Raw genomic sequence first — 115,343 nt, forward strand, 5'->3', positions numbered from 1 at the left:
CGGTCGGCAGGTGATCGAGGCGAGCATCCGCCACGGCATCATGACGCGGGCGGAGGCGACGAAGCGGGCGGCCTATCTCTTCGACATTCTCGGCCTGCCCGACCCCGATACCTTCGGCGAACGTTTCCCGCACCAGGTCTCCGGGGGTCAGCTCCAGCGGGCCATGACCGCGATGGCGCTGTGCGCGAACCCGGAGCTCATCGTTTTCGACGAGCCGACCACGGCACTTGATGTCACCACCCAGATCGAGGTTCTCGCCGCGATCAAGCATGCCATTGTCGAGACGCAGACGGCAGCGCTCTACATCACGCATGATCTTGCCGTGGTGGCGCAGATTTCCGACGACATCATGGTGCTGCGCCATGGCAAGACGGTGGAATACGGCTCGACGCGGCAGATCATCGAAGCGCCGCGTGAAGACTACACCAAAGCCTTGGTCAGCATCCGCCAGACCATGCGGCAGGAGGCGCTACCCTCGGACGACGCACAGCTGCGCGTCGCGGGGATGACCGCCGGCTACTCGGCGATGGATGTCCTGCACGATGTTTCCCTGATCCTGCCCAAGGGGCAGACGCTTGCCGTCGTCGGCGAATCCGGTTCGGGCAAATCCACGCTTGCCCGCGTCATAACAGGCCTCCTGCAACCGAAGGCAGGGACGGTCTCATTCAACGGGGCAGCTTTACCGCCAGCGCGCAAGGACCGCTCACGTGAGCAGTTGCGGCGCATCCAGATGATTTACCAGATGGCCGATACGGCGATGAACCCGCGGCAGAAGATCCGCGACATCGTCGGCCGTCCGCTGACGCTTTATTTCGGCATGCGTGGCAAGGCCAAGACCGAGCGGGTCAAGGAACTGCTCGACCAGATCGAGATGGGACCGCAGTTCCTCGATCGCTTCCCAGCCGAGCTGTCGGGCGGCCAGAAACAGCGCATCGCCATAGCTCGGGCGCTTGCCGCCAAGCCTGAGCTGATCCTTTGCGACGAGCCGACCTCGGCGCTCGATCCGCTGGTGGCCGAGGGCATCTTGAAGCTCCTGCTGCGCCTGCAGGAAGAGACGGCGGTTTCTTACCTGTTCATCACCCACGACATCGCCATCGTTCGCGCCATTGCCGACCGTGTCGCGGTCATGCATCGCGGCAAGGTGGTGCGCGAAGGCGTCAAGTCTGCGGTGCTGTCGCCCCCCTTCGACGACTACACCGACCTGCTGCTCAGGTCGGTGCCCGAAATGGAAATAGGCTGGTTGGAACGTGTTTTGGACGGACGCCGCGTCGTCACCCAGGTGCCCGGCGCGGCCATGGAATTGGAGAGATCATGACTGAGATAACCATCAGCGAACGGGCCAGGAAGCTCTATGCCGACGCCCTTGTCTGGGACACCCATTCCGGCTTCATGCCCGACCCGGTTGCTGACCTGAACAATCTCCAGATCTGGCGCGACGCCGGCATCAACTATCTGTCCATCGATGTCGGCTTCGACCTGATGTCGTGGCAGGACACAGTCAGGACGCTGGCTGCTTTCCGTCGCTGGATCAACGCCCATCCCGAGCACTACACGCTGGTGACAAGCGCCGACGAGGCACTGCAGGCCAAGGCGCAGGGCAAGCTCGCCATCACCTTCGACCTCGAGGGCATGAACGCACTCGACGGCCGCATCGAGATGGTCGAGTTCTACCATCACCTCGGTGTCCGCCAGATGCTGTTCGCCTACAATCGCAACAATCTGGCCGGCGGTGGCTGCCACGACGACGACAGTGGCCTGACAGCTTTCGGCCGGCAGGTGATCGACGAGATGAACCGTCTCGGCATGTTCGTCGATGTGACCCATTGCGGCCACCGCACCACCATGGATGTGATGGAGTATTCCGACCGGCCGGTCATCTTTTCGCATTCCAATCCCAAGGCGCTGTGTGGCCATGGCCGCAATATCACCGACGATCAGATCAGGGCATGCGCCAAGACGGGCGGCATCGTCGGCATCGTCGGTCTCAGCAAGTTCCTGGGCGACGACAAGGCCAGTTCCGACAGCCTGGCCGACCACGTCGAATATCTGCTCGACGTCGCCGGACCGGCTCATGTCGGCATAGGCCTCGACTACGCTTTCCCGGTGGACATGGCGGGTATCCAGGAGATTCTGGCGGCAAATCCTCAGTTCTGGCCGCTGAGCGAGGGATACGGCACGACACCCACCGTCTATGCCGAGCCTGCGCAGCTTGCCGAGATGACCGAGATCCTTCTCCGGCGCGGACATGCCGACGAGACCGTGCGCGGTGTCCTGGGCGGGAATTTCCTGCGCTTGGCGCGGCAGGTCTGGAAATAGGCAGACCAGTTCGCGTGTCAAAGCCGCGTGCCCGCTGCAGGGCCCGCGCTGAACCTATCCAGTTGAATTTCGACAGATCAAATAGGGGAGAGCAATGAAGAAATCAGGACTTTTCGGAATGGATCTCGCGGCAAGCCGCCGCGACTTCCTCAAGGGCTCGATCGGTGCGGGCCTGCTGCTGGGCAGCGGAATGGGCGGTGCATGGGCACAAACCGAGCAGGCAGGCACGCCGGTCAAGGGCGGACATCTCAAGCTTGGGCTCGATGGCGGGTCATCGACGGATCTCGCTTGACCCAGCCGCCTACATCAGTGCCATCGCCTTCTGCCTTGCCCGCAGCTTCGGCGACCATCTGGTCGAAAGCGATCCGGTGACCGGCAAGGCTATACCTTCCATCGCCGAGAGCTGGGAATCCTCGGACAATTCCAAGACCTGGACCTTCAAGATCCGCAACGACGTCCAGTTCCACAACGGCAAGAAGCTGACTGTCGACGATGTCGTCAAAACGCTGCAGCGCCACAGCGATGAGAAGTCGCGTTCGGGCGCGCTCGGCTTTCTGCGGGCGATCACCTCGATCGAGGGCAGCGGCAACGATCTTGTCGTCAAGCTCTCCGAGAGCAATGTCGACTTGCCGCTGATCTTCACGGCCTATCACCTGGTGATCCAGCCGAACGGCGGCTACGACAACCCGGGCGAGGGCGTCGGCACCGGGCCATACAAGATGGTCAGTTTCGAGCCGGGCGTGCGGGCGCTGTTTGAGAAGAACAAGAACGACTGGCGCGAGCGCGGCCATGTCGACAGCTTCGAGATCATCGCGATGAATGACCCAACCGCCCGTATCGCAGCGGTTTCAGCCGGGCGCGTCCACCTCATCAACAGCGTCAGCGCCAAGACCGTGCCGCTGCTCAAGCGAGCACCGGGAGTGCAGATCCTGAACACGCCGAGCCGCGGCCACTACACCTTTCCGATGCAGGTCGACAAGGCACCGTTCGACAACAACGACCTGCGGCTTGCCCTCAAATATGCCATCGACCGCGAGGCCATGCTGCAGACCGTCCTTGGCGGCTACGGCACGATCGGCAACGATTTTCCGATCAATTCCACCTACCCGTATTTCCCAGCCGAGATCGAGCAGCGCAGCTACGATCCGGACAAGGCTGCGTTCCATTTCAAGAAGTCCGGTCATGACGGGCCGATCGTGCTCAGAACCTCGGATGGGGTCTATGCCGGCGCGGTCGATGGAGCGTTGTTGTATCAGGAAAGCGCCAAGAAGGCCGGCATTGCCATCGAAGTGAAGCGCGAACCTGCAGACGGCTACTGGACCAATGTCTGGCGCGCGGCACCGTTCTGCATGTCCTACTACGGCAGCCGCCTGTCCCAGGATCTGATGTATTCGACCGAGCACACTTCGGACTCGCCTGCCAACGAGACCAACTTCAAGCGGCCTGACTTCGACAAGCTGATCAAGCAAGCGCGCGTCGAGGCCGACGAGGCCAAGCGCAAGGAGCTTTATCATGCCGCGGCAGTGATGGTGCGCGATGAAGGCGGCTCGATCACCCCGGTCTTCAACGACCACCTTCTTGCCGCGACGAAGGAGCTCAAGGGCTACGTCCACGATGTCGGCAACGACCTGTCGAACGGCTACATCGCATCGCGCGCCTGGCTGGAGGCATAACCCGACAGACGCCGCCTGACCCTAGTTGCGCAGCAAACGTTGCTGCGCAACTCATTCGGCCTCGGCTGGCGGCGTGAGCAGTCCTCAGCCTTGCGGTGTTTGGTCTGCCACGGAACCGATGAGCGCTTGTACGACAGCCTGAATGGCCGGGCTCGTTTTCGTGCGCGTCACTATGTAGAATGAACTGTGGTGCCGCCGCGACGTGCTGGTCAGGCGCACCAACTGACCAAGCCGCAGGTGTTGTTCGACGAAGCCCGCCCACGCAAGGGCAGCACCCCGACCGGCGATGGTCTCATGCATCATCGACAGATAGCTGGTGAATCGCGGGCCATCGAGGGGCCGTTCGGTGCCAATCCACGACTGCCAGCTGTCGACGGCTCCTGGTTGGGTGATCAGGTGCAAGAGCGGGATATCGAGGAACGCTTGCGGAACCTCCGACGCCAGCGGATGTCGCTCAAGAAAGGCCGGCGAGCAGACCGGAAACCACTCGCCGTCGAACAGTTTCCTGGCAACCAGTCCCGGCCATTCCTCAGGTGTTCCAAAGCGTATCGACAGTGCCACGTCGGGTTGGTCGAAGTCCTTGTAGTCGTTGGATGTCAACAACATCACCTGGCCGTTGGGGATACGCGACGCGACCAGATCGAACCGGGGCATGAGCCACATTTGCGCTATGTCAAAGCTGCTGCCGACCACAAATGTGTCCCGATCCGGGGCCTGCAGTCGCTCCACCGCCTCACGTATGGTGCCCAGCCCGTCGCGGATCGCCTCGGCGAGCGTGCTGCCGGCATCGGTCAGGAAGACCCGGTTTCCCTTGCGCGTGAAAAGGGTGACCGACAATTGGCGCTCGAGGTTGGCGACATGCCGACTGACCGCTGACTGCGCGATGTTGAGCTCTTCCGCTGCCGTTGTGAGCCCGCCATTTCGTGCGGCCGATTCAAACACGACCATTGCATTGAGAAGCGGCAGCGAGGTCTTCAGTGTCTTCATGGTTGGCTGCCGGCTCGCCTCGCGCTCAATATCTTTTTGTTATGATAGAATGCTACTTACATATTTGCAATCCAGGGCCTTGTATCGCAATTTCCTGACTAATAGTCATGATTAGCTCAGATCGAAGGAGTTCCCTGGTGTCAGGTGCAACAACAAACGGACTTCACCCTGACCGCGCCAAGATCGTCGGGTTGATCGATCGCAGCCGCCCCAACTGGTCGCTGGAGCAGCCGTTTTATGTCGACCCTGCCATCTTCGAGCTGGAGCGCGAATTGTTGTTCCCACGGGAATGGTCGCTGGTGGCTCATGCCAGCGAGGTGCCGGAGAAGGGGCGCTACATCGTGCGAAAGCTCTTCGACGAGGAAATCATCGTCGTTCGTTTCGGCGACGGCGAAGAAGACATCGCGGCCTACTACAATGTCTGCACCCATCGTGGCTCACGCCTGTGCACTGAGGATGGTCGCAGCAGGCTGCTGGTCTGCCCGTATCACGCCTGGTCCTTCAGGCTGACCGGGGAATTGCAGACCCGGCAGGATGTTCCGGCGGATGTCGACCCCGAAGCGCTCGGCCTGCATCGCGTCCCGACGAAATGCATCGGCGGCCTCGTGTTGTGCGGGCTTGACGAAACCAGCCTGCCGGATGTCCAGCCTGTCGCCGATGCGCTGATAGACGGATTGCGCCAGAACGGCATCGACCGGGCGCGCATTGCAGCCCGCAAGACGTATCCCACCAAGGCCAATTGGAAGCTGGTGCTCGAGAACTTCACCGAGTGCTATCACTGCCGGCCTGCGCATCCGGAATACTTCAGGGTCAACGCCCATGTGAAGGTCACGGCCATGCGGGACGAAGACAAGGCAGTTCAATGGCAGGAAGAACTCGAAGCCTGGCATAGCGTCATTGGTGACACCGAATTCAACAAGGGCGCATGGGAATCCGGAGATATCGACACAGCGCCGTTCGGCATGTACCGCAAGCCAATTGGTCCTGGCCGCATGACTCTTTCCGACGACGGCCAGCCCGTCTCGTGCCTGATGGGGGGGCGCACCTCCTATGATGGTGGCGAAACCGGGTTCCTGCTTGGCCGGCTATCATTCGTAAGTTCGGCGAACGATTACGTCACCCTGTTCCAGATGATACCGCGCAGTGCCACGGAAACCGACGTCGTCCTGACATGGCTGGTCGACAAGGATGCAGACGCCGACATCGACACCGATGCCATTACGTGGATGTGGGACGTGACGACCGCGCAAGACAAGACGATCACCGAACACAATGCCGAGGGCGTTACCTCCAGGGCTTACAGGCCCGGACCCTACACGGCGTTGGAGACCCAAACAGCCGCGTTCGTGGGGGTATATCTGGCCAATATGCGGCACCTTATTACCGGCGAACGTCCAGCCGTAGCCCCGCAGTGGCAGCGGCCGAGCAGGGGATATGCGAGGCTCGCGTCCAAAGAAACTGCCTGAGAGAGTGCTGGATGCTCGGGGCGAGGGCGGCCTATGGCCGCTTCACCTCGACAGCAATGGTTGCCAACATGCTGCACAGATTGACCCTGAGCCAAGTCCGCCGTGAAACGGCGGATGCGGTTTCTCTCGTCTTCGACATTCCCAGGGCACTTGCGGGACGTTTTGTCTTTACCCCCGGCCAATACCTCACCTTGGAAGCCGAGATTGAAGGCGAGCGGGTAAGGCGCTCCTATTCGATCTGTTCGGGATTGGACGACGGCGAGATCCGGGTGGCGGTGAAACAGGTCGAGGGTGGACGTTTCTCGTCTTTCGCCAATCGCAGCCTGACCGCTGGCGGCATCCTTGGCGTGATGGAGCCCAGAGGCCGCTTCATTGTGCCGCCGGCGCGGAAAAAGGGTCGTGTCTTCCTTGCCGTCGTCGTCGGGTCCGGCATCACCCCGGTTCTGTCGATAGCCAGGACGGTGCTTGCCCGCGAGCCCGACAGTCAGTTTGTCCTCGTCTGCGGTAACCGGAAACAGCGGGACATCCTCTTTCGAAGCCAGATAGACAAGCTTGCCAAGGACTTCGCACCCCGGCTCTTGGTGCGCCATGTTCTCTCGCGCGAGCCGGATCGGGCAGGGCTGCTGCAGGGTAGAATTGATGGCGGCAAGCTTGCCGCCATCCTTGGCGAATGCGCCGTGCCGATTTCAGCCATAGATCACGCGCTGCTATGTGGGCCGCCCGAAATGGTTGCGCATCTGAGCGCATCGCTACATGCGGCTGGCCTTGCGCCGAGCAAGATCCACGCTGAATCTTTCCATGCCGCGGCCGCTCCAGTGAAGGCTTCGCCGAATGCCTCACAGGAGGCCGAGGATTCATCCCGGCAAATCGAGATCCGACTAGGTGGGCGCAGCTTCGTCATCAGCGCGCGCCCGGCGGAAACCATTGTCGACGCTGCCCGCCGGACCGGCGTCAAGGTGCCATACTCCTGCGGCGGTGGCACGTGCGGTTCCTGCGTCGCAAAGATAGTTGATGGATCGGCCGACACTGTCCCTGACGCTGTTCTCGATCCTTGGGAACGGGAGGCGGGCTTGGTGCTCACTTGCCAGTCGAGACCGGGGACTGGTGGTGTGGTTGTAGACTACGACGCGGCTTTTTGATCTCTGGGTGCTGCAGATCAGGGCAACCCCCACCTACATTACGATAGTCGCATAAGAGATATTATGGAACAAGCAGATGTGGCGCGGTCAGGAGGTACCACAAATACGAGCATACCCAGATGGTGCCCCACAGAACCGAAGGAAGCACGAGGAAGACGATCCAGAAGACTGTATCGAGGCTCCTATCTGCCGTGCTCAAGCGTAGTGAGCGCGCAAGACTGAGAGCGCACTGGTACGCAACCGCCAGCAACGGCAGCAACGCCAACATCAGCCATCCGGCGACGAATGCCGCGTCGGGTTGGTTCCAGACATGGTCGAAGGTAAGAACCAGCAGAAATGGGATGGCGACGAAAATACCGCTCACGACTCTCTTCTGATCGACCTTATCTGTCATTGATATCACATTGAAATATATGGCACTTCTATCGTCATGCCGTCATAGGCCGGTTCGACATGCGCCGGCGTGGCCGACATTACCGCCGCGTAGTCCAGCGGCACGTGCATGTGGGTCAGCACCGCGCGCCTGGGCTTCAGCCGCTCGATCCAGTCGAGCGCCTCCGACAGCGACAGATGGCTGACATGGGGCTTGTGCTGCAGCGCGTCGACCACCAGGAGATCCAGTCCCTTCATCAGCGCCGCAGTTGCATCCGGGAAGTCGCTGACATCCGAGCAATAGGCGACTGGCCCGACGCGGAAACCGAGCGAAACGATGTCGCCATGGGTCTGCGGCAGCGGCAAAAAGGTGAGGGGCCCCCCTCTCCCACTATGGCGAACGGCTTGTCGTGCTCGATCACGGTTGGCCGCACGATCGGCGGATACGAGCTTCCTGGCGGCGTTTCGATGCAGTAGCCGAAGGCCAGTTTCAGCCGCTCGAGCGTAAAATCGTCGGCAAAAATGTCGACCAGGCTGCGGCGCTCGAGCACATAGCCCCGGAGATCGTCGATACCGTGGATATGGTCGGCATGCGGATGCGTGTAGACCACGGCGTCGATGTGGCTGACGCCGGCGGCCAGCATCTGGGTGCGGAAATCCGGTCCGGTATCGATGATCACGCGTGTGGTGCCGGAAGCCGAAATGCGCTCGACCATCGCGGCCGCGCGTGTGCGCCGATTCTTCGGATTGGTGGGATCGCAGGCGCCCCAGTCGCCGGTGATGCGCGGCGTGCCTGGCGACGAGCCGCAGCCCAAAATGGTGAGGCGCAGCGTATCCGGCATCAGGCCGGCCTTGGCATCTTGGTGAACAGCCTGAAGAAGTTGGTCGTCGTGATCTCGGCCATCTCGTCAGTGCTTACGCCAATGGTCTCGGCGAGCACGGCGGCCGTGTTGGCGACGTAGGCCGGCTCGTTGCGCTTGCCGCGATGCGGGATCGGCGCAAGGTACGGTGCGTCGGTTTCGACCAGAAGACGGTCACGCGGCACGTCCTTGGCGATGTCGCGCAGCTCGCCGGAATTCTTGAAGGTCACGATGCCCGAGAACGAGACGTAGCCGCCAAGCTCGACACCCACGCGTGCAAGCTTCGCGCCTGAGGAAAAGCAGTGCAGGATGAAGGGGAACGCGCCCTTCCCGGTTTCTTCCCTGAGGATCGCCGCCATGTCCTCGTCGGCGCTGCGGGCGTGGATGACCAGCGGCAATCCGGTCTCGCGCGCAGCCGCGATATGGACCCGCAGACCCTGTGCCTGTGCGTCGCGGGGCGACTTGTCGTAGTGATAGTCGAGACCCGCCTCGCCGATGGCCACTACTTTCGGATGTGCCGACAGCCTGACGAGATCGGCCGCGGTCACGTCGAGTTCCTCATCGGCATTGTGCGGATGGGTCCCCACCGAGCAATAGACCTCGTCATATTCCGCAGCAATCGCAAGCACTTGCTCGAAACGCTTCACGCGTGTCGAGATGGTGACCATGCGCTCGACGCCGGCCGCCTTGGCGCGCGCGATGATATCCGCGCGCTCCTCGGCGAAATCAGGAAAGTCGAGATGGCAGTGACTGTCGACCAGCATTTTTCGACAGCCTCAGTTTTCCGTTGCCTGCTCGACATAGCGCGGGAACACCGGCTGGGGGGCCGGCAAGGGCGCACCCGAGACCAGCGCATGCACAGCATCGACGTGAACAAAATCCCGGTCGGTCACGGCAAGCAGGTCGAGCAGCTTCGATGCCGACCCGGGAATGAAGGGTTGGCACATGATGCCGACGCGGCGGATCACCTCGGCCGTCGTCCACAGCACCGTTTCCATGCGCGCCGGGTCGGTCTTCTTCAGCGCCCACGGCTCCTGTGCCGCAAAATAGCGGTTGGCTTCCGCGACCACGGCGAAGATCGCCGCAAGCGCGTGGTGGATCCCCTGCTCCGCCATTGCCTTGCGTGCCGTGGCCAGTGCTGCGGTTGCCTGGTCGAGGATGGCATTGTCGGCGTCTGCCAGTTCGCCGCGCTGTGGCACCACGCCATTGCAGTTCTTGGCGATCATCGACAGCGAGCGCTGCGCCAGATTGCCGAGGTCGTTGGCAAGATCGGCATTGGTGCGGTTGACGATCGCCTCATGGCTGTAGCTGCCATCCTGGCCGAACGGCACTTCGCGCAGCAGGAAATAGCGCACCTGGTCGAGGCCGTAGTGCTCGACCATGGTGAACGGGTCTACGACGTTGCCGAGCGACTTTGACATCTTCTCGCCGCGGTTGAACAGGAAGCCGTGGCCGAACACGCGCTTGGGCAATTCGATGCCGGCAGACATCAGGAACGCCGGCCAGTACACGGCATGGAAACGCACGATGTCCTTGCCGATGATGTGCACGGCAGGCCAGTAGGCCCACTTCTCGGCGTTGGTGTCGGGATAGCCAAGGGCGGTGATGTAGTTGGTCAGCGCATCGACCCAGACATACATCACGTGCTTGTCGTCTCCCGGCACCGGCACGCCCCAGTCGAACGTTGTACGCGAGATCGACAGGTCCTTCAGGCCCGAGCGGACGAAGCTCGCAACCTCGTTGCGGCGTTCGTTGGGGCCGATGAAGTCGGGCTGATTGTCGTAGAGCGCCAGCAGCTTGTCCTGATAGGCCGACAGCCGGAAAAAGTAGCTCTCTTCCTCGACCCATTCGACCGGCGTGCCCTGCGGGCCGTAGCGGATGTTGTCGGGACGGACCTCGGTCTCTTCTTCGCCGTAATAGGCTTCGTCGCGCACCGAATACCAGCCGGCATAGCTGCTCTTGTAGATGTCGCCGCGGTCGGCCATCGCCTTCCAGATCGCCTGCGAGGCGGCATAGTGGCGCTCTTCGGTGGTGCGGATGAAATCATCGTTCGACGCATTCAGAAGCGTCGCCATATTCTTGAATTCATTGGAATTACGATCAGCCAACTCGCGCGCCGAGATGCCTTCCCGGTTGGCCGTCTGCAGCATCTTGATGCCGTGCTCGTCGGTGCCGGTAAGGAAGAACACGTCCTTGCCGTCATGGCGCTGGAAGCGGGCAAGTGCGTCGGTGGCAATCAGCTCATAGGCATGGCCGATATGCGGCTTGCCGTTGGGATAGGAGATCGCGGTCGTGATGTAGAATTTTTCGCGGGACATGGATGGCCGTCATGAATGTCGAATGAAAGGGTCGCGGTGAGATAACGCATCGGCATGGCGATTGCCATCCCGGCTCGGACGAGCGTCACATTCGCATCGCGGCATTCAAGCGGTCGATCATGGCCAGGACGTGCTGCTTCTTGTCGAGGTTGTAGGTTTCAGTCTCGGATATCGCGTTTTGCGCATCGTGCCAAGCATCGGACAAAAGGTTGGCCCGGGAAAGGTCGGAGGCGCGCGCCGCCTGCGACGCCGTGTCGGAAAGAAGGTCCAGCGCCCGGCGATTGAACATATCGAACTGGATGGCGCTGTCGCGGCCGGCCACGGCATCGGCCAGCCGGTGGGCGGCACCGATGTCGTTACGCCCCGACTGCACGATCTTGTCCAGTGCTTCGGCAATCTCCAGCCCGCCATACTGGGTGAGCAGGATCGCAGCGCGGGCACTGCCCCCTGCCCGCAAGACCAACGCTGCGCGCGCTTCCGGCTCGTCAGGTGCCGGCTGGTCGGTGGCGGCAAGCGCCGAGAGCAGGCTTTGGTCATCCAGTGGCGTCAACCGAATAGTCTGGCAGCGCGAACGGATGGTTGGCAACAGGCTGCCCGGCGCATGCACGATCAGGATGAACAGCGTGCGTGCAGGCGGCTCTTCAAGATTCTTCAGCAACGCATTGGCAGCATTGGTGTTCATGTCGTCGGCCGGATCGACGATGACGACCCGGTAGGCGCCGTCATGCGAGGTCATCGACAGGAAGCGCGACACCTTGCGGATCTCGTCGACGGTGACGACCGACTTGAAACCCTTGGTCTTGTCGTTCTGTGGCCGCGTCAGGTGCAGCACCGCGGGATGCGCCCCGGTTGCCACCTGCCGGAACGATCCCGACCGCGGATCGGGATCGGCCAGCGTTTCCGGTGCGCTTAGGTAGTCGGGGTGTCGCAGCAGATGATGGGCAAGGTGAAATGCAAGTGTCGCCTTGCCGATGCCGACGGGGCCAGCGAGGATCAGCGCGTGCGGCAGCTTGCCGGAGCGGTAGGCTGCGGTCAGCATCGCGATAGCCTGCTCGTGCCCGAACAGATGCGGATTCTCCGCCGGCTCCGGAATGCCGTCCAGCGTGTCGTGCTGCTCGGGAGCGATGCGCTCGAACATCAGGCGTCCGCCCTCGCCCGGCTGCCTGCCGATGCACGCGCCTCGAGCGCTGCAAACACCGCATCGGTGATCGCGTGTTCGACCTTTTCCTGGTCCTTCGCGGCATCGATCACCACGCAGCGGTCCGGTTCGTTCTCGGCGATCGCCAGATAGGCGTTGCGCCGGCGCTGGTGGATGTCGACCGTCTCCTTCTCGAAGCGGTCGGCGACATCCTGCCCGCGCCGTGCGGTGGCCCGCCGCAGCCCTTCCACCGGGTCGAGGTCGAGGATCAGCGTCATGTCAGGCATCATGCCGTTGATCGCGACGCGCTCGACGGCCGTCATGAAGTCTGGGTCGAGGTTGCCTGTCACGCCCTGGTAGACGCGCGAGGAATCGAGAAAGCGATCGCAGAGCACGATGGCGCCGCGCTCGACGGCCGGACGGATCACCTGCTCGACATGATCGGAACGGGCGGCTGCAAACAGCAGCGCCTCCATTTCCGGCCCGAAGGGCTCGGCTGCACCCGACAGCAGCACGTGTCGCACCGCCTCCGCACCTGGCGAGCCGCCGGGTTCCCGCGTGACTATGATGTCGTAGCGCTTGTCGCGCAGCTTGGTGGCCAGGCGCTCGATCTGCGTCGACTTGCCCGCGCCCTCGCCGCCTTCGAATGTGATGAAGAAGCCGCGCGCCACTCCAAAGCCTTTCTGTTCGCCGTATCGCAAGTTCAACCGAACGAACGGCCTCACGGCATATGTAGGTGTCGAAGCTCTAGCGTCGAGAGCCGCAAAGGTCCACCCGACTATCGCAGCCAGCCGATGGCAAGTTCCTTGACCGCGTCCAGGGCGCGGCTCTGCAGCGAGCCGACCTCGACGGATTCGGCGGCATAGAGCGGCGTCTCCTGGCTCAGCGTGTCGCCGATCCAGACCTTGAGCGCGCCGATGGGCGTCCCCTGCGCCACCGGTGCCGCGACGGGGCCGTTGTAGACGATGCGGGCGACAAGCCGCTCGCGATTGGTGATCGGCAGGAACAGCGAGATCGGCTTCTGCGCCACCAGCTTCACATGCGATTTCACGCCGCCGAACACCTGGGCTTCGCCGACGGTTTCGTTGGCCGCGAATATCTCGCTCTTCTCGAAGGCGCGCATGCCCCAATCGAGCAGCTTGCGTGCTTCCTCCGAGCGCTCGCGGTCGCTGGCGAGCCCGCCAAGGGCCGCAAACAGCCGCCGCCCCTCGCGGTTGACCGAGCCTACGATGGCGAAACCCTCACCTTCGGTGAAGCCGGCGGCCAGGCCGTCAGCGCCGATGTCCATCGCGATCAGAGGATTGCGGTTGCGCTGCAGGATCTTGTTCCAGGTAAATTCCGGCAGACTGTAGTAACGGTAGTAATCCGGATAGGTGCGCCAGATGTGCAGGCCGAGTTGCGCCAACTCGCGCACGCTGGTGGTCTGGCCCGGCATCGGCAGGCCGGTCGAATTGACGAATGTCGATTTCGCCAAGCCGATCTCGCGGGCACGCTCCGTCATTTGCAGGGCGAAATTAGCCTCTGAGCCAGCCATGCCTTCAGCCAGGATGATGCAGCCGTCATTGGCGAGCTGCACCGTCACGCCCTGGATCAGGTCCTCGATGCGGATCTGCGACCTGACGGCGGCAAACATGGTCGAGGCCCGCGATGCCGCACCGCCGGTTCGCCAGGCGTTCTCGCTGACGGCAAATGTGTCGTCGAGCTTGTAGCGGCCGGTCTTGAGGGCGTTGAACACCACCTCCATCGTCATCAGCTTGGCCAGCGAGGCCGGCGCCATCGGCTTGTCCGGCTCTTTCGAGAACAGCACCGTGCCGGTTTCGGCATCGATCATGTAGGCCTGCGCGGCCTTGGTCTCGAACAGTTGCGCCTGGGCCTGACCGATGAAGGCAAGCGCCGCAAGAAGGCCGATCATCAAGGTGAGCGGCGCGGATAGTCTGAAGGTCATGAAAGATACTGCCCCGTTCGGCCCCGTATTCCGGTCGAGCGCCTTGAACCTATCAGTCTTCAATCGATGGGATCAACCGTGGCCGGGCAGATAGCCACAGGTCCTCGCACCGAAGATCCGGTCAATCGTGGACGGCGAAGGCGTCGGGTGCACCATGCGACCAGGCCGCCTTGAGCGCTGCGTCGAGCGATGTCTTGCCATCCGGATAGAGGTCGACCGAATACCAGGTCTTGCCTTCGAAATCGGATTGTTCGACCAAGGTGCGACCATAGGCCGACAGCGCCTTGGCAACGCGCCGTGCTTCCTCGCCGTTTTCGAAAGTGCCGGCGGCAACGTAGGTTTCCAAGTCCTGTTCGGCACGTGGACCAGGATTGAGGCGCTTCCAGGAATCGACGATGTCGCTTGAGGACATGGCCTTGCCTTCGAGTGCGTCGAAGGCTTTTGCCGCACCGCCGACGCGCTCGCTGGCATAACCCATGGTGGCGATTGCCATGCGGGTCTGCGGAACCGGCATCGTCGCATCGGGACGCTCGGGAGCGATCGGCCCGAAATCGGGAAGCACCACTTCGATGATGCCCTGCCCCTGTGCCGTCATGACCGGCTGGTCGAATTGTGCCGCTTGCGCAGCCAGCGTGTTGCCAGACGCACTGGCAAGGGTCACCGCGGGTGCTGCATCCGTCATGGCGCCAGGGAAGGCAGTCGCCTGCCCCACGGCCGCGCTTGGCGTCGGGCCGTTCATGGCAATCATCACGCCGGTCGGCAGGCCGTCATTGATCGGATCGCCCATGCCTTTGCCCGGACGGTAGGAGGCGAGCAGATACTGGTCGTCCTGTCCGTCGAGCGGTGCCCGGCCGACATACTCGACCTTCACATTGGCCGTGCCGCTGTGGGCGTAATCGAGCATCTCTGCCGCACGCTTGGAAAGGTCGATGACGCGGCCATTGGAATACGGGCCCCGGTCGTTGACGCGCACGATCACCGAACTGCCGTTCTTGGAATTGGTGACACGGGCATAGCTCGGCAGTGGCATAGTCGGATGCGCCGCCGTCAGATTCGTCATGTCATAGACTTCGCCATTGGCGGTCAGCCGGCCGTGGAACGCGTCGCCATACCAGGAGGCGGCACCAACGGCGGCGTAGTCCTTGTCTTCCTTGGGATAATACCACTTGCCCCGCACCTTGTAGGGCTTGCCGGTCTGGTCGCGGCCGCCGCCGCGCTGCAGCCCCGACAACTTGGTCGTGACGCGTGGGCTCGCTTTGACGCCATACTCGGATTCGGCGAAATATTCCTTCGAACGCTTCTTGCTGGCCACGGACTTGGGCTGCTGCGATGCGCAGCCGGCAATGAAGACAGCGGTCGCCGCGAGAATGCTGATCGCGGTTGCGCGACCAAGACGCGTGCGCGTCGAATTCTGCATTTTACTCAGGTCCCCTGCCAGTACCAAGCGAGCGCCGCTCGTCGAATCGCAACACCGCTGCGCTAAAAATGTAAAAACAGTTCGCGCACGTTATCCCCGTCCACTTGTGCGCAGGTAATTCTTGCCAGCGTATTAATCGACTGTGGTTCGAAACGGGCGAGATTGCGGCGTTATTGTGGCGAGCCTGTTGGCTTGAGGGGCACCGTCTCGTCGGAGAGATGAAGAATGTTCATTGTCTCGCGGCGAAGCCGTCAAGCATGAAGTCGAGGCCTTTGCTGAAGGCGCCATCCCAATCACTGTCCAACAGCAGACGGGAACGTTCGATTGTCGGGTAGCTTTCGCTGAGGCGTGTAAGGCGCTGCTGCGCGACGGCCCTGTCGTCATCCGAGAGCTCGAAGCTCGCCCGGGTGACGGTGGCGCCCATCACATAGTTCCAGAGCGACCATATCGCGACGTTCAAATCTGCATCCGCTACGCCGGCTCGGGACAAGATCTTGCTCAGCAGTTCCAGGCGACCAAGGATGTTCGGGCCGAGCGCCCGGCGCGGCAACAGCGATGCCGACCAGGGATGGCGCAGCATGCTGGCGCGCCAGTCTTCGAGCATGTGGACGACTTCGCCGCGCCAGTTTCGAGGCTCTCCGGTTTGCGGCGGTCCGCGATATTCGAGCACCGAGTCGAGCGCCAGATCGAAGACCTTCTCTTTGTTGTCGACGTGCCAATACAGGCTCATCGCGCCCGAGCCGAGGCGATCAGCCAGCCGACGCATCGACAATCCGCCGATTCCTTCCGCGTCCAGCAATTCTACCGCGGTGGCCACGATCCGTTCTCTGGAGAGAGACGGTTCACTGCGCGGCGCCTGCACGGGCTGGGGCGACTCACGTGTCCGTTGAGACCTTTTGCTCTGGGCGCCGCTACGTTTGGCTGCCATTCGTATTCCTCACTGTCGGAACCGCGATTTTGGCAGGCGACGTCAGGAATGTCGATCCTGAGTGGTTGACTCGTACGTCGTACCACATAATGAATCGCACAGTGTACGAGTCATCCTATGGCGATGGCGAAAGTTCGATCATGCCGGCTGCGTAGGTACGTTGCCCGCAGCCAGCAGAGCCAAGAGAAAAGAACCATGTCACGAGCAGTCAAGCATCTGCTTATCGGAGGCCTAATCATCATGCCCGCAGGAGTTCCCACCGCGACGACAGCGAATGAGTTCAAGCTGTCCATCGTCAATCCAAAAAATCTCTACGACCCGTCGCCAAACGGCTACAGCACGGCGGTGATCGTGCCGGGCGGAGCCAAGATGGCTTACATCTCAGGACAGGGCGGCCAGGACAGCACGGGAGCCTTGTCGCCCGACTTCGCTGTCCAGGTGAAGCAGGCCTACGCGAATTTGCGCAGTGCCATCGATGCCCTCGGTGCCAGGCCGGATCAGGTTGCCAAGCTCACGGTGTTCGTGGTCGATCACGACATGTCCAAGCTCGAGGTGCTGACCAGGAACGTCAAGGAAATGTTCGGCGAGACACTGCCGGCGCAGACCCTGGTTCCCGTCCCCAAGCTTGCCATCGACCCCATGCTCTTCGAGGTCGAAGCCATCGTCATGTTGGAATAGCGGTACTGGTCGCTCTCTAGCGTGGCCACCGAAGTGGCGGAGGGAGTGGGATTCGAACCCACGGTGAACTCGCGCCCACGCCGGTTTTCAAGACCGGTGCCTTAAACCGCTCGGCCATCCCTCCAAGGGATTGGGAAGTTTACGCGCACTAGTGCGCCATCTCGGTTGAGAGGAGACACTGACGGATCTTGCCCAAGCACCTTTGTGGCGCGCTTGTAGCGCTCGTGCCATCGCCGCGTCAACGTGTTCGATGCAAGTTATCAGCGCGCAAAAGGCATCGCCCGAAGGTTACTCGGGAGACGCCTTGCCTGCGTTCAATTCGGGTCCCGACACCCGGCGATACGCGGCAATCGCAATGGCCAGCGAGACGATAATCAAGCCTGCCGCTGCGGCGAACGTCGCCTGCATGCCCGTCGCCACGGCGTCCGGACGTGCCGCAGCGATGTCCGCCTTCGAGGCGAACGCGAACACCGCACCCATCACGGATGCACCAGTGATCAGCCCGACATTGCGTGCAAGGTTGAGCATCCCTGACAGTACGCCCCGCTCGCCAGGATTGACGTTCGTCATGACGGATGTGGTGTTTGCCGCCTGAAACAACTGGTAGCCCGGTGTCAGCACCGCAATGGCGAAAATGTAGCCGACGATTCCGTAGATTGCAGGTAGCAAAGCCAGCGCCATGGCGCCCGCCGCCATCGCGACCAGCCCGGCCATGACGACTTGCGGCGCGCCGAAACGATCGACGATGCGGCCAGCGGGCACGCCGCTCAATATGGAAATGACTGGCCCGATCGACATGACGATGCCGACTGTAGCCGCATCAAGCCCTAACCCGCGGGAGAGGTAGAACGGCCCTACGACGAGTGTCGCCATCATCACGGTTGCGACCAGCGCGTTCATCGTCAGGCTTGGACCCTGCACCGGATCGCGGAGCCGCTGCAAATGGATCAATGGCGATGCTGCCCTGGCCTCGACCAGGACGAACAGCCCTCCCCCAAAAGCCGCAGCCACGAGCAGGAGAATGTTGAGGTGCCCGAAATTGCCGCGCCCGATCGTCATTGCCAGCGCGTAGGCTCCGAGGGTGGCGGCAAGCAGCAATGTCCCCGTCACGTCGAAGCCCTGACGGGCGGGTCCCGCACTTGTGGTGCCAACAGGCAGGTAGCAAAGCGCGAGCCAGAAGGCCAGCAAACCCAGCGGCACATTGACGAGGAAGATCGACTGCCAGCCGAACATGGCGATCAACAAGCCGCCGAGCGATGGACCGAGAGCGGTGCCCGCCGCCGACATCGTCCCGAGCAGGCCCATGGCACTGCCGATCCTTGTCTGCGGCACCGTCTCGCCGACGATGGCCATCGTGAGGGCCAGCATGACGGCTGCTCCGGCGCCCTGCACTGCCCGTCCCACAACAAGAAGCCAAAGTGTCGGCGCCGCGGCGCACAAGCCCGATGCCAGCGTGAAAAGCATGATGCCGGCCAGCAGCAGCCGTCGGCGACCTGTGATGTCACCGAGCCGTCCGGCGCTCACTACGAGGGTGGTGATGGCCAGCAGATAGGCCAGTACGACCCACTGCACCTCCTGGAAGGAGGCGTTGAACGACTGTTCCAATACAGGCAGGCCGACATTGGCGATGCTGGTGCCAAGCGACGACAGCAGCATCGACAGTGCAAGGCTGGCGAGTGCCCATCGAGCCGACGATCCGGGGCCGATCCTTCCGACCACTGACTCATCCTGTTCTATAGCGTGGTTGTTCAACACGACCTCCGTTTCCCTGCTCCCGGAATGGAGCCTGGAGAGACGTAGTCCTTGTTGTGGCATAGCGGAACGCGCACCGATTGCACTTCATTCGTGCGTTTGGCGCCATGTCACGATAAGGTCGAGACATGTCGACACCCGATCTCAACCTTCTCGTCACCCTCGATGTGCTGCTTGCGGAAGGCAGCGTCGCCCGCGCCGCCCGGCGGCTGCGGCTCAGTCCATCGGCGATGAGCCGGGCGCTGGCACGGCTGCGCGACACCACTGGCGACCCGCTGCTGGTGCGGGCCGGGCGTGGGCTGGTCCCCACGCCCCGGGCGCTCGAGCTTCGCGAGCAGGTCGGTCGCCTGGTCCAGGACGCGGAGGCGGTGTTGCGGCCTGCCGACGAACTCGATCCCAGGAAGCTGGACCGAACCTTCACGCTGCGCACCAGTGATGGCTTCGTCGAAAACTTCGGGCCGGGCCTCCTTTCTCTGCTCGGCCGCGACGCGCCCGGCGTGCGGCTGCGTTTCATCCACAAGCCGGACAAGAACAGCGAGCCCCTTCGCGACGGAAGCGTCGATCTGGAAACCGGCGTTGTCGAAGAAACGACAAGTCCGGAAGTGCGGGTTCAGGCGCTGTTCCGGGACCGTTTTATCGGTGTCGTGCGCATGGATCATCCGCTGGCACAGGGCGAAGTCACGCCTGCGCGATATGCTGCGGGACGGCACGTCTACGTTTCGCGCCAAGGCCGCGACACCGGGCTCATCGACGAGGTCCTGGGCTCGGCCGGGCTGCGCCGCGAGATCGTCACGATCGTCAGCGGATTTTCGGCAGCACTGACCCTGGCGCGCTCTACCGAGCTGATCGCCAGCGTTCCCGAGCGCCACACCGGCAATCTCCGGACGGGAATGCACAGTTTTGCGCTTCCGGTCGCCGTTCCCGAGGTCACCGTTTCAATGCTCTGGCACCCGCGGCTCGATGCCGACCCGGCACATCGCTGGCTGCGCGAACGGGTTCGTGAACTCTGCGTGGGTGCCTTTTCCAAGCGAATCGGGTGACTAATTGCGCATGTTGGCGCACAAGGCCGCGTTCACTCCGAGGACAATCATGCCGAAATCAACCGCAGTCGTCGCAACGGAACATGCAAGCCGCTACCTGCAGCAGCTATGCAAGCACTGGAGCCACAAGTTCGCCGTCGAGTTCTCGCCCACCACGGGGCGCATAGACCTGGGCGAAGGACGGGTGGTCGGCCTTTCGGCCGACGACACGTCGCTCACGGTCGAAGTGGAAGCCGCGAACCTGCCTCAACTCGAACAGGTCGTCGTCGACCATATCGTGCGCTTCGCCTTCCGCGAGGAACTGAAGTTCGACTGGCGCGCCAGCTGAGCGCAGGCCCGAGGTGATGCCGCAACCCCGACCGATCGGAGCCGACCGTCAACCTGGCACTCGCCAGAATCCGGCCCGCTCGCCCGCACCCGGCAGCCTGGGACGCAGCTGAATGCTCGAGACGGCTCTTTACATCCCGGTCAAGCGTTTCCTCGAAAACCTGGGCTTCGAGGTCAAGGGCGAGATCGGCGGCTGCGACCTGCTGGCCTTGAGCGCCGACGCGCCGCCGATCGTGGTGGTGTGCGAACTCAAGCTGCAATTCAATCTCGAACTGGTCCTGCAGGGCGTCGACCGGGCTGCGGCGGCGGACGAGGTCTGGCTTGCGGCGCGCATGTCGCCGCGCGGCAAGGGCCGCGAAGGCGACAAGCGCTTTCGCAATCTGTGCCGGCGGCTGGGCTTTGGACTGCTTGGCATCTTCGAAGACGAGCGTGTCGAGGTGCTGCTCAGCCCCGACGCGCCTGCCCCGCGCAGGGACCCCAAGCGCCGCTCCCGGCTGGTAGCAGAGCACAAGCGACGGCAGGGCGACCCGGTGGCAGGTGGTGGCTCGCGCGCGCCGATCATGACCGCCTACCGCCAGGACGCGCTGAAATGCGCGGTGGCGCTTGCCGATGGCGCCAGGCGGCCGCGCGATCTCGCGCCGACGGTATCGCGGGCTGCCAACATCCTGCTCGACAACGTCTACGGCTGGTTCGTCCGGGTCGAGCGCGGCGTCTACGACCTCACCGATGCCGGGCGCGAGGCGCTGCAGCGCTGGCCCCAGGCTCCCTTGTCGGGCGACTGAAACCTGCCACGGCCCGGTCGAAGTAATGTTTCGTCGCGGTGGTCGAGCACGGCGCAAAAGCCTGTTATTGTCTCAGCCAGGATGGATGGCGGGAAAGGTCCCGGCGATGGCCGAGGAGCTCCGGTTCAGGACAGCGCGAAACCTGTTCGAGGCATATCCCGACGCCGCGCGGGATATGCTGGCGTCGCCCACCGACGAGCCGCCAGCCGATTTCTGCCGGGCGCTGCTTGGCGGAAGGACGCCCGAAGAAGCAATCACCTTCTGCGCCTGGCTGCTGCCCATGCCGGCCTCGATCTGGTGGGCGCACGAATGCCTGGACAATCTCGGTGAGCTTTTCGACGAGCCGGACCGCCGCCTTCTGGCGCAGGTCGGCGACTGGGTCGGCGCCGGTGGCAACGGCCCGCCGCTGTTGGATGTGATGGCGACGCCGGACCAGCGCACGCCCGCCGTCTGGATCGCGCTCGCGACGGCCAGGTCGGCCGAGCTGCCGGCCGCACGCGCCGTCAATGCTGGCATTCTGGCCGGGCTGGCACGGGTGGCACTGGAAGACCGCCACGACGTGCTGGCCGCTTTTGTCGAAATGGGGCTCCAGCTCGCCGGAAACGAGGCATTGCAGCGTTCCGACGCCTGAGCCCTGCCTCAGCGGTCGAACAGGAAATAGCCGAAGGCGACGCCTGCCCCGTTGGGCTGTGTTTCGATCTCCGACCGTATCTTGGGGAACAGGTCGGACGCCAGTTCGGGGTCGCTGATGTCGGCAGCCTTGATGCCGCCGTCGCTGGCCAGTGCGACGATCAGGTGCGGTTCCGGCGCCGACGCCTCCTGGTCGTTGAGCGGAAACAGCTTCATGCTGAACGTGGCTTCGCCTGCCCCCGACTTCTTGAGCAGGCTGGCAAAATTGTAGACGACGCCGTCCTTGCCGATCAGCAGCAGGTTGACGTTGCGGCTGCCGGTCCCGCTCAGCGTGCCCTGGAGCGAGTCGCCCACCTTGAGATTGTCCTTGTTCAGCACCAGCTTAGGCCCGCTCGCCTCGCCCGGCGGCAGCGCCTTCAGGAAGTCGGCGACAGGGCATTGGTCGCGTTCGATCATCCGCGGATTGACGGCCGGTTTGGCGCCGAAGACCGACGAAAAATCGCGCGCCAGCTTGTCGAATGGCGCCTTCGAGGTCGCCAGCCCATCGACCTGGGGGCTCGGCGCAAACGGGTTGGCCACCGAAGCATAGAAGCAGGAGCCGCCGTCGAACGACTTGAACCACTCCGCCGCGCTGACAGCAGCCTTGGGCGGCTCGAGGGCGATCGGCTTGATTGGCTCCGCCGGCTTCGGCTTGGCGATTTCAGTGGGCACAGGCGCCTTCGCCACGGTCTCGGTCGCAGGCGGAGCCTTTGCCACCGGTTCCGGCAGCGGTTCGGGGCTTGCCGGTGTCAGCTTGCCGCCGGCCGTCTGGTCGCTGGGGGCGGGTGTCGTTCCGCCCGGCAGCAGGCCATCCACAAGCCCGGAATAATAGACCCCGCCTCCGGCCGCCGCTGCCGCAACCAGCAACAAGATGCCGATCAGGGCGCCACGTCCCGATTTCGGCTTCTCCGCGGCAGGTGGGGTCTTCGTCGCCGGCTTCTGCTGACGGTCCGGTACAGGCCTGCTCGCTGCCCCGGCGTTGCGCCAGGGTGCGTCGCGCGGCAAAAGCGACTCGGGCGGCGGTGGTTTCTGCCCGCTGGCCGGCGACCCCGGCGGGCGCCAGGTACGTTCGGCGGGTTTTCCCTGATCGAGCTGGCCGGCGATGCCGGGATGGGTGCCCGAACTTGCAGTCACGCCGCTGGTCTCGCGCAGCCATTCGACGATTGCCGCGGCACTTTCCGGGCGATCCCTGGGGTCCGGCTGGAGCATGGCGTTGAGCAGCGGCAGCAATTCCGGGTCGATGCCGGAAAGGTCGGGTACGCTTCGCCGTTTTTCGATCACCTCGACCGGCGATCCGCCCATGTCGAGCTGCTTGCCGCGCAAGGCCGCGGCCAGCACCAGCCCGAGGCTGTAGAGATCGGATTGCTCGGTGACGTCGCCGCCGAAGAGGCCCAGTTGCTCGGGCGAGACAAAGCTGTATTTGCCGGCAAAGCTGCCGCCGAGCAGGGTGCCGCCACCGACATTGGCGGAGCGGGCAATGCCGAAATCGATGATCTTGGTCTTTTCGACCCGGCCGCCCGGCAGCACGATGTTGTCGGGCGAGAGGTCGCGGTGGATGACGCCGGCCTCATGGGCCACCGACAGGCCCGACGCCACGCGGGCCAGCATCTTGCGCGCCTGCTGCGCGTCGAGCGGGCCGCTGCGGATACGCTCGCCCAGCGACTGGCCGTCGACGAACTCCATGGCCAGATACGGCCTGCCGATCGTCGGATCGATCGTGAAGACGTGGTAGCGCACAATGGCGTCGTTGGAGAGGTGGTTGAGGATCGAGGCTTCCTTGCGGAACAATGCCAGGATGCCCTGGTCGCGGGCAAATTCGCGCAGCACCACCTTGATTGCCACCGGATCGCCGGTCTGGATGTTGTGGCCGCGATAGACCTCGCCCATGCCGCCGGTGGCGATGTGCTCGTCGATCTCGTAGATGCCGTTGAGTTGGACGCCTTTGTGCACGCCGGTATCGGGCGCGATGCGTGTCTTGTCCTCCGGGCTCGCGTCGTCCGGAGTCATGACCTGATTCCATCCCTGCGTGAACGCCTGCCGGCCATTGCTTCACACCTGCGGTGCTGGATCTTGCCGCGACAATAACACGGATTTTCACGATGGGCTCTTGCTCAAGCCCTGCTCCGGCGAAGACCGACGAATAGCCTTTTTGATCAGCGTTGACACCGATGCCTGCGAGGAGGATGCTTGCCTTTCTAAGACTGCAAGCCTTGCCAAGCCTGTAAATGCTGCAATCCTAAAGGGAGGCAGTCAATGGTATGCGAGGGCTGCTTGCCTGCTCGCAATTCTGGCATTGCCGCGCGATTGGCTGGCGCGATGGTCGCTTGCGGCCTCGTTCTGCTGCTGGCCCTCGGTTCCGTACTGGCTGCCGACGGTGTCTCGGGCCGCCGCGCAGCACTGGTCATCGGCAATACGGCCTATGAACATCTGGCAAAACTTCCGAACGCGACAAACGATGCCGACCGCATCCGCGACGTGCTGGAGCGCGCCAATTTCGAAGTCACGCTCGGCAAGGATCTCGACAAGAAGGGCCTGGAGGAAACCATCCTCGGCTTCCTCAGGACGCTCAACGACGGCGACGTCGCGCTGTTCTACTACAGCGGCCATGCCGTCCAGGTTGGCGGTCACAACTTCATGCTGCCGGTCGATGCCACCCTGGCGACCTCCTACGATCTCGAGGTCCAGGCCTACAACATGTCGAGCCTTCTAGAATACATGCGCGAGACGTCGTCGCTACAGATCGCGATCCTCGACGCCTGCCGCGACAATCCCTTCGCCAACAATTCCTATTATGTCGGCCAGGCCAAGGTCGCCGTCGAGGGCAAGAAGGGGCTTGCCTCGGTCGCGCCCCAGGACGGCACGCTGATCGTCTATTCGACGGCTCCCGACCGTGTGGCGCTCGACGGCAATGACGGCCTCAGCCCGTTCACCGGCACTTTCGCCGAATACGCGCTCAAGCCCAATGTCGAGGTCAGGAAGCTGCTCAGCGACATCCGCGCCGAGGTCATCAAGCGCACCGACGGACGCCAGACGCCGTGGGACGCTTCGAGCCTCACCTCATCCTTCTTCTTCGTAACCCGGCAGAACCTCTTGATTATCGAGGATATGCGCGAGGTTCGCGTACCTCCTGCTCCCAAGGAGGTCGCCCTGCGCATCTCGCCGCCGATCACCAGCGGCAATGCCGAGCTGACGATCAGCTTCACCAAGCTGCCCGACCAGGGCACGCTCTGGCTCGGCGACCAGCAGCTCAGTCTCGACAGCAAGATTTCAGCCGACCGCATCGAGGAGGTCATGCTCAAGCCGGCCTCCGCCGAGATGACCGGGGACGAAGTGCGCTATACCGTCACCACCGACAGTGGCCGCAGCGCCAGCGGCATCGTCCGCGTCGTCGTCGATGCCCAGGCGGTCGCCGAGGCACCCGTCAAGCCGGCCCTGGCCATCCAGCCGGGCGAAGAGCCGAAGCCGGCGCAGCCCGAACAGGCAAAGCCGATCCTCGTCGCCATGGCCTCCGACATCGGCACCGGCTTCGCCGCCATGCCCGAAGAGGTCGTGCGCTCCAGCGCCCCGACCGGCTGGCTCCGCCTGGAGAAGCGCGATCCCGAGACCCAGGTGGCGGTCGACGGGCAGATCGTTTCCGAAGGCGACCTGATCAAGGCCGAGGACATCACCAAGCTGCGCATACGCCCGTCCCTGAAGGTGGTGAGTGCGTCCGAGAGCGAAGCGCCGGTGGCCGAGACAGTCGCCATGGCGCCCCAGACGAACACCGGCAAGGCCGACACCAGCACCGACACCATGGAGGTCAAGCCGATACCACTGCCCGCCGACAAGGCGCCAGCCAAGCCATCGGTGCGCACCGTCGTGCTGATGCCTGCGTTCAAGACGGTTGCGCCGGCGCCGATCACCATCAACGTCGCCGTCTCGGTCAATGAATGCGACACCCTCGCCGCCGAACCGCTCGACGTGCAGGCCGTGGCCGACGGCAAGCTGCCCAACGACATCGACGTGCCCAAGGCACTGGTCGCCTGCAAGGCAGCCGTCGACCAGCATCCCGAGGTGGCGCGGTTCAAGTATCAATATGCCCGCGCGCTCTATGCCAACGGCGATTTCGGTTCAGCTTTGACAGAACTCAACGCAGCCAACGACGCCGGGCATGTGCGTGCGGCAGAACTGCTCGGGCGCATGTATCAACTAGGCGCGGCCGTCGAGCGCAATCCAGTACGTGCGATCCCGCTTTTCGAAACTGGAGCGCAAAGAGGTGATCCTTACTCGCAATACTCGCTCGGCCGGGCACTGGTGACAGGGCGTGGAGCTAAAGCCGACGTCGAGCGTGGCATGTCACTGCTGGCTAGCGCCGCGGAGTCCGGCCACACCTATGCGATGAACCAGCTTGGATGGGAGTATCATGTTGGCGAGCATGTGAAGAAAGACGACGCTCGGGCTCTGAGCTTCTTCACGGAATCGTCCGGACGTGACGACATTTACGGGATGGTAAACCTCGGGATCCTCTATCGCGATGGCGCCGGGGTCCCGCAAGACACGGCGCGGGCGACCGAGTTGTTCGAAAAAGCGCGTGCGAATGGCCACCCATATGCTGGCAGGCTTCTTGGCCGGATGGCGGTGAAGAACAATAGCGCAGATGCATCCACTCTCGCTGCTTGGTATCGGGAAAGTGCGGACCGTGGCGATGGTTGGGGTGCTCTGTTTGCAGCCGAGCTGCTTAGGGACAACCCGACGTTGCAGAAAGACGACGGCGAGATGGTTCGCCTCTTTGCACTCGCCGCTTCCTATGACGCCCCTGACGCCGCGGCTGAAGCCAAGGCGGGACTGAGCAAGATCGGCAATCGTGACGTCGGCAAGCAGGTGCAATTGGCGCTCGGGCGCATGGGACAGGATATCGGAGATGTCGACGGTGTGCTCGGCGCACGCAGTCGCGAAGCAGCCGCCACCGTCCTTGGGGGCGACGCACCTCGCGAGCCACGAGAACTCCTCGTCGAACTCCTTCGCAAGGAGTGGCTCGACTCCAGACCGCGCCTTGACATGCTGTGACGACAACAGGGAGACCCGACATGCGATCGCATACCATCAGTCTTCTTATGGCGACCGTGCTTCTGCCCTTGAGCGGCTGCGGTTCATTGATGAAAGTTGAAGAACCGGTTGCAGTTCAACCCGTGCAGGTCAAGAAAGCGGCGCCCGTAAGGAAGGCCGCGGTCGCAGCCCCAGTCCAACCAAGAGTTGTCCAAGTCCAGCCAAAAGTTGTCAAGAAACCTATCACCCCCGCTGCGAGTGAGCGTAGCGACAGGGGCGAAGGTGGTGGTGGTTGGTAATAGCGTTCGGCGGGGACGTCCGCCCCTACCCAAATTCGTAGCTGAACCCCTCGCCTGACGCGCCGACGGTGACGCGCGTCAGCTTCTCGCCGTCGAGCGAGCGGTTGAGCACGCCGCGGCTCAATTCCGGCAACAGCGTATTGGTCAGGATCGCATCGATCATGCGGCCGCCGGATTCGATCTCGGTGCAGCGTGCCTTGATCAGTTCCATCACGCCATCGCCGATCACCAGCTCCGCGCCGTGGCTCGTCTGCAGCCGGCGCGCGATCTTGCCGAACTGGTGGCGGGTGATCGCCTCGATCATGTCGCCCGACAGCGGATAATACGGGATGGTCACGACGCGGCCGATGAAGGCAGCGGGGAATACCTTGAGAAGTGGCGCGCGCAGGGCCGCGTCGAGGTTCTCGACCTTCTCGCGCAACTCGCCGCCCTTGGTCTTGGCCATGATGACTTCCGAGCCGACATTGGAGGTGAGCAGGATCAGCGTGTTCTTGAAGTCGATCCGCCTGCCCTCGCTGTCGTCCATCATGCCCTTGTCGAAGACCTGGAAGAAGATCTCGTGCACGTCGGGGTGCGCCTTCTCGACCTCGTCGAGCAGGATCACCGAATAGGGCCGGCGCCGCACCGCCTCGGTCAGGATGCCGCCCTTGCCATAGCCGACATATCCGGGCGGTGCGCCCTTCAGCGTCGAGACGGTATGCGCCTCCTGGAACTCCGACATGTTGATAGAGATCAGGTTCTGCTCGCCGCCATAGAGCGTTTCGGCCAGCGCCAGCGCTGTCTCGGTCTTGCCGACGCCGGAGGGGCCACAGAGCAGGAACACGCCGACCGGCTTTTCCGGAGCGCCCAGGCCCGCCCGGCTGGTCTGCACGCGCTTGGCGATCATCTCCATGGCGTGGTCCTGGCCGACGACGCGCTCGGCCAGTGTCTGCGCCAGCCGCAAGGCCTTTTCCGTCTGGCTGGAGAGCATGCGTCCGGTGGGAATGCCGGTCCAGTCCTGCACCACCGCCGCCACCGCGTTGCGATCAACCGAGAGCAGGATCAGGGGCGTCTCGCCCTGCGCCTCGGCCAGCACCGCCATCAATTCCTTGAGCCGCGCCAAGTCGGCGGCAGGATCGGTCGGCTCTTCGGCTACCGCTTCGGGCTCCGCAGGCTCGGCCTGAACCGCATCGTCATTGGCCGCAACCGGCTCGGCGTCGGCGGCGGGCTGTTCCTCCACAGCCGCCTTCGCGGCAACCGGATCGAGCGCCACGCCCTGGCCCCGTAGCCTGGCGCGCAACTCGAGAATCTCCGCGACGACCTGCTTTTCCCTGTCCCAGCGCGCCTGCGCGGCAGCCAGCGCCGTATCGGTCTCGGCCAGGCCCGTCTCGACGCGTGCCTTGCGCTCCTCGACATCGATGCCGATCGCCGCTTCACGGCCGATGATGCCTTGCTCGACCTCCAGCGCCTGCCGGCGGCGCATCAGGTCCTCGACCTCGCCCGGCCGCGAGTGCTGGGAGATCGCGACGCGCGCACAAGAGGTGTCGAGCAGGCTGACCGCCTTGTCGGGCAACTGCCGAGCCGGGATGTAGCGATGCGACAGCTTCACCGCCGTCTCGATCGCCTCGTCGAGGATCTGCACCTGATGGTGCTTTTCGAGCACGCCGGCGATGCCGCGCAGCATCAGGATGGCGGCTGCCTCGTCGGGCTCGTCGATCTTGACCACCTGGAAGCGCCGGGTCAGCGCCGGGTCCTTTTCGATATGCTGCTTGTATTCGGCCCAGGTGGTGGCGGCGATGGTACGCAACTCGCCGCGCGCCAGCGCCGGCTTGAGCAGGTTGGCCGCGTCGCCCGTGCCGGCAGCACCGCCCGCCCCGATCAGCGTGTGCGCCTCGTCGATGAACAGGATTACCGGTGTTTCGGAGGATTGCACCTCGTCGATGACGGCCTTCAGCCGCTTTTCGAACTCGCCCTTGACGCTGGCGCCGGCCTGCATCAGCCCGACATCGAGCATGCGCACGCTGACGCCTTCCAGCATCGGCGGCACGTCGCCTTCGGCGATGCGCAGCGCAAAGCCCTCGACCACCGCCGTCTTGCCGACGCCGGCTTCACCGGTCAGGATCGGATTGTTCTGCCGCCGACGCATCAGTATGTCGACGATCTGGCGGATTTCCGGGTCGCGGCCGACGACGGCATCGATCTTGCCGTCGCGCGCCCGCTGGGTCAGGTCGGTGGCGTATTTCGCCAGCGCCGACTCCCCGCCCGGTGCCATGCGCCGCGGCGTCTCGGCTGAGGGTGCCGTTGCTGCCGTGCCCGAGCCCTCCAGCGAGCCGTCGACCACGTCGGCGAAACGCGAGATCACTCCATCGGCATCGATCTTGTCGAATTCCGTGCTGATCTTCGACACCAGCCCTTCCAGCACCGGCACCTTCAGGCAAGCGAGGATGACATGGGCGCTACGCACTTCCTCGCTGCCGAATTCCAGCGTCGCCAGGTTCCAGGCTTCCTGGATGGCGTGGAAGATATGGTCGGAGAACTCCTCGATCGAGGTCGCGCCATAGGGCAGCTTGTCGACGGCGCGTGTCATGTCGCCCGCCACGCGCGCGGCATCGATGCCGGCGTCGGCCAGGATCATCTGCACGTCCGAGCGATCCGAAAGCACCAATTGTTCAATAAAATGAACGAGTTCGACGTAAGGGTTGCCACGCAGCTTTGCCGCGTCGGCCGCCGCCTTGAAGGCGCGCAGGCAGGTGGGATTGAGCTTGCCGACCAGTTCCTTGCGCTTGAAGCCCTGGGACGACCTGCGCTGCTGCATGCCCTTGGGTTCCATGGAGTGTCTCCAATGCCCGGACTGCGTTCCCGATAACTTGCCACACAAACCGCGACTTGACAAAGCGGTGCGCGGCCTCGGCTGGCGGGCGTCAGCCCATGCGCCTGGAACGACCGTAACAATTCGCGCGACCGTGGTCACTAACGCTTAAGGGCTAGCTTCGTCCAACTTTGAGCGCTGCCTGAATTGTGCTAAACCAGAGTGGAGTGAAATACCGGCGACTTCCGTCCTTCAGTTTGGCGTGGGGGGGTGCGTGGTTGATCTTGCTCTCTGGCTCAACCCTTTGAACGGTGAAAACCCGTCGGGGGAAGATTTGCGCAACGATCCGCGCTTTCACGAGCTCGAGCGCCTCGCCGTGCCGCAATCCGATGTCGTCCACGACGAACGCAACAGGCCCTCGGCGGAAGTCAGCATTCCCGTCGACTGGGACGTCGTTCTCGAGAAGGCCGACGAACTGCGCAACCAGGGACGCGACCTGCGCCTTCTGACCTTGGTCACGCGCGCCCTGGCCAATTCCCGCGGGCTCGCCGGGCTGGCCGAAGGCCTGATGCTGATCGCGCGGACCTTCGACGCCCATTGGGAAACGATGCACCCCGCCTTGCGGCCCAATGCGCCGCCACGCGACGCAGCCCTGCGCCGCATCAACGCCGTGCTCGACCTGCAGAACGGCCAGGAGGGCCTGCTTGCCGATCTCAGGAAGACGGTGTTTTTCGCCCCGCGCGGCTTCGGCCCGATCTCCGGCCGGGAACTTGAGCAAGGTGCGCTTGACGATCGCGTCATGCTGCAGGAAGCGGCCCAGGGACTGAACAACGCCGAGCGGGCAGCGCTCTCCACCGCGCACGAGCAATTGTTGACCAGGCTGCGCAGCGCCTGTGCCGCGCAAGCCGATCAGGCGGGCGCCGCCATGGAGCAACTGGTCGCCGATGCCCGCGCGGCGGGCGCAGCACTTGCTGCCATCGACACCGCACTCAACAAGCGCCTGGAAAGCACGGGGCCGACCGTTCCCGACCTCAAGAAGTTTCTCGACAGGATGCTGGCCACGCTCGAGCGTGGGTCGGCCGCGCGCCCGGCGCCCAACGGCGCGGCGAAGCCCGAACTCACCCAGGCAACACCGGTCGCCGCGCATCCCAACGGCCACGCGCCGGAGCCGGTGGCCAACCATGCAGGACCGACCATGGCCCTCCCCGACCGCCTCACTTCGCGCGACGACGTCGTCAAATGCCTCGACCTTGTCGTTGCCTTCTACGACCGCACCGAACCGTCGAGCCCGATCCCGCATCTCGCCCGCCGCGTGCGCCGCATGGTGCACATGGATTTCGTCGAGCTGATGGAAGATCTCGCCCCCTCGGGGCTCAAGGAGTTCCGGCTCCTCGCCGGCGTAACCGACAAGAAGACGCCTCAGAAGGATGAAAGGTAGCCAAGCATGCCAGCCGAAAGCAAAGCTAAGGTCATCGAGCGAAATCGCGCACCGCGCGTGCAGATCGCCTATGACGTCGAGACCTACGGCAGCCCGACGACCATCGAACTGCCTTTCGTGATGGGCGTGATGGCCGATCTCGCCGGCTCGTCGCAGACCAAGGAGGCGCAGAAGACGGTCCTCGACCGCACCTTCGTCGAGACCGACGCCAACCGTTTCCCGCGCTTCATGGAAGCGCTTGGCCCACGAGTGAAGGCGCGGGTCAAGAACACCCTGCCCCAGGCCGAAGGCGCCGAGCGCGAGGAAGAAATGGCGGTCGACCTCACCTTCTCCAAGATGGGCGACTTTGCGCCCGACAAGATTGCCGAGCAGGTTCCGCAACTGGCCGAGATCCTCAAGATGCGCCGTCAGTTGGAGGAGTTGCTGGGCTTCATGGACGGTCGCGCCGACGCCGAAAAGCGCATCGCCCAACTGCTGAACAACGAGCCTCTGCTCGGCCAGATCGCCAGCCAGGCGCTCTCCGACAGCGACAAGGTCGAGGAATAGAGCCATGGCCGAACAGCAAAAGAGCCCAACGGTCGCCGAGGCAGAGGCCATCGACCTCGGTGAATTCAGCGACCTGCTGGAGAAGGACTTCAAGGTCAAGAAGGACGATAGCGAGAAGCTGCAGCAGCTCGTCCGCAATCTCGCACTCGCCGCGCAGTCGCGCTCCGACACGACCACCATCTCGTCGAACGCGATCAAGTCGATCAAGTCGCTGATCTCGGGCATCGACAAGATGCTGACCGTCCAGCTCAACGAGATCCTGCACGCACCCGAAGTGCGCGAGATGGAAGGCACCTGGCGCGGCCTCTGGTACCTCGTCAACAACACCGAGACCGACCAGAAGCTCAAGATCCGGGTGATGAACATCTCCAAGGAGCAGCTGGCCGATACGCTGGAAGATTATGAGGGCCAGATGTGGGACCAGAGCCCGGTCTTCAAGAAGGTCTACACCGACGAATATTCGATGTTCGGCGGCGAACCGTTCGGCTGCCTGATCGGGGCCTACGAGTTCTCCAACCACCCGCGCGACGTCGGCTTGCTGCGCAACCTCTCCGGCGTCTGCGCCTCCGCGCACACGCCTTTCATCGCTGCGGCCTCGCCACGCCTGTTCCGCATGGACAGCTGGCAGGAACTGCCCAACCCGCAGGACCTGCAGCAGATCGTCTCCAATCCGGCCTATGCCTCGTGGCAATCGCTGCGCGAGAGCGAGGACGCCCGCTATATCGGCCTTGCCATGCCGCGCGTCCTGGCCCGGCTGCCCTATGGCGCCGACACCGTACCGGTGAAGGGTTTCGCCTTCGAGGAGGAGGTCCAGGGCGACCACCACAAATACGTCTGGATGAACGCCGCCTTCCCGATGGGCGTCAACATCAACCGCAGCCACAAACTGTTCGGTTGGGGCACCCAGATCCGTGGCGTCGAGAACGGCGGCACGGTGATCAACCTGCCGGTGCACAGTTTCCCGACCGACGACGGCTCAGTGGCGATGAAGTGCCCGACCGAGGTTGCCATCGACGACCGGCGCGAAGCGGAACTCGCCAAGCTCGGACTGATGCCGATCCTGCATCGCAAGAACACCGATCTTGCCGCCTTCATCGGCGCCCACTCGCTGCAGGACGACGAGACACGGGCTGGCCGACTGGTCGATCCGGATGCGCAGTCCAACGAACGGCTGAGCGCCAACCTGCCCTACCTGTTCCCGGTGTCGCGTTTTGCCCACTATCTCAAGGCGATAGCGCGCGACAAGGTCGGCTCGTTCAAGGAACGTTCCGACATGCAGATATGGCTGACGGAGTGGATCAACCGCTACGTGCTCGCCAATCCGGCCTTCGCCGACGACAAGGCCCGCGCCAAGCGTCCGCTGGCCGCGGCCGAGGTCCAGGTCGACAGCGTCGAAGGCCGGCCCGGCTACTACAACGCACGTTTCTACCTGCGCCCGCACTACCAATTGGAAGGAATTAACGCATCGCTCCGGCTCGTGTCGGAGCTGCCTTCGGTCAAGTCCTGAACTGTTCAGTAACGGAGAGAGACAATGGCATCGGATGACGATCTCAGAAAAGCAACGAAGATCGACGGCTTCCTGAAGGTTCCAGACATCAAGGGCCCGAGCACCCGCGACGGTCACGACGAAGAGATCGAGATATTCAACGTCGCCTTCAACATGGTTGCGCCATTCGATCCCAATTCGCTTTCGCGCAAGGGCCGCGTCGCCCTGGGCACCGTAAGCTGCTCCAAGGACGTCGACATGTCGTCGCCCTACCTTGCCAAGGCATGCCATGAGAACAAGCAGTTCGACGAAGTCGTGATCTCTTGCCGCCGGACCATCGACGGCGAGACGAGCGACTATTTCGTCGTCACGATGAAGGAGGCCTCCGTCGTTTCCTACGGCTTCGGTGCCAGCACGACCAACAGCGACACGCTCGAGGACTTCGTGCAGTTCGCCTACAAGACGATCGAGCTGGTCTACGATACCGACCATACGCAAGAGATGAGCGTTGCAACCGGCTTGTGAGGCCCCGCATAGACGCCTTGGTGCTGCATGATGAAGGCCAGTGGAGTTCAGCAAGCAAGGCGAGAGGCGTCGCAGCCGTCGCTATGGGACCGGCTGGTAAACGACCTGCCGGGACTGAGCTCGGAAATCGAGGGGCTGCGTCAGTCGTTGGACAACGAACTCGGCGGCGAGCGGGTAGATGCCCTGCTCGCCGGGACCGCGCGCCTGATCGATTCAGACCCCGACCTGACCCCGGATCACAAGCAGCGCCTGCATAGGCTGGTCTTCCAGAACCGCAACAGGGTCGAACTTGAAAGCCGGGGGATCGTCGTCTCCGCACGCGTGCTGCGCGAGGCGGTGCGTCGCGACATCGAAGCGCTCTTCAACACCGAGCGCTTCGAAGCCCTTCCGCTGCTGTCCGACCTCGAGGAGGAGCAGGTCTCCGATATCCGCTTGAACCTCGAAGACTTTCCGGAAGTGCGGCGCAGCGTGGTCAACTATGGCGTGCCGTCTTTCTCCGGCCGCTCGTCGCGCGATTTCGATCGCGATGCACTGGCCCGCGAAATCAAGACGGTTCTCGGCAATTTCGAGCCGCGTCTGAAGGAAAGCGCGACCAAGGTCACCGTCACCCTCAACGACAAAAGCATGGGTATCAAGATCGAAATCGACGGGGTCCTGATCATGACGCCGACGCCGGAACGGCTGCGGCTTAGGACCACGATCAACCTCGACAACGGCTTGGCGCGGACCGAATACGGCGAGGCATAGAATGGATCGGATCTTCCTGGAGTATTACGAGGAGGAGCTGACCCACATCCGCACGCTTGCAGCGGAATTTGCCGACATGCATCCGGCGGTTGCGCGCAATCTCTCGCTCGACACCGCACCTTGCCCGGACCCCTATGTCGAGCGCCTGCTGGACGGCGTCGCGTTTCTGGCGGCGCGCACCAGGCTGAAGGTCGATGCCGAGCGCTCCAGGTTTGCGCGCAGCGTGATCGACGTCCTCTATCCCGACCTGCTGTCGCCAACGCCGGCAACGGCCATGGCGGTGCTGAAGCCGGGGCAGCAGGTCCAGACCATGAATGCCGGTCACCTCGTCAAGCGCGGCACCCGCCTCGTATCGAGCCTGCAGCCGGGCCTTTCCACGCGCATGACCTTCACCACGGCGCAGGACGTCACGTTGTGGCCGCTGGAAATCGCTTCGGTCGGCTACTACCAGGACCGCAGTGCCCTTGCAGCCGCCGGCATAACGGCGCCCGCCGGTGTCGCCAGCGAAGCCGCGCTCCGCATCACCATTGCCCGCACCGGCAAGGGCAAGCTCAGCGAACTGGCGCTCGATCGGCTCGACCTGCATTTTGCCGGCCGCACCAAGGCAGCCCTCTTGTTCGACACGATCTTCGGCGTCTGCACTGCCGTCGGTGCGCGCCAGGCAGGCAAGCAGGGCAGGCTCGCACCGCTGCCCGAGCCGCAAATGGTCGGCATAGGCGACGCCGAGGCGCTGATGCCCCGGACGCGTCCGACATTCGAGGGTTATCGTCTCCTGCGCGAATATTTCATGATGCCGGAGCGTTTCCACTATGTCCGTGTCGCTGGACTCCAGCCCGTCATTCGCAGCTGTGACGCCGGCCTCGACATCATTTTCCTGCTGCGGCGGGCGGCGCCGGAACTCGCCGATCTTGCGCCTGCGGATTTCGAGCTCTTCGCCACCCCGCTGATCAACCTGTTCGAACGCGAGTGCAACGTCATTGAACTCGACGCGCGCCGGACCCGGCAGGTGCTCTACGCCGATCGCACCCGGCCGCGCGATTTCGAAATCTATCGCATCACGCATGTCGAGGATGCCGAAGCCGAAGGTGCCGATGCTGAAATCCCGGCCCTGTTCAGCCTCGGCCAGAACAGGGGCAATGGCTGGGTCTACTCGACCGAGCGCCGGCCTCGCCGCGCGACGGAGGATGAGCGGCGCGAGGGGATGACGCGCACGACCTACACTGGCGACGATGTTTTCCTCGCCATTTCGCGGCCGGTGGGCATGCCTACGGGCCGGCCGCTCAAGCGTATCGAAATCACCGCGCTTTGCACCAACAGGGATCTGCCGATCCTCGACGACAATCCGTCACTGTCGCTGGAAAGCGGTGACCCGGTCGAGACGATCAGGTTGCTCGGCGCCCTGCGTCCCCCGCAGAATTCCATTCCTGCCGCCCTGCCCGCCGGCGCGGACTCGGAATCCCGTGCCGACGAACTGGCCTGGCGGCTCGTCGCCCAGCTGTCGCTCAACTTCCTGAGCCTTGCCAAGGACGGGCGTGGCGTCGATCCGCTGCATGCCTTGCTCGACCTCTATGCCGACCGCGGCGATCCGGTGCTTGGCCGCCATGTGCGCTCCATCGTCCGCATAGACTCGCAGCCGGTGGTCGAGCGGCTGGCGATACCGGGGCCGATGTGTTTTGGCCGCGGCACCGAGGTCATGCTCCACGTCGACCAGTCCGTCTTGTCAGGGCAGAGCTCGCTTCTGCTGTCCGCCTTGCTGGCCCGGCTGTTTGCCCGCCATGCCGGCATCAACGGGTTCGTGCGCACCCGCACCCGACTGCTCCAGAGACAGGAGGACGTGCCATGGCCGATGACGCCCGGCAACCGCTTCCTGATCTAGAGGCCTCCGGCGTGCCGGCCGACAGCTACGATTTCTTCGAGCTGCTGCGGCAACTCGAACGCGACAACCGGCTTTTCGGCCACTCCGGGCGTCTCGATCGGGAGCCGGCACGGCTCGGCCAGCACGTGCGCCTCGGCTTTTCCACCCAGGACGTGGTCAAGTTCCAGCCGGCCACTGACAAGTCCCCGGCGCGCGTCACCGTCTCCAATCTCGGTCTGCTCGGACCTGAAGGACCGCTGCCGCTGCACGTGACCCGCTGGGTGCTCGACCGGCTGTCGCAACGCTGGTTTGTCGGCGCCGACGCGCATCAGACCAGCGACACGACATTCGTCGATTTCGTCAACATCCTGCAGCATCGGATGATTGCCCTTTTCTATCGCGCCTGGGCGGACGCGCATCCCGGTGTGCAGGTCGAGCGTGCCGTCGGCGGCCGTGTTCGCTCGATGATGGAAGCCATGGCCGGCATCGGCCTTCCCGACACCCACAATGCTGCCGATCCGGATCTGGATGCGGTCAAGCTGCGGCAGGCCGCGGCCCTTGCCAGCCAGGTCGACGGGCCGGAGCGGCTCACCCTGTTCGTCGCCGAAGCCTTCAATGTACCTGTCCGGCTGAAGGAGTTCGTTGCGTCATGGCTGGAGATCCCGGCCGCGTTGCAGACCAGGATTGGCCAGGCCAGCGCAGCACTGGGCAGGAGCGCGACCATCGGGCCGCGCAGCTTCAGCCGCCAGAACCGGGTCGAATTGCGCATCGGACCGCTCGACTTCGAAACCTACCGGGCATTTCTGCCCGGCAGCAAAAGGCTGGTGGTGCTGAAGCGCGCCATCCGCGACCTCCTGGGCGAGTTGCTGGACGTCGATCTCCGCATCGTTTTGGCGCGCAAGGAGGTTCCGCCGGCGCGCCTGGGCTCCGCGCAGCTCGGCCGAACGGCGTGGCTTGCGCCCCCTGCGGAAAGAGACGATGCTGAAGACATGCGCCTGCGGACAATCGTCGGCTGGCGGCCAGAAATGGCGGGAGTCGGGGCATGAGCTTGCTCCTCACGCTTGAGCAGGGACCGCGCGCACAAGCGGTGCGCCAGTCCCGGCTGGACAAGGGTGAACTGGTGATCGGTCGCAGTCCTGAGGCGGGCTGGCAGATCGACGACCCCGACATGTTCGTCTCACGCGCCCACTGCCGCATAACAGCCGAAGAAGACGGCTATTTCGTCATCGACACGTCGAGCAGCGGCCTGTTCATCGACGATGCAGGCGCCCCGCTCGGATCAGGCAATACGGCGCGCCTCCGGCACGGCATGCGGCTCCGGCTGGGCGATTATGTCGTTGCTGTCGAACTGCAGCCTTCAGCCCAGCCGTCGGCGCAAAAATCATCGCCCTCAAGGACGTCGACGCCTCAACCGCCGCAACCAGCGGCGTCGCGTGTACCGGCCAGCATGGGCAGCGACGATTTCTTTTCGCTCAAGACCGACGAGGAGCCGCAACGGCCGCGCCCCGCCGAACTGCCCAATCCGTTCGAGCAGCCCCAAGCCGGAGCCTTCCGCGCCTACGAACGTGGCGACAAATCCGAACGCAGTTCGCCGGCATTCGACGACCCCTTCAGCCTCGATCCGGTGTCCACCCCGGTGGCGAACGGGCATCCGGACGAAGCCAGGAACGGCACCTCCGCCTTCGCCGACCCGTTCGGCTTTGCATCCGTCGAAGCTCCACCTGCAGCAAAGGAGCCGGCGCGCCAAGCAGAGCAAACGTTTGATGCCGGATTCGATCTTCCCTCTCCGCCGATAAAGGCTGCGCATGAGTTGCCGGTCAGCGAGAAGCCGGACAGGGCGAAAGAGAACGCGCAAGAACACAGGGCTTCCGCTCCGGCGCCCCGGGATGTGCCGCCACGTCGGGTCGACGCGCCGCCGCCGCCTCCGTCGCTTCGTGCCCGCGAGAGATTGCACGCAACCCCGCCACAGGCTGCCCTGCCATCCGACAGCGCCCTTCGCGCCGCGTTCCTTCGCGGCATCGGTCTCGATCAGGGCGATGCTTCAGGCCGGGACCCGATTGCCGAGATGGAGAAGTTCGGTCGTGAATACCGCTTGATGCTCGAAGGCCTGATGCAGCTGCTGCGCAAGCGGGCCGAGGAAAAAGGCAATGCCCGCATCGAGCAGACAGTGGTCGGCTCTTCGGAAGTGAACCCGCTCAAGTTCCTGCCCACCGTGGACGATGTTCTGGCAACCATCCTCGCCGAGCGCAGCCCCGGCTTCCTCGCCGGCGAGCCGGCGATTGCCGACGCCATCCGCGACCTCGCCCACCATCATGTTCGTGCCTGGCGCGGCCTGCAGGGCGCGCTGCGCCATATGATCGACCGCTTCGATCCCGTCGCACTCGAAGAGGAGCTGAAATCGAGTTCGTCGATCGAGACGCTGCTGGCCGGCGGCCGCGGCGCGAAGCTCTGGGATCTCTACAAGAAACGCCATCGCGAAATCGCCGTGAGCGCCGAGACGCGCTTCATGGGTGAGATCGGGGCCGATTTCCGCAACGCCTACGAAGAGGAGTGACGCATGATAGACCGGCGCGACTTCATACTTGCTCTCGGCGCTACAGGACTGGTTACCGCCTGCCAGAGCGGGCCGCCGAAACCGTCCACAGTCACCGTCAATGTGAGCGGTCAAGCCGGCATGAACCCCGGGCCCGACGGCGGCGACAGGCCTGTGACCGTTCTCGTCATGCGATTGAAGAGCACGGGCAAATTCAACTCGGCCGACTACTTCGCCTTGCAGGGCGACGCAGGTTCCGCTCTTGCCGGCGATTTGCTCGGCTCGGACACGCTCTCGGTCGGCCCCGGCCAAGGCGCATCGAAGACGATCACCGTCGAACCGGAAGCAACCGCGCTCGGCTTCGTCGCGCTGGTCCGCGAACCGACGGGCCGCACCTGGCGAACGACGAAATCGGTCTCGCCGGGTTCGACGTTGACGATCGCTGTGACGCTCGGCAGCGGAGGCATTTCGGCCTGACCCGGCCCAGAACGGAGTTCGCGATGCAGAGAGTTGCCGCATGACAGATACAAACAGGGTGCTCTGGTCCGAAGGGCTGTTCCTTCGGACCCAGCACTTCCAGCAACAGGACCGGTTCTTCGAAGCGACGGTGCGCGGTTCCCTGCAGGCCGGGCAATTGCACACGTTCGGCTTTCGCGCGTTGACGCTCGACCCCGCCTTGCTGGAGGCCGGACAGGTGGCAGTCCTGTCGGCCCGTGGCATCTTTCCCGATGGAACGCCCTTCGCCATCCCCGAAACCATGGACGCGCCGAAGCCGCTGGCCATCACTGCCGACATGGGCGGCGGCCCGGTGCTGATTGCCGTACCCCTGGAGCCGCCGGGCGGCGTCGGCTTCGACCCTGCCCATGCCGAGACCAGCGGTGCGCGTTATCGCGGCCGCATCGTCACCGTTCGTGACGCTGTACATGGCGGATCGGACCCCGAGGAGATCGAGATCGCACGGCCGCAAGCGCTGCTTCTCGCCCCCGGCAAGTCGATTGGTGGCTACACTGCGCTGCCGATCACCGACATAACCGGCGTTCGTGCCGATGGCGGCGTTGCCGTCGATGCCAGTTTCCTGCCGCCGACATTGGCGACCGGTGCCGTGCCCTGGTACGCGCAACTGCTGCAGGAGGTGATTACCGGCCTCGACCAGATCGCCGAGGCTCACGCCAAGATGGTGCTCGGCGGGCCCGGACGCAGCGTCGAAGACCTGCTGATGCTCAATCTCGCCAACGCGGCGCGTCCGCGCCTGGCGCATATGCTGGCGCAGGACATCTTCCATCCGGCCGATCTTTATCTCGAGCTTGCCGGCCTCGCCGGGTCGATGGCGACCTACGGATCGAACTCGCGCCGCTTGGCCGAACTGCCGGTCTACGATCACATGGCCCCGGGGCCGGCCTATTCGGCGCTCGCCGACACGTTGCGTTCGCTGATCCTCAGCCTCCGCTATGTCGAACCCAAGTCGCGGGCGCTGCCCGTTATGCGGCACTCGACCAATGTCTGGAAGGTGCGCATCGACAATCCGAAGCTTCTGGTGGCGAGCCGCATCGTCATCCGCGTCGGCTCCGAACTCTCCGAAGACGCCTTGCGCAAGATCTTCGTCAACCAGGCGACCGTCGGTGCCGCAGGCGAATTCGAAGGCCTGTGGAAGTCGCGCCTGCCCGGCATTCCGCTCAAGCCGCTGCACTCGCAGCCGCGCGAGATCCCCTATGACGGCGACCGCCTTTGCCTTGAGCTAGATCAGAGAAGCGAGCATTGGGCCTCCCTCCTCGACGCACCCGGATTCGTCATTGGCGTTTCGGGCGTGCTGCCGAGCGAGCCGCAGGTCGACTGCTATTCGGTGAACAGGTGATGCGATGAGCCAGGACGATCCTTTCGGCTTGTCGGAGGATCGTGAGCGTACCCGGATACGCATGGTCGGTACGCCGATGCCACGCGCGCCGATGCCTTTTACCGCAGCGCCGCTGCAGCGGGCCCGCACCCACCCCAACAAGCTGGTCAATGCGTTTTCGGCCCTGCTGGAATTCGCGCCCGAACTCGAAAACGCCCTGCCGCCGGAAAACCCCGAAGTGCTGCGTACGCGGCTTCTGGAAGAGCTGGTCCGTGCACGCGACACAGCCGTTGCCAGCGGATCGTCGCTCGAACGGGCCGACCAGGCTGCCTGGTCTGTCGCTGCCTTGCTCGACGACCTGGCGCTGAACACACCTTGGGGCGGCGCCAGCATCTGGCCGCGCCAGCCGCTCGTCGTCATGTTGCGCGGCGATGTCGATGCCGGCGCGCAGTTCTTCTCGCGCCTGGAGGAGCTCGAGCGGCATCCCAACCGCGACCAGGAAATGCTGGAGCTGCAGTATTACTGCATGGCACTCGGCTTCCGGGGTAAATATCGCGTGCCCGGACGCGCCGGCGACCGCTCGCTGAACGCCGTGCGCGTCGCCGCTGCCCGTTTTCTCCGCAACGCCGATGCCGAGGATGCCTCGCTGTCGCCCAACTGGCGCGGCGTCGTCGCATCCGACGAGCCGCCGCGCTTCACTGTTCCACTGTGGGTGATGGCGGTCATCGCAGCCGTGCTGGCTACGGCCATCTATGTCGGTCTATCGATGTCATTGAGCAACCAGGCGACGCAACTGACAACGCTGGTTCGCGCCCTTCCGCCGGCCGATCGCGCCGAGCTGTTGCGCACCGCGCCGCAAGCCGAGGCCCCTCCGGTCGAGACCGTCGACTTCGCGCTGTTGCCGGAATTTGCCGCCGCCGCACCGGAAGGGCTGCGCCCGGCACTGAAGGGGGCCGAAAGCGTGTCGCTGGCCCGCCTCGTCATCCAGGCCAGCAATCCGGAACTGTTCCAGTCGTCGCGTGCGGAACTGACCGACGGATTCCAGCCGCTCATCGTATCGATCGCCCAGGTCATCCTCGAAAACCAGGAGCTGATCGGCAACATCACCGTGGTCGGCCACACCGACGGCATTCCGCTGCAGCGTACCAACCCGTTGTCGACCAACCAGCGCCTGTCGGAGGCCCGCGCTGCGACGATCGCCGACATCCTCGTCCAGAACGGCGTGCCGCGCGAGCGCGTGCGCTCGGAAGGCCGCGCCGCCACCGACCCGGTCGCCGACGACGGCACCCGCGAAGGGCGCGCGCTCAATCGCCGTGTCGAAGTGCTGGTCGAAAAGAGGCTGTGACAGATGTTCATCCTGCGCTTCCTCTGGGCAGTACTGACATCGCGGTGGCTCTGGACCTTGATCGGCCTGACGCTGCTGTCGCTGATCATCTGGGTTTTCGGCCCGATCGTGGCGGTCGGCCAGAGCACGCCCTTTGCGTCCGAGACCGTGCGCATGGCGATGATCGCCGGCCTGGTCATCCTCTGGCTCATCTGGCTGATCCTGGCCCAGCGCAGGGCCATCCGCGCCAACCGGGTGTTTGTCGCCGAGATCGCCGCCCCGGCGATCGAAAAGCCGCTCACCCCGGGCGAGCAAAGCGTTGCGGCGGTCGGCGCCAAGTTCCAGGGGCTGATGGACGAGTTGAAGCGCCGCAAGCTCGGCGGGCGCAAGTTCCTGCGCGAGATGCCGTGGTACGTCATCGTCGGGCCGCCTGCGACCGGCAAGACGACGGCGCTGCGCCAGTCTGGCCTTAACTTCCCGATCGACCTGACCGACGACATCCAGGGCGTCGGCGGCACCCGCAACTGCGACTGGTTCTTCTCCGAACACGCTGTGCTCATCGATACCGCCGGCCGCTACGTCCAGCAGGAAAGCCAGCCCGACGTTGATGCCGCCGAATGGCTGGGCTTCCTCGACCTGTTGAAACGACATCGTGGCAGGCGGGCGCTCAACGGCGTCATCGTCGCGCTTTCGATCGATGCGCTTTCCGAGGGCGACGAAGCCATCAAGGCGCATGGCCGCAAGATCCGCCGCCGCCTCGCCGAACTCAACGAACGCCTGGAAATCCGCTTGCCGGTCTATCTGATGTTGACCAAGGCGGACCTGATCAAGGGCTTCGAGCCGTTCTTCGGCGGTCTCTCCACCTCCGCCCGCGAACAGGTCTGGGGCGCGACATTCGCACCTGATGCGCGCGTCGACGGCAAGATGGTGGCCAGCGAGATCTCGCTTTTGGCGACCGAACTCGAGAAACGGCTTGTTCCGCGCCTCGAAGATGAAGACGCCCTCGCCGCCCGGGCCGAGATCTTCCGCTTCCCGGCGCAGGTCGAAAGCCTGTCCGAGCCCGTCCGGCTGCTGGTCGAACATATCTTCGGCGAGAGCCGCTACGAAGACAGCGCCTGGCTGCGCGGCGTCTACCTGACATCTGCAACGCAGGAAGGCGCGCCGATCGACCGGCTGACCGCTGCACTTTCCTCGTCGTTCGGCTTGCCGCCGAGGCGAACGATGGCCTCGCCGCGGGTGGAAAAGCGCAGCTTCTTCCTCAAGAACCTGCTCACCGAAGTCGTGTTCAAGGAAGCCGGCCTCGGCATGTTCGATCCGGTGGCGCAACGTCGCCGCACCTGGATCTGGCGCGCGGCGGCCGCTGCGTCAGGAGCAGCCGTGCTCTTGGCAGGCGCGCTCTTCGGCCTGTCCTACTACGACAACCGCAACGCCATCGCGGCACAGGCGGGTCAGCTCGAGGCTTTGCAGGCGCCGCTCGCACCCTTGGCTGCCCGGCCGGCGCCCGTAGACGCGCCAGACATCGACGTCGCGCTCGCTGCGGTCACGGAAGTGGCGAATGCCCGCACAGCACCGCCAAGCGGCGTCCGCGACCTGCTCGGGCCGACCGCATCGCCGGAACTCCTGCGGGCGCAGGCCGACACATACAACCACGCCCTGCGCAACATCCTCGAACCGCGCATGGTGGCATTGCTCGAAACGACGATGTGGCGCCAGGTCCGCGATCCCGAATTCATGCTGGGTGCGCTCAAGACCTACCGCATGATGACCGGGCTGTCGCAGATGGACCCCGACTTCGCGCAAGCATGGTGGGTGAACGACCTCCCCGAATTCGCGCCTGTGGCGCCCTTCCCGACACCGGATGCCGAAGAGCACCAGCTCGCTGCCATCCGCCGCATGACCGTCGATGCGAGCTACGTCGCTCCCGATCCGGCGCTGGTCGCGGAAGCGCTTAAGAGCGTCTGCACAATCTCCCTGCCGGCGCGCGCCTACAAGCAACTGCTGGCCGACCCCGCAGTCTCCGAACTGAAAGAGTGGATTCCGGCAAATTTCGCCGGCCCGAACGGCTCCAAGGTATTTGCCCGGCGTTCGGACAAGACGATGCGTATCGGCATTTCGGGTGCATTCACCTATGCCGGCTTCCACGACGTCATCCTTGACCGGCTGGAAGAGGTCGCCGCCCAGGCGGCGCTCGATCGTGCTGTCTTTGCCGGCGGCTGCGCGGAGAATTCCGAAACCTCAGTGTCGGCGCTGTCGGAGGACATCCTCAAGCTCTACTACGAGGATTTCATCGCCCAGTGGGACAGCCTGCTGCGCGATATCCGTCTGGCGCCCCTCACCGACCTCAACGTTGCCAGCGAAAACCTCAAGGATCTCTCCAGCGCCGATTCAGCGCTGAAGCGCCTCGTCACGGCGGTGGTCCACGAAACCGACCTCGTGCGATCGGATGACGAGCCTGCGGGCGACAACAAGGCCGCGGCCAAGGGCGCCAACAAGCTGCTCAGCAAGCTCGGCAAGGTCGGCAAGCTCGCCAAGGCAGGTGCCAAGCTATTGCCGCGTGCCGGCTCGGCTGCCGAAGTCGACATGACCGGCACGCTCGTCGCCGAGCATTTCAAGCCGCTCAAGGGCGCCGTCGCCGAGGTGGATGGCCAGCCGCCTATGCTCGATGCGGCCGTCGTCGCGCTTACCGCGCTTTCCAACGTGCTGCAGACAGTCACCGCCAATCCCGACCCGCAGGATGCCATCAAGAAACAGGGCGGCCTCGCCGAACTGACGGGTGCCGTCGCGCGCCAGGCGCAGATCCTGCCCGATCCCATCGACGACTGGCTCGGCGGCATCGCCGGCGACACCAGCGGCCTGACGGAGAAGGCGGTCACCTCCGAGCTCAACGCCATCTGGCGTGCCGACATCCTGCCGTTCTGCCAGGCGGCGCTGACCGACCGCTACCCCTTCAGCCCGCAAAGCGCCGTCGACGTCAACGTCCGCGACTTCGCCCGCCTGTTCGGTCCCGGCGGGCTGATCGACGCCTTCACCAATGATCATCTGATCAGCTATGTCGACACCGCCAAGCAGCCCTGGACATGGCGGGCCGATTTCGGCCTCGACGCCTCTGCGCTCGCCGCCTTCGAACAGGCGCGGCGCATCCGCGACGACCTGTTCCCCGGTGGCACGGGACCGCTGATGAGCTTCACGCTCGAGCCCAAGGATCTGTCGCCCACCGTCACCCGGGTGACGCTCAACCTCGATGGCCAGAGCCTTGTCTACTTCAACAACGCCACCCGCCCGCAGCCCATGACCTGGCCGGGCAAGGATGGCACCGGAACGATTTCGCTCGCCTTCCAGCCGATCGATGGCTCGCCCGAGGTCATCGTCAACGAAACCGGCAGCTGGGCCTGGCTCAGGCTGCTCACCAAGGGCCGCTTCACCGGCACGGCCCTTTCCGACGTCTACAATCTGCGCCTGGGCGCCAAGAACTTCTATGCCGACTTCGAGCTCAAGGCGGCAAGCGTGGAGAACCCCTACAACCTCCAGATGTTCAAGAGGTTCACGTGCCCGTCGAACATCTAGGCACCGGCTTCTACGGCAAGATCCCGGCGACCGGCGATTTCGTCGGTCGTGGCCTTCCGGGAGACTTCGTGCGCGCATGGGACCGCTGGGTTGCAAGCCATCTGGCGCCGCTGCAATCGTCAGGTCTCTGGCCCGACGAAGTTGCCCTCCGCTTCCTGCTCGGTAATGAGGCCAACGGTCCGATGGCCGGCATCGTCGTGCCAAGTGGCGACCGCGCCGGCCGCAGTTTTCCGCTGACTGTCGCGGCCCCGCCTTCTTCTGCCCTGGCCGGCTTGGCCATCTCTGCGTCGGACTGGTTCGACGATGTCGAAGCTGTGGCCGAGGCAGCGCGCCATGGCGCAGTCGGTGCCGACGAGTTTGCCCGCGAACTCGCCGGGCTGCCCTTCCCGCCGACCGAACCCGACGGCGAAGTCGTTCTCGGCATGCTGCTCTGGACGAGAATTTGCGTGCCGATGGAGGTCGACCCGGCAGAGCCGCGCGCGGCATTGGACCGGCTGCTCGCCGCCAGTTGGGAGACCAACTGATGCAGATCTGGAACCAGACCGGCTTCGTGCACGAATTCACCATGGGCATGGACAAGGACGCCCGCGAATACATCGTCGTGGTGGTCAAGGGCACGTTCGATTTTCCGGACACCCCAGGCGGGCCGGTGCGCAAGTCGGCCGAGCAGGTGCCGCTTGTCATGGCCGACATCCTCACCGGCGCACCCGGCTATTCGGCCACGCTGTGGGAAACCGACTTCGCCTTCCGCAAGCCGCGCTGCGACGTGATCGCCAATGGCTGCGCCTACGCGCCCGGCGGCCGCCCGGCCGAACGTGTGCCGGTGGGCATCAAGCTCGGCGCCTGGCAAAAGCTCTTCGAGGTGGTCGGCACCCGCGAATGGCGCGCGCGCGGGCCGCTGTTCATGGCAACCGCACCGCAGCCATTTCTCCGCCAGCACTTTTCCTATGACACCGCCTGGGGCGGTACCGACCGCCTCGACCCCGAGGACAAGCTGCCTGCGAGCTACACGCACAATCCCGTAGGCACCGGCTGGGCTCGCACCCGCAACCAGAATCTGATCCCCGGCCTCAGGCTGCCGAACACGCAGGCCATCGGCGAAGACATCGCTTCGCCCTTCGGCGAATACAAGCCGATGAGCTTCGGCCCGATGGGACGCGGCTGGCCGGGCCGCATCGAATATGGCGGCACTTACGACGACAACTGGGCAAAGAACATCTTCCCGTTCCTGCCGCCGGATTTCGACGAACGCTACTTCCAGATGGCTCCCCCCGACCAGCAGGTCGATGCGCCGAAAGGCGGCGAGGAGGTGGTGCTCGTCAACCTGACGCCCGAGGGCAAGACCTGGTTCACTCTTCCACAGACTGCCCTGCCGATGACGATCTTCCGCGACGGCGACAAGGTGCTTGAACGCGCGATCTTGCCCGACACATTGCTGTTCGATCCCGAGAACCGGCGCCTGTCGATGGTGTGGCGGGCAGATGTGCGGATACTGAAGATCATCACGGAGTTCGAGGAGGCCTGGATAGGCCCGCCAACCGAAACGATGCTCAGGGCCCGGAAGCAGGGCAAGGAGTATGTTCGAGACGTGGCGACGCAGAAGGAATTCATGGACGACGAACAGGATGCCGCATGACAGCCGAGCTCGCCATTCTCGCCTGCGGAATGGTCACGGCCGTCGGTCTCGATGCCCCTTCCGCCTGCGCTGCGATGCGGGCACGTCTTGACGGATTCCAGGAGACGCGCTTCCAATCCGGACCCGACGAGCCTGTGGTCGGCGCTCCGGTTCCCATCACCCACGAAATGCTGGGCGAAAGGCGCATGGCCTATATGGCGGCGGCAGCGATACGCGAATGCCTGGATGCCCTGCCTGAGGCACGCGCTGCGGCAACACATCTGATCCTTTGCGTCGCCGAAGCGGACCGCCCAGGCAGCCCCGTAGGAGACAATGCGCGGCTCGTGCAGCGAATTGGCGCCCTGCTGGCTAGGCCAGCCAACGGCCCCACGCGCGTCATCAGTGAGGGAAGGCCCTCGGGGCACGCAGCATTGCGAACCGCGGCCCGGTTGCTGGCGAATGGAGAGGCCGAGTACGTCGTCATTGCAGGCGTGGACAGCTACCTCACCTCTGGGACGATCACGCATTTCCTGGGAGAGAACCGTCTGCTGACGCCGGACAACGCCAATGGCTTCATCCCCGGAGAGGCAGCGGCAGCCATCCTCTGTGGCGCGGCGAAGCGTGGCGCCTTTCAGCTCGCCGGGCTCGGCCTCAGCCGCGAACCGGCCTTCATCTACAATGGCCTCGACGAAGAGGGCGCGCACCTTCCCTTGCGCGGCGACGGCATGACTGCGGCATATCGAGATGCACTCGCCGAATGCGGGATAGAGATGGCTGGGCTCGGCTACAGGATCGCCGACCTGATCGGAGAGCAGTACTGGTTCAAGCAATCGGCACTCGCCTCGATCCGGCTGGTTCGCGGCGCACATGGCTTCCAGGACATCTGGTCCCCGGCCGAGTCGCTCGGCAATGTCGGAGCGGCCGTCGTGCCGGTCATGATCGCTATGGCAATGACGGCCGCCGCCAAGGGATATTCGGGCGGCACCCCGGTGCTGGTCGAGGCATCCAGCGACAGCGGCGCCTGTGGCGCAGCGGTCTTCTCGGCGCGTGTGCAGTGATGGCAAACGTTTACGCCAACGGATTGGAGATTTCGGGCAAGGGTAGCGACGGAAAGACCATAGCTGCGTTCCCCGACACCTGCTTCACCCCTCCCCAGACGCCGGCGACGCCGCCGGGCGTACCCATCCCCTACCCCAGCTTCGGCATGTCGGGCGATACCGACGAGGGCACTGGCACGGTCAAGATCGCCGGCAAGACCGTCAACATCAAAAACAAGTCCTACCTGTCGAAGACGACCGGTACTGAGGCCGGTTGTGCCCCGAAAAAGAACATCATCACGTCGAAAAACACCGGAAAGGAGTATTTCCATTCCTGGTCGAGCGACGTGAAGTTCGACGGCGAGCCGGTCATCCGCTTCACCGACATGGCGACCAACGATCATGCCTCGCCACAGGCGGGAACACCGCCTTGGGTTCACGTGCTCAAGATGAATGTCGGCGGGATAACCTGCGGCAAGCTTCTCAAGAAGATGAACCTGCGACTGCATCCTCACAACAAGAAGAAGTGCCCGAAGGGCTATCAGTCGGAGCACTATGTCGGAAATGAATATTTCCAGGCCGACCGCGCGAGCAATACATCCTATGATCAGTGGAAGGAATACAGCGTCCACAGGGCGCCCTGCGTCTGCATCCGCTCGATGAAGCACAAGAAGGGTGGCGGGTTCCAGGAAACCGGCAAGGGCAGCCGAAAAGACACCCCGCACGACACCAAGACCAAGGCTGTCAACGACTACAACGAAAAGCGCATGGCTCAGACGGGCAGATCACCCAAGCTGCGCGGTGCCGTCGCCAAGGGCACCAAGTCGATCGCCGAGCAACACAAGGAGTGCAGGGACGCAAGTCCCGCCACGCAAGATAAGGTCGCCAAGTGCCTGTCGATGGTCTTCATGGCCTATATGCAGAGTGTCGTCGGCCCACCGCCTCCCGAGAAGACCATGGAGGAACTGAATGAAATGCGGACCATGCGGCATAGGACGGTCAAATGACGGGGCAAAAGGACATCGAACAGATCCCGCCTGATCAAATCTACCTTGAGGCGATGCGGGCGTTCCACGTCGGCGGCACACAGTTTGGAGTGTCAGTCGAGTTGAGCGACGAGTACAGGGAGCGTGGACGCTCTTACTTGCTGCTGGTCGATTTCAATGGCAGCCAGGCGCGGTTCGACATCGTGCTGCAGCTGGAAAACCAGATGCTGTCGCATATCAGCACCTCGCCACGGGATCATGTCCTGCAGGAAGTGGGCGGTCTCACCCACTTCCTGCGCGGCACGGCGCACACCACCGCGCGGGCGCCGGAACCGTTCTTCCACAAATTGTTCCTGCCGCCGGGCGGACCTTTGTTCACCTATGGCGAGGACGGTTGCGTCTGCCGGTTCGAGGCAGGCGAGTGGCATCCGATCAAACCTCTGGTGTCAGCGTTCCTGAGGACGATGCACGGGCCATCCGCCTCGCAGCTTCACGTCGCGGGTGACCACGGCACGCTATTGCGCTTGGTGGGCGACAGCTGGCGCCAGATCCCGCTCGATTTCAATCGTTCCATTCAGGCCATCCACGTGTCCGGCGACGGCACGGTCAGCATCGGCTGCGAAGACGGCTTTTGCTTCGAGTACCGCGACAGCGAATTGAAGCAGATAAAGGCGCCCGACAGCGACTTCATGTCGATCTGCGACTTCCAGGGCGCTCGCTACTGGGGCGACAACGATTTCGGGCTTTTCGTTCAGGACGACCGAAAGTTGAAGAAGTTCCGGGCTCTAGGGTTTGCCTATGCGATGCAACCGTCGGACGAACTGCTCGTCGTCACCGGATGGAAGGAGGTCTTTGTTTTTGACGGCAGCACCTGGTCGGGGTTCGAATTCGGCTACGATGGCCATCTCTATATCCAGGCGATCGACATGACCAAACGCTATCTCTGACGTACTGCCCCGTTCGCCGCGAGGTATTCCCTGACCTTTTCCAGTTCCAGTTCTCCCACGCGGATCGGTCGTTTCGTGTCGAGCATCCTGACGACGAACAGTTCCCCCGCCTCGGGATATTCCGCGTAACGTTCCTGCGCTATTTCGCGCCCGACCTCCCCAGCCACGCGCAACCCGTCGAGATGCGCTTCCAGGCGTTCGACAAGCCGCGCCAGGCGAACCTCGTCCATGTCGGGATTTTCGTCCGGATGCAGCAGGTGATGATCGTAGACGGTCCACAGGAACGCCGCCATTTCGGCGTGCTGTCTTACGATCTCTCGCAGCACCGGCGCTGGCATCAGTTCAGATTGACCGAGCCGCCGCGGATGCGGTTGGCGGCGCTGGCGTGGCTGGTGACATAGGTACCACGAATGGTGATGTGGCCATCCTTCTCCATGACGATCGTGGCCTTGCCGCAGCGCAGTTCCAGGCGTTCCTCAGCGACGATCCTGACCAGTTCGCCGTCACGGATGACCTGCGGCGCCTGTGCCTTGCGGGCCGGGTCGACGATGCGCCCGACGATGAGCGGCCGGCCGACATTCCCGTCCTCGAACAAAAGCGCCACTTCGGCACCGATCATGTCCGAACTCATCGCCGTCAGGCTGCGCGCCCGCACCGCCGTTTCCTTGGCATTGCCCGGGAACACGACGAGCGGCGCCTCCCCGTCGAAGCCGAGGAACATGCCGATCACAACCCCGTCGATGCGCTTCGCGATCCTTGTCATCCAACCCGCCCTCAGTTCTGCTTGATCTGCGAACCCTTCATGGTGATGTCGCTCGATGCCTTGACGTTGATCTTGCCCGAGCCCAGGACGGTGATGTCCTTGCCTTCGATGTTGATGGTGCCGTCCTTTTTCATCGAGATGGCAGCCGAGCCGCATTTGATGAGAATGGAGTCGCCGGCCTCGATCAGAAGGTCCTTGCCGACCTTGATGGCAGCTCCTTCGGCGACCTGAACCAGGCTGCCCTTGGCAATTTTCAGCGCACGATCGCCGCCGACCTCGGTGGTGTCGCCATCGGCAATCTTGGTGCTGCGCGCCTTGCCGATGGTCGTCGACTTCGCGCCGCCGACCTCGAATGTCTGGTCGGCACTGATCTGCACGGTCTGATTTGCGGCGACCTGCCAGCTGTCGTCGGCACCGATACTGTGGCTCTGGGCAGCACCCACGCTCACCGAGCGGCTGGCGCCTATCGTGTTCGATTGGGCTGCTCCGACCGTGCGCGTCTCGCTGGCCCCGACTGTGTCGACGCGCGCAGCTCCGACCGTGATCGCCTGCGCGATGGCCACCGTCTGCGCATGATTGGCGCCGATTGTCTCGGTCGAATTCAAGCCGATGCCGATGGTCTCGTTGGATCCCACCGTCAGCGATCGATTGGAACCCACCGTCTCGGTGTCGTTCGATCCGATATCGGTCTTCTGGTCGACGCCGACCTTGACCGTCTTGTTGTTGCCGACGTCCTCATCCAGATTGTGGCCGACTGAATGCTTGGCGTCGTGATCGATGCGGTCGGACTGGTCGTGCTGCACGAGCTTCGTTCGATCGTTCTTGATCAGAAGGTTGTGGTCTTTCTGCGCCTGGAAATTGACCAACTCGGAGCCGGCCTTGTCCTCGAACATCAGCTCGTTGTAGCCGCCGCCGCCCTTTGAAGAGTCCGATTTCCAGCCCGACTGCGTCGCATTGCCGGGCAATCCGTAGGGCGGCATCTGGGAGGCGTTGTAGACCCGTCCGGTGATGATCGGCAGGTCGGGATCACCCTCGATGAAATCGATGATCACCTCCTGGCCGATGCGCGGGATCTGGATGAACCCCCATCCACTGCCGGCCCAGGTCTGCGACACCCGCACGAAGCAGGAGCTGTTCTGGTCCTTCTTGCCCAGGCGGTCCCAGTGGAACTGCACCTTCACCCGGGCATATTCGTCGGTGAAGATTTCCTCGCCCGACGGCCCGACAACCGTCGCCGTCTGCGGCCCGCGCATGATCGGCCGAGGCGTGATGCGCGGCGGACGGTAGGGCAGGCTTGTCGGCGCCACGCCCAGAACCACGGTGAAGTTGTCGCCTTCCGTCTTGATCCCGGTGTGATAGCTCGGGTCGAAGATCCGGTACTCGACGCTCAGCACCAGATATTCCTGGTTCTGGTCCTCGCGCGGAAAGCCGTCGAGCTTGAAGGTGCAGCCCGAAAAGAGACCTCGCACCGTGCCCGCAGCTGCGATGCGCTGGTGCACCGCCTGCAATTCCTCGCGGCGCACCGCAGCAATGCTGTCGCCGCGCCCGACATCCAGATGCGTGCCCGGCTGGCGGTAGTTCTCGCCGTCCGCGAGTTTGTGCCCGAAGGCCTGTTCGGACTTCGCCATCAGGTCGGCGCCGGGTTTCTTGAAATCGTAGTCGGTGTGGGCGTAGGCGCCGGGACGCACCGAACTGCCAGGAATCCACTCGGTGATGTATTCGACGTCGCGCCGGGTGCCCTGCCCTTCGAAATGATACGGCACCTTCTCATAGCCCTTGGGCGGCTTGAGCTTGTTCATGGCGTCGGCAAGGATCAGCTTGTGCTCGCCGTCATCGTGCTCGAAGAAATACATGACACCTTCGTGCTCGAGCAGTCGCTGCACGAAATCGAGATCGGTTTCGTCATATTGCACGCAATAGTCGCGCGGCGGATACGATCCTTGCAGCCGCTTGTCGAATTTGGCCGCGCCATACTTCGAGAAGATCTTCTCGACGATCTCGATGATGCTCATGTTCTGGAAGATGCGGCAGTCGGTTGTATTGCCGAGAAACCACAGCCACGGACGGATGGTCGCCTCGTAATAGGCGAGCCGGTCCTCGATCCGTGTCAGGCGGAAATCCGAAACCAGCCCGCTGAACCAGCGTTTCGGATCGGACTCGCCTTCGATCGACACGGCGCCACCGAGCATCTTCAGCGGATCGATCTCCGCGTCGCTGCTGACGAAGCCCACACCATAGGAAAAACAGCGGCTGACTTCGTCGCGACCGACGAGATGGGTGAAAGTCAGCGTATCGCCGCCAAGGGGAGTCCGGACCACTGTCGCGCGATCGTTAGCCATGGCGTCGTGCCTCTCCGGGGACGGCCGGACTTCAGCTTCGAAGCTTAGCACAAGTTTTTCGGCCGGCCAAAGCGGGCACATGGAACGGGCGCGGCCGATGGCTTCGAAATGCCCCTGTGCCGTTGTCGCCGCAAACTGCTAGAATAAAAGGGTGAATTGGAACGAGGCTGCAGGAAACAGTCGAGTTGGCGGGCAATTTCGGATGTTCATCAGTCTGACCATCGAGAATGTCGACAGGCTGCCCAACGGCGGACCGCTGAGCTATAGCTCCGATGGTCGCAGCTTCGCGATCGGCCGTGAAAATCGCGACTGGAACCTGCCCGATCCCAATCTTTTCATTTCCGGCCTGCATTGCGAGGTCCGCTACGACAGGGGCACCTTCTGGCTCTACGACGTGTCGCGCAACGGAACCTTCGTCAACGGATCGGACCAGCGCCTTTCCGATCCTCATCCGCTCAGCCACGGCGACCGCATCTGGATCGGACGCTACATCGTCGCCGTATCGATCGAGGAAGGCGGCGCACGCGTTGCCGGCAGCGAATGGGGCGACTGGGGCGCTCCGCCGCCCCAGCGGGAAGATCCCGGCTATCCCGCCCGGCAGCCTTCCCAGTCCGGCGACCCGTTTTTCGCCGACACGGCCAATGGCCAGGGAGCGGCTGGCATCGCCGTCCAGCCCGCACGGCAGCCGCGCTCCCAGCCCCGAGCACCGGTCCAGCAGGCCGTCCAGCCGCCTGTCCATGCTCCCCAGATCGACGCCAATGAACTGCTTCGGCTGATTGCCGCCGGCGCCGGCGTCTCGCCCGAGGTCTTCCTGCAGCGCGATGCGAAGGATGTCGCCGCCGAGGTCGGCGCGGTGCTGCGTGCCGTGGTCGACGAACTTGCCCTGCTGCTCAAGGCGCGCGCCGCTGCGAAGGCTCTGGCCAAGAGCAGCCAGCGCACCATGATCGGCGGCGTCGACAACAATCCGCTGAAGTTCGTCCCGCGCTCGGAAGAAATCCTCGAGATCATGTTCGCCCAGCGCCGCTCCGGCTACCTCGACGCCAAGCACAGCATCGAGGAGGCATTTCGCGACCTCAAGACCCATGAACTCGCCACCTATGCGGCGATGCAGGCAGCCCTCGCCCGCCTGCTTTCCGAGCTGTCTCCCGATGCGATAGAGCGGAAGGTCCCCGGCTCGTCCTTCGTGTCCAAGAAGAGCCGCGCCTGGGATTTGTTCGTCGCCACGTGGGAAGCCAGGGAGCAGGCGCACGAGAACGGCATGCTCGACGTGTTCCTCGCCTATTTCAGCGAGGCCTATGCCAAGTCCGCCGGCAAGAAGTAGGCGTCCGGCATTCAGCCGCCGTTGACCTTGCTCCCGGCGCCCGGTTCCCATCGGCGGGCCCTTGCACTACCATGCCTCCGAGAGTTGGCCAGTCAAGCGATGCTGCTTGACAGGAGGCGCCTGCCGGCATGCGGGCGGGCGCCGCGCGAACCACGGGTGATCGGCGATGAGTTCGAAGGACGATCCTTCCGGCTCCGACGGCAGAACCGTTATTCGCGGATCGCCGCGCCGCGCGCCAAGGCCGGATCAGCCCGGCTCCGCTCCCAACCCGACGATCATCTACACTGCGGACGCCGACCCCCCTGCCGGTACGGTGATCTATCAGGGCGTGCCGTTCGGCGATCAGAAACCGGACACGGCGCGACATGACGCAAAGCAGGAGAAACCGCCGGCGCGATCGGGCATCTCCCAGGACGCGCTGATCGATGCCGTGGACAGTCTCCGGTTTGTCGCCTCGAACCCCATCATGGCGGCTGCGGCACCGCTGCTGATGTTGCTCGGCCATCTCCGATCGACGAGCATCGAGGTCGATGCGGTTGCGTTGGCCCAGCATGTCGCAACATGCATCGACGAGTTCGAATGGAAAGCAACTGATGCAGGCGTCGCCGAAGAGGACGTCCACATCGCCAGATACGCGCTTTGCGAAACCGCCGACGATGTCATCGCCAACCTGCCCGGGATCGGCCAGCAAGGCTGGGCACCACACAGCCTGTTGAAGCAATATTACGGCATTGAGGCTCCGGGAAACGGTTTCTTCGAGGCACTCAATTCGGTCCTGGCCGACCCGGCGGAGCGCTGCGACCTGCTCGAGCTCATGCACGCCTGCCTGTCGCTCGGCTTCCAGGGACCTTTCCGCAGCGCCGCAGGCGAGGCCGACGGCCTGGAGACCGTCCGCCAGGACGTCTACGCCGCATTGCGCTACTTCAGGCCGCGCCCCGACGACGATATTTCTCCGCACTGGCAAGGCATGGCTGCCATGGCGGGAAAACGTCCGACCCGGCTCCCGCTTTGGGTGGTTGCTGCTGCCGGCATCGCGTTGGTCACCGGCGCGTTCTTCTGGATGCGCGGCGACATCACCAGCCAGGGCGAGGCGCTCGCCGCCAAGCTCCTGGCTCTTACGCCTACGACGCAGGTCGCCATCCAGCGCACGGATTTCGTGCCGATGGCCGTAGAGCCGCAACCAGTCGCGCCAGCCGCGCCGGTGGCCCCCGTAGCGCCGGTGGCGACGGGTGCGCAGATCGAACGCATCCGTTCGGCGCTTGCACAAGACATGCAGAGCGGCGTCCTGAGCGTCGAGGTCAAGGGCGTGTACATTGCCGTCGAGATCAACAGTGCGCTGCTCTTCGACACCGGCAAGGCCGAAACGAAGCCGGAATTCACTCCGCTGGCGGGCCGCATTGCCGCCGTGCTGGCGGCCGAACCAGGCGCCATCAGGGTCGTCGGCCACACCGACAACGTCAAGCCGCGCCAGTCGGGCACGTTCAAGTCCAACTACGACCTTTCGGTTGCTCGTGCCGAGGCGGTGGCCAAGGCGCTGGCGCCAGGACTTGGCGACGCATCGCGGCTCACCCCCGAGGGCAAGGGCGAGGATCAGCCAATCGCCGACAACGCCACCCCGGACGGACGGGCAATGAACCGCCGCGTCGACATCATGCTCCGGCGCGAGGAGACACCATGAACGGCGGCGGCTATTTCCGGTGGAGCCCATGACGGCCTGGCTGTGGCGGATCATCGGCCTGCTCGCATTGGCCGGCCTCTGCGCGGCCGTGTGGTTTGGCGGACCGCTGATTGTCGTCGACGGCAGCCGGCCGTTTTCTGCCGACTGGCTGCGGCTGGTCGTCATCGGCGTGATCGTAGTCGCGATTACTGGCATCTACCTGCTGCGCGCGCTGCATGCGCGCAGGGCCCAACGGGCGCTCGAAGCGGCGGCTGTGGGCGGTGGTGCTTTCGGCGGCGATGCCGGGCTGCTCGAAACCGGGATGCTCAAGGCCATCGCCACGCTCAAGCGTGCCAGCGGCAGGCGCAACTTCCTCTACGAGGTCCCATGGTATGTCATCATCGGCCCGCCGGGTGCGGGCAAGACCACCGCGCTGGTCAACTCCGGCCTCAAGTTCCCGCTCGCCGTCTCGGGAACGGCTCAGCCGGTCCCCGGCGTCGGCGGCACCCGAAACTGCGACTGGTGGTTCACCGACGACGCGGTCCTGATCGACACCGCCGGGCGTTACACGACGCAAGACTCGGATGCCGAAGGCGACCGGAAGGACTGGCTGGCATTCCTGTCCCTGCTCAAGAAGCACCGTGGCGGGCAGCCGATCAACGGCGTGATCGTGGCCATCAGCCTCTCCGATCTGCTGGCGCCTGGCGATCAGGAAGCCGGCGCGCACGCCATCGAGATCGGCAACCGCCTGCAGGAAATCAGCGAGGTCCTGAAGATCAGGTATCCGATCTACGTCCTGTTCACCAAGGCCGATCTGGTCGCTGGCTTCATGGAATATTTCGGCGCTTTCGACGAAGACCGGCGGCGCATCGTCTGGGGCGCCACGTTCCAGGCCCAGGATTATCGCAAGCCCATGGTCGGCGAAGCGCCGGCCGAATTCGACGCGCTCGTGCAGCGCCTGTCAGAAGAGCTTCCGGACCGGCTCCAGGAACAACCGGATCCGCTCGCGCGCATTTCATCGGCCGGCTTTGTCGCGCAGTTCGGCTCGCTGCGGCAACGCATCACGGATTTTCTCGAACGCGTATTCGACCCGGCAGCCCGGCAGTCGAGTGCCGTCCTGCGCGGCTTCTATTTTTCCTCCGGCACGCAGGAGGGCACGCCCATCGATCGTGTTCTCGGCGCCATGGGACGCAGCTTCGGCACCGCCTCGACCAGCCAGATGTCGGGCACGGGGAAGAGCTTCTTCCTGCACGATCTGCTTGCCAAGGTCATTTTCGCCGAAGCCGGATGGGTCTCCCACGACGATGCCGCCGACCGGCGCGCCAGGCTCTCGCGTTATGCCGGACTCGGCGCCATTGCCTTGCTCGCAACCGCAGGGCTCGCGGCCATGGCGGTCAGCTACACCGCCAACAAGACCCTGATCGCAGCCACGGACCAGGCCGCCGAACACTATCGTTCATCGGCCAGCGCGCTGCTGACGGCCGACGCGGTGGCCGACACAGACCTCGAAAACGTCATCGATGCCCTGGAGGAGGTCCGCAACCTGCCTGCCGGCTACGAAAGCCGCGACGAGCCGACGCCGGCACCGGAAATGTTGGGCATGAGCCAGCGCCCGCGTCTCCATTCGGCAACTGCCGCTGCCTATCGGTTGGCGTTGGAAAGGATGCTTCGGCCACGGCTTCTGCTGCGCCTGGAACAAGTGCTGGAAGCGCGGATGAGCGATCCGACGGCGCTCTACGAAGCGCTCAAGATCTACCTCATGCTCGGCGGCAAGGCACCCGGGACCGACGACGACCAGATCGTTGCGTGGATGAAAGCCGACTGGGAGCGCAACCGCTATCCGGGGCCGCAAAATCGCGAGGGCCGCCTCATCCTCGAAAAGCACTTGCGCGCCATGCTGGCGCTCGACGACGAGTTCAACCCATCGATCGAGCTCAACCGCTCCGTTGTCGAGGCAGCCCAACGCGCGCTAGGCCGCATGACGGTTGCCGACCGCGCTTCAGCCCTGATTTTGTCGGCCATTTCGGCTGCCGCGCTCACCGATTTTTCCGTAGCCGCGAGAGGCGGACCGGAAGCGAAACTCATTTTCGAGACAATCGACGGCAGCGATCTGTCCAGCCTTCGTATCCCGGGCCTCTACAGCTACGCCGGTTTCAACGATTTCTACCTCGACCAGCTCGCTGGCATCGCGCAAAAACTGGCTGATGACCAGTGGGTGCTTGGTGCAGGCGCCGAACAAGGCGATGTCGAGCAGGAACTGCTCAGGCTCGGTCCCGAATTGCTCGAACGCTACAGCAACGACTTCGCGCGAACATGGAACGAGGCGCTCGACAGGCTGAAGTTCAAGCCCATGTCGGGGGACAAACCCGAATATCTGGCTCTTTCCGCAGCCGGGTCGCCCAGTTCGCCGCTTTCACAGCTGTTCGAGGCGATCGCCAGGGAAACCGCACTGACCCGCGCCACCGGCGCCGTTGTGGCGGACGTCGACGAACGCGCCGACGGGCTCGCCCGCATCGGCATCGAACTCGCTGGCCGCAAATCGAGCAGCCGGGCCGGAGCCGCCTTTGCCAACACGCCGACGCTGGTGCCGGGCGCCAATATCGAGGCCCAGTTCCGTCCGTTCCAGCTTCTGGTCGACGGTCGTCCCGGTCAACGGCCCATCGATGCGCTGATCCAGAATTTCCACGCCATCTATCAGAACCTCACGGTATCGGCCGCCGCCCCTGCCCGTGGCGACCGCGTCAATGCCAACCTCCAGCTGCAGATTTCCAACCTCCGCGCAAACGCCTCCCGCCTGCCGAAGACGCTGGCGCGCATGGTGCACGCCGCAGCCGACGATTTCGAAGGCGATGTTGCCGAAACCTCGCTGGCGCAGCTCGGCCAGATGCTCGAGCAGACCGTCAGCGGTCCGTGCGAGGAAGCGATCGCGAACCGCTATCCGTTCGGCGGTGGCGGTGCGCAGGATGTGCCCATCGCCGATTTTTCCCGCCTTTTCGCGCCCAGCGGCGTCCTCGACCGCTTCTTCGCGCAGAATCTGGCCTCGTTCGCCGACATGTCGGGGCAGGAATGGCAATGGAAGCAGGAGTCCCGCCTCGGCCGTGGCCTGTCGAAATCGACATTGAAGCAGTTCCAACTGGCCGCAGAGATCCGAGACGCGTTCTTCCCGCTTGGCGGATCGACGCCGGCGGTGAATATTACCTTCACCCCATTTTCACTGCATGGCGACGCCGACATGGCGTTGCTCGACGTCAATGGCCAGGTCGTGCAGAGCTATCAGAACGGCAGCAGCCCCGGCACCGTCACCTGGCCCGGCAGCCAGACCGCCGGCTCCGCCAATCTCAGCCTGACGCCGGAACTGCCCGGGCGCGTCTCCGCCCTCAGGTTCGAGGGGCCATGGGCCCTCAAGCGTCTGCTCGATGCCGGCACCTCCAGCCTCAACGGCGACAAGCTTGAGCTGCGTTTCGTCATCGGGGGCCGCGACGTCGCCTACACGGTCCAGGTCAATCCGCCGGGCAATCCATTTGCGCTCCCTGCTTTCTCCGGCTTCACCTGTCCGAAAGGCCTTTGACCCGGCGCAACGGCACGCCGCCATGTTGATTTCGATACTCTAATGCCCGGCCCTGTGGCAGACTGGCGGGCGCGAGCGTTTCCACGCAACGCAGAGGGGCGCTCGAGAAGCGCTTGAGGCCATTGAGCAATGTTGCCCTCCCCTTCGAAAGCTATGGCGTAAGCCACAAGGGCTGCGTCCGCCAGATCAATGAAGACAGCTACCTGATGGAGCCGCGCAGCGGCCTGTGGGTTGTCGCCGACGGCATGGGCGGCCACGATGCCGGCGAAGTCGCCTCGGCTAGCATCATCGAGCATCTCGCAACGATCGGCATCGCCAGTTCCGCGCCTGACCTGCGCGCGCGTTTCGAGGACCGCCTGCGCAAGGCGCATTCCGACATCCGCGACATCTCGGACCAGCGTGGCGCGACCATTGGCTCCACCGTCGCCGCCCTGTTGGTCATGGACGGCAAGTTCGCCTGCCTGTGGCTGGGCGACAGCCGCGTCTACCTGGTGCGTGACGGCAAGCTCTCCCAGGTCTCTCGCGATCATACCGAGGTGCAGGAACTGCTCGACCGCGGCGCGATAACCGAAGCCGAGGCGCGCACCTGGCCGCGGCGCAATGTCATCACCCGCGCCATCGGCGTCAGCGATGATATCGCGGTCGATTTCCGCCAGGGCGAAATCCGCCCCGGCGATGTCTTCGTGCTGGGCACCGACGGTCTCACCGCGCACGTCACCGATGCCGAGATCGAGGCTTCGGTGGCGTCGGCGACGCCGCAGGCCGCCTGCGAGGACCTGCTCGCGAAGGTGCTGTCGCGCGGCGGAACGGACAACGTCACCATTGTGCTAGTGCGGATTCGGGGCGCGACCGACAGTGCATCATCTGAAATTTTGGCGGGAGGCCGATAGAGGCCGGCGACACGACGCGACCATTTTCGAGCGCGCCGCCACGGCGGCTCGCGTGATGCTTGCCGCCGTATGCGTGGCGGCGTTGTCGCTGCTGTTCGCGCCCGCCGAGGCCCGCGCTGAGTTCACCGTCTGCAATCAGACCCTCGACGTCGTCAATCTTGCCGTCGGCCAGGAGGTAGAGAGGGCCTTCCAGACCGACGGCTGGTGGACCATCGGTGCCAACCAGTGCGTCAATGTCATCCGCGACGAACTCTCCAACCGCTACGTCTACATCTACGCCACGGATGTCTTCGGCAACGCGATCCTGAGCGGCTCGACCGACATGTGTGTCGAGCGCAAGCGCTTCACCGTGCGCGGCATCGAGGAGTGTTGGCAGCGCGGCCACATCGCCGCACGGTTCTTTGAGGTCGACACGCTCGACCAGGCGCGCTGGACCTTCTTTCTCACCGGGCGCTCGCCATGACGCACGGCATCGATGCCAGCTTCAAGTTGCAGAAGCAGGAGCGTTTGGCGCGGCGCAAGCGTGAACGCCAGTTCAAGGTAACGGTCGCGGCGGGCATCGTCTTGTTGCTCGCCATTGCTTCGGCCGCCTACTTCACCTCCAGCTACTGGCTGCCAGGCGAATATGAGGGCGATCTCGCGCCGACCGAGGACGTGGACGCAGTCCCGCCGGACGCCGCCATCTATGTGCCAGCCATTGTCGACCTCGCCGGCGATCCGATGTGGATCAACCTGGCGCACGAGGCCGGAGGCGAAACCAAGCGCCGTTCCATGACCCGTCCCCTCGACCTCGTCGAGGACGGTATCTCGCCCAGTATCGAATATCTCTCCGACACCATGCTGAGTTCCAGCGAACGCTTCATGACTGCCATCCCGTCGACGCAGGAAGACTTTGCCTTCTTCCAGGCGCAGCGCGCGGTGACCGAGCCTGCTGCAGGGCAGCAAGTGGATATCCAGCCTGCACCACCCTCGGCGACCGATCTCGACGAGATCGAGCCAGAGGGCGATGACGCAGCCGATCTCGGCGCAGGCTGGGGCGAAACCATCGACCAGGGCGAAGCTGCCCTGCCCGCATTCGAGAAGACCGCCGTCGAAAACAACACCAGCGTGGCAACCGTGACACCGGAGCCCGAGCGGTTCGAGGCGACCGAAGACATCTTCGTCAAGATCCTCACCAACCGCACTCTCGAAAGCGTGGCCCTTGAAGCACGCTTCCCCGCAGCCGAAGCCAGGCTGGCAAGCGACGCCCTGAAGGCGCTCTTCAAGCTGGAAAACCTCGAACCCGGCTATGTCGTCGCCCTGCGCGGCTTCAGGCCACGACGTGGCGCGCCCGCAATGGCGCTGATGCAGGTTTCGGTCTACGCCATGAACAGATTCATAGGCACGCTTGCCCGCAATGCCGCCGGTCAGTTCGCCTCCGGTGTCGACCCGTGGGTGCGCGACGACCTGTTCAACTATTCCGGTGCGCCGCAGGCAGGAGCGCAGAAGCGCCAGTACCGCCTGCTCGACGCCATCTATTCGACAGCCGCCCGTAACAATGTCCCCACCGGGGTGCTCGGCGAAGCGATCATGTACCTGTCGCGCGGCCAGGACCTGAACGCCTTTGCGACCGAAGATCAGCGGCTGATCCTGCTCTATTCGCAAACGGCGCGCGGCAAGGACGGTCTCGCCGGCCGCGTGCTGTATGTCGGCGTTCACGGCACCGACAAGAAGCTCGAGTGCTTCGTCTTCCTGCAGAGCGACGGTCAGTTCTCGTGCGTCAGCGGTGACGACCAGGTTCGCTCTCTGGCGACAACGAATGGCATGGTCACGCCGGTCAATGGCGTCATGACGTCGACCTTCGGGCCACGCAAGCATCCGATCCTGAAGACGGTCCGCATCCACAAGGGCGTCGACTGGGCAGCGCCCATCGGCACGCCGATCGCCGCAGCTTTCGACGGCCAGGTGGCGTTCGAGGGCGATGGCAAGGGTTATGGCAATCTCATCCGCATCACTCACGCCAACAATCGCGAAACCCGATATGCCCACATGCAGCGTTTCGCCGACGGCATCAGCGTCGGAACCACCGTCAAGGCAGGTGATGTCATCGGCTATATAGGCACCACGGGCCTGTCGACCGGCCCGCATCTGCATTTCGAGCTCTACCAGGACGGCCAGGCCGTCGATCCGCTCGGCACGGTCACGGTCACCGTGGCCGCGACCACCGTCGTGACGGCTTCCTCGGACGATTCAGCCATCGAGGTGCTGACCAACCGCATCATCCACGTCGAAAGCGGCGGCAGCGCCCGCGCCAAGAACCCGCTGTCGTCGGCGACAGGCCTGGGGCAATTCATCTCCAAGACCTGGATCAGGATGATGAACACTTACCGGCCCGACCTGGCCAGTACCTTGTCGACTGCCGAACTGCTCGAACTGCGCTTCGACCCGACGATCTCGCGCGAAATGGTGCGCAACCTCGCCCGCGAGGGTGAATCCTATCTCAAGCAGAGGGGCCACCAGATCACTGCCGGGCGGCTCTACCTGTGCCACTTCCTTGGTATGGAAGGCGCGCATCAGATCCTGTCGGCGTCTGGCGACGCAATGATTGCCGACGTCCTTGGAGCGGTCGTCATCAAGGCCAATCCGTTTCTGACTGGCAAGAACGCAAGCTATGTCGTTGCCTGGGCCGAAAAGAAGATGACCGGACGTGCACCGGCGATCGCGACGCAGCCGTCTGCGCCTACGACCACACGAGAAGTGAAGCAGACGTCCCCCGAATTCGAGAGGTACAAGCAGGCGATCGCCAAGACCCTGACGTCGGTGGAAACCACGCTGTGATCGCTGCGGCTCGCATTTCAGCAATTGCTGATGCGACACACCTTGTCACGACTCCCGCAGTCATGATTTGTACCGCTGAGCAATCGCGCGGTCCGCCATCATCGGGGCAAGGACCGGCTTTGGACCGCCGCACATGAATATCGCCGTCCCCAACCGCACGATCATCGTTGACGACAGGCCTGCCGACCTTGAACTCGTGGTGGCGGAGCATGTCAGGCAGGTCATCGCGCGCCTCGGCCGAACGGAAGACCTGCGTTTTTCACCTGATTTCCGGCGCCTCGCGCTCGCTGGCTTCGGCAGGAGCATGTGCCTGCTGTTCGACATCGAGATCGTCCGCTCTGCCGGCAAGCCGATCCTGCATGTCAGGGACTATTTCGAGCTGCATTCGCCCGACCTCAAGGATCCGCATGGTTTCGATTTCATCGACAATCGGACACTGGTGGTGGCCAACCGCGGTGGTGCAGTCACCGTTTTCGATCTGCCTGCCGGTTCAGGGTCGCAGCGCGTCCACGATTTATCGCCGTCGCGTTTCGTCCGTCGCGCTGGCCTCAGCCGACGTATTTCCACGCCAGGCTCCGTATGCGTGTCGACCATGGGCAATGGACGATGCGAACTTTTCGTATGCAACAACTACAAGCACCGGGTCACGAGACACGTCGTCAGGCTCGGTAGTGCCTGGTCGCTACCGCGAAACTCCATTCTTTTGGAGCAAGGGCTTGATGTCCCCGATGGCATCGCAATCAGCCCTGACAAGGCATGGATCGCCATCAGCAACCACATGACGCATTCGGTGCTTCTGTTCGACAACCGAAAGCGGCTCGATCGCCGGTCGGCTCATGTCGCTACGCTTTCCGGAGTCGGCTACCCCCATGGCCTCAGATTTTCGCCTGACGGCACCATGATCTATGTCGCCGACGCCGGCTCGCCTTATGTACATGTCTACCGCCGTGCCGGTAACGGCTGGTCCGGCGAATATGCGCCTGTGCTTTCTTTCAGGGTCATTGACGACCAAACCTTTCAAAAAGGGCGCCACAATCCAGAAGAAGGCGGGCCGAAAGGGCTCGATATCGACGCTTCGGGCGAGTTGCTGGTGGTTACCAATGAAGAACAGCCCCTCGCCTGCTTTCACATGCCCACTTTGCTGTCGCAGAAGAATTTTGCGAATTAGCACAACGGCTTGATTGCAAGTACTTTATCGCCGCCGCCGACCGCGATATAGAACTCGCATGAGTTTAAGTTGGAAATTGGCTCCCGCGCTTGCCCTATGTCTTTCGGCCACGACGGTCGGCGGCTGTAGCCGCTCGTCCGACGGAACTGTCATCATTCCCAAGCCGATGGACTCCAGGCGCTTCTGGCAGGACGACGACGCCAGGCGCGCTGCCAGCGAAAGCTCTCAAGCCGCGTCCTTCCCGGCGGGTCCGGAAATCCGCTTCGTTACCCAGCAGCCTGGCCCGCGCCCGTTGACACGTGCGCCGCGCCGCGCTTCCGAGAGTGCCGCGGGCAGCGCCAAGCCGATGTCTTGCCGTGCCATCACCGGTCCGACCGGGCGTGTCAGATACGCCTGCGAATAACCGCTTTCACGGGCCGGCCATGTCCGCGCTCAGTCCGCTGAACCGATGATTTACACCCCCTTTTCGTCAGGCTGGCGTCAGCAAAGCCCCGGTTTTTGCGTATTTCGCGCAAACACCGCCATAGCCGGTTGACGAGCAAGCATCGACCGTTATAGCCCACCTCCAGTCGCTGGAACTGAATGGAGAAGGTCCCGCCCGATGGAGATATTCACTGCTGCAGGCTTCACGGCCCTTCTGCAGGTCATTGCTATCGACCTCGTGCTCGCTGGCGACAACGCCATCGTCATCGGCCTTGCCGCCGCGGGACTGCCCGCCGATCAGCGCAAGAAGGCCATCCTCGTTGGCATCGCCGCTGCGACCGTGCTCCGCATCGGTTTCGCGCTCATCACCCAATGGCTTCTGGCCATCGGCCCGATGTTGCTCATCGCCGGCGGCCTGCTGCTGCTATGGGTCTGCTGGAAGATGTGGCGCGAACTGAGTGTCAGCCACGAACAGGAACATGAAGCCACCGAAGCGCTGTCGGACGCCGACTACGATAGGGACGGCAAGATCGCCGGCAAGGGCCCGCGCAAGACCTTCGCCCAGGCCGCCTGGCAGATCGTCATCGCCGACGTGTCGATGTCGCTCGACAACGTGCTTGCCGTTGCCGGTGCTGCCATGGACCATCCGACCGTCCTGATCATCGGCCTCGCCCTGTCGATCGCGCTGATGGGCTTTGCCGCCTCCTTCGTCGCCCGCCTGCTGCACAAATATCGCTGGATCGCCTATATCGGCCTGGTCATCATCCTCTACGTCGCATTGAAGATGCTGCTCGACGGTGCTGTCGACCAGTTCCCGGAGCAGTTTGGCTTCCTGAGCCAATGGTTCGGCGGACATAGCGCCCCTGCCCACTGAGGCTGACACGAATGACGAAAAAGGGCCGGAACAATCCGGCCCTTTCTTGCATGTGGCCATCAGCCAGTTTGCTTGGGCGCCGATTTGTGCTATTGCGCCGCCCGAATTGAGCTCTTTTCAGAGCCGACAGATCGAGAAAATTCAAGACTTCCGGGCCGGCCCTCAAGGGTTGCGGCCCGTATCCATTGGAACCCGTTTATGACCGCAGCACCCCGCGTCAGCTTTGTCAGCCTCGGTTGCCCAAAGGCGCTTGTCGATTCCGAACGCATCCTCACGCAGCTCCGCGCCGAAGGCTACGAAATCGCCCGCAAACATGACGGCGCCGACCTCGTCGTGGTCAACACCTGCGGCTTCCTCGATTCCGCGCGCACCGAGTCGCTCGACGCCATCGGCACGGCGATGAAGGAGAACGGCAAGGTCATCGTCACCGGCTGTATGGGCGCGACGCCGGAACTGATCCGCGAAAAGCACCCCAACGTGTTCGCCATCACCGGCCCGCAGGCCTATGAGAGCGTCATGACGGCCGTCCACGAGGCAGCGCCGCCCGCGCACGACCCGTTCACCGACCTGCTGCCGCCGCAGGGCGTCAAGCTCACTCCGCGCCACTACGCCTATCTGAAGATTTCAGAGGGTTGCAACAACCGCTGCACCTTCTGCATCATTCCAGACCTGCGCGGCGACCTGGTCTCGCGCCCGGCCGGCGACGTGCTGCGCGAGGCGGAAAAGCTCGCCAATGCGGGCGTCAAGGAACTGCTGGTCATCTCCCAGGACACCAGCGCCTACGGCATCGACATCAAATATGCGACCAGCCCTTGGAAGGACCGTGAGGTCCGCGCGAAATTCCTCGACCTGTCGCAGGAACTCGGCGAGCTCGGCATCTGGGTGCGCATGCATTACGTCTATCCCTACCCGCATGTCGCCGACGTCATTCCGCTGATGGCCGAGGGCAAGATCCTGCCCTACCTCGACATTCCCTTCCAGCACGCCTCGCCGCAGGTACTGAAGAACATGCGCCGCCCCGCCCATGGCGAGAAGGCGCTGGAGCGCATCCGCGGCTGGCGCGATGTCTGCCCCGATCTTGCCATCCGCTCGACCTTCATCGTCGGTTTCCCCGGCGAGACCGAGGAAGACTTCGAAATGCTGCTCGACTGGATCGACGAGGCCAAGATCGATCGCGCCGGCTGCTTCAAATACGAGCCGGTCAGCGGCGCGCGTTCCAACGACCTCGGCCTCGAACAGGTGCCGGAAGAGGTCAAGGAAGCCCGCTGGCATCGCTTCATGCAGCGCCAGCAGAAGATTTCAGCCGCCCAGCAGGCAAGGAAAGTCGGCAAGCGCCTGCCCGTCATCATCGACGAGGCGAACGGTACTTCGGCCAAGGGCCGCACCAAATACGACGCGCCCGAGATCGACGGCTCGGTGCATATCCAGTCGCGCCGCCCGCTGCGCGTTGGCGACATCGTCACCGTCAAGATCGACCGTGCCGACGCCTATGACCTCTACGGCTCGGCCGTCTGATCCGCGAACATCCGGCAAGGCGGCAATGCCCCATCGCCAACCCAACAAAAAACCCCCGGCAAGACCGGGGGTTCTTTTTTGGAGACGCCACAGGCGCCCCCGCAACGATCGATCTGCTTACTGCGGCAGCTTGTCGTCGACGCCCTTGACGTAGAAGTTCATGCCGAGCAGCACGCCATCCTCAGCCACTTCGCCGGCCTTCAGCCACTCGGTTCCGTCCTGCTTGGTCACAGGACCGGTGAACGGGTTGAAAGCGCCCGACTTGATCTTGGCTTCGGTTTCCTCGGCCAGCTTCTTCGCTTCATCGGACATGTTGGCGTAGGCCGCCATCACGACGTGCCCTTCCTTCATGCCGCCCCAGATGTCGCTCTGCTTCCAGGTGCCGTCGACGACCTCCTGGATGCGCTCGATGTAGTACGGGCCCCAATCGTCGACGATCGAGGTCAGCTGGGTGGTCGGGCCGAACTTGATCATGTCCGATGCCTGGCCGAACGCCTTGATGCCGCGCTCGGTCGCAACCTGCATCGGGGCGGTCGAGTCGGTGTGCTGGGTGATGATGTCGACGCCCTGGTCGATCAGCGCCTTGGCGGCGTCTGCTTCCTTGCCGGCGTCGAACCAGGTGTTGGCCCACACGACCTTGACCTTGAAGTCCGGATTGACCGACTGCGCGCCGAGCATGAAGGCATTGATGCCCATCACCACTTCCGGGATCGGGAAGGAAGCGATGTAGCCGGCGACACCGGCCTTCGATTCCTTGGCGGCGATCACGCCCTGCACGTAGCGGCCTTCATGGAACTTCGAGTTGTAGGTCGCAACGTTCGGATGCTCGCGCTTGTAGCCGGTGGCATGCTCGAACTTCACGTCCGGGAACTTGCCGGCGACCTTGTTGGTCGGGTCCATGAAGCCGAAGGAGGTTGCAAAGATGATGTTGCAGCCGGAACGTGCGAAGCGTTCGATGGCGCGCTCGGCGTCCGCACCTTCCGGCACGCTTTCGAGATATGCTGTCTCGAGCTCGTCGCCGAACTTCTCCTTGGCCTGCAGCAGGCCCTGGTGGTGCTGGTAGGAATAGCCGAAGTCGCCGATCGGGCCGACATAGACCCAGCAGGCCTTGACCTTGGCTTCAGCCGCCATTGTGCCGAACGACATCACGGCAGCGGCCGCGGCCAATGACAGAATTGTCTTCTTCATACTGTTGTTCCTCTTACTGGTTGCCCGGGGCACTATCCCATCCTTTTTATAGTCCCAGAGACATGATCTTCCCTCGAGCACCGCTGGGCGGTCGCGAGTCGACATCATGTCCTTAGCGATCTGGCACAAACGGCCGCCCCAATGAAGCCGGAGTGTTTACCATCGTCAGTCGCCTGTTGCGCGAGATTAGAACAAGTACAACGATAGTAGCCAGATAGGGTAGCGAAGAAAGCAGTTGCGAAGGTACGCCGATGCCCAGGGCCTGGGCATGCAACTGGCCGATCGATACTGCTCCGAACAGATAGGCGCCGGCCAGCACCCGCCACGGCCGCCATGAGGCGAACACGACCAGCGCCAGCGCGATCCAGCCGCGGCCTGCCGTCATGTTCTCGATCCATTGCGGCGTGTAGACGAGCGACAGATAGGCACCGGCCAAACCCGCGCACGCGCCGCCGAACATCACCGCGAGGTAGCGGATACCGATGACGTTGATGCCGAGCGCATGTGCCGAGGTGTGGTTGTCGCCGATCGAGCGCAGCGTAAGCCCTGCCCGCGTGCGGAACAGGAAGTACGCGACGCCGGCGGTGAGCAGCAGCGAAACGTAGAACAGCGGGTCCTGGCCGAAAAACAGCTTGCCGACCAGCGGCAGGTCGGTCAGCACGGGGATGTAGATGTAGTCCATCTTCACGCCCGGCTGGCCGACAAAACTCTCGCCAAGCATGCCGGAAAGACCGAGACCGAGGAGCGTCAGCGCAAGGCCGGTCGCCACCTGGTTGGTCACCAGCGTCAGTGTCAGGAAGCCGAACAGCAGCGAAAACAGCGCGCCGACGATGATCGCGGCGAGCACGCCGAGCCATGGCGAGCCGGTGGCCAGCGCCACGCCGAAACCGGTCACGGCGCCCATCACCATCATGCCTTCGACGCCGAGGTTGAGCACGCCGGAGCGTTCGACCACCAGTTCGCCGACGGAGGCGATCAGCAGCGGGGTCGCCGCTGTCGCAATCGTAATCAGGATACCTTCAAACATTTTGGGTGGCCTCCACGGTCTTTGCAGCGGAGGAGCCGACAAAGCGGACGCGATAAAGGATGAGCGTGTCGCAGGCGAGCACGAAGAACAGCAGCATGCCCTGGAAAGCGCGCACCACCTTGTCCGATACGCCGATCGAGATCTGCGCCGCCTCGCCGCCGAGATAGGACAGCGCCAGCACCAGCCCCGCAGCGATGATGCCGAGCGGGTTCAGGCGTCCGAGGAAGGCGACGATGATGGCGGCAAAGCCGTAGCCGGGCGAGATCGTCGGCCTGAGTTGGCCGATCGCGCCGGATACTTCCGAAATGCCGGCCAGGCCGGCAAGGCCACCGGCAACCAGGAAAGCGAAGAACACCATGCGCGACTGGGAGAACCCGGCGAACTTGCCGGCGCGCGGGCTCTGCCCGAGCACTTGCACTTCGAAGCCCCTCAGGGTGCGCGACAGCATGAACCAAAGCGCGACAGCTGCAACGATGGCGAAGACGAAACCCCAGTTCGCGCGGCCGGACGCCGACCAGATCTCGGGCAGGACCGCACTGGGACTGAAGGTTCGCGTCTCGGGAAAATTCATGCCCTCAGGGTTGCGCCAGGGACCGCGCACCATCCAGTCGAGGAACAATTGCGCGACGTAGACCAGCATCAGGCTGGTCAGGATCTCGTTGGTGTTGAAACGGACCTTGAGATAGGCCGGAATGGCGCCATAGGCCGCGCCACCTGCGATGCCCATGAGCAGCATCAGCGGCAGGACGATCCACGACTGGAACTCCGGAAACATGACCGGCAGGATCGAGCCGGCTATGGCGCCCATGATGAACTGGCCCTCGGCGCCGATGTTCCAGTTGTTGGACAGGAAACAGATCGACAGCCCGACAGCGATCAGGATCAGCGGTGCCGCCTTGACCGCCAGTTCGTGCAGCGACCAGACCTCGCGCAGCGGGTCGATGAAATAGTAATACAGCGCCTCGACGGGGTCCTTGCCGAGCACCGTGAACATGATCGCGCCGGCAATCAGCGTCAGCCCAAGCGCGATGAAGGGCGAAAAGGCGGCAAACAGCTGCGAGCGTTCGGGGCGTTTGACGAGTTCGATGCGCATCACGCCACCTCTTTCGCAGGATCGAGATGGCCGGGTTCGGCGCCCCCCATCAGCAGGCCGATGCGTTCGAGCGTGGCTTCGGCGATCGGTATCGGCTTCGACAACTCGCCATTGTGCATGACGGCGATCGAGTCGGAGATCTCGAACAGCTCGTCGAGATCTTGGCTGATGACCAGCACCGCCGATCCGGCGCGCGCAAGTTCGATCAGCGCCTGGCGGATGCGCGCCGCGGCACCGGCATCGACGCCCCAGGTCGGCTGGTTCACCACCATCACGGCGGGGTTGCGGTCGAGCTCGCGGCCGATGATGAATTTCTGCAGATTGCCACCGGACAGTGCCGCAGCCTCTGGATCGGGCGCGCTCTTGCGCACGTCCATCGCTGCGATGATGCGCTGTGACGCCTTCTGGATCGCGCCCGACTTGACCATGCCGCCGGTGCCGACAAAAACCTTGTCGTCGGTGGTGTGGCGCGACAACAGGAGGTTTTCCGACAGCCGCATGCGCGGTGCCGCACCATGGCCCAGGCGCTCTTCAGGCACGAAGGCAGCACCCAGCAGGCGCCGCGCCGATATACCCATGCGCCCGGCCGACTTGCCGCGGATGCGGATCGCGTCCGCGCTTTCCTGCAGTGCCTCGCCCGAAATCGCTTCGAACAATTCGCCCTGGCCGTTGCCGGCAACGCCGGCAATGCCGATGACCTCGCCGCCCGCGACGCTCAGCCAGATGTTCTTGAGCGGCATCGAGAACGGCCCGGCCGGCTTGCGGCTCATGCCGCAGATGCTGAGCAGCTCTTCGCCGCGAACCGCAGCCGTGGTGCGCTCGGCGTTCTTCACCTCTGTGCCGACCATCATCCGCGCCAGCGAGGACGGCGTCTCCAGCCGTGGGTTGCAATGTCCCACCACCTTGCCGTGGCGCATGATCGTCGCGCTGTCGCAAAGCCGCCTCACCTCGTCCAGCCGGTGCGAGATGTAGAGGATGGATTTGCCTTCTGCGCGCAGTCTCTCAAGGGTCTCGAACAGCTTGTCGGCTTCCTGTGGCGTCAGCACCGAGGTTGGCTCGTCGAGGATGATCAGATCCGGCGTCTGCAGCAGGCAGCGAATGATCTCGATGCGCTGGCGTTCGCCGACCGACAGGTCGCCGACCAGCGATTCCGGATCGAGCGGCAGGCCGTAGCTGTAGGACAGTGCCCTCGCCTTGGCGGCAATCGTGCTGATCGGCGTGTCGTCGGCCAGCGAAAGGGCGATGTTTTCGGCAGCCGTCAGCGCTTCGAACAGCGAGAAATGCTGGAAGACCATGCCGATGCCGAGCTTCTTGGCAACGCCCGGGCTGGTGATCCTGGCGGGCTGGCCGTTCCAGTGGATTTCGCCGGCATTGGGCTCCAGCGAGCCAAACAGCATCTTGACCAGGGTCGACTTGCCGGCGCCGTTTTCACCGAGCAGGGCATGGATTTCGCCCTTGGCGATGGTCAGATCAACCTGGTCGCACGCCTTCAGCGTACCGAATATCTTAGTCAGGCCGCGAACCTCAAGTAGGTTCCGACCATTGGCTAAAGGGGTTGTGTCCACAACGCCTCCCATTGTCAGTTCTTTTTTATGTTCCCGGGAGCATGGTAGGCGCGTCCTGCTCCCGGCGCAAAGCATGTCACAAGTTGAAAGAGCTTCAAGGATTCCAGCAACAATTCAAGGAATAAGTACCGTTGTTCCGGTGGTCTTCCGGCCTTCGAGATCGGCATGTGCCTGGGCGGCGTCGCGTAGCGCATAACGCTGGTTGATCCTGATTTCGACCGCTCCGTTGAGCACCACATCGAACAGCGCCTCGGCCGAGCGGACCAGATCCTCGCGCTTCGCATTGTAGGCGAAAAGGGTCGGGCGCGTTGCATAGAGCGAGCCCTTCTGCGCCAGCAGCGAAATGCTGAATGGCGGGATCGGTCCCGACGACTGGCCGAAGCTGACGAAGGTTCCCAGCGGCCGCAGGCAGTCGAGCGAACCGGGAAATGTGTCGTTGCCGACGGAGTCATAAACCACATCGCATTTCTGGCCGCCGGTGATCCTGGCCACTTCGGCGACAAAATCCTGGTCGCGATAGTTGATGACGTGGTCGAAGCCATGCGCCCTGGCGAGCTCGCCTTTTTCGTCCGAGCCCACAGTGCCGATCACCGTGGCGCCCAGATGCCTGGCCCATTGCCCAAGGATCAGCCCGACACCTCCGGCAGCAGCGTGATAGAGCACCGTGTCGCCAGCCTTCATCTTGTAGGTGCGCAGCAACAGGTATTCGGCCGTCATGCCCTTCAGCATCATCGCCGCTGCCTGCTCGTCGCTGATGCCGTCGGGCACCTTGACCAGCCTGTCGGCGGCAATCACCCGTTCTTCGCAATAGGCTCCGGTCGGCACGGCATAGGCGACACGATCGCCGACCTTGAGACCTTCGACGCCCTCGCCGAGTTCCAGCACGACGCCGGCCGCCTCGCCACCTGGGATCACCGGCATGCCGTTCGGCGCCGGATAGAGCCCGGTGCGGAAATAGACGTCGATGAAATTGAGGCCGATCGCGGTGTGCCGGATCAGGACCTGGCCCGCACCGGGGCGGCCGGCCTCGGCCTCTTCGTAGACCAGCGCCTCGGGGCCGCCATGGGCATGGACTCGCAGGGCTTTCGGCATGGCGTCAGTCCTTCTCTGCGTCGAAACCCGGCTTGGCGCCGAGCCTGGGGAAGAACTGCATCACGCCGCCGATGAAGAACAGGTAGATGCCGCTGACGGCGATGCCGATCTTGACCCAGTCGCTGGCATGCATCGCCTGCGCCAGGGCGATGGCCCCGAAGGCGCACCAGATCAGGGTGATCGGCAGGTTGATGTTCCGCAGCCGCACGACGCGCACCGGATGCAGGAAGTTCATCGGCACGAAGGTCAGGATTCCGGCGATGACGACGACCGCGAACGACACCCACTGCCCCGGTTCGATGACGAACAAGGTGAACACCACCATGTTCCAGACGACGGGGAAGCCCTTGAAGAAGTTCTCCTTCGTCTTCATGCCTGTGTCGGCATAGTAGATCGCGCTCGACACGACGATGATCGCGCCCGACAGGAACGACAGGCCCTCGCCCATGAAGCCGCTCTGGTACAGCGCGAAGGCCGGAATGAGCACGTAGGTCACGTAATCGATGATGTTGTCGAGCAATTCGCCCGACCATGTCGGCAGGATTTCCTTGACCTCGAGCTTGCGCGCGATCGGCCCGTCGATGCCGTCGACGAACAGCGCCAGCCCCAGCCACCAGAACATCGCCGTCCAGCGCTCCTCGCTTGCCGCGACCAGCGACAGGAAGGCCAGGAAAGAGCCCGATGCGGTGAGCAGATGTACCGAAAAGGCGCGCGCTTGCGGCCAGGTGACTTTCTTAGGCTTCACGGTTGCCGCCAATCGAGTTTGCAGAAATGGGCCGGATGAACGAAGCCGCAAGACAAGCATGTGCGGGAGAACTGCTGCGGCAGGAGGACATGAATTCTTCCTTCATGGCGCAATCCTGTTTGGCATCGGCAAACTCCCTTTCATCCGGCACTTAATAGCAGCGCCGCTTCCCAGACAAGCCGAAAGCAGAGTTGATGGCGTGCACGGGGAAGTTCGGCACAACTTCATGAAAAGATGAACAATAATCGGGCCATAGTGACGCAACGGAAAGCCGCGCGCCCGGTCGAATGGGATGAAACGCCGCGTTGATCAATGGCTTGTGCCTGCCTTATACCGGGATGATGAAGGTGCGCATTCGGCACCTCGCAAGCATGGACGGCGGCAGATGAGCGTCGACACGAAAACCCGCATTCTGGTGGCTGGCACCGGCCCGGTTGGCCTGATATCGGCGCTCGCTTTTGCCGAAGCCGGTTTCGGCGTCGTGCTTGCCGGACCGCCGGCGCGCGCCGACGACGGACGTACCACGGCCCTGATGGTCCCCGCGCTCAAGTTCCTCACCCGCCTCGGCGTTCTCGACGCCCTTGAAGCGGACGCCGCACCGCTCAAGGTCATGCGCATCATCGATGGCACCTCACGGCTGGTCCGCAGCCCGATCGTCACGTTCCGCGCGGGCGAGATCGATGAGGAGCATTTCGGCTTCAATTTCCAGAACCGCGTCCTCAATGCCGTTCTGCAGCAGTCGGTCGAGGCACATCCAGGAATCGAATGGCGCCGGGCCCTGATGGAGAACTGGACGACCGAACCGCACCAGGTCACAGCAGCGCTTTCGGATGGCACGACGGTGGTTGCACCGCTGGCGGTCGCCGCAGACGGACGAAACTCACCGGCGCGCCAGGCAGCAGGCATTTCGGCAACCGCCCGCACGCTGCCGCAGGCAGCCCTGGTGCTGAACTTCACCCACAGCCGCGACCATGCCTTCACCTCGACCGAATTCCACACCGAAACCGGTCCGTTCACCCAGGTACCGCTGCCCGGCCGTCGCTCCAGCCTCGTCTGGGTGCTGCGGCCCGAGACGGCAAAGCAGTTCGCCGATCTCGACGACGCGGCACTGTCGCTGCGTATCGAACACCAGATGCAATCGATGCTCGGCCGCGTCACAGTCGAGGGTGGCCGCCAGATCTACCCGCTCTCGACCTCGTTGCCCCAGCGCTTTGCCCAGAACCGCATCGCCCTCGTCGGCGAGGCCGCGCACGTGTTTCCGCCGATCGGCGCCCAGGGCCTCAATCTCGGCATCAGGGATGTCGACCAACTTGTTGAAATGGCGTTGAAACATGCCGCTGACCCGGGCGCGCCGGCAGCGCTTGCCGCCTACGACTCGGCACGCCGGCCCGACATTCTTGCCCGCACCAGCGCAGTCAACCTGCTCAACAGGTCGCTGCTGTCGGACATGTTGCCGGCGCAGCTCGCCCGCAGCGCAGGGCTCAATTTTCTCGGCGGGTTCTCGCCGCTGCGCGCCTTCTTCATGCGCGAGGGCCTTCGCCCGGGCAGCGGCTTTTCGTCGATCGCATCCAGCCTGCGTTCGCCGCGCCGCCCGCGCGACATCTCGACGGAATAGCGTCTTTAAGGAAAAAGATCCGGCGGAAGTATGCCGTGCTGGATCATGTAGAGCAGGCCGGTGACCGTCAGCACCGAAGCGCATGTCGTCACCAGCACGCTGGCCGACGCCCGCTCGACCCACACGCCATATTGCTGGGCGATGACAAAGACGTTGGTCGCAGTCGGCAGGGCTGCCAGCAGCACCGCCGAAAACAGCCATACCGGCGAGAAATTGCCGATCCAGCTCAGCACGACGTAGCACAGCAGCGGGTGAACGATCAGCTTGAGCAGAGCGATCGGTACCATCTCGTGCGGCACCCGCTTGAGCGGCCGGAGCGCCAGCGTCACGCCCATCGCAAACAGCGCGCAAGGGGCTGCCGCCCGCGACAGATATTCGAGGAATCTCTCGACCGGCAGCGGCGGCCGGAACTCGACATAGGCCGCAAGCACCCCGACCGCCGTGGCGATGATGAACGGGTGGAAGGCGATCTTCTTGACCACGTCCAGCGCCACGCTCATCGGCGCGCGCGGCTCGTCGCCGGCCAGTGCCATCATCATCGGCGCAATGGTGAAATGCATGATGTTCTCGAAGCAGAAGATCAGCGCCACCGGCACCGCCGCCTCCTCGCCGAAGGCCAGCAACGCAAGCCCTGGCCCCATGTAGCCGATATTACCGTAGGCCGAGGCCAGCCCCTTGATCGTCGATTCGGCGATCTCGCCCCGCCCCTTGATGTAGGACGCCGCAAACATCAGCGCGAAGATGACGAAGGTCGAGAACACCGCGCCTGATATGTAGCCCCATTCCGTCAACTGCTCGAACGGCGTCTTGGCAAGCAGCTGGAAAAACAGCGCCGGCAGCGCGACATAGACGATGAAGGTCGTCATCCAGCCGAGCGCTTCCAGCGGCTGCCTCGTGATCCGCGCCACCAGGAAACCCATGAAGATCAGGCCGAAGAACGGCAGGACCAGACCGATCACGTCAGACATGGGCACGTTCCCGCTTCGCAGGGCTGGAAAACACGCGCCCTTGCCTGTCGGTCAGGGTACGCAACGGAGCATTGTCAGCGTGCCGGTATCGTGCGGCTTTGCCGTCCGTCAAGCCGCTATGCCATTGAAATGGCTGCCTTGCCGCGCCAAATAAGGATGAATGATGGTACACTCTCCGCGACAGCACGGTGCCTTCAGCGGGAACTTGGCTCTAAGCGTTTGAAAACAAAAGTGATTCGACTGGCATTGCGTAGCGTACGGTGATCGGCATGAAGACGGCAAAGTTCTCGATCGGACAGGTGGTGCGCCACCGGGTGTTCCCGTTCCGAGGTGTCATCTTCGATGTCGACCCCGAATTCGCCAATACCGAGGAATGGTACGACGCGATCCCCGCAGCCGTGCGCCCCAGGCGCGACCAGCCTTTCTATCATCTGCTGGCTGAAAACGCCGAGACTGAATACGTCGCCTATGTCTCCGAGCAGAACCTGCTCGAAGACAGTTCCGGCGAACCCGTCCGCCACCCGCAGGTCGGCGAATATTTCGACAAGACGTCGGACGGACGCTACGCCCCCAAGGCCCGCATCAGCCACTGAATTCAAATCGTTGATCTAAAACAAAAAAGCGGGGCAATCGGCCCCGCTTTTTTCATATCCGGATCGGAAGATCGATCAGTTGGCCGTCTTGGCCTTGTCCTGCTCTTCCTTGAGCTTCTTGGCGAAGTCCTGGTTGTTCTTCGATACGAATTCCTGGAGCTTCTTCTGGCGGTCCTCGAGGTCCGACTGCTTCATCGGCTCGCCGTCAAAGGCGCCGGTGAAGCCCGACAGCGAAACCTTGATCGGGTTCGGCTGGTTCTGGAAGTTGACCGAGGTCAGCGTCAGTTCGGTGCCCTTCTTGAAGGACGCAACGAGCTGGTCGGAAAGTGCGGTCTCAGCAACGCAACGGTCGGGGAAGCAGATCACGTATTCGAGCTTCTGCGCCTTGCCGCCGTCGACCTGCAGGCCGATGCCGGGAGGCACGAGGCGGCCGCTCGGAACGGTGACCTGGAAGACCTTGCGGTTGACCTTGCCCTTGAGCTCGATCATCGAGATGCCGGTAACCAGCTGGCCGTTGCTGGCGGTCAGGATGTTCTGCACGTTGCAGATGTCCACGTCAGCCTGCTTGGAACAGGCCTTGAACCAGCCCTGCGGGATCTGCTGCTGCTGTGCGGCAGCAGGCGACAGGCCCGAAGCCAGCACACCGGCAACGCCAGCCGCCAAGGCCGACAGACGGAGACCGTCGAATTTCTGGCTCGTCATCTTCATGAATTCCTCTCAAACAATCCCGGAACCGGCCCAAGCCGTGTGTCGACGCTACCTGTTGGGCAAATGAGGCAACAGCATGACTTCGCCGCGCGTGTTACACTGCCGCGAGCCGCGAATCCAGCCTGTTTCCGCGCATTTCTTGTGCCTAGAGGCGGCAATAGACGGGCCGCATTCGCCTGCGCTACCCTTCGAATCATCAAAGCTTCCCCGAATTCGTGGAGAATCGTCGTGAGACGCACTCTTTCGCTGCTGGCCGCCACCGCCGCCATCGCTTTTGTCGGCCCGCAGGCGGCCCTTGCCGAGCCGGTTCACGGCCTCTCGATGCACGGCACGCCCGCTTTGCCGGCTGACTTCAACAGCTTTCCCTATGCCAATCCCGACGCGCCCAAGGGCGGCAAGATCACCTATTGCGTCATCGGCAGCTTCGACAACCTCAACCCGTTCATCATCAAGAGCCTGCGCACCACCGCGCGCGGCATGGTCGACGTCATCTACGGCAACCTCGTCTTCGAATCGCTGATGCAGCGCAGCGCCGACGAGGCCTTCAGCATCTACGGCCTCACCGCGAAGTCGGTCGACATCGACCCGGAGCGCAAGTGGATCGAGTTCAACCTCGACCCGGACGCCAAATGGTCGGATGGCAAGGAGATCACGCCCGACGACGTCATCTTCACCTATGAGGTCTTCACCGAAAAGGGCCGCCCGCCCTACTCCGACCGCATGTCCAAGATCGAGAAGATCGAAAAGACCGGCGACCGCAGCGTCCGCTTCACTTTCAACGACAAGGCCGACCGCGAGTTTCCGCTGATCGTCGCATTGACGCCGATCGTGCCCAAGCACGCCTTCTCAAAGGAAACGTTCGACCAGACCACCCTCAAGCCGATCATCGGCAGCGGCCCCTATACGGTAGCCGAGGTGAAGCCCGGCGAGCGCATCGTTTTCAAGCGCAATCCCGAATATTGGGCCCGTGGCATCCCCTCGAAGCGAGGCTTCGACAATTACGACCAGATCACCATCGAGTATTTCCTCAACGCCGCGGCCCAGTTCGAAGCCTTCAAGAAGGGTCTTTGCGACACCTTCACCGAGGCCGACCCCGTCAAGCGCGAGCGCGGCTTCGACTTCCCCGCCTACAAGAACGGCGACATCGTCGCCGAGGCCTTCAAGAGCGGGCTTCCGCCTGTCGTCACCGGCTTTATGTTCAACACCCGGCTGCCGAAGTTCGCCAATCCGGTCGTGCGCCAGGCGCTCGGCATGCTCTACGACTTCGAATGGGCCAACCGGAACCTGTTCAGCGGCAAGTATGAGCGTACGGTCAGCTATTGGCAGGGCACGGAGCTTTCGGCCTATGGCGTGCCGGCCAGTGACAAGGAAAAGGCCCTGCTGGCGCCCTTCCCCGATGCTGTCCGCCCCGAAATCATGGACGGCACCTGGCGTCCGCCGGTCACCGACGGCTCCGGCCAGGACCGAAAGATCCTGAAGGCCGCATTCGACCTGTTCAAGAGCGCCGGCTATACGCTGCAAGGCGGCAAGATGCTCGACAGCGAAGGCAAGCCCTTCGCATTCGAGATCCTGACCTCGTCGGAAGCCGAGCAGCGGCTGGCAGCCATCTACCAGCGCACGCTGGAAAAACTCGGCATCGCGGTCACCATCCGCGCGCTCGAGGCCGACCAGATCCAGTCGCGCAAGCAGGCATTCGAATTCGACGCCCTGATCGGCGTCACCGGCTTCTCCGGTACTTTGTCCCCGGGTATCGAACAGATCGGCCGCTGGGGTTCGTCCGCGGCGCAAAAGCAGGGATCGTTCAACCTTGCCGGAGTCGCCAGCCCGGCGGTCGACGCCATGATCGACGCCATGCTGAAGGCCCGCGAGAAAGAGGATTTTGTCGCTGCCGTGCGTGCGCTCGACCGCCTGCTGATCTCCGGCAGCTACATGGTGCCCATGCAGCACAACTCCGAACAGTGGATCGCTTTTGCCAAAAGACTCAAACATCCGGAAAAGACACCCATATTTGGCTATCAGTTGCCGGTCTGGTGGAGTCAGGGCGGCTAGTCAGCGTCAATCAAGGACTTTTCCATGACAGAACAGAACAAGCTCACCATCGACGTCGTCTCGGACGTGGTCTGCCCGTGGTGCTTCCTCGGCATGAAGCGCCTCGAAAACGCGCTTGCCAGCTTGCCCGACATCGAAGCCGAGGTCCGCTGGCGTCCGTTCCAACTCGACCCGACGATTCCGCCCGAGGGCAAGGAACGCAAGGCCTACATGCTGTCGAAGTTCAATGACGAGACGAAGCTCAAGCAGGCCCATGCCAACCTCGTGTCGCTTGGCGCGGTCGAGGGCATCGCCTTCGATTTCGATGCGATCACCGTTGCGCCCAACACGCTCGACGCCCATCGCGTCATCCGCTGGGCAGCAGCTTCAGGCGAAGGCGTCCAGGACAAGCTCGCACGCGCGCTGTTCAGCCTCTATTTCGAACAAGGCAAGAATGTCGGCGACCACGCCGTGCTCGTCGAAGCCGCCCGCCAGGCAGGCATGGACGCTGCCGTGGTCGAAGCGCTGCTGGCTACCGATTCCGACCGCGACGAGGTGACCAACGAGATCGTCACCGCCTCGCGCATGGGCATCACGGGCGTGCCCTGCTTCCTGCTCGACGGCAAATATGCCGTCATGGGCGCGCAGGATTCGGCAACGCTCGCCGACGCCATCCGACAGATCGCAGCCGAAAAGGCAGCGGGCGAGCCGGTCCTCAACTGAACTCGCCGGGCGACTGCGCCCGACGGTTATGCGAGACATCCAAAGCCCCTTTCGCTTCGGCGATCGGGGCTTTTTTTCATGTCGACGATGAGCGGTGTCGGCGCCAGTGCCGGTTGGGCGCCAGCATTGGGCCTTAATTGGCTTCATCCACGTCACGGCATGGATCCCCGGGTCTCCGTGACGTCGCTACGCTCCTGCTCCGCCCGAGGATGACGAAGGCATGAGGCCCGCGGCTAATCGCCAAAGTTGGCACTTGGCAGCTTCAGGATGCCTGTCGGGATTCGAAACTGGCACCCGGCAAGGTTCTCTCGGCAAACTGCCTATAGGGGCTCTCGGCAGACCGCAGAGCAATGCAGGAACAAGCAACTGCCGCTTTCTGCCAGTCATCGCCCCGGCAACGGGAGCTTTTCTGCCATTCACTGCTCAAGAAACGGATGCCCGCTGCCAGTCACCGGCGTTGACGATTAGCCACGAGCCTCCGTGCCTTCGTCATCCTCGGGCGGAGCAGGAGCGAAGCGAACTGCGGAGACCCGGGGATCCATGCCGTCCACCTCAACGAGGTGCGCCATACACTAGAACGGCAGAGCCTTGCAGCGAACTCGCGACGACGCCCGAGTGCGCAACATCCCTCGCCTGCTCTGGCCACTCTTGGCCCGAAACAGCAATTAGGCTACGCAAGTAACCTCGATCCTTCGAGACAATTTCGGCAATGAAAGACATAGCATCCCGGCCTTACGCAGCCGACGATCTTCACGCCTGCCTGGCGATCTTCGACAGCAACGTGCCGACCTTCTTTGCACCAGAAGAGCGCGCAGACTTTTGCCAGTTTCTGAAAAGCATCAATACCGAGGACCGGCCTTATCTGGTGCTTGTTCGCAATGGCTCGGTGATCGCCTGTGGAGGGCTGGGTGTCGAACCAGAACGGAAGCGCGCCAGTTTGGCGTGGGGAATGGTCGACAGGGCCTCTCATGGACAGGGACTTGGAACCAGTCTGACGTTGGCCAGATTGGAGCTGGCGCGCGCTATCCCTGATATCGCCGAGCTGATCATGGATACAAGCCAGCACACCCACGGCTTTTATGAGAAGTTCGGCTTCACCGTCACGAAAGTCACGCCAGATGGCTTCGCGCCAGGATTGGACCGCTGGGACATGACGTTGGGCCTCACCGAGACCTGATCGGCCAATCCAGAGGCTGCTCCGGCATCGCGCCGTGGCGATGCCGGTTCCCATCCACCCACAAGTCGCCTCAGGCCGCCTGTTCGGCGAGCTTTGCCAGCTGCGTCATGATCACAGCCGAACCGGCCAGTCGCTTCTCCGGGTTTGGCCAGTCGCGTGCAAACACCACGCTGTGGTCGGGCCTGATCTTGGCCAGCGAACCCTGCTCGGCGATGTAGCGCACCAGCCCGGCCGGGTTTGCGAATTCGCGCTTGCGGAACTGCACCACCACGCCCTTCGGCCCGGCATCCAGCTTCTCGACATTGGCCTTGCGGCACAGCGCCTTGATGAAGACGATCTTGAGCAGGTGCTTGACCTCTTCCGGCAACGGCCCGAAGCGGTCGATGAGTTCGGCGCCGAAGCCGTCGATCTCCTCGGTGTTCTCCAGGTCGCCAAGACGGCGGTAGAGCGCAAGCCTCAGTTGCAGGTCGGGCACATAAGCTTCCGGGATCATCACCGCCGTGCCGACCGCGATCAGCGGCGACCAGCCGGTATCGATCGCTTCGCCACTGCCGCGCAGCTCGGCCACCGCCTCCTCGAGCATCTGCTGGTAGAGCTCGAAGCCGACTTCCTTGATGTGGCCCGACTGTTCCTCGCCCAGCAGATTGCCCGCGCCGCGAATGTCGAGATCGTGGCTGGCCAGCTGGAAGCCCGCCCCCAGCGTGTCGAGCGACTGCAGCACCTTGAGCCGTCGGTCGGCAGTGGTGGTCAGCGTCCGGTTGGCCGGCAGCGTGAACAGCGCATAGGCACGCACCTTGGAACGGCCGACACGCCCGCGCAGCTGATAGAGCTGTGCCAGGCCGAACATGTCGGCGCGGTGCACGATCAGCGTGTTGGCGGTCGGGATGTCGAGGCCGGATTCGACGATCGTCGTCGACAACAAGACGTCGTACTGGCCGTCGTAGAAGGCATTCATGATATCGTCGAGCTGGCCTGCCGCCATCTGGCCGTGTGCCACCGCGACCTTCAGTTCCGGCACCGATTCCTGAAGGAATTGATGCACTTCCGCAAGGTCTGCAATGCGCGGCACGACATAGAAGCTGTGGCCGCCGCGATAGCGCTCGCGCAACAGCGTTTCGCGGATCACAAGCGGATCATAGGGCGAGATGAAGCTTCGCACCGCCATGCGGTCGACTGGCGGCGTGGCGATCAGCGACAGCTCACGCACGCCGGTGAGCGCCAGCTGCAGCGTGCGCGGGATCGGCGTCGCCGAAAGCGTCAGCACGTGCACGTCGCTCTTCAGTTCCTTCAGCCGTTCCTTGTGCTTGACGCCGAAATGCTGCTCTTCGTCGATGATCAGAAGGCCGAGATTCTTGAACGAGATCGACGAGCCGAGCAGTGCATGCGTGCCGACGACGATATCCACCGTGCCTTCGGTGATGCCTTGCTTGGTCTCGGCCAGTTCCTTGGTACCGACCAGCCGCGACGCCTGGCGCACCTTCACCGGCAGGCCTGCGAAGCGCTGTGAAAACGTCTTGAAGTGCTGGCGCGACAGAAGCGTCGTCGGCACCACCACCGCCACCTGGAAACCTTCCATGGCAGCGATGAAGGCCGCGCGCAGCGCCACTTCCGTCTTGCCGAAGCCAACGTCGCCGCAGATCAGGCGGTCCATCGGCTTGCCGGCGCCAAGGTCTTCCATCACCGCGTCGATGGCGCTCTGCTGGTCGTCGGTCTCCTCGTAGGGGAACCGCGCCGCGAACTCGCCATAGATACCGTCGGGCGGGTTCATCGCCGGCGCTTCGCGCATGTGCCGTTCGGCGGCGAGCTTGATCAGCTGCCCGGCCATTTCGAGCAGGCGCCGCTTGAGCTTGGCCTTGCGCGACTGCCAGGCACCGCCACCGAGCTTGTCGAGCTGGGCTTCGGCCGAATCCGATCCGTAGCGCGACAGAAGCTCGATGTTTTCGACCGGCAGGAACAGCCGGCCATCAGAGGCATAATGGATTTCGAGACAGTCGTGCGGCGCGCCCAATGCCTCGATGGTCTTCAGCCCGACGAAGCGGCCGATGCCGTGGTCGGCGTGTACGACGATGTCACCGGACGACAGCGCCGAGGCTTCGGCGATGAAATCGGCGGCGCGCTTGCGCTTCTTCGAACGCCGGATCAGCCGGTCGCCCAGGATGTCCTGCTCGGCGACGAACACCAGGTCGCCCGCCTCGAAGCCCGCTTCGATCGGAAGCACGGCAAGGCCTGCTTCGCCGGCCTTCAGCGCTTCGATCTCGGCAAGGTTTGCCACGCGCTTGAGGTTGCCGAGATCGTGCTCGTCGAGGATCTGTGTCAGCCGGTCGAGCGAGCCTTCGGTCCAGCCGGCAACGACGACGCGCCGCTTTGCCGCCCGTTGGTCGGCGATGTGCCTGGCCACCACGTCGAAGACATTGGCGTTCGGGTCGGCGCGTTCCTCGGCAAAGCTGCGCCCTGCATGCGAGCCGGCATGCAGCACCTTGCGTCCGCTCGAAAAGGGCGTGTCGAAGGGGGTCAGTTCGGCATTGGCCTGGTCGGCGAGCGCTGAAGCCACCTCATCCGGCGACAGGTACATCTGCTCCGGCGCCACCGGTTTGTAGGGCACCGCGTCCTTCAGGCCCTTGCCTTCGCCCTGCTTGCGACGGGAATCGTAGTGGTCGAGGATCAGGGCGTGGCGCTCGCCCAGCGCCTCGCGTGCCAGATGGTCGAACACCACGGGCGCATCGGGCAGATAGTCGAACATCGTTTCAAGATGCGAATAGAAGAACGGCAGCCAGTGCTCCATGCCGGCAAATCGCCGGCCCTCACTGACCGCTGCGTAGAGCGCATCGTCGCGCGACGGCGCACCGAACGCCTCGATATAGCTGCGGCGGAACTTGCTGATCGTCTCCGGCGTCAGCGCCACTTCGCTCATCGCCTGAAGCGTCACCGAGTTGCGGCTGCCTGTCGTGCGCTGGCTGGCCACGTCGAAGGCGCGGATCGTTTCGAGCGTGTCGCCAAAGAAGTCGAGCCGCAGCGCGTCTGCCGCACCTGGGGCATAAAGGTCGAGGATGCCGCCGCGCACGGCGAACTCGCCGACGCCGCGCACCGTCGGCACGCGCTCGAAGCCGGCCCGCTCGAGCCGCGCCACCAGCCCGTTCATCTCGACCTGGTTGCCCGGCTTGGCGCGGAATTCCTGCGCTTCGATGGCAGCCGAAGGCGGCACGCGTTGCAGCAGCGCGTTGGCCGTCGTCAGCACGATGGCGCGATGCGGCTCCTTCCGAAGCGCAATCATCGCCGCCAGCGCATCGAGCCGGCGCGCTGCCGCGTCCGAGCCCGGCGATACGCGATCGTAAGGCAGGCAGTCCCAGGCCGGCAGCTCGAGAACCGGCATATCAGGCGCCACGAATGCCAGCGCCTCGACGATCTGCGGCAGCCGCTGGCCGTCGCGCGCGACAAACAGCATCGGCCGGTCGGGCGCCATCTCGGCAGCCGCTAGCGCAATCGCGAAAGCCTCGTAGCCGTCGGCCACGCCATCGACGATGAACTGTCCGGCGCGGCCCTTGGGCAGGCCGATTGGTTTCAGCAAGCTCATGATTTGACTCAGATTGTGAAGGCGCTGCGCGATGCCACGACCTGGCGATAGACGTCATGGTCGACGGCCTCGGGCACTTTCACCTCGCCGACGATCCACGACAGCAGGTCCCTGTCGGTGATGTCGAGCAGCGCCTCGTAGAGGTCGAGCTGTTCGTCGCTCAGCCTGTCGATATGGGCATCGGCGAAATTGCCGAGGATCAGGTCCATCTCGCGCATGCCGCGATGCCACGAACGAAACAGCAGCTTGCGCCTGCGCGTATCCAGCCCTTCGCTCGAGCGTGTCGTTCCGGTCATGTCCAAAATCCTCTTATGCCGGGCGCATATAGCGTGGATAGCTGCCCCTGTCAGCCTTTGCCCCGGCAACTCCAGCGCATAAGCTGACATCATGCGCCCATCACTGCTCGATCCCCTGTTCTCACCCATCACCTCGCTTGCCGGCATCGGGCCCAAGGTCGCCGTGCTGATCGAGAAGGTCGTGCCGGCCGATCTGGGTGATCGCGCCGCCCGTACCGGCGACCTGCTGTTCGTCCTGCCCAACAGCGTCATCGACCGCCGCAACCGGCCCGGCATTGCACTTGCCGCCGAAGGCGCCATCGTCACGCTCGACGTGCGCATCGATCGTCACCAGCCGGCGCCGCGCGGCAACCGCGCTGCGCCCTACCGGGTCTTTGCCCATGACGACACTGGCGAGATCGCGCTGACTTTCTTCCATGCCCACGCCGCTTACCTAGAGAAGGCGATGCCCGAAGGCGAGAAGGTCATCGTCTCCGGCCGCATGGAGTGGTTCAATGGCCGCCCGTCGATGGTCCACCCCGACCACATCGCCCTTGCCAGCGAGGCCGACAAGCTGCCGCTGGTCGAGCCCGTTTATCCGCTCACCGCGGGGCTGTCGTCGAAGGTGCTGCGCCGCGCCATCGGCCAGTCGCTGGAGCGGGTGCCTGCTTTTCCCGAATGGCTCGATGCAGATGTCATGCGCAAGCAGAGCTTCCCGCCCTTCGCGGCAGCGCTCCATCGCGTCCACAACCCCGCCGATCCGATCGACGCCTCGCCCGAAAATGCAGCCTGGCGCCGGCTCGCCTATGACGAGTTCCTCGCCGGCCAGGTGTCGCTGGCCCTCGTTCGCGCCCGGGTGCGCAAGCTGCACGGTCGGCCGCTCACCGGCGATGGCCGCCTCGTCGAAGCGCTGCGCAAGGCCCTGCCCTATGCGCTGACCGGCTCGCAGGAGCAGGCCCTTGCGGAGATCAACGAAGACCTGGCAAAGCCCGAACGCATGCTGCGCCTGCTCCAGGGCGATGTCGGTTCCGGCAAGACGGTCGTGGCCCTGCTCGCCATGGCCCGCGCCGTCGAGGCCGGCGGCCAGGCGGCACTGATGGCGCCCACCGAAATCCTCGCGCGCCAGCATCTCGCCACCATCGCGCCGCTTGCAGAGCGCGTCGGCATGACCGTTGCCGTGCTCACCGGCCGCGAAAAGGGCCGCGAACGCAGCCAGATCCTCGCCGGCCTCGAAAGCGGCGAGATCGACATCGTCATCGGCACGCACGCGCTGTTCCAGGAGACCGTGGTGTTCCGCGACATGGCACTCGCCGTCATCGACGAGCAGCATCGCTTCGGCGTGCACCAGCGCTTGGCCATGAACGCCAAGGGCCAGGCGCCCGACATGCTGGTGATGACCGCCACCCCCATCCCGCGCACCCTGGTGCTCACCGCCTTCGGCGACATGGATGTTTCGCGCCTGACCGAAAAGCCGGCCGGCCGCCAGCCGATCAAGACAGTTACCCTGCCGCTCGAGCGTATCGACGAACTCGTCGGCCGCATCAGCGACGCGGTCGCCGAGGGCCAGAAGATTTACTGGATATGCCCGTTGGTCGAGGAATCCGAAGAGATCAAGCTGATGTCGGCGGAAGATCGTTTCGCCTCGCTGCAGCCGGTCTTCGGCGACCGCATCGGCCTCGTTCACGGCCGCATGAAGGGTGCCGAGAAGGACGAGGCGATGCGCGCTTTCAAGGAAGGCGAAACACGCGTGCTGATCGCCACCACCGTCATCGAGGTCGGGGTCGACGTGCCCGACGCCACCATCATTGTCATCGAGCATGCCGAGCGCTTTGGTCTCGCCCAGCTCCACCAGTTGCGCGGGCGCGTCGGTCGCGGCTCGAAGCCGTCATCCTGCGTGCTGCTCTACAAGGACCCGCTCGGCGAGACCGCCAAGCGCCGCCTGTCGGTCATGCGCGAGACAGAAGACGGTTTCCTTATCGCCGAGGAAGACCTCAAGCTGCGCGGCGAAGGCGAATTGCTCGGCACACGCCAGTCCGGCACGCCGGGCTTCCAGGTCGCCCGTATCGAAGCCCACGCCGACCTTCTGGAAATTGCCCGCGACGACGCCCGGTTGATCCTTGCGCGTGACCCCGAACTTGTATCGCCGCGCGGCGAAGCGCTCAGGCTGCTGCTTTACTTGTTCGGCCGCGACGAGGCTGTCAGGTTGCTGAGGGCAGGCTGAGGCAGTACGCCGACAGGCGGGTTGCCCATCGGTCCTTCGATCGGCACGCCGTTCGCCGTGATTCTGCTCTTCGTCTCCGGCGCCACCAGCCCTGCCGAAACGATCAGCTTGGCGCCGTCCTCAATGCTCATGTCGAGCAGCACGACCTCAGATCGCGGCACATACATCAGGAACCCGGTCGTCGGGTTCGGCGTGCACGGCATGAAGACCGCCATCAGCGGATCGCCCTCCTGATCCAGCTTTTCGTTGATCTCGCTGCGTTTGTCGGCGGCGATGAAGACGATGGACCACACACCCTTGCGCGGATATTCGACCATCCCGACGGTACGGAACATCTCGTTCTTGTCGGAAAGAGCCGTTTCGAACAGCTGCTTCAGCGCCTTGTAGAGCCCGCGTACCAGCGGCATCCTGTTCAGTAGCCGCTCGCCGAAGGCAACGATCGCACGGCCGATGAAATTGGCGGTCAGGAAGCCGATCAGCGTGATCAGCACGAGGGCGACGATCAGGCCAAAGCCCGGCACCTGGATTGTCAGGTAGTTGTCCGGATTGTACTTCGCCGGAATGTACGGCTTGACCCAGGAATCGACCCAGCCGATGAACGACCAGACGATATAGATGGTCAGCACCAGCGGCGCGCAAACGACGAAGCCGGTGAGGAAGTAGTTCCTCAGCCGGGTCATGCCCGAGGTCTTGTGGGTATCCGACATTCCGCAGCGCCGCCCTCTTTGCAGCGCAACATTAGTCAACCACGCGGTGCATTGGAACAGCGATCTTCGTAGGGGGCGTAGAGCCAGCCTTGCCGGCCCCGCCTACTCCACCGTCACCGATTTCGCCAGGTTGCGCGGCTGGTCGACGTCGGTCCCCATGAACACGGCGGTGAAATAGGCCAGCATCTGGATCGGCAGCGCGTAGATGATCGGCGCGATGAACTCCGGCACGTCGGGCAGCACGATGGTCTCGAGCGTCTTCACCGTCGCCTGCGCCGCCCCCTTCTTGTCGGTGATCAGGATGATCTTGCCGCCGCGCGCCGCCACTTCCTGCATGTTCGAAACCGTCTTCTCAAAGATGCGGTCATGCGGCGCAATCACGATGACCGGCATGTTCTCGTCGATCAGCGCGATCGGGCCGTGCTTGAGCTCACCGGCGGCATAACCCTCGGCGTGAATATAGGAGATTTCCTTGAGCTTCAGCGCGCCTTCCATGGCGAGCGGGAAATTGGTGTCGCGACCGAGGTAAAGCACGTGCTTGTATGACGACAACTCGCGCGCCACCTTCTCGATCTGCTTATCGAGCTTGAGCACCTGCGCGGCATAGCGCGGCGTCTCCGAAAGGCTGCGCACCAGCGCCTTTTCTTCATCCGCGGTGATCGTGCCGCGCTGCGAGGCCGCCCGAATGGTCAGCGCCGCCAGCACCGAAAGCTGGCAGGTGAAGGCCTTGGTCGAGGCGACACCGATCTCCGGCCCGGCCAGCGTCGGCAGCGTCACGTCGGATCTGCGCGCGATCGTTGATTCGCGCACATTGACGATGGCGCCGATCGGCACGCCCGCCTTGCGACAGTAGCGCAGCGAAGCCAGCGTATCGGCGGTTTCGCCCGACTGCGACACGAAGAACGCCGCACTTTTCTTCGAGATCGGCATCTCGCGATAGCGGAATTCCGAGGCGACATCGATGTCGACCGGCAGCCGCGCGTGGCGCTCGAACCAGTATTTGCCGACCAAGCCGGCGAGATAGGCCGTACCGCAAGCCGATACAGCCAGGCGGTCGATGTCGGCGAAACTGAACGGCAGGTCGAGCGGCTTCGACGTCCCTTGCGTGAAGTCGAGATAATGCGCCAGCGTGTGCGAGATCACCTCGGGCTGCTCATGGATTTCCTTTTCCATGAAGTGGCGGTGGTTGCCCTTGTCGACGAGATAGCTCGAGCCGACCGACTGGCGCCGCTGGCGCTCAACCGGGGTCCCGTCCATGTCGTAGATCTGGAACTGGCTGCGGCGCACCACCGCCCAGTCGCCGTCCTCGAGATAGGTCACCGAGTTGGTGAAGGGCGCCAGCGCAATCGCGTCCGACCCCAGGAACATCTCGCCCTCGCCATGGCCGATTGCCAGCGGCGGGCCATTACGGGCGCCGACGATCAGGTCTTCGTCGCCCTGGAACATGATGGCCAGTGCGAAGGCGCCGTGAAGACGCTTGAGCGAGGCGTGGGCGGCTTCGATCGGCTGGGTGCCGCGCGCCAATTCGCGCGCGATCAGGTGTGCCACCACCTCGGTGTCGGTCTGCGAGGTGAATTCGTAGCCGTCGGCCGTAAGCTCCTGGCGCAGTTCGGCAAAATTCTCGATGATGCCGTTGTGGACGATCGCCACGCCGTTGGAGAAATGCGGGTGCGCATTGGTCTCGTTGGGCACGCCGTGGGTGGCCCAGCGCGTATGGCCGATGCCGATGTTGCCGCCCAGCGGCTCGGCCTTCAGCCGGCGCTCGAGATTGATGAGCTTGCCCTCGGCGCGACGACGCGCGAGTTCGCCATTCTCTATCGTGGCGACGCCGGCCGAGTCATAGCCGCGATACTCGAGCCGCTTCAGCGCATCGACGATCAGCGGCGCAACCGGCGTCTGGCCGACGATTCCAACGATTCCGCACATGATTTTGCCCCGTCCAATCCCTCAAAACCCTATCGGCCTTTTAGGCAGCGCAACTGCCAAGCGGAAGTCACATTCCGTTTCGCAACGTATCAGCCATCCAGCCCTTCAGGATGGGCAATCGTCGCACGGTAGGATTGAAATGCGGTTACTTCACGCCCGCCTTCTTCGCGGCCGCCGCCGAAGCAAAGCGCTCGCGCAATTCCTTGCCCTTGCCCGGCAGCGTCTTCTGGCGCGCGCGGCCGAAGGCCAATGCATCTCCGGGGACTTCGTCCGTAATGACGCTGCCCGACGCGACATAGGCGCCGGCGCCAATAACGATCGGGGCGACCAGCGAAGAATTCGAGCCGATGAAGGCGCCCGCGCCGATGTCGGTGAAGAACTTGGAGTAGCCGTCATAGTTGCAGGTGATCGTGCCCGCGCCGATGTTGGCGCCCGCGCCGACCCGCGCATCGCCGATATAGGTCAGGTGGTTGACCTTGGCGCCCTTTTCCACCGTCGCCTTCTTGACCTCGCAGAAATTGCCGACCTTGGCCTTTTCATGCAGGTCTGCGCCCGGCCTCAGCCTCGCGAAAGGCCCGACCTCGGCGCGCGGGCCGACGTTGCTGCCCTCAAGATGGCTGAAGGCGTGGATGGTGGCTCCGCTGGCGATCTTTACGCCGGGTCCGAACCAGACGTTCGGCTCGACCAGCACATCGGAGCCGATCTCGGTGTCGTGCGAAAAATAGACGGTTTCGGGCGCGATCAGTGTCGCACCTTCCAGCATTGCCTGCCGGCGGCGCCGCTTCTGCCAGATCGCTTCGGCCTCGGCCAGTTCGGCGCGGTTGTTGATGCCGAGCACGCTTTCGAAGCTCGCCTCGGTGGCCACGACCTTGAGCCCTGCCTTGTCGGCGATCTCGACGATGTCGGTGAGGTAGAATTCGCCCTTGGCGTTGGCGTTGCCGACCTGGTCGAGCAGCTTCAGCGCTTCATTGCCGGCAATGGCCATCAAGCCCGCGTTGCAGAAGCCGATCTTGCGCTCTTCGTCGGTGCAGTCCTTGTCCTCGCGGATCGCCACCAGCCTGCCGTCCTTTTCGAGCAGGCGGCCATAGCCTGCCGGGTTCGGCGGACGGAAGCCGATGACCACGACCGCGGCACCATCGGCGAGCTTTTGCCGCGCTGTCGCCAGCGATTCGGCCTCGACCAGCGGCGTATCGCCGAACATCACCAGCACATCGTCATGGCCGCGTGCGATCGCAGCGCGAGCCGCCAGCACCGCATGCGCGGTGCCCAGGCGTTCGGTCTGGACGAAAACCTCGGCCCCTGGCGCAAATCTCTCTGCCGCCGCCTTCACCTCGTCGCCGCCATGGCCAACGACCAGCGCCAACCCGTCGGCACCTGCGGCCTCGGCCGTCCGCGCGACATGCGCCACCATCGGCAGCCCGGCGATCTGGTGCAGCACCTTGGGGCTGGTGCTCTTCATCCGGGTGCCCTCGCCGGCGGCAAGGATGATCGACAGGCAGGTTCTCGAGGTCATGGCGGCGTCCGGATTGGAAGAAGGCGGCTGGAATCGGCCACCTTTCTAGCATTGCTGGCAATCGCCTCCAATGCACACCGATTTCGACGGTTTGAAGGATCAGCCGAGCTGGCCGAGCACCGGAAAGCGCTCCAGCAGCCAGTAGGATGCCGTCTGGATGCCGCCGGTCAGGAACAGCACGCCGGCCACGACCAGAAGCCCGCCGATCACCTTTTCGACCTTGCCGAGATGCACGCGGAACTTGCTGAGGAAGCGCATGAAGGCACCCGAAAACATCGCCGCGATCAGGAACGGAATGCCCAGGCCGAGCGAGTAGACGGCGAGCAGAGCCGCGCCCTCGCCCACCGTTTCGCGGCCGCCGGCCAGCGTCAGGATCGGCCCCAGCACCGGCCCGATGCAGGGAGTCCAGCCGAAGGCGAAGGCGAGGCCCATGAGATAGGCGGCCAAATTGCTCGCCGGCTTGCCCCGCGACTGGAAGCGCGCCTCGCGCGACATGAACGGGATGCGCAATATGCCGAGGAAATTGAGACCCATCAGGATGATCAGCACGCCCGCCGCCATGGCAAGCGGCTCCTGCCAGGTGCGCAGCAACTGCCCGATGGTCGAGGCGCCGGCGCCAAGCGCCACGAACACCGTCGTGAAGCCGAGGACGAAGGAACCTGACGCCGCAAGCAGTGCGCCGCGCGCCCGCGAAACCGTTGCCACGCCGCCGTCGGCCTTGAAATCGTCGACCGAAACGCCGGCCATGTAGCAGAGATAGGGCGGCACCAGCGGCAAGACACAGGGCGACAGGAATGACAGGGCGCCTGCCCCCAATGCGCTGAGATAACCGATGTCCAGTACCATGCCATGCTGCTCCGCGGATCTTCCGGCGCCGCATATAGCGGGCCGTCGTGCTCCGCACCAATCACCATTCCGTGGCAAGTCGTCGCCGAGCGGCAAAAACCCTCCGGCGACGCATCGCATCGGTCAATCGATCATTCGTGGATGGTGTATTCGCCCAGCTCGCAGAGATTCTGGGTGTCTTCGGTGGTGTCGAGGTCGGAACTTTCCTCGAACTCGAAGCGCATGTCGTACTCGCAGGTGCGGCGGCCATCGGCGATGGTGATGCTCATGCTCTCGCCCGGGGCAAGCGTGTCACGGCCGAAAATGTCGTCTTCCCACTGGTCGACGCCCACCGGCGAGGCATAGAAATTCGTCAGCACCGACGACGTGCCGTTCTTGAGCGAAAACACCAGATCTTCGGCCTGGGCTATGGCGGGCAGTGCCGAAACGGCGAGAACGGAGGCAACGGCAAGTTTCAAAAGGCTATGCATAAATGTATGTCCATATCGATGGGCAGCCCGGTATTGGGCGCCATGCTCTAGCAGCGGCATATGCGCCCAGCAATATCGTCGCCGGGCAATATTCCGTCGCCAGGGCGACCGTCAGGGCCTGTCCCGGACGGAACATTTAACAGGCTGTTTGCAGCGGTGTTTTTCCGGTTGACCCGACCCGGCACTCTCCCTATGTTCCGCCGCAATTTCCGGGTCGCCTCGCGGCCTTCGGGAGCGCGTAGCTCAGCCGGTAGAGCAACTGACTTTTAATCAGTAGGTCCAGGGTTCGAATCCCTGCGCGCTCACCACAATCGCTAACGCGATTTCGACGCCTCGCCCGCCACCTTGGCGCCATCGGCGCCCTCTTTGGCCTGTGCGCGGATCAGGCGGCCGTAGACGATGAAGCGGTTGTGGTCGCCGCGCAAAACACCTCGATGAAAGTCGGCAACTATGCATCTGCCGACGACGCTACGCTTGATTACTACAAAGAGAGATTGAGCAACGTCTCTCTGGCATTCGGTGGAGCAGCAGTTGGGCTTGCCGCGTCTTCGACCTTCTACAGAGCTACACGGGTCAGCAACATCGTTTGCTCTAAAGCCCAAGTGACACTGACGAACAAGGGCTCGTCGGTCGGCGCTGCGGTCATCAGCGGCCTCCCGTACTCATCGATCGCCGGATACGCGTTGTCAGTCGATGCAAACAATATGACATCCGGGGTCGGCGACACGCACCTTGTCGCGCTCTCCACTGGTTCAACCATCGGCCCGCCGGCGTTCGCACAGCACTGACGAATGCGGATTTCACGAATGCTTCCTTGTTGGAGATCTCAGGTTCTTTCCAACCGACAATGCGGCGGCGTAGTGCAAGCATCGATTGAAGATTGGTCACCTGTTCGTGCGAAGATAGGTGGCACGCACCAATCTCCTCTGATAGCTGGGTAGTTGCCACAATTGAGGGAGCTAGATTTTTGCGGCGGGCACTATTCCTGCATACCCAGAAGACGGCTGGGACCTCAATCCAGCATATTGCTCGGCAATTTTACGGGCCCGACAATGTTTCCAGCCACGCAGATTATGAGGAGTTGGGCGTCGCGGCGTGCGGCACCCTTGACTTCGTGTCCGGGCATTTCGGATACGAATTCGCGCGCCCCTTGATGCCTGATCGGTACTGCTTCACGTTTCTGCGCCATCCCATCGAGCGGGTATTGTCTCTCTACTCCTTCAGCGCAGGGCGTCCCGCCGGGGAATCGCCATTTTACGATGTAGCCCGCGAGAAAGGCCTGGAGGCGTTTCTCAGGCTCGCACACCACCCTGAGCCGGCCTACCGAGAGATGTTCTGGAACCATCAGACGTGGCAGCTCGCGTATGGCCGTGGTGCCGAATTTGCCGACAAGCCGTCCAGGGTGGTCGATGAGTTCGATGGTACCGAGATGTTGGCAATGGCCAAACTCCACCTCAGTACCTTTGACTATATCGGTTTCGTGGAACGATTTGACGATGACGCTGCGGCCATCTTCAAGGCCTTAGGATGTGGAAAGGTTGAGTTGGTTCGCGCTAACTCCAGCGCAAACAGACCCAGTACCGAAGGGCTGCAGCAATCAACGATGGACCTGCTGTTAGAGTTCACGGCCCTAGACAGGGAACTTTATCAATACGGGTTGGACCTCAGGAAATCCTACAAGCCAAAGGGGCTTATCCAGAGGCTCTTCAACTTCTAGGATAAATCCGCGAGCACGGTGCGGATAGCATCCAAATCGGTCTCAGCTTCTATTTTTGCCAGTTTCGTAGACACATTCGGGATGTATGGGTCCCCGTCCATGGTGGATGGGCTGAGGATCACCGAATAATCGTGACTGCACGCGGCTGTAAGGTTGAACAGCCACCTTTCGGGCGTCACGCCGTCGATCCAATAACCAATCCAGTGCTCAGGCATCAAGTCGATGATCTGCGCGCCTGGTGGCGTAAAGACCATATTGGCAAAAGCCGAGCCGTGGTTGCCGGCAATGATCCCGGTGCTTGCAAATAGGTTGATCTGTTCGCGGAAGCTTAGGCTTGCCGGGCTGATAATCTCGAACCCGGCATCGACGAACAACGCAATAACGTCTGTCTCATTCTTGGCTGTCCGGGGCGAGTATGCACCTTCGCGCGACAGGTAGATGCGGCGCGAGTGGTCGACTTGGTGTGGTGGTTTGGCTAGTTTCCTTAACGCGTCCATAGATGTTGGGCTGGGCAAGAAGCAACTGGTCGCTTTCACCGTGCTTGGCAGCGCCATATGGCGGAACCGCACAGTTCCTTGGGCCAGCAATATCTTGCTTTCGTCGAACCCGACATCGGCCAGCGCATTGGTCGCCCACGCCGGCAGGAAGTCGGGGACCAGTATCTTCAGACCTTCGCGCCTAATCTGATCGCTTAGGAGCGCGATTGCACATAGCCCGTCCAGCACGAAGTGCCCGTAGGCACTGCAAGAACGATGAAATACATGGATGACACGATCAGGCACGGTGGACGTGACCGCATTCTGAACCCGCCTCGGCAGATTCCCCAATGTCGTATCGACATAGTAACTGGCAATATGGCGAGCCCAGTCATCCAAGCGACCATCATTCAGCACGACCAGACCTGAACTGGTGTCCAAAACACAATTCGTCAGGTACTTGATTTCAATGCTTGGCGATTGATAGCCGTCTTGCTCGAAAAGCGACCGAAGGCGACGCTCTCGTTCTGAGCCGAAATTGGCGACAATGCGGGCCGACCTGTAAGGAACAATGTCCGCCGAGCTTTCGATGTGGCTTGGCTTATCACTCGACTTGAAAAACGCCTTTATCTGCGACAGCAACCGCATTAGGGCATCATCCACAATAAATAGCCTCCATGTTGTGCGGGTAGGACTATCATTTCGGTGAAAGTCGCTCAATGGCGGCCCGGCTAACCCTAAACCTGTCCATCGCTTAGGTTTTCACCGATCTTCAAACTCGCGCCGGCCGCCAATTGACGTTTCCAGCCTGCCCCTACGATGCCCCTGACTAACCGAAAGGGCATCGACATGAGCAAGGGCAAGGCACAGGACACCTTTCGGGCCAAGGCGCCCGGCATCATGGCAAGCTGATGGCGGATTTTCCGCTGCAACTCGACGACGTGGCAGCGATTTTCGGCAATTTCGGCCACGAATGCTTCGGCCTCACACCAAGCTGCAGGAGATCGGGCCGACCGTGTAAGGCTCGCGCCGACGCGCCTACGAGACCTACTGCACACAACAAGCTCAACCCGGCCAGCGACGAAGCGAACTATGCCCTATGTTTTCGTCGAGCTGAATGGCCTCGAGCGACACGCGATCCCTGCGCTGCGCGATGCGGTTGGGCTGGCGGAGAAGGTGAAAGCCTTCGAAGTTGCCTTTGAGCGCGCCGGTGCGAAACCTTATTTCAGCCGCAGACAGTGGGAATCCTTCGCTCTCGAAGCCTGTAGGAAGCCAAAAGCAGGCCTGCCAGCGCGCAGGAAGCGCATTACTGTAGCCCGATCGCCACACCCACCTCCGCCGCCATCTGCTTGATCGAAGCATGCACCGCGTGTGCGGTTCCGCCTCGTTGTTGGGCTCTGCCTCGCACCTCAGCGTGTTGATCTGTCGGGCATCGACCAACTGATCTCGACCACGAGTTTGCGCCGAAGGGCGTCGGCGTAGTCACCGACGGAGTCGGGGCTGAGCACGAAGGCGCCGGGCCCGCCGATGACATTTTCCGCAAAATAGTCGGTGAGGTCCCTTGCCACGCCACGCGTGAAGGCGGGCATGGCGATCGCATTGATCGTGTAGCCATTCCTGATCGCCCGCAACCTGCTGAGCGCGACGGGAAGGCCGTCATTGTTGGTGCCGTTGGCGGAGATGTCTATGACCCTTCTCCCGGCATGCCCGGAATACTGCTCGAAAAGCATGCGGCTTAGGTCGATGGCAAACGAAATCGAGGTGCTGCAATTCCTGAGGCAGCCTCGGCCGCTGTCGCCGTCGCGACTGATGATTGTCGCGGCAGCCTGTGCATCACCGGGGTTGCAGATCGACGTCCACGGAAGCACGGTGCGGACGTGTCCCGGCCCGGCCCATTCGAAATAGGTGATGGCGATGCACCCGAAGGTGCCTCTTGCGATCGCCGCAATGACCTCGGGCGCCATCAGGGCGTCTGCATGGCCCTGGCGCTGCATGTCCGCCGTCGCTGCGTCGATGGACGCGGACACGTCGACGGCGAAAACGATGGCTGTGTCCACATTGGTGGCATGTGCGGGGCTCGTCGAGACGGCGAGAACCGCAGACAATCTGGCAAGAAACGCGCCCACAGGCTCCACTCCTACGCAGCACATGGAACGGCCTCTCGGGCCGGCCTGGCCCAAGAGGCGATCCTCGGTGATGTCGGTTGCGCGTCAGCTTCCGGATTTTTTCTTCAGTTCGGCAACGGTCTTGGAGACCTTGTCGCCGGCGCTCATCTTCTTGAGCTCGGAGTCATAATAGCCGTATTTCTTGTCTTTTTCGCCGCTCCAGAATGTCATGTATTTCTTGCCGACCCGATACCAGGCCCAGCAGTCCCCACCAGTATTGGACTTTCCGTCCTTGACCGATGTCCGCTTGAGTTTGCCGCATACCTCGTTGCCTTTGACGGTCCATTTGCCCTCTCCAAACCAGCTCTTGTCCTTGCCATGCATGAGAAAGGTGCTGTCCGGCGCGAAGTAGGCACGGCTCCTGCTCCAGTTGGCCGACTTGCCCGAATAGAGTTCGCGGACCTCCGAAGCGGTCAGCGGCACGGCGTCCTTGGGGAGTTCCTCCGCCCAGCCGATGACAGGGATCAGCACAACCACCAAGGCAGACAGTCCGATGATGCTCTTGCTCATGGGATCCTCCTGTGAAGGCTCATGAGAATCCGTCACCTTGACGGGACCCGAAACACCCAAATGGGTTACGTCATCGGCAAGGTACCTGCCATGTTGGCCGTCAGCGCCACCAGTTCCCCCTGCCGGTGCGTTCCGGTCTTGGCGAAGATCATCTTCATGTGCGCGCGCACCGTCTCCTTGGAGAGATGGAGGCTTTCAGCGATCGTTCCTGGCCCGGCACCAGTAGCCAGCAGCACCGCGATCCTCGTCTCTGCCGGCGTCAGGCTGAATGCGCCCCGAAGCTGATCCGACGTCGTCCGCGGGCGATCCTCGAAATTCTTGACGATGACGATGGCGCTGGTCGACTGGAACACATCCCCGATGATCCCCGCCGTCGGCAACGCCTCCACGAGCAACGGCCGTTTCGGATCCCGCCGGATTGCCACGGCATGGCTTGCATCAAGGTTCGAAGGACGGCGATGGGTGATCGCCTGGTGAACCAGCTTGCGCAATTCCAGCTCGCTTGCATGATTGGCCGCCCTGAGCCGGCGCCCGGAAAGATACAAGCCGTCACCGAGAACCCGCTCGGCGATGCTGTTGTGGCTGAGCACATTGCCGACGCAATCCAGCAGGAAGGCTGCGCATGACAGCGCTTCCAGGGTCGCCAGCGCGGTTCGCCCCTGCGCCAGGGCCAGGGTTTCTGACAGCGATATCATCCGGCGAAAATGCGGAGCGATCCTGGCAAGGATCCTTGAATCCTCCGTCGTAAAATGCCCCTGCCCCTTGGCACGCAGCATCGGCACTGCCCAAAGCTCGCCGTGCACCTTGAGCCCCACCATTGCGAAGCCCGGCAGGCCGAACGCCATGTAGAGTTCGTTGTAATGGCGCAGTCGTCGACGTTCGTCGTCCGTGGCAAGGTCGTGTTCCGTAACGACAGTGCGTCCTGCACGCAGCAGCGGCATGCCGCGCTCGGCTCGGTAATGCCCGAGATACCAGCGGTTCTTGATGTATTCGGACAGCAAGTCGCCATAGTCGCGGGAACTCGGCATTTCCGTGAAATCGCGGGCAGGGTTGCGAGGGTCGTTGGCGCGTGCGTCCGGATTGCTGGGGTAGAACATCATGCAGGCGGCGTTCAATGAGCGCGCAAGTCCGTGCAGCGTGTCCGTCCACCTCGCAGGATCAAACACCGCTTCGTAACAAGCGTCTATGTCGCGCTCAATGCGGTTGTCCAGCATCATGCCGGACCCCCTCTCGCTCTCCGTGCCTCCTCAAAGCCGCACAGGCAAGGTACCACACACACCCGGATGGCTACAGCGCGATTGCAGGCCGGCAAGCATGATTCCGCGCCGATATTCGCCAGTCGCGGCACAAAACGAACCGCCGGCCATTATTTCCACGTGAAAGGCTGACAGCTCGCACTATTGGCTGCCAGGTGTCGGCCGAGGAACATTTGCCCGTTGGCGCCGTTTACCTCTACAAGCGGACGCCACACTACGAGGAGACCATCATGAAGAAAGTTATGTCAGGCTTGATGGCAACGGCCATTGCCGCATCGTTTGCGATTGCGTCAATCGTGCCGGTTGCCGCCGCTCCCGCCTACTATCCCAAGGCGCCGCAGGCCGACACCGCCATCCAGCAGGTGCAGTACGACAACTACTGGAAGAAGCGTCGCGCCATGCGCGTCGAACGCAGCGACAGTGCCAGCCATTTCCGCACGCCGCGTCGCGGTTTCTACAGGGACCGTGGCGACGTGGTCTATTTCAACGGGCATCGCGGCTATCGTGACTACCGCCCCGGCTACCGCCGTCACAACGACTTCTGGTTCCCGGCTGGCGCATTCATCGCCGGTGCGATCATCGGCGGCGCCATCGCCAACCAGCCGCAGCCGCGCTACGTCCAGCCGAGCCGCTACGGCAATTCGCATGTGCAGTGGTGCTATGACCGTTACCGGTCCTATCGGGCCTCGGACAACACGTTCCAGCCCTACAACGGGCCGCGCCAGCAGTGCTATTCGCCTTACTGACCGAGGCGTAGCATCATAACGGAACCCGCGCTCACAGGGGCGCGGGTTTTTTCGTTTCGACAAGCTGGACATCGGATTCCGCGCAAATCTTGCGAATGCTCGGAATGTCGCAGTGGTCGGTGATGAAAGTGTCCATTTGCGACAGGTGCGCAATACGCACCGGCGCCGTGCGCTCGAACTTGGTCCTGTCCGACACCAGGATGACATGACGGGCATTGGCGATGATCGCCTGCGCCACCTTCACCTCGCGGAAATCGAAATCCAAAAGCGCGCCGTCATGGTCGATCGCCGAAGCGCCGATGACCGCATAGTCGACTTTGAACTGGCGGATGAAATCGACCGCCGCTTCGCCGACGATGCCGCCGTCCGAGCCGCGTACAACCCCGCCCGCGATCACCACCTCCATGTCAGGATATACCCGCATCCTGTTGGCAACATTGATGTTATTGGTGATGACCATCAGCCCTTTATGGTCGAGCAGCGCCTTTCCGACGGCTTCGGTGGTGGTACCGATATTGACGAACAGCGAGGCATTGTCGGGAATGATGCGTGCCGCCGCCTGGCCGATGGCATCCTTCTCGTCGGCCGCGATCTTGCGCCGCGCCTCGTATTCCAGGTTCTCGATGCCCGAGGGAAACAGCGCCCCGCCATGAATCCGGCTCAGCAGGCGCTGGTCGCAGAGGTCGTTGAGATCCTTGCGGATGGTCTGCGGCGTGACCTGGAAATGTGCCGCCAGGTCGTCGACCAGCACGCGCCCATTGTCCTTGGCAAGCTGGATGATTTCCGACTGGCGCGGCGAAAGATACATTTCGGCATTCCCCTCATTTCGTTTTGACGAACGATAGGGGAAAACGAAAGCACTGAAAAGGCGCTTCGAAAGCAAAGGCGAAGCACCTTCCCCGATCGCCGGCCGCCCTCAGCCGGCGCGGGCGATCTCGGTGATCACTTCGAATGCGTGGTCGACGTCGGCCTCCGTCGCCTCGAATTGCCCTGCCTGGAAGCGGATCACCGCGCGTCCGTCGAGGCGTGTTTGGGTCAGGTAGATCCGGCCGTCGCGATTGATGCGCTCGACAAGGTCGAGATTGTGCTGGTCGAGATCGGCGGCGGCACCGGGTACATGGCGGAACGAGAACAGCGACAGCATCGGCTCGCTGCTGATCTCGAAACCGGGCTCGCGCCGCAGCCGTTCGGCCAGCTTCTCGCTCCACGCGACATGGTTGCGGATCATCGTCCGCAGGCCTTCAAGCCCATGCGCACGCAGCAGGAACCACAGCTTCAGCGCCCGGAACCGCCGGCCGAGCGGCACCGACCATTCGGAATAGTTGATGATGCCGTCGTGGCCGTGCGTCTTGAGATAATCGGGGCGAATGGCGAGCGTCCTGACCAGGCTTTCAGCGTCGCGGATGAACTGGATCGAGCAGTCGAACTGTGCCCCCAGCCATTTATGCGGATTGAAGACGATCGAATCTGCGCCCTCCACCCCGGTCCAGAAATGACGGAACTCGGGGCAGATCATTGCCGAGCCGGCCCAGGCGGCGTCGACATGCAGGTAGAGGCCTTCACGCTCGGCAATCCTGGCGACGGCGGCAATGTCGTCGGTGCCGCCGACACTGGTGCCGCCGACGCAGGCGATGATGCCAGCCGGCAGGAAGCCAGCGGCGCGGTCTTCGGCAATCGCCCGTTCGAGTGCCTCCGTCGCCATGGCGCGGTTGGGCCCTGCCGTCGGAATGCGCACGAGATTGTCCTCGCCGACGCCCGAGACCCAGATGGCGCGATCGATCGACGTGTGCACCTGATCGGAGCTGTAGATGCGCAGCCTTGGCTGCCCGGAAAGCCCTGCCTTGTTGCCCTGCCAGGCCAGCGCGCGTTCGCGCATTGTCAGCACGGCGGCGAGCGTGGCCTGCGACGCGGAATCCTGGATCACGCCGGTGAAGCCGTCAGGCAGGCCAAGCGCCTGGCGCATCCAGTCCACCACGCGGGTCTCGAGCTCGGTCGCCGCCGGCGAGGTTTGCCAGAGCATGCACTGGGCTGCCATGGCGCTGACCAGATATTCCGCCACCACCGACACGGGCGCAGCGTTGGCCGGGAAATAGGCGAAGAAGCGCGGATGCTGCCAGTGCGTCATGCCGGGCACGATGGTCGCCTCGAAATCGGCGAAGATATCTTCCATCGGCTCGGCTTGTTCGGGCGCACTGGCCGCGACCGCGCCGAAAATGCTTCCCGGTTTGACATCCGGCCGCACCGGCCGGTCACGTAGCCCGGTGCGGTAGTCCACGCCCCATTCGGCCGCCTTCACCGACCAATGGCGAAACTCGTTGTTGTCCATGGTCGTCCTCCGACGTGAAATAGGGCCCTGGCCGACTACTCGATGAAATCAGGCAGGCTCTGGAACGCTGCTTTCAGCGCATCCGACCAGCCTTCGGAAACACTCCTGTAATAGGGATCGTCAGCGCCGATCCGCCTTTTCAGGCCGATCTTCAGGCTGTCCTTTTCATAAAAGGCGAGATCGAGCGGCAGGCCGACCGAAAGGTTCGATTTCAGCGTCGAATCGAACGAAACCATCAAAAGCTTCACCGTTTCGGCAAAGCTCATCTTGCGGTCATAGGCGCGCACGATGATCGGCTTGCCATACTTGGTCTCGCCGATCTGGAAGAACGGCGTGTCGTCGCTGCATTCGATGAAATTGCCTTCCGGATAGATCATGAACAGCCTGGGTTCGCTGCCCTTGATCTGGCCACCGAGGATGAACGAGGCGTTGAACGCCGAATCCGCCGTCTGTCCGGCGGGAGCCGACTGCGAGATCACTTCCTTGACCGTGTCGCCGACCAGCCGCGCGATCTGGAACATCGAAGGTGCTTCGAGCAGCGTAGGCGCCCGATCGGCCACAGCCTTGGTCCGCTCGTCGAGGAGGCTGACCACGGCTTGCGTCGTGGCGAGGTTGCCGGCCGACATCAGCACGACCACGCGCTCGCCCGGCTGCTCCCAGATACGCATCTTGCGAAAGGTCGAAATACTGTCGACCCCGGCATTGGTGCGCGTGTCCGACATGAACACCAGTCCGCGATCAATCTTCAGGCCAACGCAGTAAGTCATCGATTCCGGTCCGCTTGCTCGCCGGATTACTGCTCTACAGTGATGTGGACTGCAAGCCGTTCCTGCGCCCGACCGATCAGGATGCCCGAAATCGGCATCGCCTCGCGATAATCCCGGCCCACCGCGACGCGCACATAGCGCTCGTCGGGAGAAATGCCGTTGGCGGCGTCGAAGCCGACCCAGCCGAGCCCGTCGACATAGGCTTCCGCCCAGGCGTGGCTCGCCACCTGCTCCACCGTGTCGTCCATCATCAGGTAGCCGCTGACATAGCGTGCCGGGAAACCCGTCAGCCGGGCGCAGGCGGCAAACACATGGGCATGGTCCTGGCAGACGCCGGTGCCTTTTTCCAGCGCCTGTTCGGCGGTCGTCCGGGTATCGGTGGTACCGGTCGCGTAGGCGATGCGGTCCCGGATCGTCGCCATCAGCGCGTGCAGCCGCTCCAGTCCGCCGCCCTCGCCCATGCCGGCGACGAGTTGGCGGATAGACGCGCCCGGCGCCGTCAGCGGCGTCTCATGCTGGAAAAGCCACAGCGGCGCAAAACCGCGGTGCGGCCCGGACACGCCCGCCACATCGTTGGTCTCGACCTCGCCTTCGGCCACCACGCTGATCGTATGCGGGTCGCTGTCAATGCTGAGAAGCCGCGTGTCGTTGCCGAACTGGTCGAGGAAGCGCACCTCCTCGCGCGCACCCTCGACGCGCAGCGACCAGGTCAGCACGGTCTGCGCCGGCCCGCTGACCGGCCACAGCCGCAACCGCTGCAAGCCGTAGCGTATGGGCTCGTCATAGTTGTATTCCGTGCGGTGGGTGACCTTGAGCCGCATGTGGGTGTCCGCTTAGTAGAAGCCGAAATCCTGGGCGACCTGGTCGCCCAACCGGTTATTGTCGGTGATGAAATCGGCCAGGAATTCGTGCAGGCCGGCTTCGAAGATGTCCTTGATCTCGGTGCCGCGCAGCTTGGCATAGGTCCGCTCTGCGATCTCCTGCGCCGGGTGCCGCGCGCCATAATCCTCGCCGAGAAATTTGAGATGTTCGGCCAGGAAGCGATAGCTGAAGGTCAGCGAACGCGGCATGCGCACGTTGAGGATCAGGTACTCGGCGATGTTGGTCGGCTTGTATTCGGCCTCGTAGACCCAGCGGTAGGACCGGTGTGCCGCCACCGACCGCAGGATCGACTCCCACTGATAGTTGTCGAGCGACGAGCCCACCCACGATACCGACGGCAGCAGCACGTAATATTTGACATCGAGGATGCGCGCCGTGTTGTCGGCGCGTTCGACATAGGTGCCAAGCTGGGCGAAGTCGAAGATCTCGTTGCGCAGCATGGTCCCGTAGAACGAGCCGCGGATCAGCGCCGTTTCGCGCTTGATGGCGTCGAGCACGCCGGGCAATTCGCGCTGGTCGATCGGGCTGGCCAGCACGCGCTTCAGCGACATCCAGGCTTCGTTGATGCTCTCCCAGGTTTCCCGGGTCAGCGCGGTGCGCACCATGCGGGCATTGTTGCGCGCGGTCTCGATCGCCGCCACCGCGCTCGACGGGTTCGACATGTCGCGCAACAGGAAGTCGGCAACGTTTTCGGATGTATAGTCGCTGTGCTTGTCGGCAAAGGAGGTTGCGGCTCCCGCCGAAAGCAGCACCGATTTCCATTCCTCCGAGGCGTCCTGGCTGCGGGTCAGCGCGATGCGCAGACCGGCATCGATCAGCCTCGCCATGTTTTCGGTCCGCTCGATGTAGCGGTTCATCCAGTAGAGGCCGTTGGCGGTGCGTCCCAGAAGCATGAACTGTCAGCGTCCCCCTAGTCGTCCAAAACCCAAGTGTCTTTCGTTCCGCCCCCCTGCGATGAGTTGACGACAAGCGAGCCCTCCTTCAGGGCGACGCGCGTCAAGCCACCCGGCACGATGCGTATACGGTCCGAAACCAGCACGAACGGCCTGAGGTCGACATGGCGTGGCGCCAGGCCTTTCTCGGTCAGGATCGGGCAGGTCGACAGCGACAGTGTCGGCTGGGCGATGTAGTTCGACGGCCTGGCTGCGAGCTTCTTGGAAAACTCCTCGCGCTCCTTCTTGCTCGCCGCCGGCCCGACCAGCATGCCGTAGCCGCCAGAACCGTGCACTTCCTTGACCACCAGCTCGGCGAGATGCTCCTGGACGTATTTCAGGCTGTCAGGCTCCGAGCAGCGCCATGTCGGGATGTTGCCGAGGATCGGCTTGCGGCCGGTATAGAACTCGATGATCTCGGGCATGTAGGAATAGATCGCCTTGTCGTCGGCGATGCCGGTGCCTGGCGCGTTGGCGATGGTGATGTTGCCGGCGCGGTAGACGTCCATGATGCCGGGCACGCCGAGCGCCGAGTCCGGCTTGAAGGTCAGCGGATCGAGATAGGCGTCGTCGACGCGGCGATAAAGCACGTCGATCTGCTTGTAGCCCTCGGTGGTGCGCATCGCCACGCGCCCGTCGACGACGCGAAGATCCTGTCCCTCGACAAGCTGCACGCCCATCTGGTCGGCCAGAAACGCATGTTCGAAATAGGCCGAGTTGAAGCTGCCCGGCGTCAGCACCGCAATCGTCGGCGCGCCGCTGACCCCGTTCGGCCGCACCGCCGCCAGCGACTGCCTGAGCAACTGGGGATAGTTCTCGACCGGATGCACCTTGATGCGCTGGAACAGCTCGGGAAAGAGCTGCAGCATCGTCTCGCGGTTCTCCAGCATGTAGGAGACTCCGGACGGCGTACGCGCATTGTCTTCGAGCACGTAGAACTCGTTCTCGGAGATGCGCACGACGTCGACGCCGATGATGTGCGTGTAGACGCCGGCGGGCGGCCTGACCCCTATCATCTCCGGCAGGAAGGCCTCGTTGGTGGCGATCAGATCGCGTGGCACGCGGCCTGCGCGCAGGATCTCCTGGCGATGGTAGATGTCGTCGAGAAAGGCGTTCAGCGCCTGGACGCGCTGCTCGATGCCTTGCGTCAGTCTGCGCCACTCGTTGCCGGAGATGATCCTCGGCACGATGTCGAACGGGATCAGCCGTTCGGAGGCCTCCTGCTCGCCATAGACGGCGAAGGTGATGCCGGTCTTGCGGAAAACCCGCTCGGCATCGCGCATCTTTTCGGTAAGGCGGGCAGCATCCTGGTTCTTGAGCCAGCCGTCATAGGCTTCGTAGGGCCGTCTCAATCCGGCTTCTGCCGGGAGCATTTCGTCGAAGGCGACCAATGGCAAACTCCCCTCTGAGATCAGTGAAATGACCTCGGGGGAGAAAATCAAGCGCAATCGCCTGTTTCAGGCGTAGCCGGCTTCATTACAGGGAATTTGCCCATCATTTTGGCAGAAAGCCGGGGATTTGGGCGTATCCCTGCCCTCGCCGCGCTCAGAAGGCGCGGAAGGTCACCGTCGTGAAGGTGTCCTTGATGTTGCCGATCGAGTGGACTCGCTCGTTGACGAAGTGACCGATGTCTTCCTCGTCATCGACATAGAACTTGGCGAGCAGGTCGTAGTTGCCGGCGGTCGAATAGATCTCCGAGGCGATCTCCGCATCGGCCAGTGCGCTCGCCACCTCATAGGCCTTGCCGAGTTCGCATTTGATCTGCACGAAAAAGGTCTTCATCGCACCGTCCGTTCCGGCCCTGCCATCGTTGCCGGTCTTGTCGCAGAACCAGCCTGCGCTTTCAAGCCAATGCTTGGGCGCACCGCCGCTGGCCAACGAGCCGGTAGCATGAAACCGCAAACGGCTCGCCTGCGTATGTTACAATGTCATCGTGGCGCCGGCCAATGCCCGCCACCGAACGGGAGACGCCAACATGCGCCGTGCCGCCATCGCCTTCGCCACCTTGCTTTGCGCCTTTCCGGCCCTTGCCGGCGATGCCGAGATCAAGGCGGCGCAGGGCAGCATATCGGGCCAGCTCCAGGCCTTCCGCGCCGGCGACAACGCCACTGCCTACGGCTATGCCGCGCCGAATGTGAAGCGCATCTTCCCCACGCTTGAAACCTTCATGGGCATGGTGTCGGGCGGCTACAAGCCGGTGCATCACCCGCAGAGCTTCGATTTCGGCAAATCCCGGGAGATGGGCCCGACCGCAATCGCCCAGCAAGTGCTCATCGTTGGGCCCGACGGCAAGGACTATGAAGCCGTCTACACGCTCGAACTGCAGCCCGACGGCATCTGGCGTATCACCGGCGTCAGCCTCAGGGCCTCGAACTCGCTGAGCACATGAGACAAAGGCACCTGCACTCAAAAGCGCGCAGCGGCGGCCGTCTTCGGCCTGCGAACTCAAGATGCTGACAGGGTCCTGAGGCAACCGCGGAGATCGGAAAGGGCACCAGACCCATTTCCCCGGAAAGCCGATCCATGCATGACCGCAAGCGTATTTGGCTGAAGCGACATCAGCCGATCGAACATCGCATTGGTTCGTGAGGTCCATGGAATACTATGGGCGAACGGGCTGTCGCGCGTGGAAGCCATCATCTCCCGAGCCGGCCCGACGATATCCGTTTCGACGACGGCCGGCCCCTCGCCCTGGTGCAGAAACAGATCGGACGCAAAAAAGCGTGCGCTCTGTCTCATCGAACAGAAGACTTGCGTCCCACCCATGAGGCAGATGTGGGGTGGAGAGAAATTCGAACGTATGCGCTCCCGTATCCAGGCGCTCGCCGTCCATCAGGGCCCGCGCTGGCCGATCTGCGAAATCTTCCAGCATCACGCTGGCTCCCACGGTGCTGGTGACAACTGTCGCACTAGGCGCAATGGCCAGCCAATTGTTCAGGGCACCGCATTCATCCGGCTCGAAGTGCGAAAAGCCGATCCACCGAAGCTTGGCGGGATCAAGCAATGTGGCGACAGCATCCCGCGTTGATGAAAACGCTCTTTGAAAGCCCGTGTGATAAAGAAGCGGTTGCTGATCGCGAACAACAAACTGGTTGAAAGTCAATCCGGCTTCAGGCGAGTAGCTTGATAGTCTGAACGTCTCTGCCGCGATTTCATCGATGGCAATGTCCATTTTCGCCTCCTTTGAGGTCAAGACATGCATCGACTATACAACAGTGTTCCTGACACCCTGCGTCAGGGTAGACAAGCGTTAGCGAATATATCAATCAAGGCGAGTTAACCGGCTTACTCGCATTGAGACCCAAATTCAGGCCGGCCGGCGTGCCTCGAAGCTGATGGTCTCATCTTCCTTCTGCGGTACGCGGCCATGTTGGTAGTTCCCGGAGGCGACGATGTCGACAAAGCCGGCTTCTGCCAGTGAAAGGGCAAACTCGTTGACGCCCCACCAGCGCAGGCTGAACAGTTCGAGTTCGGTATCGACCAGCTTGGTATGGCGCCAATGCTCGTAGCGAAGCTGCGAGACGGTTTTCTGCGCAACAAAGTCGGTCTCGACCCTGGTGTCGGTCAACGTCAGCAGGTCGCCGTCTTCGGTGTTCCAGCTGCGAACGGAACCGCTGGCGCCCAGGAAGCTGCCGATCGGGTCCAGGTCGACCATAAGCCTGCCATTCGGCGCCAGATGGTCGAAAAACCGGCTCAGCATAGCCTTGGCCGACGCCAATTCGGTGATCAGCTGGAACGAGCCGAGCGGCACGACGATGGCTGCGAATTTCCGATCGTAGGCAAAGCTTTCAAAGCTCTGCTGCGTCAGCTTCGGATCAAGCGACCGCTCCCGGCATGCGCTCAGGCAATAGCTCAGCATCTCCTCGGACGGGTCGAAACCTTCCACCGAAATGCCTGATTGCAGCAGCGGCACGTAAAATCGGCCGTTGCCGACAGCCGGCTCGAGCACCGGGCCGGTGCAGGTGTCCAGGCGCTGGCGATAATATTCGATGTCCCCAAACGACCTGCCGACAGGCTTGTCCAGGTTGTAAACCCAGGATGCCAGGGTTCCGTAGCGATTGTTCATGCAATTCCCGATGCGCTTACTTCCATGCCTTCGCAATAAGACAAGTCAGCTTGTGCGCCAATACCCGATACTCCAGGGCTTGCGGTCAGGCGGCATCGCCTGAACCCCAGAACACCTTAGGCCAGAAGCGTGCTCAGCACCTTCAAATCCACATTGCCGCCACTCAGAACGATGCCGACCCGCTTGCCCGCACAACCAAGTGCGCCATGCAGGACGGCAGCCGCAGCCAGGCAGCCGGTCGGTTCGACGATGATCTTCATGCGTTCGGCAAAGAACCTGACAGTATCGACCAGTTGCGCGTCCGTGACGGTCACGATGTCATCGACCTTGTCTTTCAGGATCGGAAAGTTGTGGTAACCGACATGGGTGACGATCGCCCCGTCGGCGATGGATTTCGGCGGTGGGATGTGTACCACCTCCCCCTTGCGCAGCGACTGTTGGCCGTCATTGCCGGCCTCAGGCTCGACACCGACAATCCTGCATGCGGGCGACAGCGCTCGCGCGCTCAACGCACAACCGGCAAGCAGCCCCCCACCGCCCAGCGGCACCACAAGCAGATCGAGGTCTCCAGTGTCCTCGATAAGTTCCAGCGCCGCAGTGCCCTGCCCGGCGATGACGTCAGCATGGTCATAGGGCGGGATGAGCGCCGCGCCGCGCTCGGCCGCGATGCCCTGGGCGATCTTCTCGCGGTCTTCGGTGTAGCGGTCATAAAGGACGATCTCGGCGCCGTACCCCCGGGTCGCGGCCACTTTTATGACAGGCGCATCCTTGGGCATGATGATCGTTGCCGAAACACCCAGCAGGTTGGCGGCATAAGCGAGGGCCTGGGCGTGGTTGCCCGAGGAATAGGCGACAACGCCGTTGGCCCGCATTGCTTGGTCCAGCACGGCGATCGCGTTGTAGGCACCGCGAAACTTGAACGCGCCAGCCCTCTGCAGGTTTTCCGCCTTGAAATAGAGCGTTGCGCCAGTTTGCGCATCTGCCGTCCGCGACGTCAGGATCGGCGTCTTGTGCGCAGCCCCCGCAAGGCGCGCCTGGGCTAGTTTGACATCGTCGAATGTGGGGATTCGCAGCGAAGGACTGGCCATATGCATCTCCATGGCAGGCATTCAAAACATAGCCTGTCACGGGCGCACGCATAAGTCCGGCGCATCAAAGGCGGAATGATTGTCGGCTGCCGGGCAGACGTGTCTTGCAGCCAATGGCCGAAGGGTGAAAACCGGGCCTCGGCACCAACAGAATCGGGTCAGGCTTCATCCATGCTCAAGGTCATCGCCCAGGACTTCATCAAGGCGGAATTCATCGACACCGTCATGCCACTCTATGCCGAGCTGGTGGAGAAAACCCGGCAGGAGGAGCTGTGCATCGCCTACGATCTTTTCATCGACCAGAAGGACCCCGGGCATTTCATCTTCGTCGAGGAATGGCCCGATCGTGCCGCCCTCGACGCACATTGCCGGTCGGAGCACTTTGTCCGGCTGGTGCCCTTGATCAACCAGCATCAGCGGCAGGATCCGACCTTCATCCTGATGGATCCGTTCGCCGCCTGAATCAGCCAGACGGGCGGCGTCACTGCCCCGGGTGTACCGGCAGATCGCCCCGCGCCCAGCCTTCGCCGATCTCGGCGGTGCGGTCGGCAAAGCGGCCGGCCTCGATCGAGGCACGGATATCGCTCATCAGCTGCTGGTAGTAGGACAGGTTGTTCCAGGTCAAAAGCATCGCGCCCAGCGACTCCCCCGACTTGATCAGGTGGTGCAGATAGGCACGGCTGTAGTCACGTGCTGCCGGGCAATCGCTTTCCTCGTCCAGCGGACGCGGATCGTCGGCGTGGCGGGCATTGCGCAGGTTGACCTTGCCGCGGCGGGTGTAGGCCAAGCCGTGCCGGCCGGCGCGGGTCGGCATCACGCAGTCGAACATGTCGATGCCGCGCGCCACCGACTTGATGATGTCGTCGGGCGTGCCGACGCCCATCAGGTAGCGCGGCTTCTCCTGCGGCAGCTCGGGACAGGTGATGTCGAGCATGTCGAGCATCACCTCCTGCGGCTCGCCGACGGCCAGTCCGCCCACTGCGTAACCCTTGAGGTCGAGCCCCTTCAGCGCCTGCGCCGAGCGCACGCGCATATCGGGAATGTCGCCGCCCTGCACGATGCCGAACATCGCCTTGCCCGGCTGGTCGCCAAAAGCCGTCTTGCAGCGTTCGGCCCAGCGCAGCGACAACTCCATGGCGCGCTGGATTTCCTTCGGCGTCGCCGGAAGTGCGGTGCATTCGTCGAGTTGCATCTGGATGTCGGAATCGAGCAGGCCCTGGATCTCGATCGAGCGTTCCGGCGACATCTCGTAGGCAGCACCATCGATATGCGAGCGGAAGGTCACGCCCTTTTCGCTGAGCTTGCGCAGCTTGGACAGCGACATCACCTGGAAACCGCCGGAATCGGTCAGGATCGGGTGCGGCCAGCGGGCGAATTCGTGCAGGCCGCCGAGCCGCGCCACACGCTCGGCACCTGGCCTCAGCATCAGGTGATAGGTGTTGCCCAGGATGATGTCGGCGCCGACGCCGCGCACCTGGTCCATATACATCGCCTTGACCGTGCCGCCGGTGCCCACCGGCATGAAGGCCGGCGTGCGGATCGTGCCGCGCGGCATGGTGATCTCGCCGCGGCGCGCCTTGCCGTCGGTGGCAAGCACGTTGAACTTGAATTCTTCACTCATCGGTCGTTCCTGAACAGCAGGCTGGCATCGCCATAGGAATAGAAGCGGTAGCCGTCCGCGATCGCATGCGCATAGACGCCCTGCATCCTTTCGAGCCCGCAAAAGGCCGAAACCAGCATGAACAAGGTCGAACGCGGCAGGTGGAAATTGGTCATCAGCGCGTCGACGAACTTGAAGCGGTAGCCGGGCGTGATGAAGATGTCGGTCGGCCCGGACCAGGCAGCGATCGTGCCGTCCGCGCGCGCCGCACTTTCCATCAGCCGAAGCGAGGTGGTACCCACTGCAACGATGCGGCTGCCGCGCGCCTTGGCGGCATTCAGCGCCGCCGCGGTCTCGGCCGAGACATGGCCGATCTCCGAATGCATCTTGTGCTCTGCGGTGTCGTCTGCCTTCACCGGCAAAAAGGTGCCGGCGCCGACATGCAGCGTCACAAATTGCTGTTCGATGCCCTTGGCCTCGAGTGCGGCAAACAGCTCCGGCGTGAAATGCAGTCCGGCGGTAGGGGCCGCAACCGCGCCCTCCTCCTTGGCATAGACGGTCTGGTAGTCGCGCCGGTCGCGTTCGTCATCGGCACGCTTGGAGGCGATATAAGGCGGCAGCGGAATATGGCCGACGGCATGCAGCGCCTCGTCCAGCACCGGGCCAGATACGTCGAACGCCAGCAACGCTTCGCCCGCCTCGCCCTTTTCGATCACAGTCGCGTCGAGTTGGCCCAGCATGCAGGCCTCGGCGCTGTGACCGAACTGGATGCGGTCGCCGACGGCAACGCGCTTGCCCGGCCGCATGAAGGCGAGCCAGCGGTCGGGGCCGACACGCATGTGCAGCGTCGCATCGACATGCGCGACAGCCTCGCCGCGCACGCGGCGGCCCTTGAGCTGCGCCGGGATGACGCGCGTGTCGTTGAGAACCAGCACATCGCCGGTTTCGAGCAGCGACGGCAGGTCGCCCACCTTGAGGTCGGCGAATTCCTCGCCTGGCCTGACGAGAAGCATGCGAGCGGAATCGCGCGGTTCAGCGGGGCGAAGCGCAATCCGCTCTTCGGGCAGCTCGAAATCGAAAAGATCGACGCGCATCAGTAGATACGGATCATCATTGCCCCGGCGAGCAACAGCATGGCACCGACGATGCGGCCCATCGAGAGTTCGCGCACAGCAACGCCAAAATAGCCGGCACGGTCGACAATCACGCTGGCCAGCAATTGGCCGGTGACCAGGAACGCGACCAGGGCAGCCGCGCCAATGCGCGGCGTGAGCAGCACTGAACTCGTTACATAGACAGCGCCAAGGCAACCGCCGGCCGCGAACAACCACGGCGCCGGCGCGCGCCAGTCGACGCTGACGCCCTGGGCGCGTGCGGTGAAGTAGGCGATGATGCCGAGCACGATGGCACCAGCCAGGAATGAGACCGCAGCCGCCGCGACGGGCATTCCCAGCCCGCGCGCCAGCTGCGCATTCACAGGTGCCTGAATGGCAACGAAGGCGCCCGCCAGAACGCCGAGAAGCGACCAGAGAACGCCAGCCATTGCCTGTTATTCCGCGATATCGGCGGCGACCTTCAGCGACACGATCTTGTCGGGATCCTGCACCGGCTCGCCGCGCTTGATCTTGTCGACATTTTCCATGCCTTCGATGACCTGGCCCCACACCGTGTACTGGCGGTTGAGGAAGCCGGCGTCGTCGAAGCAGATGAAGAACTGCGAATTGGCCGAATTCGGGTTCTGCGAACGCGCCATCGAGCAGGTGCCACGGCCGTGGTTCATGTTGGAGAATTCGGCCTTCAGGTCCGGCTTGTCCGAACCGCCCATGCCGGCGCGGCCGGGATTGAAGTCCTTGCCGCCCGACTTGCCGAACTTGACGTCGCCGGTCTGGGCCATGAAGCCGTCGATGACGCGGTGGAACACGACGCCGTCATAGGCGCCTTCGCGTGCCAGCTCCTTGATCCGCCCGACATGGCCGGGGGCCAGGTCAGGGAGCAGTTCAATGATCACGTTGCCCTTGGTGGTTTCCATGATCAGCGCGTTTTCGCGATCCTTGATCTCGGCCATGGTGAAATTCCTTCTTTGCGTTTTGGATTACTTGGCGTCCGCGGCGATGCGGACCTTGATCATGCTGTCGGGGTCGCTGACGACGCCATTTGCGGCCGCATCGCCCTTCTTGATGCCGTCGACCAGTTCCATGCCGCTCTCGACATCGCCGACGATGGTGTACTGGCCGTCAAGCGAGGATGCGGTATCGAACATGATGAAAAACTGCGAATTCGCCGAATTCGGATCCTGGGCACGTGCCATGCCGACGACGCCGCGCTTGAAGGTCTCCTTGGAGAATTCGGCCGGCAGGTCGGGCAGCTTCGAGCCGCCGGTGCCGGCGCGGTCGCCGCTGTAGCCATCCTTCGTGTCGCCGAACTCGACGTCGCCGGTCTGCGCCATGAAGCCCTCGATGACGCGGTGGAACGCGACATTGTCGTAAGCACCTTCGCGCACCAGCGCCTTGATCTGCTCGACATGCTTGGGTGCGAGGTCGGGACGCAGCGCCACCGTCACGTCGCCGCCCTTCAGCGTGATGATCATCGTGTTCTCCGGCTCGGCGGCCAGTGCAGCAGCCGATCCTGCGAGCAGGCCGGTGAGGACGACGAAGGACGAGGCAAGCTTTCTGAGCTGCATGGTTCGATACTCCGAAATTATTTCGCGAATTTTGCCGTGAGCGCGCCGGCGACCGCCGCCGGTACGAACGGGCGGATGTCGCCGCCCATCGAGGCTATCTGGCGGACAAGTGTGGCGGTAATCGTGCGGACCGAAGGGCTTGCCGGCAGGAAAACCGTCTGCAGTTCCGGCGCCATGGTCTCGTTCATGCCCGCCATCTGCATCTCGTAGTCGAGATCGGTGCCGTCGCGCAGGCCGCGGATCATGATCGAGGCGCCTTGCTTGCGCGCTGCGTCGATCACCAGCCCGTCGAAGGCCACCACCTTGATGCGGGCGCCGTCCTTGCCGAACTCGACCTTCGTCGCTTCCTCGATCAGCGCCACCCGCTCCTCGAACGCGAACAGCGGCTTCTTG

The 115,343-nt window shown here is 63.4% G+C and carries 98 protein-coding genes, 2 tRNA genes and 2 pseudogenes (2 of these 102 only partly in view); 49 read left to right on the forward strand and 53 right to left on the reverse strand.

The annotated features are described in order from the left end of the window. The 3 genes and pseudogenes from WHT83_RS16240 to WHT83_RS16250 all read left to right on the forward strand — a co-directional run. Positions 1-1,315, forward strand: partial view of an ABC transporter ATP-binding protein gene (locus WHT83_RS16240; protein ID WP_406871749.1) — the 3' portion only. The gene continues 341 nt to the left of window position 1, outside the view; 1,315 of the gene's 1,656 nt are visible here — the last part of the coding sequence; its start codon lies off the left edge, out of view; its stop codon occupies positions 1,313-1,315. Next, positions 1,312-2,316: a dipeptidase gene (locus WHT83_RS16245; RefSeq protein WP_318761697.1), complete on the forward strand. Its 1,005-nt coding sequence runs from the start codon at positions 1,312-1,314 to the stop codon at positions 2,314-2,316. The genes WHT83_RS16240 and WHT83_RS16245 overlap by 4 nt, the downstream gene beginning before the upstream one ends. A gap of 94 nt (positions 2,317-2,410) precedes the next feature. Next, positions 2,411-3,989 (forward strand): annotated as a pseudogene (locus WHT83_RS16250) (ABC transporter substrate-binding protein). Positions 3,990-4,073: 84 nt separating this feature from the next. On the opposite strand, the gene WHT83_RS16255 reads toward WHT83_RS16250, so the two are convergent. Next, the gene (locus WHT83_RS16255) at positions 4,074-4,976 is read right to left on the reverse strand and encodes a LysR family transcriptional regulator (RefSeq protein ID WP_406871750.1); all 903 of its coding nucleotides are present in this window, start codon (positions 4,974-4,976) and stop codon (positions 4,074-4,076) included. A 137-nt stretch (positions 4,977-5,113) separates the two neighbouring features. On the opposite strand from WHT83_RS16255, the gene WHT83_RS16260 reads away from it, so the two are divergent. Both WHT83_RS16260 and WHT83_RS16265 read left to right on the forward strand, forming a co-directional pair. Next, positions 5,114-6,442: an SRPBCC family protein gene (locus WHT83_RS16260; protein WP_199914485.1), complete on the forward strand. Its 1,329-nt coding sequence runs from the start codon at positions 5,114-5,116 to the stop codon at positions 6,440-6,442. Positions 6,443-6,453: 11 nt separating this feature from the next. After that, positions 6,454-7,581, forward strand: a complete 1,128-nt coding sequence (locus WHT83_RS16265; protein WP_406871751.1) for a 2Fe-2S iron-sulfur cluster-binding protein — start codon at positions 6,454-6,456, stop codon at positions 7,579-7,581. 61 nt (positions 7,582-7,642) lie between these two features. Here the strand turns inward: WHT83_RS16265 and WHT83_RS16270 are convergent, their stop codons facing one another. The 9 genes and pseudogenes from WHT83_RS16270 to WHT83_RS16310 all read right to left on the reverse strand — a co-directional run bounded on the left by WHT83_RS16270 (position 7,643) and on the right by WHT83_RS16310 (position 16,559). Then, on the reverse strand, positions 7,643-7,945 hold the full coding sequence (locus tag WHT83_RS16270; protein WP_406871752.1) for a hypothetical protein: 303 nt from the start codon (positions 7,943-7,945) through the stop codon (positions 7,643-7,645). 35 nt (positions 7,946-7,980) lie between these two features. After that, positions 7,981-8,795: pseudogene (locus WHT83_RS16275) on the reverse strand (MBL fold metallo-hydrolase). Further along, complete coding sequence (locus WHT83_RS16280; RefSeq protein ID WP_406871753.1) at positions 8,795-9,577, reverse strand: TatD family hydrolase; 783 nt, start codon at positions 9,575-9,577, stop codon at positions 8,795-8,797. The pseudogene WHT83_RS16275 and the gene WHT83_RS16280 overlap by 1 nt, the downstream one beginning before the upstream one ends. A gap of 12 nt (positions 9,578-9,589) precedes the next feature. Further along, entirely contained in the window at positions 9,590-11,131 is a 1,542-nt protein-coding gene (metG, locus tag WHT83_RS16285) for a methionine--tRNA ligase (RefSeq protein WP_406871754.1), read from the reverse strand. Between the two features lie 85 nt (positions 11,132-11,216). Then, positions 11,217-12,272: a DNA polymerase III subunit delta' gene (locus WHT83_RS16290; protein WP_406873994.1), complete on the reverse strand. Its 1,056-nt coding sequence runs from the start codon at positions 12,270-12,272 to the stop codon at positions 11,217-11,219. Beyond that, on the reverse strand, positions 12,269-12,940 hold the full coding sequence (gene tmk, locus WHT83_RS16295; RefSeq protein ID WP_406871755.1) for a dTMP kinase: 672 nt from the start codon (positions 12,938-12,940) through the stop codon (positions 12,269-12,271). Before tmk ends, WHT83_RS16290 begins: the two co-directional genes overlap by 4 nt. Before the next feature lie 107 nt (positions 12,941-13,047). Then, positions 13,048-14,181 (reverse strand): D-alanyl-D-alanine carboxypeptidase family protein, encoded by a 1,134-nt coding sequence (locus tag WHT83_RS16300; RefSeq protein ID WP_406873995.1) that lies wholly within the window; start codon positions 14,179-14,181, stop codon positions 13,048-13,050. Positions 14,182-14,335: 154 nt separating this feature from the next. After that, complete coding sequence (locus WHT83_RS16305; RefSeq protein ID WP_318761682.1) at positions 14,336-15,631, reverse strand: septal ring lytic transglycosylase RlpA family protein; 1,296 nt, start codon at positions 15,629-15,631, stop codon at positions 14,336-14,338. Positions 15,632-15,860: 229 nt separating this feature from the next. Continuing rightward, on the reverse strand, positions 15,861-16,559 hold the full coding sequence (locus tag WHT83_RS16310) for a TetR/AcrR family transcriptional regulator (RefSeq protein WP_406871756.1): 699 nt from the start codon (positions 16,557-16,559) through the stop codon (positions 15,861-15,863). 195 nt (positions 16,560-16,754) lie between these two features. On the opposite strand from WHT83_RS16310, the gene WHT83_RS16315 reads away from it, so the two are divergent. Next, positions 16,755-17,237 (forward strand): RidA family protein, encoded by a 483-nt coding sequence (locus tag WHT83_RS16315; protein WP_406873996.1) that lies wholly within the window; start codon positions 16,755-16,757, stop codon positions 17,235-17,237. A gap of 34 nt (positions 17,238-17,271) precedes the next feature. Here the strand turns inward: WHT83_RS16315 and WHT83_RS16320 are convergent. Together WHT83_RS16320 and WHT83_RS16325 are read right to left on the reverse strand one after the other, a co-directional pair. Continuing rightward, positions 17,272-17,361, reverse strand: a tRNA-Ser gene (locus tag WHT83_RS16320). Positions 17,362-17,525: 164 nt separating this feature from the next. Then, on the reverse strand, positions 17,526-19,052 hold the full coding sequence (locus WHT83_RS16325; protein WP_406871757.1) for an MFS transporter: 1,527 nt from the start codon (positions 19,050-19,052) through the stop codon (positions 17,526-17,528). Between the two features lie 65 nt (positions 19,053-19,117). On the opposite strand from WHT83_RS16325, the gene WHT83_RS16330 reads away from it, so the two are divergent. The 4 genes from WHT83_RS16330 (at position 19,118) to WHT83_RS16345 (ending at position 21,769) form a co-directional block, all read left to right on the forward strand. Then, the gene (locus WHT83_RS16330; RefSeq protein WP_406871758.1) at positions 19,118-20,029 is read left to right on the forward strand and encodes a LysR family transcriptional regulator; all 912 of its coding nucleotides are present in this window, start codon (positions 19,118-19,120) and stop codon (positions 20,027-20,029) included. A gap of 49 nt (positions 20,030-20,078) precedes the next feature. Continuing rightward, positions 20,079-20,357, forward strand: a complete 279-nt coding sequence (locus WHT83_RS16335) for a DUF2218 domain-containing protein (RefSeq protein ID WP_406871759.1) — start codon at positions 20,079-20,081, stop codon at positions 20,355-20,357. A 112-nt stretch (positions 20,358-20,469) separates the two neighbouring features. Beyond that, positions 20,470-21,138, forward strand: a complete 669-nt coding sequence (locus tag WHT83_RS16340) for a DUF2161 domain-containing phosphodiesterase (RefSeq protein ID WP_318761677.1) — start codon at positions 20,470-20,472, stop codon at positions 21,136-21,138. Between the two features lie 106 nt (positions 21,139-21,244). Further along, positions 21,245-21,769 carry a DUF6931 family protein gene (locus WHT83_RS16345; RefSeq protein WP_406871760.1) on the forward strand — a complete coding sequence of 175 codons (525 nt, stop codon included), beginning with the start codon at positions 21,245-21,247 and terminating at the stop codon, positions 21,767-21,769. 8 nt (positions 21,770-21,777) lie between these two features. Here the strand turns inward: WHT83_RS16345 and WHT83_RS16350 are convergent, their stop codons facing one another. Next, positions 21,778-23,814, reverse strand: coding sequence for a protein kinase domain-containing protein (locus WHT83_RS16350; protein ID WP_406871761.1), 2,037 nt, complete (start codon positions 23,812-23,814; stop codon positions 21,778-21,780). Positions 23,815-24,078: 264 nt separating this feature from the next. Between WHT83_RS16350 and WHT83_RS16355 the strand changes: the two genes are divergently transcribed. Beyond that, the gene (locus WHT83_RS16355; RefSeq protein ID WP_406871762.1) at positions 24,079-26,853 is read left to right on the forward strand and encodes a caspase family protein; all 2,775 of its coding nucleotides are present in this window, start codon (positions 24,079-24,081) and stop codon (positions 26,851-26,853) included. A gap of 303 nt (positions 26,854-27,156) precedes the next feature. Here the strand turns inward: WHT83_RS16355 and tssH are convergent, their stop codons facing one another. Next, entirely contained in the window at positions 27,157-29,925 is a 2,769-nt protein-coding gene (gene tssH / locus WHT83_RS16360) for a type VI secretion system ATPase TssH (RefSeq protein ID WP_406873997.1), read from the reverse strand. A gap of 268 nt (positions 29,926-30,193) precedes the next feature. Here tssH and tssA point away from each other — a divergent pair, with 268 nt between their 5' ends. The 17 genes from tssA to WHT83_RS16445 are packed head-to-tail and all read left to right on the forward strand — an operon-like array spanning position 30,194 to position 50,353. Beyond that, positions 30,194-31,357, forward strand: a complete 1,164-nt coding sequence (gene tssA / locus WHT83_RS16365; protein ID WP_406871763.1) for a type VI secretion system protein TssA — start codon at positions 30,194-30,196, stop codon at positions 31,355-31,357. Between the two features lie 6 nt (positions 31,358-31,363). Next, a complete protein-coding gene (tssB, locus tag WHT83_RS16370; protein ID WP_108608125.1) occupies positions 31,364-31,903 on the forward strand; it encodes a type VI secretion system contractile sheath small subunit in 540 nt (179 codons plus the stop codon). Between the two features lie 4 nt (positions 31,904-31,907). Continuing rightward, positions 31,908-33,410: a type VI secretion system contractile sheath large subunit gene (gene tssC / locus WHT83_RS16375; RefSeq protein ID WP_108608124.1), complete on the forward strand. Its 1,503-nt coding sequence runs from the start codon at positions 31,908-31,910 to the stop codon at positions 33,408-33,410. A gap of 24 nt (positions 33,411-33,434) precedes the next feature. Further along, positions 33,435-33,914: a type VI secretion system tube protein Hcp gene (locus WHT83_RS16380; RefSeq protein ID WP_108608123.1), complete on the forward strand. Its 480-nt coding sequence runs from the start codon at positions 33,435-33,437 to the stop codon at positions 33,912-33,914. Positions 33,915-33,944: 30 nt separating this feature from the next. Next, positions 33,945-34,661, forward strand: coding sequence for a type VI secretion system baseplate subunit TssE (tssE, locus tag WHT83_RS16385; RefSeq protein WP_406871764.1), 717 nt, complete (start codon positions 33,945-33,947; stop codon positions 34,659-34,661). 1 nt (position 34,662) lies between these two features. Continuing rightward, the gene (gene tssF / locus WHT83_RS16390) at positions 34,663-36,537 is read left to right on the forward strand and encodes a type VI secretion system baseplate subunit TssF (RefSeq protein ID WP_406871765.1); all 1,875 of its coding nucleotides are present in this window, start codon (positions 34,663-34,665) and stop codon (positions 36,535-36,537) included. Then, complete coding sequence (tssG, locus tag WHT83_RS16395) at positions 36,501-37,562, forward strand: type VI secretion system baseplate subunit TssG (RefSeq protein WP_406871766.1); 1,062 nt, start codon at positions 36,501-36,503, stop codon at positions 37,560-37,562. The genes tssF and tssG overlap by 37 nt, the downstream gene beginning before the upstream one ends. Then, the gene (gene tagH / locus WHT83_RS16400) at positions 37,559-39,070 is read left to right on the forward strand and encodes a type VI secretion system-associated FHA domain protein TagH (protein WP_406871767.1); all 1,512 of its coding nucleotides are present in this window, start codon (positions 37,559-37,561) and stop codon (positions 39,068-39,070) included. Before tssG ends, tagH (WHT83_RS16400) begins: the two co-directional genes overlap by 4 nt. A 3-nt stretch (positions 39,071-39,073) precedes the next feature. Next, the gene (gene tssJ / locus WHT83_RS16405) at positions 39,074-39,526 is read left to right on the forward strand and encodes a type VI secretion system lipoprotein TssJ (RefSeq protein ID WP_108608118.1); all 453 of its coding nucleotides are present in this window, start codon (positions 39,074-39,076) and stop codon (positions 39,524-39,526) included. A 40-nt stretch (positions 39,527-39,566) separates the two neighbouring features. Further along, entirely contained in the window at positions 39,567-40,901 is a 1,335-nt protein-coding gene (tssK, locus tag WHT83_RS16410) for a type VI secretion system baseplate subunit TssK (protein WP_406871768.1), read from the forward strand. A 4-nt stretch (positions 40,902-40,905) separates the two neighbouring features. Further along, a complete protein-coding gene (gene icmH / locus WHT83_RS16415) occupies positions 40,906-42,225 on the forward strand; it encodes a type IVB secretion system protein IcmH/DotU (RefSeq protein ID WP_406871769.1) in 1,320 nt (439 codons plus the stop codon). A 3-nt stretch (positions 42,226-42,228) separates the two neighbouring features. Further along, positions 42,229-45,768 (forward strand): type VI secretion system membrane subunit TssM, encoded by a 3,540-nt coding sequence (tssM, locus tag WHT83_RS16420; protein WP_406871770.1) that lies wholly within the window; start codon positions 42,229-42,231, stop codon positions 45,766-45,768. Continuing rightward, positions 45,750-46,292, forward strand: a complete 543-nt coding sequence (gene tagF / locus WHT83_RS16425; protein WP_406871771.1) for a type VI secretion system-associated protein TagF — start codon at positions 45,750-45,752, stop codon at positions 46,290-46,292. The genes tssM (WHT83_RS16420) and tagF overlap by 19 nt, the downstream gene beginning before the upstream one ends. Further along, positions 46,292-47,404: a DUF2169 domain-containing protein gene (locus WHT83_RS16430; protein ID WP_318761666.1), complete on the forward strand. Its 1,113-nt coding sequence runs from the start codon at positions 46,292-46,294 to the stop codon at positions 47,402-47,404. Before tagF ends, WHT83_RS16430 begins: the two co-directional genes overlap by 1 nt. After that, positions 47,401-48,441 (forward strand): beta-ketoacyl synthase N-terminal-like domain-containing protein, encoded by a 1,041-nt coding sequence (locus tag WHT83_RS16435; RefSeq protein ID WP_108608112.1) that lies wholly within the window; start codon positions 47,401-47,403, stop codon positions 48,439-48,441. Before WHT83_RS16430 ends, WHT83_RS16435 begins: the two co-directional genes overlap by 4 nt. Next, positions 48,441-49,427, forward strand: a complete 987-nt coding sequence (locus WHT83_RS16440) for a DUF4150 domain-containing protein (RefSeq protein WP_108608111.1) — start codon at positions 48,441-48,443, stop codon at positions 49,425-49,427. The genes WHT83_RS16435 and WHT83_RS16440 overlap by 1 nt, the downstream gene beginning before the upstream one ends. After that, positions 49,424-50,353: a hypothetical protein gene (locus WHT83_RS16445; RefSeq protein WP_406871772.1), complete on the forward strand. Its 930-nt coding sequence runs from the start codon at positions 49,424-49,426 to the stop codon at positions 50,351-50,353. Before WHT83_RS16440 ends, WHT83_RS16445 begins: the two co-directional genes overlap by 4 nt. Here WHT83_RS16445 and WHT83_RS16450 read toward each other — a convergent pair. From WHT83_RS16450 to WHT83_RS16460, 3 genes are read right to left on the reverse strand one after another with little or no spacing between them, the layout of a single operon-like run. Further along, on the reverse strand, positions 50,344-50,691 hold the full coding sequence (locus WHT83_RS16450) for a hypothetical protein (protein WP_108608109.1): 348 nt from the start codon (positions 50,689-50,691) through the stop codon (positions 50,344-50,346). The genes WHT83_RS16445 and WHT83_RS16450 overlap by 10 nt on opposite strands. Next, positions 50,691-51,116 (reverse strand): DUF6484 domain-containing protein, encoded by a 426-nt coding sequence (locus WHT83_RS16455; protein WP_406871773.1) that lies wholly within the window; start codon positions 51,114-51,116, stop codon positions 50,691-50,693. The genes WHT83_RS16450 and WHT83_RS16455 overlap by 1 nt, the downstream gene beginning before the upstream one ends. Positions 51,117-51,127: 11 nt before the next feature. Further along, positions 51,128-53,455 carry a type VI secretion system Vgr family protein gene (locus tag WHT83_RS16460; protein WP_183261146.1) on the reverse strand — a complete coding sequence of 776 codons (2,328 nt, stop codon included), beginning with the start codon at positions 53,453-53,455 and terminating at the stop codon, positions 51,128-51,130. Between the two features lie 202 nt (positions 53,456-53,657). Between WHT83_RS16460 and tagH (WHT83_RS16465) the strand changes: the two genes are divergently transcribed. The 9 genes from tagH (WHT83_RS16465) (at position 53,658) to rimO (ending at position 67,688) form a co-directional block, all read left to right on the forward strand. Then, the gene (gene tagH / locus WHT83_RS16465) at positions 53,658-54,776 is read left to right on the forward strand and encodes a type VI secretion system-associated FHA domain protein TagH (RefSeq protein ID WP_406871774.1); all 1,119 of its coding nucleotides are present in this window, start codon (positions 53,658-53,660) and stop codon (positions 54,774-54,776) included. 166 nt (positions 54,777-54,942) lie between these two features. Beyond that, a complete protein-coding gene (gene tssL, locus WHT83_RS16470; protein ID WP_406871775.1) occupies positions 54,943-56,454 on the forward strand; it encodes a type VI secretion system protein TssL, long form in 1,512 nt (503 codons plus the stop codon). Between the two features lie 28 nt (positions 56,455-56,482). After that, the gene (tssM, locus tag WHT83_RS16475) at positions 56,483-60,001 is read left to right on the forward strand and encodes a type VI secretion system membrane subunit TssM (RefSeq protein ID WP_406871776.1); all 3,519 of its coding nucleotides are present in this window, start codon (positions 56,483-56,485) and stop codon (positions 59,999-60,001) included. 122 nt (positions 60,002-60,123) lie between these two features. After that, entirely contained in the window at positions 60,124-60,891 is a 768-nt protein-coding gene (locus WHT83_RS16480) for a PP2C family protein-serine/threonine phosphatase (RefSeq protein WP_406871777.1), read from the forward strand. A gap of 55 nt (positions 60,892-60,946) precedes the next feature. Next, positions 60,947-61,354: a DUF1036 domain-containing protein gene (locus WHT83_RS16485; RefSeq protein ID WP_108608102.1), complete on the forward strand. Its 408-nt coding sequence runs from the start codon at positions 60,947-60,949 to the stop codon at positions 61,352-61,354. Beyond that, complete coding sequence (locus WHT83_RS16490; RefSeq protein WP_406871778.1) at positions 61,351-63,708, forward strand: M23 family metallopeptidase; 2,358 nt, start codon at positions 61,351-61,353, stop codon at positions 63,706-63,708. Before WHT83_RS16485 ends, WHT83_RS16490 begins: the two co-directional genes overlap by 4 nt. A 133-nt stretch (positions 63,709-63,841) precedes the next feature. Then, positions 63,842-64,876: a YncE family protein gene (locus WHT83_RS16495; protein ID WP_406871779.1), complete on the forward strand. Its 1,035-nt coding sequence runs from the start codon at positions 63,842-63,844 to the stop codon at positions 64,874-64,876. 601 nt (positions 64,877-65,477) lie between these two features. Continuing rightward, on the forward strand, positions 65,478-66,173 hold the full coding sequence (locus WHT83_RS16500; protein WP_108608098.1) for a TerC family protein: 696 nt from the start codon (positions 65,478-65,480) through the stop codon (positions 66,171-66,173). Positions 66,174-66,371: 198 nt separating this feature from the next. Further along, positions 66,372-67,688 carry a 30S ribosomal protein S12 methylthiotransferase RimO gene (gene rimO, locus WHT83_RS16505; RefSeq protein WP_406871780.1) on the forward strand — a complete coding sequence of 439 codons (1,317 nt, stop codon included), beginning with the start codon at positions 66,372-66,374 and terminating at the stop codon, positions 67,686-67,688. Between the two features lie 117 nt (positions 67,689-67,805). Here the strand turns inward: rimO and WHT83_RS16510 are convergent, their stop codons facing one another. The 6 genes from WHT83_RS16510 to pcsA form a co-directional block, all read right to left on the reverse strand. Beyond that, positions 67,806-68,876 (reverse strand): BMP family ABC transporter substrate-binding protein, encoded by a 1,071-nt coding sequence (locus WHT83_RS16510; protein WP_108608096.1) that lies wholly within the window; start codon positions 68,874-68,876, stop codon positions 67,806-67,808. 112 nt (positions 68,877-68,988) lie between these two features. Further along, positions 68,989-69,903 carry an ABC transporter permease gene (locus WHT83_RS16515; protein ID WP_108608095.1) on the reverse strand — a complete coding sequence of 305 codons (915 nt, stop codon included), beginning with the start codon at positions 69,901-69,903 and terminating at the stop codon, positions 68,989-68,991. After that, positions 69,896-70,996: an ABC transporter permease gene (locus WHT83_RS16520; RefSeq protein WP_183261126.1), complete on the reverse strand. Its 1,101-nt coding sequence runs from the start codon at positions 70,994-70,996 to the stop codon at positions 69,896-69,898. The genes WHT83_RS16515 and WHT83_RS16520 overlap by 8 nt, the downstream gene beginning before the upstream one ends. Further along, on the reverse strand, positions 70,996-72,573 hold the full coding sequence (locus WHT83_RS16525) for an ABC transporter ATP-binding protein (RefSeq protein ID WP_406871781.1): 1,578 nt from the start codon (positions 72,571-72,573) through the stop codon (positions 70,996-70,998). Before WHT83_RS16525 ends, WHT83_RS16520 begins: the two co-directional genes overlap by 1 nt. 102 nt (positions 72,574-72,675) lie before the next feature. Continuing rightward, positions 72,676-73,653 carry a quinone oxidoreductase family protein gene (locus tag WHT83_RS16530; RefSeq protein WP_406871782.1) on the reverse strand — a complete coding sequence of 326 codons (978 nt, stop codon included), beginning with the start codon at positions 73,651-73,653 and terminating at the stop codon, positions 72,676-72,678. Between the two features lie 4 nt (positions 73,654-73,657). Then, positions 73,658-74,398 carry a phosphatidylcholine synthase gene (gene pcsA, locus WHT83_RS16535; RefSeq protein ID WP_108609896.1) on the reverse strand — a complete coding sequence of 247 codons (741 nt, stop codon included), beginning with the start codon at positions 74,396-74,398 and terminating at the stop codon, positions 73,658-73,660. A gap of 385 nt (positions 74,399-74,783) precedes the next feature. Between pcsA and WHT83_RS16540 the strand changes: the two genes are divergently transcribed. Beyond that, positions 74,784-76,013, forward strand: a complete 1,230-nt coding sequence (locus tag WHT83_RS16540) for a UbiH/UbiF family hydroxylase (RefSeq protein WP_406871783.1) — start codon at positions 74,784-74,786, stop codon at positions 76,011-76,013. Between the two features lie 5 nt (positions 76,014-76,018). On the opposite strand, the gene WHT83_RS16545 is transcribed toward WHT83_RS16540, so the two are convergent. Continuing rightward, positions 76,019-76,981, reverse strand: a complete 963-nt coding sequence (locus WHT83_RS16545) for an AEC family transporter (RefSeq protein ID WP_183261116.1) — start codon at positions 76,979-76,981, stop codon at positions 76,019-76,021. Positions 76,982-77,250: 269 nt separating this feature from the next. On the opposite strand from WHT83_RS16545, the gene hspQ reads away from it, so the two are divergent. Further along, positions 77,251-77,574 carry a heat shock protein HspQ gene (gene hspQ / locus WHT83_RS16550; RefSeq protein WP_055977660.1) on the forward strand — a complete coding sequence of 108 codons (324 nt, stop codon included), beginning with the start codon at positions 77,251-77,253 and terminating at the stop codon, positions 77,572-77,574. A gap of 75 nt (positions 77,575-77,649) precedes the next feature. Here the strand turns inward: hspQ and WHT83_RS16555 are convergent, their stop codons facing one another. Then, positions 77,650-78,276 carry an invasion associated locus B family protein gene (locus WHT83_RS16555; protein ID WP_108609895.1) on the reverse strand — a complete coding sequence of 209 codons (627 nt, stop codon included), beginning with the start codon at positions 78,274-78,276 and terminating at the stop codon, positions 77,650-77,652. A gap of 234 nt (positions 78,277-78,510) precedes the next feature. On the opposite strand from WHT83_RS16555, the gene WHT83_RS16560 reads away from it, so the two are divergent. The 3 genes from WHT83_RS16560 (at position 78,511) to WHT83_RS16570 (ending at position 82,210) form a co-directional block, all read left to right on the forward strand. Further along, entirely contained in the window at positions 78,511-80,331 is a 1,821-nt protein-coding gene (locus WHT83_RS16560; protein ID WP_406871784.1) for an extracellular solute-binding protein, read from the forward strand. 24 nt (positions 80,332-80,355) lie between these two features. Continuing rightward, positions 80,356-81,033, forward strand: a complete 678-nt coding sequence (locus WHT83_RS16565) for a DsbA family oxidoreductase (protein WP_406871785.1) — start codon at positions 80,356-80,358, stop codon at positions 81,031-81,033. Between the two features lie 709 nt (positions 81,034-81,742). Then, complete coding sequence (locus WHT83_RS16570; protein ID WP_108608087.1) at positions 81,743-82,210, forward strand: GNAT family N-acetyltransferase; 468 nt, start codon at positions 81,743-81,745, stop codon at positions 82,208-82,210. Between the two features lie 70 nt (positions 82,211-82,280). On the opposite strand, the gene mfd is transcribed toward WHT83_RS16570, so the two are convergent. Together mfd and WHT83_RS16580 are read right to left on the reverse strand one after the other, a co-directional pair. Further along, the gene (gene mfd / locus WHT83_RS16575) at positions 82,281-85,781 is read right to left on the reverse strand and encodes a transcription-repair coupling factor (RefSeq protein WP_406871786.1); all 3,501 of its coding nucleotides are present in this window, start codon (positions 85,779-85,781) and stop codon (positions 82,281-82,283) included. 8 nt (positions 85,782-85,789) lie between these two features. Next, complete coding sequence (locus WHT83_RS16580; RefSeq protein WP_406871787.1) at positions 85,790-86,077, reverse strand: succinate dehydrogenase assembly factor 2; 288 nt, start codon at positions 86,075-86,077, stop codon at positions 85,790-85,792. A 91-nt stretch (positions 86,078-86,168) separates the two neighbouring features. Between WHT83_RS16580 and recG the strand changes: the two genes are divergently transcribed. Beyond that, entirely contained in the window at positions 86,169-88,277 is a 2,109-nt protein-coding gene (gene recG, locus WHT83_RS16585; protein ID WP_406871788.1) for an ATP-dependent DNA helicase RecG, read from the forward strand. Here recG and WHT83_RS16590 read toward each other — a convergent pair. The 5 genes from WHT83_RS16590 to WHT83_RS16610 form a co-directional block, all read right to left on the reverse strand. Beyond that, a complete protein-coding gene (locus WHT83_RS16590) occupies positions 88,229-88,984 on the reverse strand; it encodes a DUF502 domain-containing protein (protein ID WP_318761641.1) in 756 nt (251 codons plus the stop codon). The two genes, recG and WHT83_RS16590, sit on opposite strands and share 49 nt — an antisense overlap. A gap of 102 nt (positions 88,985-89,086) precedes the next feature. Beyond that, on the reverse strand, positions 89,087-90,910 hold the full coding sequence (glmS, locus tag WHT83_RS16595) for a glutamine--fructose-6-phosphate transaminase (isomerizing) (RefSeq protein WP_406871789.1): 1,824 nt from the start codon (positions 90,908-90,910) through the stop codon (positions 89,087-89,089). A gap of 145 nt (positions 90,911-91,055) precedes the next feature. Then, positions 91,056-92,423, reverse strand: a complete 1,368-nt coding sequence (gene glmU / locus WHT83_RS16600; RefSeq protein WP_406871790.1) for a bifunctional UDP-N-acetylglucosamine diphosphorylase/glucosamine-1-phosphate N-acetyltransferase GlmU — start codon at positions 92,421-92,423, stop codon at positions 91,056-91,058. A gap of 99 nt (positions 92,424-92,522) precedes the next feature. Beyond that, complete coding sequence (locus tag WHT83_RS16605; RefSeq protein WP_108608080.1) at positions 92,523-93,269, reverse strand: cytochrome c biogenesis CcdA family protein; 747 nt, start codon at positions 93,267-93,269, stop codon at positions 92,523-92,525. 131 nt (positions 93,270-93,400) lie between these two features. Next, positions 93,401-93,739 carry a hypothetical protein gene (locus WHT83_RS16610; protein WP_108608079.1) on the reverse strand — a complete coding sequence of 113 codons (339 nt, stop codon included), beginning with the start codon at positions 93,737-93,739 and terminating at the stop codon, positions 93,401-93,403. A gap of 232 nt (positions 93,740-93,971) precedes the next feature. On the opposite strand from WHT83_RS16610, the gene WHT83_RS16615 reads away from it, so the two are divergent. The 3 genes from WHT83_RS16615 (at position 93,972) to WHT83_RS16625 (ending at position 95,456) form a co-directional block, all read left to right on the forward strand. Then, a tRNA-Lys gene (locus tag WHT83_RS16615) sits at positions 93,972-94,047 on the forward strand. Between the two features lie 126 nt (positions 94,048-94,173). Beyond that, positions 94,174-94,527, forward strand: a complete 354-nt coding sequence (locus tag WHT83_RS16620) for a hypothetical protein (RefSeq protein ID WP_406871791.1) — start codon at positions 94,174-94,176, stop codon at positions 94,525-94,527. Between the two features lie 179 nt (positions 94,528-94,706). Then, the gene (locus WHT83_RS16625) at positions 94,707-95,456 is read left to right on the forward strand and encodes a sulfotransferase family 2 domain-containing protein (protein WP_406871792.1); all 750 of its coding nucleotides are present in this window, start codon (positions 94,707-94,709) and stop codon (positions 95,454-95,456) included. Here WHT83_RS16625 and WHT83_RS16630 read toward each other — a convergent pair. From WHT83_RS16630 to WHT83_RS16650, 5 genes are all read right to left on the reverse strand, one after another. Beyond that, a complete protein-coding gene (locus WHT83_RS16630; protein ID WP_406871793.1) occupies positions 95,453-96,580 on the reverse strand; it encodes a glycosyltransferase family 61 protein in 1,128 nt (375 codons plus the stop codon). The genes WHT83_RS16625 and WHT83_RS16630 overlap by 4 nt on opposite strands. A gap of 89 nt (positions 96,581-96,669) precedes the next feature. Continuing rightward, a complete protein-coding gene (locus WHT83_RS16635) occupies positions 96,670-96,903 on the reverse strand; it encodes a hypothetical protein (RefSeq protein WP_406871794.1) in 234 nt (77 codons plus the stop codon). A 438-nt stretch (positions 96,904-97,341) separates the two neighbouring features. After that, positions 97,342-98,058: a DUF1194 domain-containing protein gene (locus tag WHT83_RS16640; RefSeq protein WP_406871795.1), complete on the reverse strand. Its 717-nt coding sequence runs from the start codon at positions 98,056-98,058 to the stop codon at positions 97,342-97,344. An 84-nt stretch (positions 98,059-98,142) separates the two neighbouring features. Continuing rightward, entirely contained in the window at positions 98,143-98,607 is a 465-nt protein-coding gene (locus tag WHT83_RS16645; RefSeq protein WP_406871796.1) for a DUF995 domain-containing protein, read from the reverse strand. A gap of 65 nt (positions 98,608-98,672) precedes the next feature. After that, positions 98,673-99,824: a helix-turn-helix transcriptional regulator gene (locus WHT83_RS16650; protein WP_406871797.1), complete on the reverse strand. Its 1,152-nt coding sequence runs from the start codon at positions 99,822-99,824 to the stop codon at positions 98,673-98,675. Between the two features lie 269 nt (positions 99,825-100,093). On the opposite strand from WHT83_RS16650, the gene WHT83_RS16655 reads away from it, so the two are divergent. Then, positions 100,094-100,609, forward strand: a complete 516-nt coding sequence (locus WHT83_RS16655; RefSeq protein ID WP_318761624.1) for a BA14K family protein — start codon at positions 100,094-100,096, stop codon at positions 100,607-100,609. 31 nt (positions 100,610-100,640) lie between these two features. On the opposite strand, the gene WHT83_RS16660 is transcribed toward WHT83_RS16655, so the two are convergent. The 7 genes from WHT83_RS16660 to WHT83_RS16690 all read right to left on the reverse strand — a co-directional run bounded on the left by WHT83_RS16660 (position 100,641) and on the right by WHT83_RS16690 (position 107,298). Next, on the reverse strand, positions 100,641-101,417 hold the full coding sequence (locus WHT83_RS16660) for a DeoR/GlpR family DNA-binding transcription regulator (protein WP_055976737.1): 777 nt from the start codon (positions 101,415-101,417) through the stop codon (positions 100,641-100,643). A 108-nt stretch (positions 101,418-101,525) separates the two neighbouring features. After that, complete coding sequence (locus WHT83_RS16665) at positions 101,526-102,935, reverse strand: pyridoxal phosphate-dependent decarboxylase family protein (RefSeq protein WP_406871798.1); 1,410 nt, start codon at positions 102,933-102,935, stop codon at positions 101,526-101,528. A 35-nt stretch (positions 102,936-102,970) separates the two neighbouring features. After that, positions 102,971-103,702, reverse strand: coding sequence for a proteasome-type protease (locus tag WHT83_RS16670; protein WP_108608075.1), 732 nt, complete (start codon positions 103,700-103,702; stop codon positions 102,971-102,973). A 26-nt stretch (positions 103,703-103,728) separates the two neighbouring features. Continuing rightward, positions 103,729-104,523, reverse strand: coding sequence for a transglutaminase domain-containing protein (locus tag WHT83_RS16675; RefSeq protein WP_406871799.1), 795 nt, complete (start codon positions 104,521-104,523; stop codon positions 103,729-103,731). Between the two features lie 12 nt (positions 104,524-104,535). Next, positions 104,536-105,477, reverse strand: coding sequence for an alpha-E domain-containing protein (locus WHT83_RS16680; protein ID WP_108608073.1), 942 nt, complete (start codon positions 105,475-105,477; stop codon positions 104,536-104,538). A gap of 17 nt (positions 105,478-105,494) precedes the next feature. Beyond that, positions 105,495-106,907, reverse strand: coding sequence for a circularly permuted type 2 ATP-grasp protein (locus tag WHT83_RS16685; RefSeq protein ID WP_183261005.1), 1,413 nt, complete (start codon positions 106,905-106,907; stop codon positions 105,495-105,497). A 154-nt stretch (positions 106,908-107,061) separates the two neighbouring features. Then, positions 107,062-107,298: an Lrp/AsnC ligand binding domain-containing protein gene (locus tag WHT83_RS16690; protein WP_108609892.1), complete on the reverse strand. Its 237-nt coding sequence runs from the start codon at positions 107,296-107,298 to the stop codon at positions 107,062-107,064. Positions 107,299-107,491: 193 nt separating this feature from the next. Between WHT83_RS16690 and WHT83_RS16695 the strand changes: the two genes are divergently transcribed. Then, the gene (locus WHT83_RS16695; protein WP_108608071.1) at positions 107,492-107,905 is read left to right on the forward strand and encodes a DUF4864 domain-containing protein; all 414 of its coding nucleotides are present in this window, start codon (positions 107,492-107,494) and stop codon (positions 107,903-107,905) included. A 213-nt stretch (positions 107,906-108,118) separates the two neighbouring features. Here WHT83_RS16695 and WHT83_RS16700 read toward each other — a convergent pair whose 3' ends face one another. The 3 genes from WHT83_RS16700 to WHT83_RS16710 form a co-directional block, all read right to left on the reverse strand. After that, a complete protein-coding gene (locus WHT83_RS16700; protein ID WP_406871800.1) occupies positions 108,119-108,688 on the reverse strand; it encodes an MBL fold metallo-hydrolase in 570 nt (189 codons plus the stop codon). Between the two features lie 135 nt (positions 108,689-108,823). Then, on the reverse strand, positions 108,824-109,582 hold the full coding sequence (locus WHT83_RS16705; protein ID WP_406871801.1) for a class I SAM-dependent methyltransferase: 759 nt from the start codon (positions 109,580-109,582) through the stop codon (positions 108,824-108,826). 116 nt (positions 109,583-109,698) lie between these two features. Continuing rightward, the gene (locus WHT83_RS16710) at positions 109,699-110,691 is read right to left on the reverse strand and encodes a threo-3-hydroxy-L-aspartate ammonia-lyase (RefSeq protein WP_406871802.1); all 993 of its coding nucleotides are present in this window, start codon (positions 110,689-110,691) and stop codon (positions 109,699-109,701) included. Positions 110,692-110,841: 150 nt separating this feature from the next. On the opposite strand from WHT83_RS16710, the gene WHT83_RS16715 reads away from it, so the two are divergent. After that, positions 110,842-111,132, forward strand: a complete 291-nt coding sequence (locus tag WHT83_RS16715; RefSeq protein ID WP_183260998.1) for a putative quinol monooxygenase — start codon at positions 110,842-110,844, stop codon at positions 111,130-111,132. A 19-nt stretch (positions 111,133-111,151) separates the two neighbouring features. Here the strand turns inward: WHT83_RS16715 and tgt are convergent, their stop codons facing one another. The 6 genes in view from tgt to coaD are tightly spaced (at most 27 nt apart) and all read right to left on the reverse strand, a layout consistent with a single transcriptional unit that may run on beyond the window. Further along, positions 111,152-112,291, reverse strand: coding sequence for a tRNA guanosine(34) transglycosylase Tgt (gene tgt, locus WHT83_RS16720; RefSeq protein WP_406871803.1), 1,140 nt, complete (start codon positions 112,289-112,291; stop codon positions 111,152-111,154). Next, positions 112,288-113,364: a tRNA preQ1(34) S-adenosylmethionine ribosyltransferase-isomerase QueA gene (gene queA / locus WHT83_RS16725; protein ID WP_406871804.1), complete on the reverse strand. Its 1,077-nt coding sequence runs from the start codon at positions 113,362-113,364 to the stop codon at positions 112,288-112,290. Before queA ends, tgt begins: the two co-directional genes overlap by 4 nt. After that, positions 113,364-113,813, reverse strand: a complete 450-nt coding sequence (locus tag WHT83_RS16730) for a DMT family transporter (RefSeq protein WP_406871805.1) — start codon at positions 113,811-113,813, stop codon at positions 113,364-113,366. Before WHT83_RS16730 ends, queA begins: the two co-directional genes overlap by 1 nt. Positions 113,814-113,819: 6 nt before the next feature. Then, positions 113,820-114,335 carry a peptidylprolyl isomerase gene (locus WHT83_RS16735; RefSeq protein ID WP_108608065.1) on the reverse strand — a complete coding sequence of 172 codons (516 nt, stop codon included), beginning with the start codon at positions 114,333-114,335 and terminating at the stop codon, positions 113,820-113,822. Between the two features lie 27 nt (positions 114,336-114,362). Next, complete coding sequence (locus WHT83_RS16740) at positions 114,363-114,950, reverse strand: peptidylprolyl isomerase (RefSeq protein ID WP_183260994.1); 588 nt, start codon at positions 114,948-114,950, stop codon at positions 114,363-114,365. Positions 114,951-114,967: 17 nt separating this feature from the next. After that, positions 114,968-115,343, reverse strand: the 3' portion of a protein-coding gene (coaD, locus tag WHT83_RS16745) for a pantetheine-phosphate adenylyltransferase (protein ID WP_108608063.1). 125 nt of this gene lie beyond the right edge of the window; only the last 376 of its 501 coding nucleotides appear in the window; the start codon falls outside the window, past its right edge; it ends in the stop codon at positions 114,968-114,970.

This window comes from Aminobacter sp. P9b, from assembly GCF_045345995.1.
In the GTDB taxonomy this organism is placed as follows: domain Bacteria; phylum Pseudomonadota; class Alphaproteobacteria; order Rhizobiales; family Rhizobiaceae; genus Aminobacter; species Aminobacter niigataensis.

Coding starts and splice junctions, on each gene's coding strand:
- WHT83_RS16630 (WP_406871793.1), bottom strand. CDS start 96,580: ATGCGGTTGCTGTCGCAGATAAAGGCGTTTTTCAAGTCGAGTGATAAG.
- mfd (WP_406871786.1), bottom strand. CDS start 85,781: ATGAGCTTGCTGAAACCAATCGGCCTGCCCAAGGGCCGCGCCGGACAG.
- WHT83_RS16455 (WP_406871773.1), bottom strand. CDS start 51,116: ATGACAAGGATCGCGAAGCGCATCGACGGGGTTGTGATCGGCATGTTC.
- WHT83_RS16620 (WP_406871791.1), top strand. CDS start 94,174: ATGAAAGTCGGCAACTATGCATCTGCCGACGACGCTACGCTTGATTAC.
- WHT83_RS16435 (WP_108608112.1), top strand. CDS start 47,401: ATGACAGCCGAGCTCGCCATTCTCGCCTGCGGAATGGTCACGGCCGTC.
- WHT83_RS16580 (WP_406871787.1), bottom strand. CDS start 86,077: ATGACCGGAACGACACGCTCGAGCGAAGGGCTGGATACGCGCAGGCGC.
- WHT83_RS16705 (WP_406871801.1), bottom strand. CDS start 109,582: ATGAACAATCGCTACGGAACCCTGGCATCCTGGGTTTACAACCTGGAC.
- WHT83_RS16655 (WP_318761624.1), top strand. CDS start 100,094: ATGAAGAAAGTTATGTCAGGCTTGATGGCAACGGCCATTGCCGCATCG.
- tssH (WP_406873997.1), bottom strand. CDS start 29,925: ATGCAGCAGCGCAGGTCGTCCCAGGGCTTCAAGCGCAAGGAACTGGTC.
- WHT83_RS16700 (WP_406871800.1), bottom strand. CDS start 108,688: ATGGACATTGCCATCGATGAAATCGCGGCAGAGACGTTCAGACTATCA.
- tssE (WP_406871764.1), top strand. CDS start 33,945: ATGAAGGCCAGTGGAGTTCAGCAAGCAAGGCGAGAGGCGTCGCAGCCG.
- tssC (WP_108608124.1), top strand. CDS start 31,908: ATGGCCGAACAGCAAAAGAGCCCAACGGTCGCCGAGGCAGAGGCCATC.
- WHT83_RS16555 (WP_108609895.1), bottom strand. CDS start 78,276: ATGACGAGCCAGAAATTCGACGGTCTCCGTCTGTCGGCCTTGGCGGCT.
- WHT83_RS16570 (WP_108608087.1), top strand. CDS start 81,743: ATGAAAGACATAGCATCCCGGCCTTACGCAGCCGACGATCTTCACGCC.
- tssJ (WP_108608118.1), top strand. CDS start 39,074: ATGATAGACCGGCGCGACTTCATACTTGCTCTCGGCGCTACAGGACTG.
- WHT83_RS16645 (WP_406871796.1), bottom strand. CDS start 98,607: ATGAGCAAGAGCATCATCGGACTGTCTGCCTTGGTGGTTGTGCTGATC.
- WHT83_RS16530 (WP_406871782.1), bottom strand. CDS start 73,653: ATGCCGAAAGCCCTGCGAGTCCATGCCCATGGCGGCCCCGAGGCGCTG.
- WHT83_RS16325 (WP_406871757.1), bottom strand. CDS start 19,052: ATGCCACAACAAGGACTACGTCTCTCCAGGCTCCATTCCGGGAGCAGG.
- WHT83_RS16715 (WP_183260998.1), top strand. CDS start 110,842: ATGCTCAAGGTCATCGCCCAGGACTTCATCAAGGCGGAATTCATCGAC.
- WHT83_RS16440 (WP_108608111.1), top strand. CDS start 48,441: ATGGCAAACGTTTACGCCAACGGATTGGAGATTTCGGGCAAGGGTAGC.
- WHT83_RS16675 (WP_406871799.1), bottom strand. CDS start 104,523: ATGCGGCTCAAGGTCACCCACCGCACGGAATACAACTATGACGAGCCC.
- WHT83_RS16450 (WP_108608109.1), bottom strand. CDS start 50,691: ATGCCAGCGCCGGTGCTGCGAGAGATCGTAAGACAGCACGCCGAAATG.
- WHT83_RS16345 (WP_406871760.1), top strand. CDS start 21,245: ATGGCCGAGGAGCTCCGGTTCAGGACAGCGCGAAACCTGTTCGAGGCA.
- tagH (WP_406871774.1), top strand. CDS start 53,658: ATGTTCATCAGTCTGACCATCGAGAATGTCGACAGGCTGCCCAACGGC.
- WHT83_RS16305 (WP_318761682.1), bottom strand. CDS start 15,631: ATGCAGAATTCGACGCGCACGCGTCTTGGTCGCGCAACCGCGATCAGC.
- WHT83_RS16340 (WP_318761677.1), top strand. CDS start 20,470: ATGCTCGAGACGGCTCTTTACATCCCGGTCAAGCGTTTCCTCGAAAAC.
- hspQ (WP_055977660.1), top strand. CDS start 77,251: ATGAAGACGGCAAAGTTCTCGATCGGACAGGTGGTGCGCCACCGGGTG.
- WHT83_RS16255 (WP_406871750.1), bottom strand. CDS start 4,976: ATGAAGACACTGAAGACCTCGCTGCCGCTTCTCAATGCAATGGTCGTG.
- WHT83_RS16515 (WP_108608095.1), bottom strand. CDS start 69,903: ATGTTTGAAGGTATCCTGATTACGATTGCGACAGCGGCGACCCCGCTG.
- WHT83_RS16545 (WP_183261116.1), bottom strand. CDS start 76,981: ATGTCTGACGTGATCGGTCTGGTCCTGCCGTTCTTCGGCCTGATCTTC.
- WHT83_RS16605 (WP_108608080.1), bottom strand. CDS start 93,269: ATGGTACTGGACATCGGTTATCTCAGCGCATTGGGGGCAGGCGCCCTG.
- tssB (WP_108608125.1), top strand. CDS start 31,364: ATGCCAGCCGAAAGCAAAGCTAAGGTCATCGAGCGAAATCGCGCACCG.
- WHT83_RS16680 (WP_108608073.1), bottom strand. CDS start 105,477: ATGCTTCTGGGACGCACCGCCAACGGCCTCTACTGGATGAACCGCTAC.
- WHT83_RS16380 (WP_108608123.1), top strand. CDS start 33,435: ATGGCATCGGATGACGATCTCAGAAAAGCAACGAAGATCGACGGCTTC.
- WHT83_RS16430 (WP_318761666.1), top strand. CDS start 46,292: ATGCAGATCTGGAACCAGACCGGCTTCGTGCACGAATTCACCATGGGC.
- WHT83_RS16695 (WP_108608071.1), top strand. CDS start 107,492: ATGCGCCGTGCCGCCATCGCCTTCGCCACCTTGCTTTGCGCCTTTCCG.
- WHT83_RS16485 (WP_108608102.1), top strand. CDS start 60,947: ATGCTTGCCGCCGTATGCGTGGCGGCGTTGTCGCTGCTGTTCGCGCCC.
- WHT83_RS16280 (WP_406871753.1), bottom strand. CDS start 9,577: ATGCTGGTCGACAGTCACTGCCATCTCGACTTTCCTGATTTCGCCGAG.
- WHT83_RS16350 (WP_406871761.1), bottom strand. CDS start 23,814: ATGACTCCGGACGACGCGAGCCCGGAGGACAAGACACGCATCGCGCCC.
- WHT83_RS16540 (WP_406871783.1), top strand. CDS start 74,784: ATGAGCGTCGACACGAAAACCCGCATTCTGGTGGCTGGCACCGGCCCG.
- icmH (WP_406871769.1), top strand. CDS start 40,906: ATGAGCCAGGACGATCCTTTCGGCTTGTCGGAGGATCGTGAGCGTACC.
- tssL (WP_406871775.1), top strand. CDS start 54,943: ATGAGTTCGAAGGACGATCCTTCCGGCTCCGACGGCAGAACCGTTATT.
- WHT83_RS16730 (WP_406871805.1), bottom strand. CDS start 113,813: ATGGCTGGCGTTCTCTGGTCGCTTCTCGGCGTTCTGGCGGGCGCCTTC.
- tgt (WP_406871803.1), bottom strand. CDS start 112,291: ATGAGTGAAGAATTCAAGTTCAACGTGCTTGCCACCGACGGCAAGGCG.
- WHT83_RS16650 (WP_406871797.1), bottom strand. CDS start 99,824: ATGATGCTGGACAACCGCATTGAGCGCGACATAGACGCTTGTTACGAA.
- WHT83_RS16520 (WP_183261126.1), bottom strand. CDS start 70,996: ATGCGCATCGAACTCGTCAAACGCCCCGAACGCTCGCAGCTGTTTGCC.
- WHT83_RS16660 (WP_055976737.1), bottom strand. CDS start 101,417: ATGTATCTTTCGCCGCGCCAGTCGGAAATCATCCAGCTTGCCAAGGAC.
- WHT83_RS16460 (WP_183261146.1), bottom strand. CDS start 53,455: ATGGCTAACGATCGCGCGACAGTGGTCCGGACTCCCCTTGGCGGCGAT.
- WHT83_RS16525 (WP_406871781.1), bottom strand. CDS start 72,573: ATGGGAGGCGTTGTGGACACAACCCCTTTAGCCAATGGTCGGAACCTA.
- WHT83_RS16510 (WP_108608096.1), bottom strand. CDS start 68,876: ATGAAGAAGACAATTCTGTCATTGGCCGCGGCCGCTGCCGTGATGTCG.
- rimO (WP_406871780.1), top strand. CDS start 66,372: ATGACCGCAGCACCCCGCGTCAGCTTTGTCAGCCTCGGTTGCCCAAAG.
- tagH (WP_406871767.1), top strand. CDS start 37,559: ATGAGCTTGCTCCTCACGCTTGAGCAGGGACCGCGCGCACAAGCGGTG.
- metG (WP_406871754.1), bottom strand. CDS start 11,131: ATGTCCCGCGAAAAATTCTACATCACGACCGCGATCTCCTATCCCAAC.
- recG (WP_406871788.1), top strand. CDS start 86,169: ATGCGCCCATCACTGCTCGATCCCCTGTTCTCACCCATCACCTCGCTT.
- WHT83_RS16265 (WP_406871751.1), top strand. CDS start 6,454: ATGCTCGGGGCGAGGGCGGCCTATGGCCGCTTCACCTCGACAGCAATG.
- glmS (WP_406871789.1), bottom strand. CDS start 90,910: ATGTGCGGAATCGTTGGAATCGTCGGCCAGACGCCGGTTGCGCCGCTG.
- WHT83_RS16330 (WP_406871758.1), top strand. CDS start 19,118: ATGTCGACACCCGATCTCAACCTTCTCGTCACCCTCGATGTGCTGCTT.
- WHT83_RS16670 (WP_108608075.1), bottom strand. CDS start 103,702: ATGACTTACTGCGTTGGCCTGAAGATTGATCGCGGACTGGTGTTCATG.
- WHT83_RS16735 (WP_108608065.1), bottom strand. CDS start 114,335: ATGGCCGAGATCAAGGATCGCGAAAACGCGCTGATCATGGAAACCACC.
- glmU (WP_406871790.1), bottom strand. CDS start 92,423: ATGACCTCGAGAACCTGCCTGTCGATCATCCTTGCCGCCGGCGAGGGC.
- WHT83_RS16590 (WP_318761641.1), bottom strand. CDS start 88,984: ATGTCGGATACCCACAAGACCTCGGGCATGACCCGGCTGAGGAACTAC.
- WHT83_RS16740 (WP_183260994.1), bottom strand. CDS start 114,950: ATGCAGCTCAGAAAGCTTGCCTCGTCCTTCGTCGTCCTCACCGGCCTG.
- WHT83_RS16310 (WP_406871756.1), bottom strand. CDS start 16,559: ATGGCAGCCAAACGTAGCGGCGCCCAGAGCAAAAGGTCTCAACGGACA.
- WHT83_RS16445 (WP_406871772.1), top strand. CDS start 49,424: ATGACGGGGCAAAAGGACATCGAACAGATCCCGCCTGATCAAATCTAC.
- tssM (WP_406871776.1), top strand. CDS start 56,483: ATGACGGCCTGGCTGTGGCGGATCATCGGCCTGCTCGCATTGGCCGGC.
- tssM (WP_406871770.1), top strand. CDS start 42,229: ATGTTCATCCTGCGCTTCCTCTGGGCAGTACTGACATCGCGGTGGCTC.
- WHT83_RS16565 (WP_406871785.1), top strand. CDS start 80,356: ATGACAGAACAGAACAAGCTCACCATCGACGTCGTCTCGGACGTGGTC.
- WHT83_RS16315 (WP_406873996.1), top strand. CDS start 16,755: ATGTCACGAGCAGTCAAGCATCTGCTTATCGGAGGCCTAATCATCATG.
- WHT83_RS16245 (WP_318761697.1), top strand. CDS start 1,312: ATGACTGAGATAACCATCAGCGAACGGGCCAGGAAGCTCTATGCCGAC.
- tssK (WP_406871768.1), top strand. CDS start 39,567: ATGACAGATACAAACAGGGTGCTCTGGTCCGAAGGGCTGTTCCTTCGG.
- WHT83_RS16710 (WP_406871802.1), bottom strand. CDS start 110,691: ATGCCTGCCATGGAGATGCATATGGCCAGTCCTTCGCTGCGAATCCCC.
- WHT83_RS16500 (WP_108608098.1), top strand. CDS start 65,478: ATGGAGATATTCACTGCTGCAGGCTTCACGGCCCTTCTGCAGGTCATT.
- WHT83_RS16490 (WP_406871778.1), top strand. CDS start 61,351: ATGACGCACGGCATCGATGCCAGCTTCAAGTTGCAGAAGCAGGAGCGT.
- WHT83_RS16665 (WP_406871798.1), bottom strand. CDS start 102,935: ATGGACAACAACGAGTTTCGCCATTGGTCGGTGAAGGCGGCCGAATGG.
- queA (WP_406871804.1), bottom strand. CDS start 113,364: ATGCGCGTCGATCTTTTCGATTTCGAGCTGCCCGAAGAGCGGATTGCG.
- WHT83_RS16690 (WP_108609892.1), bottom strand. CDS start 107,298: ATGAAGACCTTTTTCGTGCAGATCAAATGCGAACTCGGCAAGGCCTAT.
- tssF (WP_406871765.1), top strand. CDS start 34,663: ATGGATCGGATCTTCCTGGAGTATTACGAGGAGGAGCTGACCCACATC.
- WHT83_RS16495 (WP_406871779.1), top strand. CDS start 63,842: ATGAATATCGCCGTCCCCAACCGCACGATCATCGTTGACGACAGGCCT.
- WHT83_RS16610 (WP_108608079.1), bottom strand. CDS start 93,739: ATGCATAGCCTTTTGAAACTTGCCGTTGCCTCCGTTCTCGCCGTTTCG.
- tssG (WP_406871766.1), top strand. CDS start 36,501: ATGGCCGATGACGCCCGGCAACCGCTTCCTGATCTAGAGGCCTCCGGC.
- WHT83_RS16300 (WP_406873995.1), bottom strand. CDS start 14,181: ATGATCGGCCTTCTTGCGGCGCTTGCCTTCATCGGTCAGGCCCAGGCG.
- WHT83_RS16335 (WP_406871759.1), top strand. CDS start 20,079: ATGCCGAAATCAACCGCAGTCGTCGCAACGGAACATGCAAGCCGCTAC.